This window comes from Bradyrhizobium sp. CCBAU 11386 (assembly GCF_028128955.1).
In the GTDB taxonomy this organism is placed as follows: Bacteria; Pseudomonadota; Alphaproteobacteria; order Rhizobiales; family Xanthobacteraceae; genus Bradyrhizobium.
In genome coordinates, this window is the sequence record NZ_LBKA01000254.1 from 1 (window position 1) to 114,176 (window position 114,176).

The 114,176-nt window shown below is 64.5% G+C and carries 101 protein-coding genes and 2 pseudogenes; 44 read left to right on the forward strand and 59 right to left on the reverse strand.

Annotation, left to right across the window (positions count from 1 at the left end; all coding sequences use genetic code 11):
- Window positions 1–180: 180 nt before the first annotated feature.
- Window positions 181–1,254, reverse strand: coding sequence for a tartrate dehydrogenase (locus tag XI09_RS35375; protein ID WP_271571007.1), 1,074 nt, complete (start codon window positions 1,252–1,254; stop codon window positions 181–183).
- A gap of 155 nt (window positions 1,255–1,409) precedes the next feature.
- Between XI09_RS35375 and XI09_RS35380 the strand changes: the two genes are divergently transcribed.
- Together XI09_RS35380 and XI09_RS35385 are read left to right on the forward strand one after the other, a co-directional pair.
- Window positions 1,410–2,186 (forward strand): SDR family oxidoreductase, encoded by a 777-nt coding sequence (locus XI09_RS35380; RefSeq protein WP_271571008.1) that lies wholly within the window; start codon window positions 1,410–1,412, stop codon window positions 2,184–2,186.
- 120 nt (window positions 2,187–2,306) lie between these two features.
- Window positions 2,307–3,725: an amidase gene (locus XI09_RS35385; RefSeq protein WP_271571009.1), complete on the forward strand. Its 1,419-nt coding sequence runs from the start codon at window positions 2,307–2,309 to the stop codon at window positions 3,723–3,725.
- Window positions 3,726–3,903: 178 nt separating this feature from the next.
- On the opposite strand, the gene XI09_RS35390 is transcribed toward XI09_RS35385, so the two are convergent.
- Together XI09_RS35390 and XI09_RS35395 are read right to left on the reverse strand one after the other, a co-directional pair.
- Window positions 3,904–5,010, reverse strand: coding sequence for an amino acid ABC transporter permease (locus XI09_RS35390; RefSeq protein ID WP_271571010.1), 1,107 nt, complete (start codon window positions 5,008–5,010; stop codon window positions 3,904–3,906).
- A 2-nt stretch (window positions 5,011–5,012) separates the two neighbouring features.
- Window positions 5,013–6,200 (reverse strand): amino acid ABC transporter permease, encoded by a 1,188-nt coding sequence (locus XI09_RS35395; RefSeq protein WP_271571011.1) that lies wholly within the window; start codon window positions 6,198–6,200, stop codon window positions 5,013–5,015.
- An 87-nt stretch (window positions 6,201–6,287) separates the two neighbouring features.
- On the opposite strand from XI09_RS35395, the gene XI09_RS35400 reads away from it, so the two are divergent.
- The 4 genes from XI09_RS35400 to XI09_RS35415 all read left to right on the forward strand — a co-directional run bounded on the left by XI09_RS35400 (window position 6,288) and on the right by XI09_RS35415 (window position 10,331).
- Window positions 6,288–7,160: a MurR/RpiR family transcriptional regulator gene (locus XI09_RS35400; protein ID WP_271571012.1), complete on the forward strand. Its 873-nt coding sequence runs from the start codon at window positions 6,288–6,290 to the stop codon at window positions 7,158–7,160.
- Window positions 7,161–7,163: 3 nt separating this feature from the next.
- Window positions 7,164–8,513 carry an aspartate aminotransferase family protein gene (locus XI09_RS35405; RefSeq protein WP_271571013.1) on the forward strand — a complete coding sequence of 450 codons (1,350 nt, stop codon included), beginning with the start codon at window positions 7,164–7,166 and terminating at the stop codon, window positions 8,511–8,513.
- A 12-nt stretch (window positions 8,514–8,525) separates the two neighbouring features.
- A complete protein-coding gene (locus tag XI09_RS35410) occupies window positions 8,526–9,539 on the forward strand; it encodes an amino acid ABC transporter substrate-binding protein (protein WP_271571014.1) in 1,014 nt (337 codons plus the stop codon).
- 141 nt (window positions 9,540–9,680) lie between these two features.
- Complete coding sequence (locus XI09_RS35415; RefSeq protein WP_271571015.1) at window positions 9,681–10,331, forward strand: aspartate/glutamate racemase family protein; 651 nt, start codon at window positions 9,681–9,683, stop codon at window positions 10,329–10,331.
- Here XI09_RS35415 and XI09_RS35420 read toward each other — a convergent pair.
- Window positions 10,328–10,972 carry a TetR/AcrR family transcriptional regulator gene (locus tag XI09_RS35420; RefSeq protein WP_271571016.1) on the reverse strand — a complete coding sequence of 215 codons (645 nt, stop codon included), beginning with the start codon at window positions 10,970–10,972 and terminating at the stop codon, window positions 10,328–10,330. The two genes, XI09_RS35415 and XI09_RS35420, sit on opposite strands and share 4 nt — an antisense overlap.
- Before the next feature lie 147 nt (window positions 10,973–11,119).
- Here XI09_RS35420 and XI09_RS35425 point away from each other — a divergent pair, with 147 nt between their 5' ends.
- From XI09_RS35425 to XI09_RS35445, 5 genes and pseudogenes are all read left to right on the forward strand, one after another.
- A complete protein-coding gene (locus XI09_RS35425; RefSeq protein ID WP_060911080.1) occupies window positions 11,120–11,329 on the forward strand; it encodes a ferredoxin in 210 nt (69 codons plus the stop codon).
- Between the two features lie 66 nt (window positions 11,330–11,395).
- Window positions 11,396–12,616 carry a cytochrome P450 gene (locus XI09_RS35430; RefSeq protein ID WP_271571017.1) on the forward strand — a complete coding sequence of 407 codons (1,221 nt, stop codon included), beginning with the start codon at window positions 11,396–11,398 and terminating at the stop codon, window positions 12,614–12,616.
- A gap of 76 nt (window positions 12,617–12,692) precedes the next feature.
- Window positions 12,693–12,935, forward strand: a pseudogene (locus XI09_RS35435) (alpha-ketoglutarate permease); the annotation flags it as partial.
- A gap of 4 nt (window positions 12,936–12,939) precedes the next feature.
- Window positions 12,940–13,602, forward strand: a complete 663-nt coding sequence (locus XI09_RS35440; RefSeq protein WP_271571018.1) for a sulfite oxidase-like oxidoreductase — start codon at window positions 12,940–12,942, stop codon at window positions 13,600–13,602.
- A gap of 27 nt (window positions 13,603–13,629) precedes the next feature.
- Window positions 13,630–14,853 carry a bifunctional alpha/beta hydrolase/OsmC family protein gene (locus XI09_RS35445; RefSeq protein WP_271571019.1) on the forward strand — a complete coding sequence of 408 codons (1,224 nt, stop codon included), beginning with the start codon at window positions 13,630–13,632 and terminating at the stop codon, window positions 14,851–14,853.
- Between the two features lie 9 nt (window positions 14,854–14,862).
- Here XI09_RS35445 and pdxR read toward each other — a convergent pair whose 3' ends face one another.
- Complete coding sequence (pdxR, locus tag XI09_RS35450; RefSeq protein ID WP_271571130.1) at window positions 14,863–16,293, reverse strand: MocR-like pyridoxine biosynthesis transcription factor PdxR; 1,431 nt, start codon at window positions 16,291–16,293, stop codon at window positions 14,863–14,865.
- A gap of 175 nt (window positions 16,294–16,468) precedes the next feature.
- Between pdxR and XI09_RS35455 the strand changes: the two genes are divergently transcribed.
- Entirely contained in the window at window positions 16,469–17,308 is an 840-nt protein-coding gene (locus XI09_RS35455; RefSeq protein WP_271571020.1) for a DMT family transporter, read from the forward strand.
- On the opposite strand, the gene XI09_RS35460 is transcribed toward XI09_RS35455, so the two are convergent.
- The 16 genes from XI09_RS35460 to XI09_RS35535 all read right to left on the reverse strand — a co-directional run bounded on the left by XI09_RS35460 (window position 17,287) and on the right by XI09_RS35535 (window position 31,376).
- Window positions 17,287–18,342: a YeeE/YedE family protein gene (locus XI09_RS35460; RefSeq protein ID WP_271571021.1), complete on the reverse strand. Its 1,056-nt coding sequence runs from the start codon at window positions 18,340–18,342 to the stop codon at window positions 17,287–17,289. The two genes, XI09_RS35455 and XI09_RS35460, sit on opposite strands and share 22 nt — an antisense overlap.
- Window positions 18,343–18,456: 114 nt before the next feature.
- Entirely contained in the window at window positions 18,457–19,461 is a 1,005-nt protein-coding gene (locus XI09_RS35465; protein ID WP_271571131.1) for a quinone oxidoreductase family protein, read from the reverse strand.
- 52 nt (window positions 19,462–19,513) lie between these two features.
- Window positions 19,514–20,845 carry a phenylacetate--CoA ligase PaaK gene (paaK, locus tag XI09_RS35470; protein ID WP_271571022.1) on the reverse strand — a complete coding sequence of 444 codons (1,332 nt, stop codon included), beginning with the start codon at window positions 20,843–20,845 and terminating at the stop codon, window positions 19,514–19,516.
- 32 nt (window positions 20,846–20,877) lie between these two features.
- Complete coding sequence (gene paaI, locus XI09_RS35475; protein WP_271571023.1) at window positions 20,878–21,327, reverse strand: hydroxyphenylacetyl-CoA thioesterase PaaI; 450 nt, start codon at window positions 21,325–21,327, stop codon at window positions 20,878–20,880.
- A gap of 101 nt (window positions 21,328–21,428) precedes the next feature.
- The gene (paaE, locus tag XI09_RS35480; RefSeq protein ID WP_271571024.1) at window positions 21,429–22,511 is read right to left on the reverse strand and encodes a 1,2-phenylacetyl-CoA epoxidase subunit PaaE; all 1,083 of its coding nucleotides are present in this window, start codon (window positions 22,509–22,511) and stop codon (window positions 21,429–21,431) included.
- Between the two features lie 2 nt (window positions 22,512–22,513).
- Window positions 22,514–23,017 carry a 1,2-phenylacetyl-CoA epoxidase subunit PaaD gene (paaD, locus tag XI09_RS35485; protein WP_271571025.1) on the reverse strand — a complete coding sequence of 168 codons (504 nt, stop codon included), beginning with the start codon at window positions 23,015–23,017 and terminating at the stop codon, window positions 22,514–22,516.
- Window positions 23,011–23,787: a 1,2-phenylacetyl-CoA epoxidase subunit PaaC gene (gene paaC, locus XI09_RS35490; protein WP_271571026.1), complete on the reverse strand. Its 777-nt coding sequence runs from the start codon at window positions 23,785–23,787 to the stop codon at window positions 23,011–23,013. The genes paaD and paaC overlap by 7 nt, the downstream gene beginning before the upstream one ends.
- Entirely contained in the window at window positions 23,787–24,074 is a 288-nt protein-coding gene (gene paaB, locus XI09_RS35495; protein ID WP_008136594.1) for a 1,2-phenylacetyl-CoA epoxidase subunit PaaB, read from the reverse strand. Before paaB ends, paaC begins: the two co-directional genes overlap by 1 nt.
- 10 nt (window positions 24,075–24,084) lie before the next feature.
- On the reverse strand, window positions 24,085–25,077 hold the full coding sequence (gene paaA / locus XI09_RS35500) for a 1,2-phenylacetyl-CoA epoxidase subunit PaaA (protein ID WP_271571027.1): 993 nt from the start codon (window positions 25,075–25,077) through the stop codon (window positions 24,085–24,087).
- Window positions 25,078–25,153: 76 nt separating this feature from the next.
- The gene (paaX, locus tag XI09_RS35505; RefSeq protein WP_271571028.1) at window positions 25,154–26,020 is read right to left on the reverse strand and encodes a phenylacetic acid degradation operon negative regulatory protein PaaX; all 867 of its coding nucleotides are present in this window, start codon (window positions 26,018–26,020) and stop codon (window positions 25,154–25,156) included.
- Window positions 26,021–26,234: 214 nt separating this feature from the next.
- Window positions 26,235–27,005 carry an alpha/beta fold hydrolase gene (locus XI09_RS35510; RefSeq protein ID WP_271571029.1) on the reverse strand — a complete coding sequence of 257 codons (771 nt, stop codon included), beginning with the start codon at window positions 27,003–27,005 and terminating at the stop codon, window positions 26,235–26,237.
- A 188-nt stretch (window positions 27,006–27,193) separates the two neighbouring features.
- Window positions 27,194–28,480 carry a DUF445 domain-containing protein gene (locus tag XI09_RS35515; protein ID WP_271571030.1) on the reverse strand — a complete coding sequence of 429 codons (1,287 nt, stop codon included), beginning with the start codon at window positions 28,478–28,480 and terminating at the stop codon, window positions 27,194–27,196.
- A gap of 172 nt (window positions 28,481–28,652) precedes the next feature.
- Entirely contained in the window at window positions 28,653–29,108 is a 456-nt protein-coding gene (locus tag XI09_RS35520; RefSeq protein ID WP_092186059.1) for a phasin, read from the reverse strand.
- Between the two features lie 215 nt (window positions 29,109–29,323).
- Window positions 29,324–29,917: a GNAT family N-acetyltransferase gene (locus XI09_RS35525; protein ID WP_271571031.1), complete on the reverse strand. Its 594-nt coding sequence runs from the start codon at window positions 29,915–29,917 to the stop codon at window positions 29,324–29,326.
- Window positions 29,914–30,996, reverse strand: a complete 1,083-nt coding sequence (locus tag XI09_RS35530; protein WP_092186055.1) for a PHA/PHB synthase family protein — start codon at window positions 30,994–30,996, stop codon at window positions 29,914–29,916. The genes XI09_RS35525 and XI09_RS35530 overlap by 4 nt, the downstream gene beginning before the upstream one ends.
- Window positions 30,993–31,376: a hypothetical protein gene (locus tag XI09_RS35535; protein WP_271571032.1), complete on the reverse strand. Its 384-nt coding sequence runs from the start codon at window positions 31,374–31,376 to the stop codon at window positions 30,993–30,995. The genes XI09_RS35530 and XI09_RS35535 overlap by 4 nt, the downstream gene beginning before the upstream one ends.
- A gap of 168 nt (window positions 31,377–31,544) precedes the next feature.
- Here XI09_RS35535 and XI09_RS35540 point away from each other — a divergent pair, with 168 nt between their 5' ends.
- A complete protein-coding gene (locus XI09_RS35540) occupies window positions 31,545–32,459 on the forward strand; it encodes an alpha/beta fold hydrolase (RefSeq protein WP_271571033.1) in 915 nt (304 codons plus the stop codon).
- A gap of 128 nt (window positions 32,460–32,587) precedes the next feature.
- Window positions 32,588–33,052 (forward strand): nuclear transport factor 2 family protein, encoded by a 465-nt coding sequence (locus tag XI09_RS35545; protein ID WP_271571034.1) that lies wholly within the window; start codon window positions 32,588–32,590, stop codon window positions 33,050–33,052.
- A 29-nt stretch (window positions 33,053–33,081) separates the two neighbouring features.
- Here XI09_RS35545 and XI09_RS35550 read toward each other — a convergent pair whose 3' ends face one another.
- From XI09_RS35550 to XI09_RS35575, 6 genes are all read right to left on the reverse strand, one after another.
- Window positions 33,082–33,756: a spermidine synthase gene (locus XI09_RS35550; RefSeq protein ID WP_271571035.1), complete on the reverse strand. Its 675-nt coding sequence runs from the start codon at window positions 33,754–33,756 to the stop codon at window positions 33,082–33,084.
- 123 nt (window positions 33,757–33,879) lie between these two features.
- Window positions 33,880–37,116 carry a bifunctional cytochrome P450/NADPH--P450 reductase gene (locus XI09_RS35555; RefSeq protein WP_271571036.1) on the reverse strand — a complete coding sequence of 1,079 codons (3,237 nt, stop codon included), beginning with the start codon at window positions 37,114–37,116 and terminating at the stop codon, window positions 33,880–33,882.
- Window positions 37,117–37,263: 147 nt separating this feature from the next.
- The gene (locus XI09_RS35560; protein ID WP_271571037.1) at window positions 37,264–38,259 is read right to left on the reverse strand and encodes an alpha/beta fold hydrolase; all 996 of its coding nucleotides are present in this window, start codon (window positions 38,257–38,259) and stop codon (window positions 37,264–37,266) included.
- A 10-nt stretch (window positions 38,260–38,269) separates the two neighbouring features.
- Window positions 38,270–39,820, reverse strand: coding sequence for a WS/DGAT/MGAT family O-acyltransferase (locus XI09_RS35565; RefSeq protein WP_271571038.1), 1,551 nt, complete (start codon window positions 39,818–39,820; stop codon window positions 38,270–38,272).
- Window positions 39,821–39,866: 46 nt separating this feature from the next.
- On the reverse strand, window positions 39,867–40,667 hold the full coding sequence (locus XI09_RS35570) for an esterase/lipase family protein (protein ID WP_271571039.1): 801 nt from the start codon (window positions 40,665–40,667) through the stop codon (window positions 39,867–39,869).
- Window positions 40,667–40,924: a DUF6489 family protein gene (locus tag XI09_RS35575; RefSeq protein ID WP_011085662.1), complete on the reverse strand. Its 258-nt coding sequence runs from the start codon at window positions 40,922–40,924 to the stop codon at window positions 40,667–40,669. Before XI09_RS35575 ends, XI09_RS35570 begins: the two co-directional genes overlap by 1 nt.
- A gap of 398 nt (window positions 40,925–41,322) precedes the next feature.
- Here XI09_RS35575 and XI09_RS35580 point away from each other — a divergent pair, with 398 nt between their 5' ends.
- From XI09_RS35580 to XI09_RS35635, 12 genes are all read left to right on the forward strand, one after another.
- A complete protein-coding gene (locus XI09_RS35580; protein ID WP_271571040.1) occupies window positions 41,323–42,918 on the forward strand; it encodes an ABC transporter substrate-binding protein in 1,596 nt (531 codons plus the stop codon).
- 105 nt (window positions 42,919–43,023) lie between these two features.
- Window positions 43,024–44,004 (forward strand): ABC transporter permease, encoded by a 981-nt coding sequence (locus XI09_RS35585; RefSeq protein WP_092186035.1) that lies wholly within the window; start codon window positions 43,024–43,026, stop codon window positions 44,002–44,004.
- A 10-nt stretch (window positions 44,005–44,014) separates the two neighbouring features.
- Entirely contained in the window at window positions 44,015–44,986 is a 972-nt protein-coding gene (locus tag XI09_RS35590) for an ABC transporter permease (protein WP_271571041.1), read from the forward strand.
- Between the two features lie 13 nt (window positions 44,987–44,999).
- Window positions 45,000–45,986, forward strand: a complete 987-nt coding sequence (locus XI09_RS35595) for an ABC transporter ATP-binding protein (protein WP_271571042.1) — start codon at window positions 45,000–45,002, stop codon at window positions 45,984–45,986.
- The gene (locus tag XI09_RS35600) at window positions 45,983–46,972 is read left to right on the forward strand and encodes an ABC transporter ATP-binding protein (RefSeq protein ID WP_271571043.1); all 990 of its coding nucleotides are present in this window, start codon (window positions 45,983–45,985) and stop codon (window positions 46,970–46,972) included. Before XI09_RS35595 ends, XI09_RS35600 begins: the two co-directional genes overlap by 4 nt.
- Before the next feature lie 87 nt (window positions 46,973–47,059).
- On the forward strand, window positions 47,060–48,865 hold the full coding sequence (locus tag XI09_RS35605) for a gamma-glutamyltransferase family protein (protein WP_271571044.1): 1,806 nt from the start codon (window positions 47,060–47,062) through the stop codon (window positions 48,863–48,865).
- Window positions 48,866–48,875: 10 nt separating this feature from the next.
- Complete coding sequence (locus tag XI09_RS35610; protein ID WP_271571045.1) at window positions 48,876–49,586, forward strand: DUF1028 domain-containing protein; 711 nt, start codon at window positions 48,876–48,878, stop codon at window positions 49,584–49,586.
- Window positions 49,583–50,572, forward strand: a complete 990-nt coding sequence (locus tag XI09_RS35615) for an ABC transporter ATP-binding protein (RefSeq protein ID WP_271571046.1) — start codon at window positions 49,583–49,585, stop codon at window positions 50,570–50,572. Before XI09_RS35610 ends, XI09_RS35615 begins: the two co-directional genes overlap by 4 nt.
- Window positions 50,572–51,672 (forward strand): ABC transporter ATP-binding protein, encoded by a 1,101-nt coding sequence (locus XI09_RS35620; RefSeq protein WP_271571047.1) that lies wholly within the window; start codon window positions 50,572–50,574, stop codon window positions 51,670–51,672. Before XI09_RS35615 ends, XI09_RS35620 begins: the two co-directional genes overlap by 1 nt.
- A 23-nt stretch (window positions 51,673–51,695) precedes the next feature.
- Window positions 51,696–53,207: an ABC transporter substrate-binding protein gene (locus tag XI09_RS35625; RefSeq protein ID WP_271571048.1), complete on the forward strand. Its 1,512-nt coding sequence runs from the start codon at window positions 51,696–51,698 to the stop codon at window positions 53,205–53,207.
- 31 nt (window positions 53,208–53,238) lie between these two features.
- Window positions 53,239–54,180, forward strand: coding sequence for an ABC transporter permease (locus tag XI09_RS35630; RefSeq protein ID WP_027543964.1), 942 nt, complete (start codon window positions 53,239–53,241; stop codon window positions 54,178–54,180).
- Between the two features lie 4 nt (window positions 54,181–54,184).
- Window positions 54,185–55,069 carry an ABC transporter permease gene (locus XI09_RS35635; RefSeq protein WP_271571049.1) on the forward strand — a complete coding sequence of 295 codons (885 nt, stop codon included), beginning with the start codon at window positions 54,185–54,187 and terminating at the stop codon, window positions 55,067–55,069.
- Here XI09_RS35635 and cnbZ read toward each other — a convergent pair.
- The 9 genes from cnbZ to XI09_RS35680 all read right to left on the reverse strand — a co-directional run bounded on the left by cnbZ (window position 55,066) and on the right by XI09_RS35680 (window position 66,523).
- On the reverse strand, window positions 55,066–55,812 hold the full coding sequence (gene cnbZ, locus XI09_RS35640) for a 2-amino-5-chloromuconate deaminase CnbZ (protein WP_271571050.1): 747 nt from the start codon (window positions 55,810–55,812) through the stop codon (window positions 55,066–55,068). The genes XI09_RS35635 and cnbZ overlap by 4 nt on opposite strands.
- A gap of 9 nt (window positions 55,813–55,821) precedes the next feature.
- Window positions 55,822–57,069 carry an adenylate/guanylate cyclase domain-containing protein gene (locus tag XI09_RS35645; protein WP_271571051.1) on the reverse strand — a complete coding sequence of 416 codons (1,248 nt, stop codon included), beginning with the start codon at window positions 57,067–57,069 and terminating at the stop codon, window positions 55,822–55,824.
- Complete coding sequence (locus XI09_RS35650; RefSeq protein ID WP_018648152.1) at window positions 57,066–57,455, reverse strand: response regulator; 390 nt, start codon at window positions 57,453–57,455, stop codon at window positions 57,066–57,068. The genes XI09_RS35645 and XI09_RS35650 overlap by 4 nt, the downstream gene beginning before the upstream one ends.
- The gene (locus XI09_RS35655; RefSeq protein ID WP_271571052.1) at window positions 57,452–60,034 is read right to left on the reverse strand and encodes a sensor histidine kinase; all 2,583 of its coding nucleotides are present in this window, start codon (window positions 60,032–60,034) and stop codon (window positions 57,452–57,454) included. Before XI09_RS35655 ends, XI09_RS35650 begins: the two co-directional genes overlap by 4 nt.
- Before the next feature lie 162 nt (window positions 60,035–60,196).
- Window positions 60,197–63,292 carry a MexW/MexI family multidrug efflux RND transporter permease subunit gene (locus XI09_RS35660; protein ID WP_271571053.1) on the reverse strand — a complete coding sequence of 1,032 codons (3,096 nt, stop codon included), beginning with the start codon at window positions 63,290–63,292 and terminating at the stop codon, window positions 60,197–60,199.
- A 73-nt stretch (window positions 63,293–63,365) separates the two neighbouring features.
- Window positions 63,366–64,556, reverse strand: coding sequence for an efflux RND transporter periplasmic adaptor subunit (locus tag XI09_RS35665; protein ID WP_092186007.1), 1,191 nt, complete (start codon window positions 64,554–64,556; stop codon window positions 63,366–63,368).
- A 1-nt stretch (window position 64,557) separates the two neighbouring features.
- Entirely contained in the window at window positions 64,558–65,259 is a 702-nt protein-coding gene (locus XI09_RS35670; RefSeq protein ID WP_167770407.1) for a TetR/AcrR family transcriptional regulator, read from the reverse strand.
- A gap of 134 nt (window positions 65,260–65,393) precedes the next feature.
- Entirely contained in the window at window positions 65,394–65,984 is a 591-nt protein-coding gene (locus XI09_RS35675; RefSeq protein ID WP_271571054.1) for a thiamine pyrophosphate-dependent enzyme, read from the reverse strand.
- On the reverse strand, window positions 65,981–66,523 hold the full coding sequence (locus tag XI09_RS35680; RefSeq protein WP_271571055.1) for a phosphonopyruvate decarboxylase: 543 nt from the start codon (window positions 66,521–66,523) through the stop codon (window positions 65,981–65,983). Before XI09_RS35680 ends, XI09_RS35675 begins: the two co-directional genes overlap by 4 nt.
- A gap of 105 nt (window positions 66,524–66,628) precedes the next feature.
- On the opposite strand from XI09_RS35680, the gene XI09_RS35685 reads away from it, so the two are divergent.
- The 6 genes and pseudogenes from XI09_RS35685 (at window position 66,629) to XI09_RS35705 (ending at window position 73,934) form a co-directional block, all read left to right on the forward strand.
- Window positions 66,629–67,849 (forward strand): cytochrome P450, encoded by a 1,221-nt coding sequence (locus tag XI09_RS35685; protein ID WP_271571056.1) that lies wholly within the window; start codon window positions 66,629–66,631, stop codon window positions 67,847–67,849.
- Between the two features lie 195 nt (window positions 67,850–68,044).
- A complete protein-coding gene (gene rocD / locus XI09_RS35690) occupies window positions 68,045–69,259 on the forward strand; it encodes an ornithine--oxo-acid transaminase (protein ID WP_271571057.1) in 1,215 nt (404 codons plus the stop codon).
- A gap of 264 nt (window positions 69,260–69,523) precedes the next feature.
- Window positions 69,524–70,669, forward strand: coding sequence for a fructose-1,6-bisphosphatase (locus XI09_RS35695; RefSeq protein WP_271571058.1), 1,146 nt, complete (start codon window positions 69,524–69,526; stop codon window positions 70,667–70,669).
- Window positions 70,670–70,759: 90 nt separating this feature from the next.
- Window positions 70,760–71,947 carry a 6-phosphofructokinase gene (locus XI09_RS35700; protein WP_271571059.1) on the forward strand — a complete coding sequence of 396 codons (1,188 nt, stop codon included), beginning with the start codon at window positions 70,760–70,762 and terminating at the stop codon, window positions 71,945–71,947.
- Window positions 71,948–72,022: 75 nt separating this feature from the next.
- Window positions 72,023–72,139 (forward strand): annotated as a pseudogene (locus XI09_RS46260) (Spy/CpxP family protein refolding chaperone); the annotation flags it as partial.
- Window positions 72,140–72,998: 859 nt separating this feature from the next.
- Complete coding sequence (locus XI09_RS35705; protein WP_271571060.1) at window positions 72,999–73,934, forward strand: Spy/CpxP family protein refolding chaperone; 936 nt, start codon at window positions 72,999–73,001, stop codon at window positions 73,932–73,934.
- A gap of 231 nt (window positions 73,935–74,165) precedes the next feature.
- Here the strand turns inward: XI09_RS35705 and XI09_RS35710 are convergent, their stop codons facing one another.
- On the reverse strand, window positions 74,166–75,887 hold the full coding sequence (locus XI09_RS35710) for a SulP family inorganic anion transporter (protein WP_271571061.1): 1,722 nt from the start codon (window positions 75,885–75,887) through the stop codon (window positions 74,166–74,168).
- Window positions 75,888–75,998: 111 nt separating this feature from the next.
- Between XI09_RS35710 and XI09_RS35715 the strand changes: the two genes are divergently transcribed.
- Window positions 75,999–76,253 (forward strand): Spy/CpxP family protein refolding chaperone, encoded by a 255-nt coding sequence (locus tag XI09_RS35715; RefSeq protein WP_271571062.1) that lies wholly within the window; start codon window positions 75,999–76,001, stop codon window positions 76,251–76,253.
- A 50-nt stretch (window positions 76,254–76,303) separates the two neighbouring features.
- Here XI09_RS35715 and XI09_RS35720 read toward each other — a convergent pair whose 3' ends face one another.
- Both XI09_RS35720 and XI09_RS35725 read right to left on the reverse strand, forming a co-directional pair.
- Complete coding sequence (locus tag XI09_RS35720; RefSeq protein WP_271571063.1) at window positions 76,304–79,675, reverse strand: adenylate/guanylate cyclase domain-containing protein; 3,372 nt, start codon at window positions 79,673–79,675, stop codon at window positions 76,304–76,306.
- Window positions 79,676–79,717: 42 nt separating this feature from the next.
- The gene (locus tag XI09_RS35725; protein ID WP_271571064.1) at window positions 79,718–80,116 is read right to left on the reverse strand and encodes a YybH family protein; all 399 of its coding nucleotides are present in this window, start codon (window positions 80,114–80,116) and stop codon (window positions 79,718–79,720) included.
- A 188-nt stretch (window positions 80,117–80,304) separates the two neighbouring features.
- On the opposite strand from XI09_RS35725, the gene XI09_RS45850 reads away from it, so the two are divergent.
- The gene (locus tag XI09_RS45850) at window positions 80,305–80,424 is read left to right on the forward strand and encodes a Spy/CpxP family protein refolding chaperone (protein ID WP_442869643.1); all 120 of its coding nucleotides are present in this window, start codon (window positions 80,305–80,307) and stop codon (window positions 80,422–80,424) included.
- A gap of 162 nt (window positions 80,425–80,586) precedes the next feature.
- On the opposite strand, the gene XI09_RS35730 is transcribed toward XI09_RS45850, so the two are convergent.
- On the reverse strand, window positions 80,587–80,823 hold the full coding sequence (locus XI09_RS35730) for a hypothetical protein (protein ID WP_271571065.1): 237 nt from the start codon (window positions 80,821–80,823) through the stop codon (window positions 80,587–80,589).
- A 968-nt stretch (window positions 80,824–81,791) separates the two neighbouring features.
- On the opposite strand from XI09_RS35730, the gene XI09_RS35735 reads away from it, so the two are divergent.
- From XI09_RS35735 to XI09_RS35745, 3 genes are all read left to right on the forward strand, one after another.
- Complete coding sequence (locus XI09_RS35735) at window positions 81,792–82,547, forward strand: hypothetical protein (protein WP_271571066.1); 756 nt, start codon at window positions 81,792–81,794, stop codon at window positions 82,545–82,547.
- 179 nt (window positions 82,548–82,726) lie between these two features.
- On the forward strand, window positions 82,727–83,866 hold the full coding sequence (locus XI09_RS35740; protein ID WP_271571067.1) for a substrate-binding protein: 1,140 nt from the start codon (window positions 82,727–82,729) through the stop codon (window positions 83,864–83,866).
- A gap of 26 nt (window positions 83,867–83,892) precedes the next feature.
- A complete protein-coding gene (locus XI09_RS35745) occupies window positions 83,893–85,398 on the forward strand; it encodes an adenylate/guanylate cyclase domain-containing protein (protein ID WP_271571068.1) in 1,506 nt (501 codons plus the stop codon).
- 28 nt (window positions 85,399–85,426) lie between these two features.
- Here the strand turns inward: XI09_RS35745 and XI09_RS35750 are convergent, their stop codons facing one another.
- The 9 genes from XI09_RS35750 to XI09_RS35790 form a co-directional block, all read right to left on the reverse strand.
- A complete protein-coding gene (locus XI09_RS35750; protein WP_271571069.1) occupies window positions 85,427–86,290 on the reverse strand; it encodes a sugar phosphate isomerase/epimerase family protein in 864 nt (287 codons plus the stop codon).
- Entirely contained in the window at window positions 86,290–87,495 is a 1,206-nt protein-coding gene (locus XI09_RS35755) for a dihydrodipicolinate synthase family protein (RefSeq protein WP_271571070.1), read from the reverse strand. Before XI09_RS35755 ends, XI09_RS35750 begins: the two co-directional genes overlap by 1 nt.
- A gap of 10 nt (window positions 87,496–87,505) precedes the next feature.
- A complete protein-coding gene (locus XI09_RS35760; RefSeq protein WP_271571071.1) occupies window positions 87,506–88,657 on the reverse strand; it encodes a Gfo/Idh/MocA family protein in 1,152 nt (383 codons plus the stop codon).
- Window positions 88,654–90,051, reverse strand: a complete 1,398-nt coding sequence (locus XI09_RS35765; RefSeq protein ID WP_271571072.1) for a hypothetical protein — start codon at window positions 90,049–90,051, stop codon at window positions 88,654–88,656. The genes XI09_RS35760 and XI09_RS35765 overlap by 4 nt, the downstream gene beginning before the upstream one ends.
- 5 nt (window positions 90,052–90,056) lie before the next feature.
- Window positions 90,057–90,905 (reverse strand): ABC transporter ATP-binding protein, encoded by an 849-nt coding sequence (locus XI09_RS35770; RefSeq protein WP_271571073.1) that lies wholly within the window; start codon window positions 90,903–90,905, stop codon window positions 90,057–90,059.
- A gap of 151 nt (window positions 90,906–91,056) precedes the next feature.
- On the reverse strand, window positions 91,057–92,049 hold the full coding sequence (locus XI09_RS35775; protein WP_271571074.1) for an ABC transporter substrate-binding protein: 993 nt from the start codon (window positions 92,047–92,049) through the stop codon (window positions 91,057–91,059).
- Window positions 92,050–92,105: 56 nt separating this feature from the next.
- Window positions 92,106–92,915, reverse strand: a complete 810-nt coding sequence (locus tag XI09_RS35780; protein ID WP_271571075.1) for an ABC transporter permease — start codon at window positions 92,913–92,915, stop codon at window positions 92,106–92,108.
- 300 nt (window positions 92,916–93,215) lie between these two features.
- Window positions 93,216–93,875 (reverse strand): TetR/AcrR family transcriptional regulator, encoded by a 660-nt coding sequence (locus XI09_RS35785; protein ID WP_271571076.1) that lies wholly within the window; start codon window positions 93,873–93,875, stop codon window positions 93,216–93,218.
- Between the two features lie 362 nt (window positions 93,876–94,237).
- Window positions 94,238–95,086, reverse strand: a complete 849-nt coding sequence (locus XI09_RS35790; RefSeq protein ID WP_271571077.1) for a VOC family protein — start codon at window positions 95,084–95,086, stop codon at window positions 94,238–94,240.
- 223 nt (window positions 95,087–95,309) lie between these two features.
- On the opposite strand from XI09_RS35790, the gene XI09_RS35795 reads away from it, so the two are divergent.
- Together XI09_RS35795 and rbsK are read left to right on the forward strand one after the other, a co-directional pair.
- Window positions 95,310–96,203: a sugar kinase gene (locus tag XI09_RS35795; protein WP_271571078.1), complete on the forward strand. Its 894-nt coding sequence runs from the start codon at window positions 95,310–95,312 to the stop codon at window positions 96,201–96,203.
- A gap of 18 nt (window positions 96,204–96,221) precedes the next feature.
- Window positions 96,222–97,130 (forward strand): ribokinase, encoded by a 909-nt coding sequence (rbsK, locus tag XI09_RS35800; RefSeq protein ID WP_271571079.1) that lies wholly within the window; start codon window positions 96,222–96,224, stop codon window positions 97,128–97,130.
- Between the two features lie 159 nt (window positions 97,131–97,289).
- Here the strand turns inward: rbsK and XI09_RS35805 are convergent, their stop codons facing one another.
- Window positions 97,290–98,510, reverse strand: a complete 1,221-nt coding sequence (locus tag XI09_RS35805) for an NAD(P)/FAD-dependent oxidoreductase (protein ID WP_271571080.1) — start codon at window positions 98,508–98,510, stop codon at window positions 97,290–97,292.
- Between the two features lie 226 nt (window positions 98,511–98,736).
- Here XI09_RS35805 and XI09_RS35810 point away from each other — a divergent pair, with 226 nt between their 5' ends.
- Complete coding sequence (locus XI09_RS35810) at window positions 98,737–99,531, forward strand: enoyl-CoA hydratase/isomerase family protein (protein ID WP_271571081.1); 795 nt, start codon at window positions 98,737–98,739, stop codon at window positions 99,529–99,531.
- Window positions 99,528–100,136, forward strand: a complete 609-nt coding sequence (locus XI09_RS35815) for a histidine phosphatase family protein (RefSeq protein WP_271571082.1) — start codon at window positions 99,528–99,530, stop codon at window positions 100,134–100,136. Before XI09_RS35810 ends, XI09_RS35815 begins: the two co-directional genes overlap by 4 nt.
- Here XI09_RS35815 and XI09_RS35820 read toward each other — a convergent pair.
- From XI09_RS35820 to XI09_RS35835, 4 genes are all read right to left on the reverse strand, one after another.
- A complete protein-coding gene (locus XI09_RS35820) occupies window positions 100,096–101,436 on the reverse strand; it encodes a TRAP transporter large permease (RefSeq protein ID WP_271571083.1) in 1,341 nt (446 codons plus the stop codon). The two genes, XI09_RS35815 and XI09_RS35820, sit on opposite strands and share 41 nt — an antisense overlap.
- Window positions 101,433–102,011, reverse strand: a complete 579-nt coding sequence (locus XI09_RS35825; protein ID WP_271571084.1) for a TRAP transporter small permease — start codon at window positions 102,009–102,011, stop codon at window positions 101,433–101,435. Before XI09_RS35825 ends, XI09_RS35820 begins: the two co-directional genes overlap by 4 nt.
- A gap of 126 nt (window positions 102,012–102,137) precedes the next feature.
- Window positions 102,138–103,145 carry a TRAP transporter substrate-binding protein gene (locus XI09_RS35830; protein WP_271571085.1) on the reverse strand — a complete coding sequence of 336 codons (1,008 nt, stop codon included), beginning with the start codon at window positions 103,143–103,145 and terminating at the stop codon, window positions 102,138–102,140.
- A 61-nt stretch (window positions 103,146–103,206) separates the two neighbouring features.
- Window positions 103,207–104,925, reverse strand: coding sequence for an IlvD/Edd family dehydratase (locus XI09_RS35835; protein ID WP_271571132.1), 1,719 nt, complete (start codon window positions 104,923–104,925; stop codon window positions 103,207–103,209).
- 174 nt (window positions 104,926–105,099) lie between these two features.
- Between XI09_RS35835 and XI09_RS35840 the strand changes: the two genes are divergently transcribed.
- A complete protein-coding gene (locus XI09_RS35840) occupies window positions 105,100–105,780 on the forward strand; it encodes a GntR family transcriptional regulator (protein WP_271571086.1) in 681 nt (226 codons plus the stop codon).
- A 22-nt stretch (window positions 105,781–105,802) separates the two neighbouring features.
- Here the strand turns inward: XI09_RS35840 and XI09_RS35845 are convergent, their stop codons facing one another.
- The 3 genes from XI09_RS35845 to XI09_RS35855 all read right to left on the reverse strand — a co-directional run bounded on the left by XI09_RS35845 (window position 105,803) and on the right by XI09_RS35855 (window position 107,989).
- Complete coding sequence (locus tag XI09_RS35845) at window positions 105,803–106,420, reverse strand: hypothetical protein (protein WP_271571087.1); 618 nt, start codon at window positions 106,418–106,420, stop codon at window positions 105,803–105,805.
- Window positions 106,421–106,623: 203 nt separating this feature from the next.
- Window positions 106,624–106,920 (reverse strand): hypothetical protein, encoded by a 297-nt coding sequence (locus XI09_RS35850; RefSeq protein WP_271571088.1) that lies wholly within the window; start codon window positions 106,918–106,920, stop codon window positions 106,624–106,626.
- 244 nt (window positions 106,921–107,164) lie between these two features.
- Complete coding sequence (locus tag XI09_RS35855) at window positions 107,165–107,989, reverse strand: NAD-dependent epimerase/dehydratase family protein (RefSeq protein WP_271571089.1); 825 nt, start codon at window positions 107,987–107,989, stop codon at window positions 107,165–107,167.
- Between the two features lie 91 nt (window positions 107,990–108,080).
- Between XI09_RS35855 and XI09_RS35860 the strand changes: the two genes are divergently transcribed.
- Window positions 108,081–109,058 (forward strand): SMP-30/gluconolactonase/LRE family protein, encoded by a 978-nt coding sequence (locus XI09_RS35860; protein WP_271571090.1) that lies wholly within the window; start codon window positions 108,081–108,083, stop codon window positions 109,056–109,058.
- 347 nt (window positions 109,059–109,405) lie between these two features.
- On the opposite strand, the gene XI09_RS35865 is transcribed toward XI09_RS35860, so the two are convergent.
- Together XI09_RS35865 and XI09_RS35870 are read right to left on the reverse strand one after the other, a co-directional pair.
- On the reverse strand, window positions 109,406–110,836 hold the full coding sequence (locus tag XI09_RS35865; protein WP_271571091.1) for an aldehyde dehydrogenase family protein: 1,431 nt from the start codon (window positions 110,834–110,836) through the stop codon (window positions 109,406–109,408).
- A 296-nt stretch (window positions 110,837–111,132) separates the two neighbouring features.
- Entirely contained in the window at window positions 111,133–113,496 is a 2,364-nt protein-coding gene (locus XI09_RS35870; RefSeq protein ID WP_271571092.1) for a transketolase, read from the reverse strand.
- A 133-nt stretch (window positions 113,497–113,629) separates the two neighbouring features.
- Here XI09_RS35870 and XI09_RS35875 point away from each other — a divergent pair, with 133 nt between their 5' ends.
- Window positions 113,630–114,091: an Lrp/AsnC family transcriptional regulator gene (locus XI09_RS35875; protein WP_074122330.1), complete on the forward strand. Its 462-nt coding sequence runs from the start codon at window positions 113,630–113,632 to the stop codon at window positions 114,089–114,091.
- The last annotated feature ends 85 nt before the right edge of the window (window positions 114,092–114,176 follow it).

Genomic DNA, 114,176 nt, shown 5'->3' on the forward strand with positions numbered 1-114,176 from the left:
CTTGTCTGAGATTTGCAACAACCTCATTCTGGCACACTGATGCCGTAGGGGGCCGTCCACCCCATCAACCACAGGAAGTGGTTTGGCGAAGACCCGGAGTTACCGGTTCGCGCCACAACTACTCCCTGGGGTAATGGGTCCCGGCTTTCGCCGGGACGACACCTCGGTTAGCAGCTCGGCTTAATCCACCATATCCGCAACCGCCTTGCCGCAGGCCGTGGTGTCGGCGTTGCCACCGAGATCCCGGGTGCGCAGCGTGCGTTCGGCGAGCGTGCGCTCGATCGCATCCACGATCGATCGGCCGGCTTCCTTCTCCCCGAGATGCTCGAACATCATCGCGCCCGACCAGATTGCGCCGATCGGGTTGGCGATGCCCTGCCCCGCGATGTCAGGCGCCGAACCGTGCACCGGCTCGAACACCGACGGGAAATCGCCCTCGGGATTGATGTTGCCTGACGGCGCGATGCCGATGGTGCCGGTGCAGGCCGGGCCGAGGTCGGAGAGGATGTCACCGAACAGATTGGAGCCGACGACAACGTCGAACCAGTCCGGATGCAGCACGAAGTTCGCCGTGAGGATGTCGATGTGGTACTTGTCCCACTTCACGCCCGGGAATTTCTTGGCCATCGCCTCCACACGCTCGTCCCAATAGGGCATAGTGATGGAGATGCCGTTCGACTTGGTCGCCGAGGTCAGGTGCTTCTTCGGCCGCGACTGCGCGAGCTCGAAGGCGAACTTCAGAATGCGGTCGACGCCGGTGCGGGTCATCACCGTCTGCTGGGTGACGAATTCACGGTCGGTGTCCGGGAACATGCGGCCGCCGACGGAGGAATATTCGCCTTCGGTGTTCTCGCGCACCACCCAGAAATCGATGTCGCCGGGCTTGCGGTTCGCCAGCGGCGACGGCACCCCCGGCATCAGCCGCACCGGGCGCAGGTTCACGTACTGGTCGAACTCGCGGCGGAATTTGATCAGCGAGCCCCACAGCGAGACGTGATCCGGAATCTTGGCCGGCCAGCCGACGGCACCGAAGTAGATCGCGTCGTGCTTGCCGATCTTTTCCTTCCAGTCATCCGGCATCATCTGGCCGTGCTTCTCGTAATAGTCCCAGGACGAGAAGTCGAAATGGTCGAAATGCAGGGAGACGCCGTGTTTCTTCGCGGCTGCCTCCAAAACGCGCAGGCCCTCGGGCATCACTTCCTTGCCGATGCCGTCGCCTGGAATGACCGCGATCCGGTATTGTTTCTTGCTCATCGAGAACGTCCTTGGTTGGTCCGGCAGCCGCCGTCTTTTGATCGCCCTGCAATGAACCAAAGTCGCGGGCAGTGCAACGCTGCACTGCAATGTTGACCGTGGCACGGCCGACCGCCTACTGATTTCATCGTGTTCCCAACCTGCGAGTAGCCCCCATGGATCTGCATCTGCGTGGCAAGCGCGTCCTGATCACAGGCGCGTCCAAGGGCATCGGCGCCGCCGCCGCCGAGGCGTTCGCCGAGGAAGGCGCGCATCTCCTGCTCGCCGCGCGCAGCGGCGATCAGCTCAAGGCGCTGGCGGATCGCCTGCGGTCTGCTCACCAGATCGACGCCGCGACGAGCATCGTCGACCTGCGCAAGAACGAAGACATCGCACGGCTGGCCAAGGAAGCCGCCGACATCGACATCCTCGTCAACAATGCCGGCGACATCCCCGGCGGCTCGATCGACAAGATCGACGAGGCGACCTGGCGCCACGCCTGGGAATTGAAAGTGTTCGGCTATATCGACCTCACGCGGCAGATCTACGCGCAGATGAAGGCGAAGGGCGGCGGCGTCATCGTCAACGACATCGGCGCGGCCGGTGAAAAGTTCGACGCGAACTACATCTGCGGCAGCGCCGGGAATGCCGCGTTGATGGCGTTCACCCGCGCGCTCGGCGGCAAGAGCCTCGCCGACAACATCCGCGTGGTCGGCATCAATCCCGGCCCTGTGGGCACCGACCGCCACGTCACGCTGCTCAAGACGCGGGCCAAGCACCAGTTCGGCGACGAGAGCCGCTACAGGGAATTCCAGAAGAGCCTGCCGCTCGGCCGCCCCGCGCATGCGCGCGAGATCGGCGACCTCATGGCGTTTTTGGCATCAGACCGTTCAGGCTACACGTCAGGGGTGATCTACACGGTGGATGGCGGCATCAGCGCGGGTTGGGGTTAACTCTATCCCCGTCATTGCGAGCGCAGCGAAGCAATCCAGAAATGCGCCCGCGATGACAGGCTGGATTGCTTCGCTACGCTCGCAATGACGGCACTTGGAATGAACACAGGAGTAAAATAGTTGTCTCAAGACCTGATCCGCGAAACCGCCTGCACTGTCGTCGACAAGCTGCGGTCCGGCGACGTCTCGCCGCTCGAACTGCTGGATGTGCTGGAGAAGCGCATCGCTGAGGTCGATGGCAAGGTCAACGCGCTGCCGACGCTGTGCTTCGATCGCGCGCGGGCCAATGCGAAGGCGTTGATGCAGAAGCCGGCCGGGGCGCGCGGGCTGCTTGCAGGCCTGCCGGTGCCGATCAAGGACCTGACCGACGTCGCCGGCGTGCTGAACACGCAGGGCTCACCGATCTTCAAGGACAACATCGCCGCGAAGTCCGACCTGATGGTCGAGAACCTCGAGGCCAATGGCGCAGTCGTCTACGCCAAATCGAACACGCCGGAATTCGGCGCCGGCGCCAACACCTTCAACGAAGTGTTCGGCGCCACGCTCAATCCCTGGGATACGTCCAAATCGGCAGCGGGCTCTTCCGGCGGCGCGGCGGTGGCGCTTGCGACCGGCATGGCCTGGCTCGCCCAGGGCTCCGACATGGGCGGCAGCCTGCGCAGCCCGGCGGCTTTCTGCGGCGTCGTCGGCATGCGGCCGAGCATCGGCCGTGTCGCACATACCCCTAAATCGGGTATCGATCGCAATCTCGGCGTCGTCGGCCCGATGGCGCGCAACGTCGAGGATCTCGCGCTGCTTCTGGACGCCATGAGCGGCGACTATGCGGACGATCCGCTATCACTGCCGGCCCCCGCAACCTCGTTCCTGTCGGCGGCCCAGGCGGGCAAGAAACCGAAGCGCATCGCCTACTCGCCCGATCTCGGCATCACCCCGGTCGATCCCGAAGTGAAGGCGATCACGCGCAAGGCCGCCGAACGTTTCACGGAAGCCGGCGCCATCGTCGAGGAGGCGCATCCGGACTGGCGCGAGGCGCATGAATGCTTCCACGTGCTGCGCGCGTTCGATTTCGCGATCACCAAGGCCAATCTGCTGCGCACCAAGCGCGACCTGCTCAAGCCCGAGGTGATCTGGAATATCGAGGAAGGCCTCAAGCTCACGGTCGAGCAGCTCGCGCGCGCCGAGGCGCAGCGCGTCGGCATGACCGCCCGCGCGGTCGAGTTCTTCCAGACCTACGATCTGCTGCTCGTGCCGACCACGATCGTGCCGCCCTTCCCGATCGAAAACCGCTACGTCGCCGAATGCGCCGGCAAGCGGTTCGACAATTACGTCGAGTGGCTCGGCATCGTCTACGCCATCACGCTCGCCTGCTGCCCGGCGCTGTCGCTGCCCTGCGGCTTCACGGCATCGGGCCTGCCGGTCGGTTTGCAGGTGGTCGGCGCGCCACGCGCCGACGCCCAGGTGATTGCCGGGGCGAAGGTGCTGGAGGATATCCTGGGCGTGCGCGGGACGACGCCGATCGATCCGCGGGTGACGAAGTAAGGCGAACTGCGCGCCGCGCGCCCGGTGCACTCCCTCGCCCCGTTCTTACGGGGAGAGGGTCGGGGTGAGGGGCTGCTTCCGCAAACGCGGTAACAGCTGGACTCGCGGAGACTCCCCCTCACCCGGAATTTGCTGTGCAAATTCCGGCCTCTCCCCGCAAGCGGGGAGAGGCGAAGGATCACCGCCCGCTTGTCGCCTCCAGGCCGCGGCTGTAGCGCGACATCGCGAAGCAGAACACAAAGTAGATCGCGGCGACGAAGATGTAGACTTCGACCGAGAACTGCTGCCAGGCCGGATCGATGATCGCCGTCTTGGCTGTCGTCAGCAGGTCGAAGATGCCGATGATGAGGACGAGGCTGGTATCCTTGAAGAAGGCGATGAAGGTGTTGACCAGCGGCGGGATGACGTGGCGGATCGCCTGCGGCAGGACGATCAGCCGGTGCTTGCGCCAATAGGACAGCCCCAGCGCATCGGCGGCCTCGTATTGTCCGCGCGGCACGGCCTGAAGGCCACCGCGAATGACTTCGGCAAGGTAAGCGCCCGCGAACAGGATGATCGCGATCTGCGCGCGCAGCAGCTTGTCGATGTTGAAGCCGCTGGGCATGAACAGCGGAAACATCACGCTCGCCATGAACAGCAGGCTGACCAGCGGCACGCCGCGGATCAGCTCGACATAGAGCACGCTGAGCGAGCGGATCGCCGGCAGCTTTGAGCGACGGCCGAGCGCAACGAGGATGCCAAGCGGGAAGCCGAAGGCAAGACCGAAGGTCGCCAGGATCAGCGTCACCGGCAGTCCGCCCCAGCGGTCCTGCGAGACGAAGGACAGGCCGAACACGCCGCCCCACATCAGCACGCTGATCAGCGCCAGCACACCGGTCCAGAGATAGACCAGCTCGCGCCGCCAGAAGGCACGACGGCTGGAGAGATAGAACAGCGCGATGAATAGCACCACCGACAGCGCCGGCCGCCACTGCTCGTCGAACGGATAGGTGCCGAACAGGATGAAGCGATATTTCTCGGGGATGATCGCCCAGCAGGCGCCGAAGCCGCGGACGGCACGGCACGCGCTGGAATCGTTCGCGGGCGTCAGCCACACTGCATTCGCGATGCCCCACTGCACGAAGCTGAAGATGCCCTTGGCGAGGATCGCCAGCAGCACGACCGACAGAATGCCGTTGGGGATCGACGAGAACAAATTGGTGCGCAGCCAGCGCAGCACCGGATTTCCCATTTGCGGACGGCGCGCGGCGCGCGGTGCCTCCGGACTATCGGTGACCGCCGTCATGCTCAGCGCTCCACCAGCGCGATACGCGCATTGTACCAGTTCATGAAGAAGCTGATGCCGAGGCTGATGGTCAAGAACACCGCCATGATCAACGCGATCGCCTCGATCGCCTGCCCGGTCTGGTTCAGCGTGGTGTTGGCGACCGACACCACGTCCTGGTAGCCGATCGCGACCGCGAGCGAGGAGTTCTTGGTCAGGTTGAGGTATTGGCTCGTCATCGGCGGCACGATCACGCGCAGCGCCTGCGGCAGGATGATCTGCCGCAGCATGAAACTGCGGCGCAGGCCGAGCGCGTTGGCGGCATCCCATTGCCCGCGCGGAACCGACTGGATGCCGCTGCGCACGATCTCGGCGATGAAGGCCGAGGTGTAGGTGACGAGCGCGATCAGAAGTGCGAAATACTCCGGCGCCAGCGTGAGCCCGCCGACGAAGTTGAAGCCGCGCAGCGCGGGCCATTCGATCGCCCAGGACACACCGAGCAGAACCGACACTGCGGCCGGCAGCACGACGATGAGACCGAGTGCGAAGGGCCATGCTGGCCGCGGCTTGCCGTCCCGCATCTGCTGCGCGATCTGCCATCGTCTGAAGACATAGAACACGGCGCAGCCCAGCGCGGCGGTGCCGAGCACCCAGAGCTGCGGCGCCCCGATCGGGATTGCCGGCAGGATCAGGCCACGATTGGAGAGGAACACCCCCTCAAGCGGCCGGAAGGCCGCGCGCGCAGCCGGCAGCGCCTGCATCAGCACGTACCAGAACAGGAGTTGAAGCAGCAGCGGGATGTCGCGGAGGGTCTCGACATAGACGGCGGCGAGTCGCGACAACAGCCAGTTGGCCGACAGCCGCGAGATCCCGATCAGCGTGCCCAGGAGGGTCGCAAGCACGATGCCGATCACCGCGACGCGCAGAGTGTTGGCGATCCCGACGACGAAAGCCCAGAGGTAGGTGTCGCGCGGATTATAGGCGAGCAGGCTGTCGGCAATCGGCATGCCCGCTTCGCGGCCGAGAAAGGCAAAGCCCGTGGTGATGCGGCGAGCCGACAGGTTGGTGACGGTGTTGGACCAGAGGAAGGCAATCACCCCAACCGCGATCCCGACCACCAGGACCTGCCAGAACAGGCCTTTCAGCTCCCGTTGTCCGAAGGCGCCGAACAAGCGGCGGCGCGGCGGCGGTCTCGGCCCCTCTGATGTCACAGCGCAAAAATCCTTCTCAAACGCAACGATTTCCGGCGGCGCACGTCAACTGTTGCACCAAATGCCAATTCATGCAACAAATGTTTCATGGCCGAGCCCGCGAAATCCTCGCCGCTGAGCGAACTGCGCATTGCATTGCCATCGCTCCCGATGCGCTTGCAGGAGGTCGGACGCTTCGTCGCCGCCAATGATTACGACGCCACCACCCGCTCGATGCGCGATCTCGCGGCCGTCGCCGGCGCCGATCCCGCCGCGTTCACGCGGCTTGCAAAAGCCATCGGCTATTCCGGCTGGGACGCGTTGCGCGCGGCGCTGACCGAGGCGCGGCGGCCGTTGCAGACCTCGCCCTTCTCCGGCCGCGCCAAGAGCCGGCGTCATGGTCCGCACGCCGATGTCGCGCTGGTTACGGACAAGCTCGAGGCCGAGGCCGCCGGCCTTCCGCGCATTCCGGCGCAGCCGATTGCGGAGGCGGCCCGCGCGCTGCACGACGCAAAGCGGATCTGGATCGCAGGCTATCGCAGCTGCCGGAGCGTCGCGGAACTCCTGAACTACGAACTGCGGCTGTTCCGCCCCGAACAGGTGCAACTCGTCGGCGCGTCCGGTCCTGACGATCTCGATCTTGGCGCCTTCCGCCCCGGCGAAGCCGTCATCGTCATCGGCTTCCTGCCCTACACGCACGCGAGCGTCCGCGTCGCGCAGGCCGCCTATCGCGCCGGCGCGACGCTGATTGCGATCGCCGACAGCGTGTCGGCGCCGATGGCCGAGGGCGCCGATCAAGTGCTGCTGTTCGAAGCAGCCTCCTCTCCCGGCTTTTTCCCGAGCCTCACCGGCGCGATCGCGATTGCGCAGTCGCTCGCTGCGGTGACGTTCTCGCTCGGTGGCCTGGCCGCGAAGAAGCGCCTGGAGAATACCGAGGCCCGGCTCGCCGCGGCCTCCACCTACGTCTCAGAGAAAGGTTGACCCATGGCCGCTCGCACCAGCCGCGTGCTGCACCGCTCGTTGCGCGAAGCGCCGCCCAAGGCGATCGGCGGCGAAGGCGTCTATCTCTTCGCCGAGGACGGGCGGCGCATCATCGACGCCTCCGGCGGCGCAGCGGTCTCCTGCCTCGGGCACCAGCATCCGCGCGTGATCGCGGCGATAGCGAAGCAGGCCTCGACGCTGGCCTATGCGCACACCGCCTTCTTCTCGTCCGAGCCGGCCGAGGCGCTGGCCGAGACGCTGGTCGGACACGAGCCCGGCGGTCTCGCCTACGCCTATTTCGTCAGTGGCGGGTCGGAGGCGATCGAGGCCAGCATCAAGCTCGCGCGGCAATATTTCATCGAGCGTAGCGAGCCGCAGCGACAGCATTTCATCGCGCGGCGGCAAAGTTACCACGGCAACACGCTCGGCGCGCTCGCCGCCGGCGGCAATGCCTGGCGCCGTGCGCCCTACGCGCCGCTGCTGTCCGCCGCCTTCAGCCATGTGACTCCCGCCTTTGCTTATCACGAGAAACACGACGGCGAGTCGGATGCGCAGTTCGTGGCGCGACTCGCAGCCGAGCTCGAAGCTGAGTTTCAACGGCTCGGCCCCAACACCGTTGCGGCGTTCCTCGCCGAGCCCGTCGTCGGCGCCACCGCCGGCGCGGTGACGGCGCCGGACGGTTACTTCAAGGCAGTGCGCGAAATCTGCGACCGGCATGGTGCGCTGCTCATCCTGGACGAAGTCATGTGCGGGATGGGTCGGACCGGCACCACGCATGCCTGGGAGCAGGAAGGCGTCACCCCGGATATCCAGGCGATCGCGAAGGGACTCGGCGGCGGCTATCAGCCGATCGGCGCGATGCTCGCGAGCGGCAAGATCATCGACACCATTCGCGCCGGCTCGGGCGCCTTCCAGCATGGCCACACCTATCTCGCGCACCCCCTCGCCTGCGCAGCCGCGCTCGCGGTGCAGGACGTGATCCGCGAGGACGGCCTGCTCGATCGCGTGAAAGAGCGCGGCCGGCAGCTCGAGCAACGACTGACCGAGCGCTTCGGCAATCACCGCCATGTCGGCGATATCAGGGGGCGCGGCCTGTTCTGGGCGATCGAGCTCGTCGCCGATCGCGCCAGCCGCATTTCGTTCGATCCGGCGCTGAAGCTCAACCAGAAGATCAAGGCGGAGGCATTCGCCAACGGGCTCGGCTGCTATCCCGGCGGCGGCACCGTGGACGGCATCCGCGGCGACCACGTGCTGCTGGCGCCGCCCTACATCGCCTCCACGGAGGAGATCGACCTGATCGTCGACAAGCTCGGCACGGCCGTCGACAACGTATTGCGTAGTGTCAATCACTGAGGGGAGAGTAGCATGATGAGGAAAGTGGTTTTCGTAGCCGGCATGCTCGCGGCATCGACGGTGGTCGCGCAGGCGGCGACGCTCGACACGGTGAAGAGCCGCGGCACACTGGTGTGCGGCGTCAGCGCCGGCTTTGCCGGTTTTTCGGCGCCGGACTCGCAAGGCAATTACAAGGGCCTCGACGTCGACTATTGCCGCGCGCTGGCAGCCAGCGTGCTGGGCGATGCCAGCAAGGTGCGTTACGTCTCGCTGACGGCGCAGAATCGCTTCACCGCGCTGCAGTCGGGCGAGATCGACGTGCTCTACCGCAATTCGACGCAGACCTATTTGCGCGGTGTGACGCTCGGCCTGCGGCAGGGTCCGGTCAACTTCTACGACGGCCAGGGTTTTGTGGTGAAGAAGGACCTCGGCGTGAAGGAGATCAAGGATCTCAAGGGCGCCACCGTCTGCGTCGCGCAGGGCACCACGCACGAGGTCACGCTCGGCGACTACGGCCGCGCCAACGGCATCGACTGGAAGCCGCTGGTGTTCGATCGCGTCGACACCATGTACCAGACTTTCTTCGGCGGCCGCTGCGATGTCATGACCCAGGACGCTTCCGCGCTTGCGGGCGCGGTGACGACCGCAGCGCCCAACCCGGCCGACTACGTCGTGCTGCCGCAGACCATCAGCAAGGAGCCGCTCGGGCCCTTCACCCGCAACGGTGACGAGGTCTGGAGCGACATCATCACCTGGCTGCATTACGGTCTGATCGAGGCCGAGGAGCTCGGCGTGACGCAAGCCAATGTCGATGAGATGGCGAAGTCGCAGACGCCGGCGATCCAGCGCCTGTTAGGCGCCTCCGGCGACCTCGGCTCGCGGCTCGGGCTTGACAACAAATGGCTGGTCACGGCGATCAAGGCAGGCGGCAATTACGGCGAGATCTACGAGCGCAATGTCGGCAAGGCGAGCCCGCTCAAGCTCGACCGCGGCCTCAACGGCCTCTGGAACAAAGGCGGCTTGATGTACGCCGTGCCGTTCAAGTAAACACGCGTGTCCCGGACGCGCTGCAGCGTGCAACGCTGCTGCGCAGAGCCGGGACCCGGCAACCACGATGGGCCCCGGCTCGGCAGCGCAATACTGCGCATTGCGCTGCGTCCGGGGCACGAGACCAGGTAATCGCGCTCAATGACGACTCCACCTCGCATTGCCCTCATCCACGCTCTCAAGCATTCCATCGCCCCAATCGAGGCTGCGTTCGCGACGGCGTGGCCGGAGGCGCGGCTGATGAACCTGCTCGACGACAGCCTGTCGGCGGATCTGGCGCGTGACGGCGCGCTCAACGACACCATGACCGAGCGCTTCCTGGCGCTCGGCGACTACGCCGCCGCGACGGGCGCGGATGCGATCCTGTTCACCTGCTCGGCCTTCGGCCCCTGCATCGAGGCGGTGGCGCACGCGCACGCGCCGATGCCGGTGCTCAAGCCGAACGAGGCCATGATCGAACGGGCGGTGACGATGGGCAAGCGCATCGGCCTGCTCTCGACCTTCGCGCCGACGCTGGCCTCGATGCCGCCGGAGTTTCCCAGCTCCGTCCAGGTCGTCCCGAAACTCGCCGAAGGCGCACTCGCGGCGCTCGACGGCGGCGACCGCGCCACGCATGACCGGTTGATCACAGACGCTTCGCGCGACTTGCGCGATTGTGACGTCATTGCACTGGCGCAGTTCAGCATCGCGGCGACTGCGCCGCTGGTCGCAGAAGCCACCGGGCGTCCCGTCGTCACCACGCCGGATAGCGCCGTCGAGAAGCTGACGAGGCTGCTCGCAGCAAGGAGCTAAGCGCCCTTTCCCCGACGCCGGGCGCCCTTGATCGCCGACGCAAGCGCGGCCTTCGTTTCGCTGACGAAATCCTCGACCAGTTCCTCGCGCGTGGCATGTGCCGCCTCGCCGGTGAACAGGCCCTGCTCGGCCAGCATCACCACGCCGTGCAACGCCGCCCAGATCTTGAGCGCTTGCCGTTCGCGCAAGAAACCGACCGCCGGCGCCTCCAGGGCTTCGATCACGAGCGCAAATGTTTCGCGCGTGGCCTCATGCAGCTCGCTGCCCTTGGCCGCGCATGACACGGTGCGCGAGGCGAACATCAAGCGATAGATGCCGTTGCGGCGCAGGCCGAAGTCGAGTGTTGCCTGCGCCAGCCGCGATAATTTCGATTGCTTGGACGGCTTTGCCATCGCCTCGCGCAGGATCGCGCTGAGCTGCCGGAACGCCTCCGCCGTCACTGCCGCCAGCAGCGCCTCGCGGTCGGCAAAATGCCGGTAGGGCGCCGGCTGCGAGACGCCGAGCTGCTTTGCCAGCGCCTTGATGCTGATCGCCTCGGCGCCGCCCCGCTCCGCCTCGCGCAACGCAGCCTTGATCAAGGCATCGCGGAGATCGCCATGGTGGTAGGTGTTCTCGGGCTTGCGGGCGAGTTGTGAACGCATGTTGCGCCAAGCCTATAAGTTTGCGCTTGACAGGGGAAGCCTGCCGCGAATGTAATAGGATATAACTTAGAATAAGCGGCGAATGCCGCCCATGAGAGGAACGCGCCGTCCTTCGGGCGCCGCGCGCATACGACCAAGGAAGCCGCCATGACAGAGCGACTGAAGGTTCACGTCGATCCCGACAAATGCCAGGGCCATGCGCGCTGCAAGGCGCTGGCACCGGAGCTGTTCGAGCTCGACGAATACGGCAACGCGCATGAAGCCGGCGATGGCACTGTCCCGCCGGGACTCGAAGACAAGGCGTGGCTTGCCAAATCCAACTGCCCGGAAATCGCTATCGATGTGATCGAGGAGTAGCGCGGGCTTCCTGTGAGCCCGCGTGCGCGTGATTCCAGCGACCACCAGCCCGAGGATTCCCCTGACATGTCCGACGTCAGCCAGCCCGTCGCCCATCCGCCCGTCAACGACTGGGTCAACGATTTCGACCACACCGATCCGCAATGGACCGACGATCCGTTTCCGATCTGGGACGAGCTGCGCGCCGCAAGCCCGGTCGTGCACACCGAGCGATTCCTCGGCTGCTACATGCCGACGACCTATGAGGCGGTGCGCGAGATTGCCAACGACACCGAGCATTTCTCCTCGCGCCGCATCATCGTCCGCGACGTCCGGCCGGAAATCGCCAGGAACGCGGCCCCGCCGATCACCTCCGATCCGCCCGTGCACAAGCCGGCCAAGCAGCTGCTGCTGCCGCCGTTTACGCCGGATGCGATGAAGAAGCTGGAACCGCGGATGCGCGCGATCTGCAACGAGCTGATCGACGGGTTCATCGCCGACGGCAAGGTCGACGCGGCCGCGCGTTACAGCAAATATATCCCGGTCCAGGCCATCGCCCACATGCTCGGCATCCCCGAGAGCGACAGCGATCTCTTCATCGACTGGATCCACATGATCCTGGAGCTCGGCATCAAGGACGAGACCAAGCTGCTCCAGGCCGTGCAGGAGATGAGCGCCTATTTCAGGACGCATATCGAGGAGCGTAGATCGAAGCCGACCGACGATCTCATCTCCTATCTGATGAACGCCAAGGACAAGGAAGGCCAGCCGCTGGAAGAGTCCCACGTGCTGGGATCGCTGCGCCTGCTCCTGATCGCCGGCATCGACACCACCTGGAGCGCGATCGGCTCCTCGCTCTGGCATCTCGCGAGGACGCCTGCCGACCGCGAGCGGCTGATCGCCGAGCCTGCCCTGATCCCGACGGCGGTCGAGGAGCTGCTGCGCGCCTATTCGCCGGTGACCATGGCCCGCGAGGTGGTCAAGGAGACCACGATCTCGGGCTGCCCGGTCAAGGCCGGCAACATGGTGCTGCTGTCCTTCCCCGCCGCAAATCGGGATCCGAAGATGTTTCCGGACGCTGACAAAGTCGTGATCGACCGCCGCGAGAACCGCCACGCCGCCTTCGGCCTCGGCATCCACCGCTGCGTCGGTTCCAATCTTGCGCGCATGGAGATGCAGGTTGCGCTGGAGGAATGGCTGAAGCGCATTCCGGACTTCCGGCTCGATCCGGCAGGCACAGTGACTTGGTCGCAGGGCACGGTGAGAGGCCCCCGCCAGTTGCCATTTCTGCTCGGAAAGGCGATGTAGGCCTTTCCAACAGAGATACGGAGAGAGGCCGGACGTGACTGAGCAAGCAACCCAACCGGCCTCCGACCACATTGACAACGCCGTGGTGAAGGCCGAGCTGTTCCCGACCAACGTCCGCGCGCTCGGCGTCGGCCTGCCCTATGCCATCACGGTCTCGATCTTCGGCGGCACGGCACCGGCGATCGCGCTCTACTTCAAGAGCATCGGGCACGAGGAATGGTTCTACTTCTACCTCAGCGGCGTCATCTGCCTGTCGCTGATCATCTATTCCACCATGCGCGACACCAAGCACGCCTCCGCCATGCATCGCCACGAGTAAGCTGATGGCCGACGACAACGAGCCGCCCGACAGCAAGCTGACGCGCACCAAGGAGAAGTGGGCGCGCGAGGGCCGCTTCCTCACGGGCAAGATCACGCGTCCGGAAGATCAACGGCTGCCGCCGGGCCAGCACCTCACCAAGGACTGGCCGGTGCTCGACCTCGGCGTCGTGCCACCGGTCTCGCGTGAGCGCTGGCGGCTCGACGTCTACGGCGCGATCGAAAATCCCGTGTTCTGGACCTTCGCCGAGTTCACTGCACAGAAGCAGGCCCGGTTCACCTCCGACATCCACTGCGTGACGACCTGGTCGCGCTACGACAACCTTTGGGAAGGCCTTGCCACGCGCGAGCTGCTCGCGACCTGCCGGCCGCGCGAGGATGCACGCTTCGTCGTGCTGCATTCCTATGACGGCTACACCACCAACCTCGCGCTGGACGACTTTGCCGCCGAGGACGCACTGCTCGCCCATAGCTGGTCCGGCCAGCCACTGACGGAGGAGCATGGCGGCCCGGTCCGGCTGGTCGTGCCGCATCTGTATTTCTGGAAGAGCGCCAAATGGCTCCAGGCGATCGAATTCCTGACCGACGACGCGCCGGGCTTCTGGGAAGTCCGCGGCTATCATAACCGCGGCGATCCCTGGACCGAGCAGCGCTATTCAGGCGATTAAGTTCCAACCAGGAGACGGGGGAAGCCCATGCCGACGGAACGCTTTCAATTCACCGGCGAAGGCGGCCATCAGCTCGCGGCCGCGCTGGAGCTGCCGGACGGCGAACCCGCGGCTTTCGCGCTGTTTGCGCACTGCTTCACCTGCGGCAAGGACACGCTGGCGGCCAAGCGCATCTCGGTCGCGCTCGCCGCCAAGGGCATCGCGGTGCTGCGCTTCGACTTCACCGGCCTCGGCTCCAGCGAGGGTGATTTCGCCAATTCGACGTTTTCCTCGAACGCAGCCGATCTCGTGCGCGCGGCCGATCATCTGCGTTCGACGCGCAAGGCGCCCTCGATCCTGATCGGCCATAGCCTCGGCGGCGCTGCGATCCTCGCCGCGGCCAGCAAGGTTCCCGAGGCGAAAGCGGTGGCAACCATTGCAGCGCCATCCGACCCGGCCCACGTCACCGGCCTGTTCAGGGAACATGTCGACGCGATCCGCGCACAGGGCGAGGTCGAAGTGTCGCTTGCCGGGCGTCCATTCCGCATCAAGCGCGAATTCCTCGAAGACATCGCAGAGCATGAGCTGATGAAGGACGTCACCGGCCTGCACAAGGCGCTGCTGGTGATGCACTCGCCGGTCGACGACACCGTAGGCATCGACAATGCGACCAAGATCTTCGTCGCGGCCAAGCATTCCAAGAGCTTCGTCTCGCTCGACCACGCCGATCATCTCCTCACCAGACCGGCCGATGCTCTCTATGCAGCCGACATGATCGCGGCCTGGGCAAGCCGCTACATCGACGCCGCAAAGCCCGCCAAGGCGATGGATCTCGTCGAAGAGCCGCGCAAAGTAGTGGTGCAGGAGACCCGCAAGAGCAAGTTCAACCAGATCATCACCGTGGGGCCGCATCATCTGGTGGCGGACGAGCCGGTCGCTGCCGGCGGCGAGGATGCCGGGCCCGGCCCCTATGACTTCCTGCTCGCAGGCCTCGGTGCCTGCACCTCCATGACCATGCGCCTCTATGCCGACCGCAAGTCGCTGCCGCTGGACCGCGTCACGGTCACGCTGAAGCATTCCAAGATCTACGCCAATGATTGCGCGGAGTGCGAGACGCGCGAGGGCATGCTCGACCAGATCGAGCGCGACATCGCGATGGACGGCGCGCTCGATGCCGAGCAGCGCAGGAAGCTGATGGAGATCGCCGACAAGTGCCCGGTGCACCGCACGCTGACCTCGGAGATCCGCATCGTGACCAAGGCCGTGGACTAGCATGGCGCGCTAGAAGCACGATGCCATTGTCCGCACGGCGGCGCTGATCTCGTTCTCGCGCCATGCTGCAAAGCCGAGTAGCAGGCCGTGATCGCGCGGCCGGCCGAGCGCAAGGCTGGACAAGGCCCGCGTCTCGACCCCCGCTTCGACCAGCCGCTTGACCGCGGCCTGATCAGCGCGACCGCGCTTGAGGCGTGCGACGAGCTGGATGCCGCCCGAGGGCACTTCGACCGTGAGCACCTCGCCAAGATGGCGCTCCAGTCCCTCGACGAGATGATCGCGGCGCGCGTGATAAAGCCGGCGCATCCGGCGCAGATGCGCGAGAAAATGCCCGTCGGCAATGAACTCGGCCAGCGCTTCCTGGATGTGGCTGGCGGCGATCAGCCCGATATGCCGCTGCGCGATCTCCAGGGTGCTGACCAGCGCCGGCGGCACGACGAGATAGCCGAGCCGGATATCCGAGGTCATCGCCTTCGAGAACGTACCGACATAGAACACGCGGCCATGGGTATCGAGCCCCTGCAACGCCGGCACCGGCCGGCTATCATAGTGGAATTCGCCGTCGTAATCGTCCTCCACGATCCAGGTCTTGCCGGGCTTGCTCATGCCCAAGAATTCGGTGCGACGGGCCAGCGACATCAGCCGCCCGGTCGGATGCTGGTGCGATGGCGTCATGAAGATCAGCGTTGGAGCCGTAATTCCCGGCATCCGCTGCATGCCCTGCTCGTCCAGCCTGATGCCGGTGACGCGTGCGCCGGAGGCACGGAAGGCAGCCGCGGCGCCGGGATAGCCGGGATCCTCCACCCAGACCTCGTCACCTTGCGTGATCACGGCCGCCGCGATCAAGGTGAGCGCAGCCTGCGCGCTCGGCAGGATCATGATCTGGTCCGCCGTGGCGCGAACGCCTCTGCTGGTCGCCAGATAATGCGCCAGCGCCTCGCGCAGGCGCGGCCGGTTGACGGGGCCGAGCTCGCGCCTGGCCGCACGCACGGCGCTACGGCGCAGGCAGCGGGCCCAGACCTCGTTCGGAAACTCCCTGAAATCGCCATGCCCCGGCCGCAGGGGTTTTAGCGGCGCCAGATAGGACATCGGCCAGTCCGCCTGCTTGAGCTTTGATGCCCAGGGAGAGAGGCGTGGCGTGCCAGCGCGGACTCGCGACGTCGCGGCGCCGGCTGCTTCGATACGCTCACCGCCGTCGACCGTCACGACCGGGCGCCGCCCGTGCGACGCAGCCAGATATCCTTCGGCGGCAAGCTGCTCGAACGCATAGGTCACGGTGTTGCGGGAGACGCCGAGATCGCTCGCAAGCTGTCGGCTCGACGGCAGCCTGCGGCCCCTGCCGATGCGGCCGGTTCCGATCAGCTCCCTGAGCTGGCTCGTCAGTTGAGCCATCAGCCCTTCCTCGCCGGTCCGCTTCAGCTCGATCAGGCCGGCGATCATCTCTTCCGCAACTGGCACCTTATTCCTTCGCGATCTGGCACTTTTTCTGGTGCCAGCGCGGATGCTATCCGCGAGGCCAGACTGCTTCAAGGACCTCCGAGATGAACTCCCTGTCAACCCGCGCGGCCGTCGGCCTGTTCCTCATCGTCGTGCTGGCCTGGGCGTGAACTGGTCGGTGACGAAACAGCTCGTCCAGTTCCTTCCGCCATTGTGGACTTCAGCGATCCGGAGCTGGATCGCGCTGGCCGGATTGTTCGTGATCCTCGGACTGAGCAACAATCTGGTGATCCCGGAGCGGCGCGACATTCCTGTGGTCCTGAGCGTCGCGCTACTGCACATGACGGTGTTCTCGGTCCTGGTTGCGGCCGGTGTGCGCTTCCTGCCTGCGAGCAAGGCCATCGTGCTCGGCTACACCACACCGCTCTGGGTCGCAATCGCCGCGCCCCTGCTCGGGAAAGATACACTGACCGCGCCAAAACTCGCCGGCGCCCTGCTCGGGTTGATCGGCCTTGCCGTGATTCTGAACCCGGCATCGATCGACTGGACCAATACCAACGTCGTGCTGGGCGCCGGCATGGTCATCCTGGCCGCGATCTCCTGGGCCGCGAACATCATCTATATCCGCGCGCATCGCTGGATCGCCTCTCCGCTCCAGCTGCTGATCTGGCAGGTACTCGTCGCAACGATCGTCCTGACTGTCAGCGCGACAATCACGGACGGCCTGCCACACGCAGAATGGTCGTGGAGGCTCGTGCTCCTGTTCCTCTATTCCGGCCTGATCGGAACGGCGCTTGCCTATTGGGCGATGTCGATGGTCAACAAGAGCATCTCGGCGCTGACGACATCGCTCGGCACCACGGCGACGCCACTCGTCGGCATCGCCAGTGCGGCGATCCTGCTGCGCGAACCGATCGACATGAGCCTTGCTGTCGCGGCCGGACTGATCGTCGCCGGCATCGGCCTGGCAACGCTCGGGGATCGCCTGCTGCGCAGTCAGGCCATCGCGAGAGGTTGAACGCGCAACACGCCGCGCAGGCCCGCCGTCGTGCCGAGCAGGATGCCGGCGAGCGCAACGAACGAGCCCAGCGCCAGCGTCGACACGCCAGTGAGCCCCTGTCCGATCGAGCAGCCGAACGCCATCACGCCGCCGATGCCCATCAGCGCGGCGCCGCTGCCTGAGCGCAGCATGTGGCGCGGCGATGAATAGCCTTCGAGCTTGAAGCGACCCGTAGCGAGTGCCGTCACCAGACTGCCGGCGAAGACACCGGCAACCGTCGCGATGCCGAAATTCAGCGTCAGGCCGGTCGAAAGCATGGCATATTGTAAGGCATCTGCGAGCGGCGCGACGAAGGTGAGCGAGGTCACGAGGACGGGATTGAAGTCGTCGGCGCCGAGATAGCCGGTGACGAACCAGCCACTCGCGACGAGGACACCGACGATGACGCCCGCCGCGATCTGGCCCGGCGAACGGCGGAACGTCGGGTGGGCGAACGCAAACAGGATCAGCGCGACGACGATCACGGCAGCGGCAATCGCGCGCGAGAGAGCTTCAGAGGGACCGAGCGCCGCCAGCAGCGACGGCAGCGAATTCGTGTTGACCGTGGTTTGCGAGGCCTGGACCAGCGCAATGCGCGCCGGCGCAACCAGGCCCTTGAGTGTCATCTGTGCGGCGATGGCGAGCACGATCACGACGACGAAGGAACGGAGATTGCCGCGGCCGAGCAGCACCAGCGCGCGCGAGCCGCAGCCGTTCGACAGCACCATGCCATAGCCGAACAGCAGGCCGCCGAGGAACAGCACCGGCGCCGAGAAGGATTGTTGCAGGTAGATCGACTTGCCGAGATCGACGGCACCGCTGCCGGCCAGGACCTGGCTCGCGGCGATCGCGACAGCGATCGCCAGCGCGTAGGACCGCACCAGCCGGCCGTCTCCTTCGGCGAGGAATCCGCGCATGCTGCTCATCAGGCAGAAGCCGCTGAGCAGACCCACGGCGCCGTAAATGAGCCCGATGACGAGGCCGGCGAGGATGACGAGTTGGGCGGATTCCATCGGCTATTCTCAGATCTCTCGTCATTCTCCGTCATTGCGAGCGCAGCGAAGCAATCCAGCCCATCTCCGCGGATGCATTTCTGGATTGCTTCGCTGCGCTCGCAATGACGAGTTTCATGGCCGCAGGATTATCCTGTCGCGCGAGGAGCCGGCGACCGCAACATACGCCTCCTTGGCGCGCTCCAGCGGATAGACGGCATTCGCCTTGATCGGAAACGGTCTCAGGTGACCGCTCGCAAAACCGGGGCCGAGGTCGCGGAGCACCGCGCCTGTCGCAACCGACGACAAGCCAAGCGTATCGATGCCGACGTAAGTGTGCTGGCCCCTGTAAAATTCGAGGATGTTGAACTGCACGATGCGGTCGATCGCAGCGATCAGGATCTGGCGGCCGCGCAAGGCGAGCGACTTGTGCGCGGCCTGGAAATAGGGATCGCCGACCGTATTGAAGACGATGTCGGCGCCCTTGCCGCCGGTCACTTCCCGCACGCGCGTGGCGACATCGGTCGCGGAGGCATCGATCACCTCGATGGACGCATTGCTGTGGCCCTCATAGGCTTCCGCCTTGCGCACCACGCCGATGACGCGCGCGCCCTGCCATGTCGCGATCTGCACCGCGGCCTGGCCGACCTTGCCGTTGACGCCGAACACCAGAACGGTCTCACCGGCCTTCGGCACACCGGCGCGGCGAAAGCCTTCCATCGCGGTGACGAAGGGAACGCCGATGCCGGCAGCCTCTTCCCAGGACACCGTCCTGGGTTTCTCCACGACCGCGTCAAGCTCGACGACGAGATGGCTCGCATGGGTGCCGTCGCGGCGGATGCCGAGATCGCCGGAGGAACCGAACACTTCGCGGCCGACCGTGCCGGCCGGACCATCGATCACCACGCCGGCGTAATCGCGGCCCGGCGTGCGCGGGAATACGGCATAGGGCATCAGCCCGGTCGCGGCCTTGACGTCGGACGGATTGACGGCGGCGGCCTTCACCTCGATCAGGAGATCGTTTGGACCGCGCGTGAGCGTCTGACGCTCGACAACCGGCGCAAGCGCGGCCGCGTTCTCGGCCTTGGCATTGAGGCGCACACAGCGCGCTTCGACGGCTTTGGTATCGACTGGTGACATCGGAAAGACCCGCGATTTCTCGCGGGCCTTGTCGCCCTTACGGGTGGTCAAGTCAATCCTTCGGCCGCTTGTCGTAGAGGCGCCTGGCCTTGCCGAGCGAGCGCTCCAGCGTGGCGGGCGCGACCACCCGCACATTGGAGCTGATGCCGATCGTGTTCTTGATGTGGGTCGAGATCCGGTCGGCATGGTCGACGAGTCCGCGGCCGTCCCAGCTTTCGGGCCGCGCCTCGGCGATGATGGTCAGCTCGTCCATGCGACCTTCGCGGGTCAATTCGAGGATGAAGTGGCCGCCGCACCAGTCGGTGGCCAGCAGCACCTCCTCGATCTGGGTCGGGAACAGGTTGACGCCGCGCAGGATGATCATGTCGTCCGAGCGTCCCGTCACCTTCTCCATGCGCCGCATGCCCGGCCGGGCCGTGCCCGGCAGCAGCCGCGTCAGGTCGCGGGTGCGATAGCGGATCACCGGGAAAGCTTCCTTGGTGAGCGAGGTGAAGACCAGCTCGCCCTTCTCGCCATCCGGCAGCACCGCGCCCGTTTCAGGGTCGATCACTTCGGGATAGAAGTGGTCTTCCCAGATGTGCAGGCCGTCCTTGGTCTCGATGCACTCCTGCGCGACGCCAGGGCCGATCACCTCGGACAGGCCGTAGATGTCGGTCGCATCCATGTCGAAGGCGTCCTCGATCTCGCCGCGCATCGCATTGGTCCAGGGCTCGGCCCCGAAGATTCCGATCTTGAGCGAGCATTGACGGGGATCCAGCTTCTGGCGCTTGAACTCGTCCAGGATCGCCAGCATGTAGCTCGGCGTTACCGTGATGATGTCGGGGCGGAAATCGTTGATGAGCTGCACCTGCCGCTCGGTCATGCCGCCCGAGATCGGCACCACCGTGCAGCCGAGCTTTTCGGCGCCGTAGTGCACCCCGAGCCCGCCGGTGAAGAGGCCATAGCCATACGCGTTGTGGATGATCATGCCGGTGCGGCCGCCGGCGGCGCGGATCGAGCGCGCCATCACCTCCGACCATGTGTCGATATCGCGTTGGGTGTAGCCGACGACGATCGGCTTACCCGTCGTGCCGGAGGAGGCGTGCACGCGCACCAGCTTTTCGCGCGGCACCGCGAACATGTTGAAAGGATAATTGTCGCGCAAATCCGTTTTCACCGTGAACGGAAATTTCGCGAGATCGGAGAGTTCGCGAAAATCGGACGGATGCACGCCGGCCTTGTCGAAGGCCTTGCGATAATGCGCGACGTTGTCGTAGGCGTGCTTCAGCGACCAGCCCAGCCGCTGCTTCTGCAACGCCATGATCTCGTCGCGTGAGGCGCGCTCATGCGCGTCCATCTCGGCACGATAGGTGGTGCCACCTTCCTTGAACCTGGTCAGAGCCATCCTCGTTTCCCCACATTGATCTGTTCTTTTCCTTATTGGTCTTGTGCCGGCAGCCACTTGCCGGGAATGACGCGCGAATGCCCGCGGAATTCCGCGATGACGGTGTCGCCTGCGGTGACACGCACGTCGTAGATCCCCGAGCGGCCGCTGCGGCTGATCTCCCGCGCTTTCGCAATGAGCCGATCGCCGAGCTTGCCGGGCTTGATGAAGGTGATCTGGCCCTGCGCCGCGACCACACGCTCATTGTGCGAGTTGCAGGCAAACGCAAAGGCGGAATCTGCGAGCGTGAAGATGAAGCCGCCATGGGCGATGCGCTGGCCATTGACCATGTCCGGCCGCACCGTCATCGCCAGCGTCGCAAGGCCTGGGCCGATCTCGACGATCTCCATGCCGAGACCTTTGGAGGCATCGTCCTCCGCCCACATCGCATCGGCGCAGGCGCGGGCAATATCCTCAGGCGACAGGGCGGCTTTGACGTTCACGCGCTTCTCCCGGCCAATTGCTTGCACATGATGTTCTGCTGGTTGGGTCAGGGTGTCAAATAATGCGACGCATTTGCATTTTTGGGCACTGATCCGCCTGATCAGACATGGTCATAGTCGACCACGACCCGCTCCGACGACGGCTTGGCCTGGCAGGTCAGGACGAAGCCGGCCTTCAGCTCCCACGGCTCCAGCGAATAGTTGATGTCCATCGGCGCCTCGCCCTCGACCAGCTTGGCGCGGCAGGTGGAGCACATGCCGCCCTTGCAGGCGAAGGGTAGATCGACGCCGGCGCGCAGCGCGGCATCGAGGATCGCTTCGTCCTCGGCGACCGGCACGTCGCGTCGCTTGCCGTCGATGATCAGCGAGGCGATCGCCTTCGGCGGCGCGTCGGGTGCAACGGCCTTCTTCGGCCGCGGCTTGCCGCCGAATTCCGAGACGAAGCGTTCGACGTGGATGCGCTCCTCCGGGATGCCGAGATCGCGGCAGGTCGCCTCGATGTCCTCGCTCATGCCGGACGGACCACAGATGAAGACATGATCGACGCTTGCCGCCGGCACCAGCGAGCGCAGCAGCACCCTCACCTTGTCGCCGTCGAGCCGGCCATGCAGGATCGGGATGTCCTGCTCCTCGCCGGAGATGACGTGAAAGATCGAGAGGCGGTCGATGAACCGGTCCTTGAGCTCCTCGAGCGCCTCGAGGAACATGATGTTGTCGGTCGCACGGTTGCCGTAGAACAGGAAGAAGCGGCTATCTGGTTCGCGCGCGAGCACACCCTTGACGATCGACAGGATCGGCGTGATGCCGGAGCCGGCGGCAAAGCCGACATGAATCCACCCCGTATCGGCCGGCGCGACCACGCCAAAGCGTCCCGTCGGCGTCATCACGTCGAGCTCGTCGCCACATTTGAGTTCATCGGCGGCCCAGCTCGAAAACGCACCGCCATCGACCTTCTTCACCGCGATGCGGATCTCGCCATCGTCGGGGCCGGAGCAGATGGAGTAGGATCGGCGCACCTCTTCCCCGTCCAGCATCGTGCGGAGCGTGAGGTACTGCCCGGGCGTGAAAGCATAGTCGCTGGCGAGCTCGCCGGGGATGGCGAAGGTCATCGAGATGGCGTCGGAGGCCTCGCGGCGGAGATCGTTGACGGCCAAGCGGTGGAAACGCGGTGCGGCTGCTGACATGATCAATGACACTTGAAGTAATCGAAGGGTTCGCGGCAGGCCTTGCAGCGCCACAGCGCCTTGCAGGAGGTCGAGCCGAATTCGGACAACAGCTCGGTCTTGTCAGAGCCGCATTGCGGGCACGCGACAGACTGCTCGCCGAACAGCGCGCGGCGCGAGCTTGAGGCCTGCGGCGGCGCGATGCCGTAGGCGCGCAGCTTCCGCCGCCCCTCCTCGCTCATCCAGTCGGTGGTCCAGGCCGGCGACAGCACCGTGCGCACCTTTGAGCCGCGGAAGCCGGCGCGCTCCAGCGCGACCTCGATTTCGAGCGCGATCATGTTCATGGCAGGGCAGCCCGAATAGGTCGGGGTGATCGCGACCTCGACATGGTCACCGTCGAGCACGACATTGCGGAGCACGCCGAGATCGGCGATCGTCAGCACCGGGATTTCCGGATCGACCACGCTCGCCGCGGCATCCCAGGCGCGCTGGCGCAGATCGGCACCGCTCTCAAGCACCGTCACCATGTCTGCCCCGGGAAGGTACGCTGCATCGATTGCAGCTCCGACAGGAGATGGCCGAGATGCTCGCTGTGCCGGCCCTCGCGGCCGCCCTGCTGCATCCAGTCGTTCTGCGGCAGCGTAAGCGTGGCTTCGCTGACGACATCGGAGAGCATCTTCAGCCAGCGCCCGCGCAAGACACCCGGATCGATGGCGACACCCGCGTGGATCAGCGCGCGTTCGCCGTCATCTACGGCAAACATCTCGCCGGTGAAGGCCCAGAGATAATCAATCGCGGCTTGCGCTCGTCGATGGCTCTCGTCCGTGCCGTCGCCGAGCCGGATGATCCACTCCGAGGAATGACGCAGATGGTAGGCGCTCTCCTTTTCGGACTTGGCGGCGATGGCGGCGAGCGTCGCATCGCGTGAGGCCATCATCGCGCGCCAGTAGAGGTCGGCGAAGGCCGAATAGAAGAACTGCCGCACCAGGGTCTGGGCGAAGTCGCCGTTGGGCTGCTCGACCAGCAGCAGATTGCGGTACTGCCTGATGTCGCGCAAGTAAGCGAGCTTGTCCTCGTCGTTGTCCTTGCCTTCGGCCTTGGCCGCATAGGTGTAGAGCTCGCGTGCCTGGCCGATGAGGTCGAGCGCGATGTTGGAGAGCGCCATGTCCTCTTCCAGCATCGGCGCATGTCCACACCATTCCGACAGCCGATGACCGAGGATCAGCGCATCGTCGGCGCGGCGCAGGGTGTAGAGCACCAGCGGCGTTTCGGAGACCTGGGTGTTGGCGATCGGCATCACATATGCCCCACTTCCTCGGGGACCTCATAAAACGTCGGATGCCGGTAGATCTTCGACTCCGCCGGCTCGAACATCATGCCCTTCTCGGCGGGGTCGCTCGCGGTGATCGCGGTGGACGGCACGACCCAGATCGAAAGGCCCTCGCCGCGGCGGGTGTAGATGTCGCGGGCGGCCTGAAGCGCCATGGTGGCATCGCTGGCATGCAGCGATCCCACATGCTTGTGCGCGAGCCCGTTGCGGCTGCGAATGAAGACTTCCCACAGCGGCGTGTTCGGCGTGGCCATCGTGATCCCCCTATTCGGCTGCTTGCGCGGTCTGGCGACGCGTGCGCTTCGCGGCATAGGCGGCGGCCGCTTCGCGCACCCAGGCGCCCTCGTCGTGCGCCTTGCGGCGCGCGGCCATGCGATCGCGGTTGCAGGGGCCGTTGCCGGCGAGCACCTGCTTGAATTCGGTCCAGTCGATCTCGCTGTAGCGCCAGTGCCCGTCGGCATCCTGCGTCATGCCGGGATCGGGAATGGTGAGGCCGAGATATTGCGCCTGCGGCACGGTGGCATCGACGAATTTCTGGCGCAGCTCGTCATTGGAGAAGCGCTTGATCTTCCACTTGGTCGAGGTGTCGCTGTGCTGGCTCGTGGCATCGGGCGGGCCGAACATCATCAGCACCGGCCACCACCAGCGGTTCAGCGCATCCTGCGCCATCGCCTTCTGCTCGTCCGAGCCGCGGCACAGCGTCAGCATGATCTCGTAGCCCTGGCGCTGGTGGAAAGACTCCTCCTTGCAGACGCGGATCATCGCACGCGCATACGGACCGTAGGAGCAGCGGCACAGCGGAATCTGGTTCATGATCGCGGCACCGTCCACCAGCCAGCCGATCGTGCCGATGTCGGCCCAGGTCAGCGTCGGATAGTTGAAGATGGAGGAGTACTTGGCCTTGCCGGCGAGCATGGCATCGACCAACTCCTCGCGCGAGGCGCCAAGCGTTTCGGCGGCTGCGTAGAGATAGAGCCCGTGACCGCACTCGTCCTGCACCTTGGCGAGCAGCGCAGCCTTGCGGCGCAAGGTCGGCGCGCGCGTGATCCAGTTGCCTTCGGGCAGCATGCCGACGATTTCGGAATGGGCGTGCTGGGAGATCTGGCGGGTGAGCGTCTTGCGATAGGCCGCCGGCATCCAGTCATTCGGCTCGATGCGTTCCTCCGCATCGATGCGAGCCTGGAATTGCGCAGCCCTGGCCGCGTCCTCAAGACCGCGATCCTCGGTCTCGGCCGTGTTCAGCGCCTGGGTGTACATGCGCATCCTCCCGTTTTATTGGGAGATAATATATAACAGAAATTACGTCATGCAAGATATTTCTGTAACATAAAGATCAGGCGCCGAACCTCCGTTCCAGGAGTTTTCGCGCCGCCGGCAATGGTCCCTTTTCATTGGTTCCATGGCCATCAAGCCATTGTTCGGACGGAGCAAGCAGCGCGCGATAGATCTCGCCACAGAGTGTGCGGGCGGCCCTGCCCGGCCAATCCGCGGGAAGCAGGCTCTCGGGCAGCAGCGGATCGCGCAGCACGACGCGGCGATAGTGGTGGATCAGCAGGATCCGGGCGGTGAAGGCGTCGGCGTCGGAGAGAGTCGTTCCGCGGCCAATCGCGGCGCGCAGCGGCTCGAACGTCTTCATGAACTTCAGATAGGCACCCGCGGTGCGACCGAGCGGCCAGCTCGCGCTGAGCAGCCGGCGCCCGCTGTCGTCCTCGGCAGAGACCTCAAGACGGATAGCGCCCGCAGCCTCGTCCGGCACCGGCACGCCCGACGGCGCAACCCACACGCCGGGCAGCGGACTGCCGAAGCCGGCATTGCGCAGCGCCTCGCGCGAGGCGTCGCGATCCTCGCCATTGCCGATCAGCAGCAACTCGAACCGCCCGGTCCAGTCCGACGATGGCGGATCGTAGATGTGGCGCGTCGCGGCCTCAAAGGTCTGATGGCCTTTGTCGGCGAGCCGATAGAAACTGTTGCGGCCGACCTTTTCACGCGTCAGCCAGCCGTCAGCCGCCAGGCGCGACATCGCGGTGCGTACCACACCGCTGTCGATGTCCAGGCTTTCGAAGAATTCCAGCAGCGTGCCGAGCCACACCGAGCCGCCGCGCGGCACGATGGCGTCGCCGAACACGGTGACGACGATGGAGCCGGTGCGCGACGGCTCGCGCTTGAGCTGGTCGATGATACGGGAGAGCGGATGCGCCATGCGCGAGGCATAGCGCGTTTGGTGCCGGCGCGACAATGGACGGGAGCGACGCTTCTTTGCTCCCTCTCCCCGTTCTTACGGGGAGAGGGTTGGGGTGAGGGGCTGCATCAGCAGACTCATTGGGAGATGGACTCGCGGAGAATCCCCCTCACCCGGATTGCATCTCCGATGCAATCCGGCCTCTCCCCGCACGCGGGAAGAGGCGAAGGAAGCATCACCGATGCGGATCGGGATACGCCAGGCTGCGCCAGCCGCTGCGGTCGAAGGGCTTCCACTGGCCTTCCTTCTGCGCAAGCCGGTCAGCCACGGCATAGACCGCGGCGGGGTGATGCCCCATGCCGCAATGGCTGCTCTCGATCTCGATGCTCTCGGTCTCGGCGCCCGACTTCTCCATGCAGCCCTGCCAGGCACAGACGCCGTCGGTGCGGCTGAAGATGGCGGTGGTCGGCACCGGCGGCGGCACGGCAAGTTCGCCGCCGAAGCGCGGATCGACCTGGTCGGCCTTCTGGCCGCTTGCCCATTCATAGACACGCCAGGCATTGGTGGAGCGCGGATCGCCGGCAAAGGGGCTGCCGAGGGTGATCACCTGACGCACGCGCTCGGGCATCATCTTGGCGAGCTGGCGCGCATAGAGGCCGCCGAGGCTCCAGCCGACCAGGCTGATCTTGCGGCCATGCGTGTCGCTGAGCTCCTGGACCAGATCGACCATCGCATGCTGCACGCCCGGACGCAGGCCGTAGTTGCGGCCCTGGCGCCAGCCGCTTACCGCGTAACCCTTGCCTGACAGAAACGTGCGCAGCGCGCGCGTGGACGCGTCGGAGGCCACCAGGCCCGGCAGCACCAGCACCGGATGCCCATCGCCGCGCGGCGCGAGGCTCAGCAGCGGCAGCGCACCGAGGAATGCGCCGAACTCGTGGATCGCGCGCCCTTCCAGAAACATCAGGGTACGGGACGGCGGGCGCAGCGTCTGGGCAGTAGCGGTCATCAATGTTTCCCTTGGGAAGGCGCCGGCCGCGATGCCGGCAAATGGGCATGAATTCCAATACGCCGGCTTCTTGAACGTTCCGCAGCGCAACATGAATCAGCTAGGCGGCCGGTTCCCGACATTCAAGCGGGAGAGACGCGGGGCCACAATAGGCCCGCGCGTTAATGCTAACGTCCGTGATGCAAAAGTCACAGCAATCGAAGCAGGAATTCGACGGAGTAGAGCGCCAGTCCGGCCAGCCCGCCGATCAGCGAGCCGTTGAAGCGGATGTATTGCAGGTCGCGGCCGATGTTGATTTCGATCAGCGAAATCAGCTGCGCCATATCCCATGCCTTGACCTGATCGGAGATGAAGGTGGAGACGCCGCTCTTCTGGTCCGCGACGAAGCTGCGCAGGACCGTCACCAGACCCTTGTTGATCTCGCCGCGCAGTTCGGCATCGCCGGCGAGCGCCTCGCCCGCGGCGACGAACATGCCAGCGAGATGATGCTGAAGCACCTGCGTCTCGCCGGAGGCGCTGCGCTCGATGAAAGAGCGCGTGTTGGCCCAGACGGTGCGGGCGAGATCGGCAAGCTCGGGCCGCGCCAGCAGATCGCGTTTCAGGCCGTCGATGCGATCGATATAGGCCCGGTCGGTGCCGAGCCGGTCGACGAAGCTCAGCACCATGCGGTCGAACTCGCCGCGGAACGGATGTTTGGGATCGCTGCGCACCTCATTGAAGAAAGCGGTAGCGGACGCCACGATCTTGTTCACCAGAAACTTGTCGGCGCGGTAGAGCCTGAGCAGGGTCGGCAATTCCGCGCGCACCTTCTCGCGGATCATCGCCATCGTCTCCTTCTGGTTCAGCGTCTCGTGCATCACGCGCAGGAGATCGTCGAACAGGATCTGGTGCCGCCCCTCCGCGACGAAGCCGCGTAGCGTGCCGGCCGCGAGTGGTGCGAGATCGATCGCCTGGAGCTGCGAGGACATGCGGCGGATGATGAAGGTCATCAGGCCTGAGCTTTCGGTCGCGGAGAAGGCCTCCGGCAGCAGGCGCAGCGCGAAGCGCGCGAGATCATCGCTGCGCTTGCGGTCGCGCAGCCAGTCGGCAACGAAGGAGCCGAAATCGATCTCGTTCAGCTTGGCCTCGACGGGTCCGGCCTCGAGGAAATGCACCTGGATGAACTCGCCGAGCTTGTCGGCGATGCGGGCCTGGTTGCTCTGGATGATCGCGGTATGCGGGATCGGCAGGCCGAGCGGCCGCTTGAACAGCGCGACCACGGCATACCAGTCGGCGAGGCCGCCGATGGTCGCGGCTTCCGCGAAGGCCGCGATGAAGCCGAACACGGGATGCACGGGCAGCAGCCATTTCGCGACGACGAACAAGGCCAACGTCGAGGCGAGCACCAAGGTCGCCAATGCTTTCACGCGGCGCAACTCGGCCGCGCGCTCGGCGTCGCCGGGAGTGTCGAAGGAGAAGGTGGCGGGTGGGGTCATGATTCACCGAGGTTACGTCATTCCGGGACGGTCCGCAGGACTGGACCCGGAATCTCGAGATTCCGGGTTCGCCCTTTGGGCGCCCGGAATGACGACCGATGATGACGGCAGCACAAAAAACAAGGCCCGCCGAAGCGGGCCTCAAAATTCAGTTTGTCAACGCGACGCGCAATCAGGCGGTCTTGTTATAGACCTTGGCAAAGTTGTCCTGAGCGGACTTCGCGCCGTTGGCGGCGAGCTTGCCGAGATAGTCGGTGGTCGCCTTGGCGCGCGAAACGAGCGCTTCGCCGCGGGAGCGGAGCAGGCTCGACTGGATCTCGACGGCTTCGCTGAACGACTTGGCGGACGCGAGCTTGTCGATGCCCGAGAAGAACGCTTCGGCGTCCTCGTAGATCGCCTGCTGGATGTTGCGGCTGATCTTGCCGGCTTCGGCGACGGATTCGGTCACCGCGTTCTCGACGGCGGCGGTCACCCGCTCGGAGCCGGCGAAAACCTCGGCAGCGCGGTCCTTGGCAGTGCTGGCACTCTTCTTGACGAACTCGCGGGCAGCCTCGGGAACTTCCAGGTTCTGGATGTTCTTGAACGCGTCCTTGAAGCCCTCGAAGGCGGTGTTGGTTTCGGTGGTCATTGGGGGTCTCTCCATCCTCATTGGTCTGAGCTATGGGCTCACCCCGTCCGCATTGGCCCGGGGCACCGCTTATATCGCATAGTTAATTGTGCAATGCAATATTCATATTGCACTGCGATATCACGAAATCGTGAACAGCCTTAACAGGAGGCAATATGATGCCTCCCTCACCAATTGGTTCCCGAGGAACGGTGCCCGGCCGGTCTTTGTGGTCCTTAGTGCTGGACGGCACCAGGCAGCCCATAGGCCTCCATCTGGGCCTGGACCTGCGCGATGTTGTGGCCGAGCACGACAATGTCGTGGGTCTTGCCGTCGACGTCGCGGACGTGGTCGCGCAGCAGCGCCTCGGCCTTGAAGCCGAGGCTTTCAAACAGCGCGATCGCCGCCTGCTGGTCGACCGTCATCTGGACCGAGAGCTTTTCCAGGCCTGCGCCGAGCGCAAGCGCAAAGGTCTCCTGCGACAGCGCCCGCCCCACCCCCTTCCCGCGTACGTCGAGCGAGACCACCATGCGGATCTCGCCGACATGGGGCGACCAGGAATGCGGATCGCGCACCAGCGTGCCGCAGCCGACGACCTTGCCGTCCTTCACCGCGAGCAGGCTCGTGATCGCACCGCGCTCGATCTCCTTGACCCAGGCCGAGAGCACTTTTGGCTCGCTGATGTTGCGTGGCAGGAAAAGGAGATCGTGCGTCGGCAGACCCTTGCCGAAGGCAAGCACCGCGGCTTCGTCCGCAGGCGACATCAGACGGATCTCGATATCCCCGGCGTCGGTCTTGACCTGACGCGGATAGGAACGCTGCTCACTCATGTCGATCTCTTCCCCAGCCAGGAGTCCAGTTTCGGCCACAGCCGCTTCACCGCGTTGGCGCCGGCGACCAGCGAGACGTGACCGCCTTTCAGCATCACCTCCTCCTTGTCCGCCGATCCAATCTTCGCGATCAGGTGCTTTGCCGCATCATAGGGCACGATGTGGTCGTGCTCGGCGACCGCATGCAGGATCGGAACCTTGATGTCTTCGAGCTTCGCCGCGCGGCCGCCGACCGACATGGTGTCGTTGAACAGCTTGTTGTCCCACATCAGGTCCTTGGTGATGGTGCGGAAATATTCTCCAGCCAGCGGCAGCGTATCGGTCGCCCAGCGATCGAACATCCGGTAGGACTTGACGAACTCGTCGTTCCAGATGTTTTCCCAGAGCTGGATCTGGCTCACCGTGCGCGAGGCCGGGCGCAGCATCTCGAACGAGGACAGGATCATCTCCGGCGGCACGTTGCCGACGCTGTCGACGAGGCGGTCGACGTCGAAATAGCGGCGGTCGGAGAAATTGGAGAACAGCTTCATCTCGCGGAAGTCGATCGGCGTGGTGAAGCAGATCAAGTTCTTCATCGGCCCGTCCTTGTGGATCGAGCCGTAGAGCAGCGACAGCACGCCGCCGAAGCAGTAGCCGATGACGGAGACGTCCTGCTCGCCGGAATCCTGCTGCACGCGGCGGACGCAATCCGGGATGAAGTCGAGGACGTAGTCCTCCATGCGCAGGCTCTTCTCTTCCGGACGCGGCGCGCTCCAGTCGAGCATGTAGACGTCGTAGCCGCGCCTCAGGAGGAACTCGATGAAGCTCTGGCCGGGCACGAGGTCGAGGATGTAGCCGCGATTGGTGGTCGCCATCACGATCAGAACCGGCACGCGGTAGATCTCGTCCGACATCGGCCGATAGTGGTAGAGGCTCATCGTGCCGCGCGAATGCAGTACGTCTTTCGGCGTCGAGCCGAGCGTCGGGCCGGAGGTCGAGAAATATTCGACACCCTTGATGCTGCGCTGGATTGCGCGCTGCACCTCGGACTGGATGCGCTCCGGGATGGAGGCGAAATCAAGTCCCGTCGGCGCGTTCATTTGGGCTCTCCGCCTTCGGAGGGCGGGCGTTTCGTCCGCGGCGGCCGCGGCGCACCGTCGATGCCTTGCGACAGTCCGGAACCTGCCGCCATCTGGCTCAGCATCGACTTCATCTCGCCGATCTGGGCCTCGATGGACTGTAGCCGTTCCGCAAGACCCGTGACCTGCTCGCGGCTCGGCAGATTCATACTGACAAGGTATTTCTCCATGAGCTCGCCGAGCTGCTTCTGAGCACCTGCAGCAACGCCGCCGGCCCGATTCATCGCTTGCGAGAACTCAGGCGACGACATGGCTTGATTGGCGAAAGAGTTGAACCCCTTCTCCATCTCGCCAACCATCTTCTGCCACACGGCAACGGGGTCGTTTGTCTTGTCGGTCATCGGCGTCCTCCTGAAATCGAGAGCTGCGATGCCCTTCTTTTTTCACCATACGACACCGTTGCGCGGTGCCGGTCAACCGGCAAGCAGCGGGTGCGCTAATGCGCACGCCGCTTCTTTGCGGCGGGAAACCGTGCGATACAGCATCGATCAGCAGGAGGGACCGCGCCCGTGAACGCCCATCAGCCGCCCAAGACCGTCCGCGCCAACGGCATCGACATTTGCTACGAGATCTTTGGCGACGACAACGCCGAGCCGCTGCTGCTGATCATGGGGCTCGGGGCGCAGATGATCCATTGGGACGATGCGTTCTGCGAGCAGCTCGCCGTGCACGGCTTTCGCGTGATCCGCTTCGACAATCGCGACATCGGCAAGTCGAGCCATCTGACGGGCGGCAAACGCCTGACGCCGCTCGAGCTGCTGAAGCTGCGCTTCCTCAGGATTCCCGTGGCCGCAACCTACAAGCTGATCGATATGGCCAGGGACACCGTCGGCCTGATGGACGCGCTCGGCATCAAGTCGGCGCATCTGGTCGGCGCCTCCATGGGCGGCATGATCGCGCAGGAGGTGACGCTGTCGTTTCCGCAGCGCGTGCGTTCGCTGACCTCGATCATGTCGACGACGGGCAATCCGCGCGTGCCGCCGCCGACACGCGAAGCCGCCGCGATGCTGATGGCACCGCCGCCGCGCAGCAAGGAGGAGTTCATCGACCGCTTCGGCCAGACCTGGAAGGTGTTACGCGCCGGGGCCTTTCCGGAAGAGGAAGCACTGGATCCTGATCGTGCCGAGCGCGTGTTCGCGCGCGGACTCAATCCGGCCGGCGTCGGCCGGCAACTGCGCGCCGTGCTTGCCTCGGGCAGCCGCAAGGAGCGGCTGCATAGCGTGAAAACACCGGCGCTGGTGATCCACGGCACGGTTGATCCCTTGGTCCATCCCGAAGGCGGCAAGGACACGGCGGCCTCGATCCCCGGTGCAAAGCTGTTGATGATCGAGGGCATGGGCCACGCGCTGCCGATGCGCTTCTGGCCCGAGATCATCGGTGCCATCGACAAGCACGCGCATGGTGCGGCAGCACGGGCGGCTTAGACCGACGTAGGTGGTCTCTCCGCAGTGACCATGTGAGCTGCCGGTTACTGTCTTAACGAGAGCCGGCGCGAAAGCTATACAGGCCTCCCTCAATCGCAAGACAGAGGCCGCGGCCTCTCGGAGCTCACATGCATCTCATCGTCCGCCCGATCGCAATGATTGCGGCTTCCATTCTCATGCTGTCCCTCGGCAACGGCGCCGCGATCGCCGGCAGCGCGCAGGAAGAAGCCAACCGCACCGCCGTGCTTGCCTTCTACGAGAAGGGCCTCAATCAGAAGGACGCGGATGCAGCCGTCGCCTATATCGGCAACCGCTATGTGCAGCACAATCCGAATGCGGCAGATGGTCCGGACGGCTTCCGCAAGTTCATCGGCTTCCTCCGCGAGAAGTTTCCGAACTCGCACAGCGAGATCAAGCGCTCGTTCGTCGACGGCGACTATGTCATTCTCCACGTGCACGCGGTTCGCGAACCCGGCACAAGGGGCAACGCGATCGTCGACATCTTCAAGCTGCAAAACGGCAAGATCGTCGAGCACTGGGACGTCGTGCAGCCGATCCCGGAAAATCCGGCGAACAACAACACGATGTTCTGACGGATTGAACGCGCAGAGAGGCAGACCGCCTAGCTCTTCCGCGCGATCCAGATCACGTGACGCGCGCCGCCGCCTCTGCCGGTGGCGCGGACGTTGACTTCATTCACGTCGAAGCCGGCGCTCCCAAGGCGCCTGGTGAATGCCGGGTTGGGCCCCGACGACCAGACGGCGAGCACGCCGCCCGGCCGCAGCGCCGTCTTGGCCGCCTTCAACCCGCCCGCGTTGTAGAGTGCATCATTGCCCTTGCGGGTCAGCCCCTCCGGCCCGTTATCGACGTCGAGGAGAATGGCGTCGAAGGCCGATCCCTTCGCCCGGATGATGTCGGCGACATCGGTCTCGCGGATGCTCACCCTGACATCATCGAGACTGTCGCCGAAGACCTGCGACATCGGACCTCGCGCCCAGGCGACCACCGCCGGCACGAGCTCGGACACGACGATCTTCGCCTTGCTGCCGAGCACGGTGAGCGCCGCACGCAGCGTAAAGCCCATGCCGAGGCCGCCGATCAGGACGACGGGCTTTGCGACCTTCTCGATCTGCTTCGCCGCCAATGTCGCGAGCGCAGCCTCGGAGCCCGACAGGCGGCTGTTCATCAGCTCGTTGGTGCCGAGCATGATCGAGAACTCCTTGCCGCGCCGCATCAGGCGGAGCTCGCCATCGGAGCCGGGAATTTGGGCGGTGTCGATCTTTTCCCAGGGAATCATGCGCGAGCTTTAGCATGATCGGAAATCGTAGGGTGGGTTAGCGAAGCGTAACCCACCAACTTCGTTCTGCGTGCGCTGAAACATGGTGGGTTACGCTTCGCTAACCCACCCTACAATCTACGGCTAACCGCCCGCCCAGACGTCGAGCACATAGCGGTTCTTCGCACCCATCTCCTCGATCCAGCGCGCACCGGCGGCGGCATCGCTACCGCTCTTCTCGCGATGGATCGCGACGAGCGCGGCCTTCACGTCGGGCTCCATTTTGCCGCCGTCGCCGCAGACGTAGATGATGGCGCCCTGCTCGATCAGCGGCCAGACCTTGTCCTTCTGCGCTGCGATCACGTGCTGCACATAGGTCTTCGGTCCATCCGCGCGCGAGAACGCCGTGAAGAGCTCGGTGATGCCGCTTGCCGCCAGCGCCTTCAGCTCGTCGGCGTAGAGAAAATCCTGGTCGGGACGGCGGCAGCCGAAGAACAGCATCGCCGGACCGAGCGCAGCGCCTTTCGCCTTGCGCGCGGCGCGCTCCTGGAGGAAGCCGCGGAACGGCGCCAGTCCCGTGCCCGGGCCGATCATGATGATCGGCACGGATGGATCGTCCGGAAGCCGGAAGCCGGCCTTGGTCTCACGCACGGTGGCGTAGATCGCATCGCCCGCGCGCCGGTTGGCGAGATAGTTGGAGCAGATGCCTTTGTAGACGCCGCGTCCGGAGGCGGCCTGCCCCTCGACCACACCGACCGTGACGCTGCAACACGCCGGATCGACCGACGGCGAGGAGGAGATCGAGTAATAGCGCGGCGCCAGCAGCGAGAGCATTTCCAGATAAACGTGGAACGGCAATTCGCAGGCCGGATATTCGAGCAGCAGGTCGAACACCGATTTGCGCCTCGCCAGAATCTCGGCGCGGTAGCGCTCGGCCGGCTCGACCTCCTCGCCGACGAAGGCCAGCAGCTTGGGCTTGGTGACCGGGCAGCGGGTGTGCTCGGCCATGATCTGGATCTGCTTCCGCGTCGCCACCTGCTGCAGCTCGACGAACTCGCTGAGCAGGCGGCCGACCGACACGGCCTCGCCGACCGGCAACTGCGCGCGGCGGCCTTCGGCGACCCGAAGCCTGATCTGGTCGGCCGGCAGGAAGCCGAAGCGGCGGGCAACCGAATCCACCAGCGTCGGGTCGTTGCGCGGGACGACGCTCAAATGATCGCCGACGCGGTAGGTGATATTGGACGGCAGCTGCACCTCGATATGTCGCGTCGAGCGCTCCGACGGATTGGACCCGCTCTTGTTCTGAAGCTCGTCATTGACCAGCACCTTCATCGCCACTGCGCCGCCCTGGGCGACGATGGTGTTGACGGCGGTCACCGCGACAGGCTCGATCGCGTAGAGCGGGTCGTCCTCCGCGGTGCGGGTGAAGTTCCAGTCGATGCCGAACTCCTTGGTCGCGACCTGGGCAGCCGCCGGGAACCATTTCTGGAACTGGCCGTCGAGATCGCTGCGCGCATCGCCCTCGCCGCGCGGATAGACCGCGCGCGCGCCGTGCTTCGACAACTGCTCGTCGATGAAGCGCGGCACCGATTGATAGGTCGCGGCCCAGTCGCTGTTGCCGCAGCCGAATACGGCGTAGCGCACATTGGCAAAGGCATCCTTCGGCCGGTCGTCGCCGAGCCATTTGACGAACTGTGTCGCATTGTCCGGGGGCGCTCCGTTATAGGAGGCGCAGATGATCAGCACGCCGCCCTCCTGCGGCAGCTTGCCGACATACTCGTCGAGCGGCCCGAGATGCACGGCAAAGCCGTTGATCTCGGCAAGGTCCGCCATGCGCGTCGCGAGTTCCTCGGCGGTGCCGAGATTGGAGCCGTAAAGCACCAGCATCGGCGTGTTGTGGCCGGGCCGCGCCGTCGGCTGGCGCGGCGTCTTCGGCGCCGAAGCCGTGGCGGCGACAGCTCCACCATAAGCACCGCGCTCGCGATCGGCGCGCGGGCGAACCTTGATCTTGAAGCCCTCCGGCTTCATCGTCAGCGTTTCCTTCAGGTGCATCTGGTAGCGCTGGTGGTCGATCAGCTTGAAACGCTGGAGGATCATGCCGAGTGCGAGCGCCGCCTCGTGCATGGCAAAGCCGCGGCCGATGCAGGCACGCTGGCCGTTGCCAAACGGCTTCCAGGCATTGATCGGCCGCTTGGCCTCCGCCTCGCGGCTGAAATTTTCGGGATCGAAGGCATCGGGATTTGGTCCCCAGACGGAGGGATCGCGATGCAGTGCCGTCACCAGAATGGTGATGAACGTGCCCTTCCTGAGCTTGTACCTGCCGCCGCCGATGGTCTCGTCGCTCAACGGTGAGATGCCGTAGGCCGGCGCCGGCGGCCATAGCCGCAGCGCCTCTTTCAGGATCTGCGTGATGTAGGTGAGCTGCGTCACCTGCTGATAGGTCGGCTTCGCGTTGACATCGGGACCGAAGACGCGATCGACCTCGTCATAGGCCTTCTTGAGAATGTCGGGATGCTTCAAGAGCGCATAGAGCGTGTAGGACAACAGGCCGCTTGTGGTCTCGTGGCCGGCGATCAAAAACGTGTTGATCTGATAGCGGATGTTGACGTCGTCCAGCTGCTCGCCGGTCGAGCGGTCGACGCCGGTCATCATCGCCGCGAGCATGTCCTTCTTGTCGTCAATCCCCTCTGCACTCTTGCGGCGCTCTGCGATGATCTCGTCGACCATCTTGTTCATGAAGGCGACGTCTTCGGCGAGCGTCTTGCGCCGCTTCTGCATCCAGATCTGCTCGAACGGCAGACCGCGCGTCATCATGATGGTTTCGAGCGAGCGCACCAGCGACTCGACGAAGGGATGGTAGTCGCGCCGGTAGAACGAATTGAAGCGGTAGTCGAAGCCGCACAGGCCGATCGTGTCCAGCGTCAGCGCCGTCATGTCGTGGACGACGTCGATCTCGTCGTCGGCGTTCAGCCGCTCCCATTTGTTGACGAGCTGCTCGGCGATGTCGACCATGCTCGGGTGATAGGACTGCATGGCGCGGTTGCCGAAGGGCTGAAGCAGGATGTTGTGCGCCTTGCTCCAGTTCGGCTCCCTGGTGTCGGCCGTGAACAGGCCGTCGCCGCCGACCGCACGCACGCGCCGCAGCGCGCCACGCACCGTCTTGTCGAAGCGTTTTTCGTCGGAGAGCTCGTCGACGAGATCGTGACCGGAGACAACGACGATCGGCGAGCCCATCATGTCGAGCCAGAAGATCGGCCCGAGCTCCTTGGCGAGCCGCGTCAGGTGCTGCACCGGGGCGGCCGAGTCCAGCGACAGCATGTTGCCGACCACCGGCTTGGTCGGCGGCTGCGGAATCGGGTCCAGACGATTCTTGGATGACATTGACGTGCGCTTCCCCCTCAGTAACCCTCGTCATTGCGAGGAGCCCGCGACAAAATTGCAAGGCAATTTTGCGCTGGTGCGACGAAGCAATCCAGACCATCACCGCGGAGGCATCCTGGATTGCTTCGCCTCGCTCGCAATGACGAGCTAGCCAAATCGCCTTCTGCGCCATTCGATCAGCTTGGCGCTGACCTCGTCCGGCTTCTCCTGCTGCGTCCAATGGCCGCTGTCGCGGACCAGATATTTTTCGAGATCGGGAATCAGCTTGTCCATGCCATCGGCGGAAGACGGCGGCAGCACCGCGTCGTTCTCGGCCATGATCATCAGCGACGGCACGCGTACCGTATGATCGAGCCCTTCGGCGCGCACCCAATTGCGCGACATGTTGCGATACCAGTTGATGCCGCCGGTAAAGCCGGTCCTGGTGAAATTGTCGACGAACACCTTCTTCTCTTCCGGCGACAGGATCGGCGCACGCGGATCGTGCTTGGCGTCATAGGCCGCGATCATCTGCGGAAACGCCAGGTTGAGCCGTGGCGAAGCGCCGACGCCGGCAACCACTTCCTCTGCCGGCGCGTCGGGCGGGCGCGGCGCCGGCTTGCGCATGAACGCATCGAAGGTCTGCTCGACGCGGCTGCCAAAGATCCTGTCGGGCTCACGGGACGGGTCCTGGAACTGCACGATGTACATCTTGTCGCCAAACCGCGCGCGCAGGAGCTCGATCGGATCGGCCCAGGCACGGTTGGTATGGGGGGTATTGATGCCGACCACGCCGGCGACACGGCCGATATGCCGCAGTGGCATCTGCCAGACGATGAAGCCGCCCCAGTCGTGGCCGACGAAGATCGCCTTGTCGATCCCGAGATGATCGAGCAGACCGACGAGATCGCCGGTCAGGTGCTCGATGTCGTAGTCCTCGACCGGCTCGGGCCGGTCGGTCGCGCCATAACCACGCTGGTCCGGCGCGATCACCCGGATTCCGGCCTCGCTCAGCGCCTTGATCTGATGGCGCCAGGAGAAGGCGAGTTCCGGCCAGCCATGGCACAGCACCAACGGCGGGGTATCGGAGACCGGACCCGCCTCGTAATAACCCATGCGGATTCCGTTCGTCTGCACGAACTTGAGCGGCGGCATTTCAATCATCGAGACATTCCTACTCTGCAGCGCCTTTGATGTTGACCGCGGGTGGGGCGTAGGCCGCCTCCAGCGCAGCAAACTCCTCGGGCAACATGTCGCACATCACCTGCACATGCGGAATGATGTTGGCACCGACGATGAAACCGAAATCGAGCTGATCGCGATAGCTCTGCACGGTGATGTTGAGCGCCTGCCCGTGCGTCGAGATCGATACCGGGAAGATGTGCAGCAGCTCGGCACCCGCGGCGTAGAGCGTCTGCCGCGGCCCGGGCACGTTGGACACCGTGATGTTGGCGGCCGGCGGCAGCACGTCCGACAGGTTCGAGCGGCTGTAGAGCAGTGCCAGGATCTGCACCATGATCGGCGCACCCAGCATCGAGATGTTGGACACTTGCGGCATCAGGGCGCGCAGCGGATGCGACATCTCCTTGGACTTGGTCGATTGCGCGATGATCGCCTCCAGTCGCGCCTTTGGATCGTCGATGTCGGTCGCGATCGCGCAGATCATGCCGAACACCTGGTTGTTGGCCTCGGTGTTGCCTTCCTCGCGCAGCGAGATCGGCACCGCGGCGGTCAGCGATTTAGCCGGCAGCGTGCCATATTGCTGGAGATAGCGGCGGACCACGCCGGAGGCGAGCGCCAGCACGACGTCGTTGAGCTTGCCGCCGGCCTGCTTGGCCAGCGCCTTCGCCCGCGACAGCGGGATCGACACGCCGGCGAAGCTGCGCTCCGAGGAGATGGTCTTGTTGAGCATGGTCGGCGGCGACACCATGCTGGCCAGGCTCTCGCGCGACTTCGGATCGGCGACCTTGCCGAGCACGTCGGACACGCTCTTGAGCACGGTCGGGATGTTGCCGGCGAAGCGCACCGCGCTCTCGATCTGGTACATCGCATTGTCGAACAGGATGGAGCCGATGTCGCTCTTGCCGGTGCGCGGCAGCTGCAGGTTCTTCGCAGCGGCCGAAGCATCGAGCGGCTGGCTGAAGAGCTGCTGGTAGGAATCGAGCAGGTTGGCGGCGATGTCGCGCGGCTCCTGTCCGGGCTTAGCTCCCGCCGCCGGCGGATCGACCTTCCGCGGGATCGGCGAGATGTCGTAGATCATGTTGGTCAGGGCCGCGCCGGCACCGCCGTCGATGGCGGCATGGTGCATCTTGGAATAGAGCCCGACCTCGTTGTCCTTCATGCCCTCGAACACGTAGAACTCCCAGAGCGGGCGGGCGCGGTTCAAGAGCTTGGCATGCATCCAGCCAACGATGCGCTCGAGCGTGGCGCGGTCGCGCGGCTGCGGCAGGCTGGCGCGAAAGATGTGACGGTCGATGTCGAACTGATCGTCCTCGACCCAGGAGGGATGATCGATATCGAGCGGCGCCTTCTCCAGCCGCGCCTTCAGGATCGGCGCGATGTGCAGGCGCGAGACGATCATCGCCTTGAAGTCTTCGAAGAAGTCGCCCTTGTAATCGTCGGGCAGGCGAAAAATCGCCATGCTGCCGACATGCATCGGCATTTCCGGCGTTTCCAGATAGAGAAACGACGCGTCCAGCGACGACAGCTTCTTACCGTCAGCCATAGTTCCCTCCCGCAAGATTTGACGGGCGCCTTGGCGGCGCTTCTCGTCAGGCCGATATTGCCCGCTCCGGCGGGGCATATGCAATGGCAAACGGCCCCGCCCGGTCAAATGGCCAGAACTCCCCCTCCGGTTGCGCCAGCCGGTCCGCAACGGCCCACAGCGCTGCGGGGTTCACGCCGAGCCCGATATGGCTCGCTAGGTGCACCTCGATGTTCTCGGCACGGTCCGAGGGACGCAACAGACAGGTCCGCCAGTTCACGACGCCGTCGGCGCGGGAATAGATCGACGTCGCCGGCACCGGCAGATCGCCGGCGATCGCCTCGCGCAGTTCGGCAAAATCCTCGACCCGCTCGCCGGACAGCGCCTCGTAGAGCCGCGTGGCATTGGTCGCCCGCACATCGTTGGCAAAAGGACTGCCGAGCGTCACGACGTAACGGACCATGTCGGGCGCCTGGAGCGCGAGATCGCGGGCATAGACGCCGCCGAGGCTCCATCCGACCAGGCTGACCTTGCGCCCCGTCGCGGCGTGGATTTCGGCGAGGCGGGCACGAAGAGCCTCCCGCATCCGCCCCAGCCCGCCGAGATTGCGGCCCATCCGCCAGGCATGTGCCTCATAGCCGAGCTCGCTCAGATAGCGCCGCATCGGCGCCATCGAAAGATCGCTGGCGAGAAAGCCGGGCAGCGTCAGCACCGGATGGCCGTCGCCCCTGGGCGCGCGCATCAGCAACGGCGACAACAGCACGCTGGCGTTGAACTCGAACAGCCCGCGGGCTTCGGCGAGCAGCAAACCAAGGCCCGGCGGACGAAGCCGGTCAGACGCTTGCGGTCCGTCCCGCCCAGGCGCCATTATTTCTTCTTGTCGCTGCTGCGCGTTCCGCCGAGGCCGGCCATGGTGACGAACATGTCCTGAAACCGCTCGGCGAGCTTCGGATCGAAAGTGAACCAGCTCTGGATCAGCGATTCCGGCGAGACCTTGTCGATATTGCTCAGGACCTGCTGCTGTAGCTTGTCCATGACGGCAATCTGCATCGGCGAGACATCCGGCAATCCGAAGAACTGACGGGCCTCGAGGGGGGTGCAGTCGATTTCGATGTTAACTTTCATGTCCCCTCCGGATGAGATTCGAGCAGCCTGTCGGAGTATCGCCGCGACACGGTGTGCAACGCAAGCGACCTCAGACGCGCTGCGGGGCGCAGGCTCCCGCAATCGGCGGGTATGGTCAATCAAATCGCTCGGCCGCGACCGCAGCGCGGACCGCGGAGACGCCAACGGCCGACAGGGCCAGTTTCCCTATATCCCGGGACTTCACAGGTCGAAAGTCGAATGTCATTCGCGCGCCGGCCTCCCCTAGATTGCCGGTCAGCATTGCTGCACAGCGGTGCAACTTGGCGCGTTCCTTGCTGGAATGGCGCTTGCACGGGTCGTGAACTCTGGGCAACATGGATCGATCCGCCCGCCGAACAATGAAAAATCACGGCGCGGCAGAGTGGAGAGGGTCAAGAATGTCAGTCGGACGAACTCTGTTTGCGGCGACGCTCGCCGGTACGCTTGCGTTGGCGGTCTCGCCGGCGTCGAGCCAGACGCTACGTTATGCCAACCAGGGTGACCTGAAGTCGCTCGACCCCTATACGCTCAACGAGAGCACCACCCACGCCCATCTCGGTCACGTCTATCAAGGCCTCACCGCGCGCGACAAGGACCTCAAGATCATTCCGGCGCTGGCGGAAAGCTGGGAAACTCCGGAACCGACCCGCTGGCGCTTCCATTTGCGCAAGGGCGTGAAATTCCACAACGGCGACCCCTTCACCGCCGACGACGTGGTGTTCTCCGCCGATCGCGTCCGCAAGAAGGGGTCCAATATGCAGACCCGCCTTGCGCCCGACGTCAAGGTGGTCAAGGTCGACGACTACACCGTCGATTTCGTCCTGCCCTCGCCCAACCCCATCCTGCATAACTCGTGGGATGTCTGGTACATCATGGACAAGAAATGGGCCGAGGAGAACAACGTCGTCGACCCGACGCCGGTGGCGGCGACCACGCCGAGCTACGCCTCGCTCCACGAGAACGGCACCGGTCCCTTCATCATCGAGAGCCATCAGCCCGGCGTGAAGACCGTGTTCAAGGCCAATCCCAATTACTGGGGCAAGGTCGAAGGCAATTTGAAGGAGATCATCTTCACTCCGATCTCCTCCGACGCCACCCGCGTCGCCGCCCTGCTCTCGGGCGAAGTCGACGTCATCGAGCCGGTGCCGATCCAGGACATCTCCCGCGTCGATTCCAGCCCGAATGCCCAGGTGCTGAAGGGGCCGGAGCTGCGCACCATCTTCATCGGCTTCGACCAGATGCGGGATGAGCTGCTCTACTCCAACATCAAGGGCAAGAACCCGTTCAAGGACATCAAGGTCCGCGAGGCGTTCTACAAGGCGATCGACATCGAGCTGATCAAGACGCGCGTGATGCGCGGGCTGGCGACGCCGTCGGCGCTGATGATCGCGCCGGAGCTGTTCATACTGTCCAAGGAGTTCACGCGGCCGAAATTCGATCCCGACGGCGCCAAGAAGCTCCTGACCGAAGCCGGTTATCCCGATGGCTTCGAGGTCACCATGGATTGCCCGAACGATCGCTACGTCAACGACGCCGCGATCTGCCAGGCCGTCGTCGGCATGCTCGCCCGCATCGGCGTCAAGATCAATCTGCTGGCGCAGCCGAAGGCGCAGTACTTCGCCAAGGTGCTGAAGCAAGGCGGCTACCAGACCTCGTTCTACCTGCTGGGCTGGACGCCGAGCACGATGGACTCCCACAACGTGCTCTTTGACATCATGGGCTGCCGCGACGATGCGAAATCCTCGCGGGGCGAGGCCAATCTCGGCGGCTACTGCAACAAGGAGTTCGACGCCATCACCGACAAGGTGCTGGTCGAAACCGACACCGCCAAGCGCAACCAGCTGATCAAGCAGGCCTACGAAATCGGCAACAAGGACTGGTCCTATATCCCGCTGCACCAGCAGGCGCTGGCCTGGGGCGTATCGAAGAAGGTTAACCTGCCGCAGCGCGCCGACAATCTGGTCATGTTCCACTGGGCGACCAAGAAGGAATAGCGTCAGTTGAACACAAGGTCCCGGGAGCGTCAGGCTTCCGGGACCTTTCCTTTTTCCGGCTGACAAGGACGTCGGCTGTAAGCACACCCAAGGACAGTGGAAGAAATGCTCGCTTTCACTCTTCGCCGCGCCGTTCAGGCTATCGGCGTCATGTTCGCCGTCGGCATCATCGCGTTCTCGATGTTCCGATTCGCCGGCGATCCCGTGAACCAGATCGTCTCGATCGACACGTCGGCGGCCGAACGCGAAGCCGTGCGCAAGTCGCTCGGCCTCGATGATCCCGTGCCAGTGCAGTTCGTGCGCTATTTCGGCGACGCCGCGCAGTTCAAGTTCGGCGTCTCCTATCAGTTCCGCCAGCCGGTCTCGACGCTATTGATGGAGCGCATGCCCGCGACGCTGGAACTTGCGATCTGCGCGACCGTATTTGCGATGGTGTTCGGCATCCTGATGGGCGTCTATTCGGCGCTGAAGCGCGACACCGCGCTCGCCAAATTATTCCAGGCGGTTTCGCTGATCGGCATCTCGCTGCCGACGTTCCTGATCGGCATCCTCCTGATCTATCTGTTCGCCGTGACATTGGGCTGGTTGCCCTCGTTCGGCCGCGGCGAGGTGGTCAGGCTCGGCTGGTGGACGACGGGCCTGCTCACGCTGTCGGGCCTGAAGGCGCTGATCATGCCCTCGATCACGCTCGGCCTGTTCCAGATGACCCTGATCATGCGGCTGGTGCGCGCGGAGATGCTGGAAGTGCTGCGGACCGACTATATCCGCTTCGCGCGCGCCCGGGGGCTGACCACCCGTGCCATCCATTTCGGCCACGCGCTCAAGAACACGCTCATTCCCGTGATCACGGTAGCCGGGCTCCAGTTTGGCTCGGTTATTGCATTTTCGATCATCACCGAAACCGTGTTCCAGTGGCCGGGCATGGGACTTCTGTTCGTCCAGGCCGTGCAAAACGTCGATATCCCGATCATGGCCGCCTACCTGCTGATGGTCTCGCTGATCTTCGTCACCATCAATCTGGTGGTCGATATCCTCTACACCGTGGTCGATCCGCGCCTGCGCTCGACCGTCGGCCGCGCGACATAAGGCAGCCTGCATGTCCGACGCAGTCGTCTCAAATTCCGACAAGCAGAGCACGCAGCCGACACACGCTGCCCGCGGCTGGCTCAGCCGCGCGCTCGACAGCGACGTCTTCTATTCCTTCCGCCGTTCCAAGCTCACCATGGTCGCGGCCGCCATCACGGTCTTGTTCTTCCTGCTTGCGATCTTTGCCTCCTGGCTTGCGGTCCAGAACCCGTTCGATCCGGCGCAACTTCAGCTGATGAACTCGCGGATTTCGCCGCTATGGACCGCCGACGGCCAGAGCCCGTTCCTGCTCGGCACCGATGAGCAGGGCCGCGACGTGTTCTCCGCCATCCTCTACGGCATGCGTATCTCGCTCGCTGTCGGCGTCGCCGGCGTGATCTTCGCCGGCGCGCTCGGCATCGCGCTCGGCCTGATCGCCGGTTATTTCGGCGGCGCGGTGGACGGCGTGATCATGCGGATCGCCGACGTCCAACTCACCTTCCCCGCCATCCTGATCGCGCTGCTGGTCAATGGCATCGCGAAATCGATCCTCGGCAACCGGCTGGATGCGACCAGCATGCTGGTGGTGCTGGTGATCTCGATTGGTCTGAGTTTCTGGGTCGGGTATGCCCGGACCGTGCGCGGTTCCGTGATGGTCGAGAAGAACAAGGACTACGTGGCCGCCGCGCAGCTGATCGGCCTGCCCGCCCCCGTGATCATGCTGCGGCATGTGCTGCCGAACACGATGGGTCCGATCCTGGTCATCGCCACCATCAACCTCGCGCTCGCCATCATCACCGAGGCGACGCTGTCCTTCCTCGGCGTCGGCCTGCCCGACACCATGCCCTCGCTCGGCACGCTGATCCGCATCGGCAACAACTATCTGTTCGCGGGCGAATGGTGGATCGTCGCCTTTCCGGGGCTCGCGCTCGCCGCGCTGATCCTCTCCATCAACCTGCTCGGCGACTGGCTGCGCGACGCGCTCAACCCAAAACTTCGATGAGTGTGCGTCGCCCATGACCGAACCTGTTCTCTCCGTGCGTAATCTTCAGGTGGAGTTCGCCTCCCGCCGCGGCACGCTGCGCGCCATCGACGACGTCTCCTTCGACATCGCCAAGGGCGAGGTACTCGGCGTGGTCGGTGAATCCGGTGCCGGCAAATCCGTCACCGGCCTTTCGGTGATCGGCCTGATCGATCCGCCGGGCCGCATCGCCGGCGGCGAGATTCATCTCGCAGGCCTGCGCATCGACAATCTGCCGCCGGAGGAGATGCGCCGCATCCGCGGCAAACGCATCGGCATGATCTTCCAGGATCCCCTCACCTCGCTCAATCCGCTGTACCGGGTCGGCGACCAGATCGTGGAAACGATCCGGACCCACCTCAATCTGTCCGAACAGGCGGCCCGCCGCCGCGCCATCGACCTGCTCGCCGAAGTCGGGATTCCCGCGCCGGAAAAGCGCATCGACGGCTATCCGCACGAGTTCTCCGGCGGCATGCGCCAGCGCGTGGTGATTGCGCTCGCGATCTGCGCCGAGCCGGAGCTGATCATCGCGGACGAGCCGACCACGGCGCTCGACGTCTCCGTGCAGGCGCAGATCATCTCGCTGATCAAGCGGCTCGGCCGCGACCACGGCACCGCGGTGATGCTGGTGACGCACGACATGGGCGTGATCGCGGAGACCTCGGACCGCGTCGCGGTGATGTATGCCGGCCGCGTCGCCGAGATCGGTCCGGTGCAGGACGTCGTGAGGAACCCGCTGCATCCCTACGCAAAAGGATTGATGGGCGCGATCCCGACGCTCGCGGGCGAGGACAAGCGCCTGGTGCAAATTCCCGGCTCCATGCCGCGCCTGTCGGCGATTCCGCGCGGCTGCTCGTTCAATCCGCGCTGCGCGTTCGCATTCGACCGCTGCCGTGTTGATCGGCCGGAGCCACTGCCGCGTGGCGCGCAATCGGTCGCCTGCCATCTCTATGACAATGCGCCGGCGGAGAGCGCGGCATGAGCGCCCCGTTCGTCAAGGCCACAAATCTGCGCCGCGTCTTCGATGTCTCGAAGCCCTGGCTCAACCGCGTGCTGGAAGGCGGGCATCTCGAATATCTGAAGGCTGTCGACGACGTCACCTTCGACATCAGGAAGGGCGAGACCTTTGCGCTGGTCGGGGAGTCCGGCTCCGGCAAGACCACGGTGGCGCGGATGGTGGTCGGCCTGTTGCCGCCGAGCTCCGGCGACGTCCAGATCGACGGCGTCTCGATGGCGGATCCGCGGCAGGCGCAGGCGCGGCGAAAGCTGCGCCGCCGCATCCAGATGATCTTCCAGGATCCCTATGCGAGCCTGAACCCGCGCTTCCGCGTAGATGCCATCATCTCCGAGCCGATCCGCGCCTTCGACCTGATCCAGGGCGAGCGCGACATCCAGGCGCGCGTCGGCGAGCTGCTCAGCCTCGTCGGCCTGCATCCCGACGACCGGCTGAAATTCCCGCACGAGTTCTCCGGCGGCCAGCGCCAGCGTATCGCGATCGCGCGGGCGCTCGCCTCCGATGCCGAGTTCATCGTCTGCGACGAGCCGACCTCGGCGCTCGACGTCTCGGTGCAGGCGCAGATCCTGAACCTGATGCGCGACCTCCAGGACAAGTTCGGCCTGACCTACATGTTCATCAGCCACAACCTTGCCGTGGTCCGCCACATGGCAAGCCGCGTCGGCGTGATGTATCTCGGCCGCATCGTCGAGATCGCGGAAGGCCGCGAGCTGTTTGCCCGCCCCCGCATGCCCTACACCAAGATGCTGCTGGGCGCCGTGCCCGATCTTGCCATGAGCGGTCGCCAGCGCATTCCGGTCAAGGGCGAGATCCCGAACCCGATCAATCCACCGCCCGGCTGCGCCTTCAATCCGCGCTGTCCGCTGGCGTTCGACCTCTGCCGCAAGGAAGCGCCGCAACTGATCGACGGCGTTGCCTGCCATGCGGTTAACACCGCGCCGGTACCGGCGTGACGCGCGCGTGCCATGCGGCCTGCGCATTGGCGGCACGGCATCGCCTGTGATCAATTGCGCGCGCCGCAAACAAGGTAGCGAAATCCCATGGCCAGCAACGTCAATCCGGATCCCTTCACGACGCGTCCCGAGATCGAGGGCACGTTCGGGGTCGTCGCCACCACGCACTGGATCGCGACCGCCGTCGGCATGGCGATTCTGGAAAAGGGTGGCAACGCCTTCGATGCCGGCGTCGCCACCGCTTTCACGCTCCAGGTGGTCGAGCCGCATCTGAACGGCCCCGGCGGCGACGTACCTGTTATCGTCCACGACGTGAAGCGCGGCCGCACCGAAGTGATCTGCGGCCAGGGTCCGGCGCCGGCGCGCGCCACCATCGCGCATTACAAGAGCGAAGGCCTCGACATGGTGCCGGGCACCGGCCTGCTCGCCGCCTGCGTGCCCGGCACTTTCGAATCCTGGATGATGCTGTTGCGAGACTACGGCACCATGCGCGTGCGCGATGTGCTGGAGCCCGCAATCTCCTACGCGCGCGATGGCTATCCGCTGGTCGAGCGCGCCTGCGCCACGATCCAGACCGTCGAGCAGCTGTTCCGCAAGCATTGGCCGACCTCGGCCGCGGTCTACCTGCCGAACGGCGAGGTGCCGAAGCCGGGCACGCTCTTCACCAACAAGACGCTGGCCGCGACCTACACCCGCATCCTCAGCGAGGCAGAGAGCGGCGGCGGAGGCCGCGATGCCGAGATCGAGCGCGCGCGCAAGGCGTGGTCGCACGGCTTCGTCGCGGAAGCCATCGACAAATTCTGCCGCACGCAAGAGGTGATGGACGTCAGCGGCTCGCCGCATCGCGGCGTGCTCTCAGCCGACGACATGGCGCGCTGGCAGCCGACCATCGAGGCGCCGCTCACCTACGACTATGGCCGCTACACCGTCTGCAAAGCCGGTGTCTGGAGCCAGGGGCCGGTGACGCTGCAACAGCTCGCGCTGCTCAAGGGCTTTGCGCTCGACGGACTCGACCCGACCGGGCCGGAATTCATCCATCTCCAGATCGAGTGCGCCAAGCTCGCCTTCGCCGACCGCGAAAAGTTCTACGGCGATCCGAAGTTCAACGAGATCCCGATCGCGACGCTGCTGTCGGATGCCTACAACGACGAGCGCCGCAAGCTCGTCACCGACAAGGCCTCGCTCGACTTCCGCCCCGGCTCGGTGGAAGGTTTTGGCGGCGTGGTCAAGCTGCGGCGGGCCGAAGGCCGGCGCGAAGCGGTCGGCGCGCTCGGCGCCGGCGAGCCGACGGTCGGACGCTTCGGCGAGGTGCGCGGCGACACCGTGCATTTCGACATCATCGACAAGGCCGGCAACATGGTCTCCTCGACACCGTCGGGCGGCTGGCTGCAATCTTCGCCGATCATTCCGGAGCTCGGCTTTTGTCTGGGCAGCCGCGCGCAGATGTTCTGGCTGGAGGAAGACCATCCGGCGGCGCTCGCGCCGGGCAAGCGGCCGCGCACGACGCTGTCGCCGACCATGGCGCTGCGCGACGGCGAGCCGTATCTCGCCTGGGGCTCGCCCGGCGGCGACCAGCAGGATCAGTGGATCACGCAATTCTTCCTGCGCCACGTCCATTGCAATCTCAATCTCCAGGAATCGATCGACGCGCCGGCCTGGCATTCCGAGCACTTCCCGATCTCGTTCTGGCCACGCACCGCGCGCCCCGGCGTGCTCGTGGTCGAGAACCGCGTGCCGAAGGCGACGATCGAGAACCTGCGCGAGCGCGGGCATATCGTCGAGATCGGCCCCGACTGGTCCGAGGGCCGCCTCACCGCGGCCTCGCGCGTCGGGGTGCGTCGCCGCGCCGCCGCCAATCCCCGCGGCATGCAGGGCTACGCAGCAGGACGCTGATGGACAGAATATGACCTGGTCGATCATCGCACGTGATCCCGCCACCGGCCAGTTCGGCATCGCGGTTGCGACGCGCTTCTTCGCCGTCGGCGCGCGCGTGCCCTATATCGCCGCCGGCCTCGGCGCGATCGCGACCCAGGCCTTCGTCAATCCCTATTACGGCATCGACGGCGTCAAGCTCTTGCGTGAAGGCCTGAACGCGCATGACGTGCTCGCCAGCCTGCTCGCGACCGATGACGGACGCGAAAGCCGTCAGATTCACATCATGGACGCGAGCGGCGAGATTGCTGTGCACACCGGGCGCGACTGCGTCGACTGGTGCGGCCACATCGCGGGCAGCGGCTTCTCCATCGCCGGCAACATGCTTGCTGGCCCTGACGTGCTCGACGAGACGGCCAAAACCTACATCGCCAATGACAGCCTGCCCTTTCCGCGCCGCCTGCTCGCGGCGATGCGCGCGGGCGAGGCCGCCGGCGGCGACAAGCGCGGCAAGCAGTCCGCAGCGCTCCTGATCCACGGCGAGGAGGAATGGCCGGCGCTGGACATTCGCGCCGACGATCATCCCGATCCCCTCGGCGAGTTGGAACGGCTCGAACGCGTCAGCCACGAGCTTTGGGTGCACTTCCGCAACTCCATGCCGACACGGCAGAACCCGGCTGGCAACGCCGATCGCAGCGTCATCGACGCCAGCATCGCCGCGGCGCGTGCAAGGCGATCATGAGCACAAGCCCACTCATCGAGATCACGGATCTCCGTATCCGCTTCCACGGCGACGACGGCCGCGTCACCCATGCGGTCGACAGTGTCGATCTCAGCGTCGCCAATGGCGCGACGCTCGGCCTCGTCGGCGAATCCGGCTGCGGCAAGAGCGTGACATCGCTGGCGATCATGGGCCTGCTGCCGAAGCAAAGCGCGGAGATATCAGGCGCGATCCGCTTCGATGGCTTCGACCTGCTGAAGACATCCGATCAGACCTTGCGCGACCTGCGCGGCAACCGGCTCGCAATGATCTTCCAGGAGCCGATGACCTCGCTCAACCCGAGCTTCACCATTGGCGACCAGATCATCGAGACGATCCTGCGCCATCGTGGCGGCTCGCGGCGCAGCGCACGCGACCGCGCGATCGAGCTGCTTCGGCGGGTCCATATCCCCTCGCCCGAACGGCGCGTCGACGAATATCCGCACAAGCTCTCCGGCGGCATGCGCCAGCGCGTGATGATCGCGATGGCGCTGGCCTGCGACCCCCGCCTCCTGATCGCGGACGAGCCGACCACCGCGCTCGACGTCACCTTGCAGGCGCAGATCCTCGAGCTGATGCGGGAATTGAAGGCGGCAAGCGGCGCCGCGATCATCCTGATCACCCACGATCTCGGCGTGGTCGCCGAGGTCTGCGACGAGGTCGCGGTGATGTATGCCGGCGAGATCGTCGAGCGCGCGCCGGTGGATGAGTTGTTCTCGACGCCGCAGCATCCCTACACCGTCGGCCTGCTCGGCTCGATCCCGCGGCTCGACCACCGTGCCGAGCAGCTTGCGACGATCGAAGGCATGGTCCCGAACATGGCGCAGCCGCCCGTCGGCTGCCGCTTCGCCGCACGCTGCCCCTTCGTGCTGGACGCCTGCACCAAGGCGCCGCCGCCGCTCGTGGAAATCAGCCCCGGTCACCTCTCGCGCTGCATCCGCGCGCCGCTCGAACTTCTGGTGTCGTGATGGCGCTTCTCGAGGTCGAAGGCTTGGTCAAGCATTTCGTCGCCGAGCGCTCGCTGTTCGGCCGGGCACTCGCGCATGTCAAAGCGGTCGATGGCGTCAGCTTCTCGCTCGAGGCGGGCAAGACGCTGGCCCTGGTCGGCGAATCCGGTTGCGGCAAATCCACCGTCAGCCGCCTGGTGCTGCGGCTGATCGAGCCGGATGCAGGCACGATCCGCTTCGATGGCCGCGACCTTCTCTCGCTCGACGCCGGAGCGCTCCGCGCGTTCCGCCGCGAAGCGCAGATCATCTTCCAGGACCCCTACGCCTCGCTCAATCCGCGCATGACGGTCGGCCAGATCCTGACCGAGCCGCTGGCGCTGCACGATCTCGTCCCACCCGCGCGGCGGCGCGAGCGCGTCGAGGAAATCTTGCGGCTGGTCGGCCTGGAGCCGCGCCTTGCCCGGCGCTATCCGCACGAATTCTCGGGCGGCCAGCGGCAGCGCATCGCCATTGCCCGCGCGCTCGCGGTCGAACCGAAGCTGATCATCTGCGACGAGCCGGTCTCGGCGCTCGACGTCTCGATCCGCTCGCAGATCCTCAACCTCCTGCGCGAGCTCCAGGACCGGCTCGGCCTTGCCTACATTTTCGTCTCGCATGACCTCGCCGTGGTCAAGCACATCGCCGACCACGTCGCAGTGATGAATCTCGGCCAGATCGTCGAGACGGCGGAAGCGGACGCGCTGTTCGCCGCGCCCCGGCACCCCTATAGCCGCGCGCTGCTGTCCGCGATTCCCGTGCCTAAACCGCGGGCAAAGCGCAGCCGGATTGTGCTTCAGGGAGAGATCCCCAGCGCGCTGAATCCGCCGCCGGGATGCCGCTTCCACACCCGCTGTCCCTATGTCGTGGACCGCTGCCGCAGCGAAATGCCTCAGTTGGTCTCGGATGGCACCGGACATGCAACGGCCTGCCACCGAACGTCGGAACTGCCGTCCTCCGCGGCCATCGTCCCCATGGACGGCGGATTCTCGCCGGTTCTTGAAAAATTGGTTGCCGCCTTCAGCGGCGGTCCGGAAGCAGCACGCGCCGGCGGGGTTAGTTCATTGGGGGCGGACCCCGCATAGCCGTGAAACAGAGGTCGAGAGCGATGAGCTTTATGCGTTTGACAATCCTGGCGTCGGCCTTGCTGACGTCGCTCGCGGGCACTGCCCAGGCTCAGCCCACGCTTCGCATCGGGATCGCCGAAGACCCTGATATCCTCGATCCCAGCATCGGCCGCACCTATGTCGGCCGCATCGTGTTCTCCGCGTTCTGCGACAAGCTGTTCGACATCGACGAGAAGCTCAACATCGTGCCGCAGCTCGCGCTGTCCCACGAGACGTCGGCCGACGGCAAGGAGATGACGATCAAGCTCCGGCCAGGCGTCAAATTCCATGATGGCGAGCCGCTGGACGCCGAAGCTGCAAAATTCTCGATCGAGCGTCACATGACGCTGCCGACCTCGTTCCGGAAGTCGGAGCTCGCCAGTGTCGATCATGTCGACGTCGTCGATCCCCTGACCATCAAGCTGGTGCTGAAAACGCCGTACTCACCGCTGATCGCCCAGCTCACCGACCGCTCCGGCATGATGGTTTCGCCCAAGGCGGCGAAGGAGGCCGGTGACAAGTTCGGCCTGCATCCGGTCTGCGCCGGCCCCTACAAGTTCGTCGAGCGCGTGCAGCAGGATCGCATGGTGCTCGAGAAGTTCGCCGACTACTGGAACAAGGACAACATCCATATCGATCGCGTCGTGTTCCTGCCGATCGTCGATGCCACGGTGCGCCTTGCGAACCTCAAGTCCGGCGGGCTGGACCTGATCGAGCGCGTGCTCGCGACCGACATCAAGGACGTCCGCGCCGATTCCCGCCTCGTGTTGTCAACGGCGCCCGAGCTCGGCTATTACGGCCTCACCGTCAACATCGGCAACGACAAGGCCAAGGGGCCGCTGAGCCAGTCGGCCAAGGTCCGCCAGGCGCTGGATCTGTCGATCGATCGCGAGGCCATCAACCAGGTCGTGTTCAACGGCGAATTCAGCCCCGGCAACCAATGGGTCAGCCCGACGCATCCCTATTATCAGAAGGCATTCCCGGTTCGGGGCCGCGACATCGCCAAGGCGAAGGCGCTGTTGAAGGAAGCCGGGGTCACCGTGCCGGTGACCGTGGACTACATGATCCCCAAGGGCGCGGAGAATGAAGCCGTGGCGCAGGTCGTCCAGTCGATGGCCGCCGAAGCCGGCTTCGACATCAAGGTCCGCGTTGTCGAATTCGCCACCACCTTCAAACAGGCCCAGGCCGGCGAGTTCCAGATCTTCCAGATCAACTGGAGCGGACGCATCGATCCGGACGGCAATTCCTACATCTTCATGCGCAGCAAGGCGCCGCAGAACGACGCTGTCTATTCGAACCCCGAGGCCGACAAGCTCCTGGAAGATGGGCGGACGACCTCCAACGTCGACGAACGCAAGGCAATCTATGAGAAGCTGACCAAGATCGTGCTGGACGATCTGCCCATCATCTACATCTACCACCGTAAGCTCCTGATCGCTCACACCACCAAGCTCCAGGGTTACAAGCAGATGCCTGATGGCCTCGTGCGCGTGGTCGGGTTGAAGTTCAAGTGATCGCGGCATCACCCGGGACACAGGCGGGGCCATGCTGAAGTTCCTCGCCCACCGCATCGCGCAGATCGTGCCGACGCTGTTCTTCGTGTCGGTGCTGATCTTTTCGCTCCAGCAATTGCTGCCGGGCGATCCGGCGCTGGTGATGGCCGGCGAGGAACGCGATCCCGCCGCGATCGAGCAGATCCGGCAGCAATACAAGCTCGATCAGCCGATCCCCGTGCAATATGTCTACTGGCTTAAGGGAGTCCTCACCGGCAATTTCGGCGAGTCCTTGCGCAACAAGATGCCGGTGCGGGAGCTGATCGCGCAGAAACTGCCGGTGACGCTCCAGCTCGGCTCGATGGCGATCCTGATCGCGTTTTTCATCGGCATTCCCGCCGGCATCGTCTCCGCGGTGAAGAAGGGCACGGCGTGGGACTATGGCGCGAACCTGTTTGCGCTGTGGGGCATCTCGACGCCGAATTTCTGGCTCGGGATCCTGCTGATTTTCCTGTTCTCGATCGAGCTCGGCTGGCTGCCGGCCTCGGGCTACGTGCCTCTCACCGAGAACTGGCGCGCGAGCCTGGCCGCCACCATCATGCCCGCCTTCGTGCTCGGCAACGCGATTTCCGCGATCCTGATGCGGCATACCCGCAGCGCCATGCTCCAGGTGCTGGAGAGCGACTATGTCCGCACGGCACGCGCGAAGGGGTTGTCGGAGCGCTCCGTCATCCTCAAGCACGCGATGCGCAATGCGCTCACGCCGATCATCACGCTCGGCGCGCTCGAGCTAGGCACGCTGTTGTCGGGCGCCGTGCTGACGGAGCAGATCTTCTCCATTCCCGGCTTCGGCAAGCTGATCGTGGACGCCGTCTTCAACCGCGACTATGCGGTGGTGCAGGGCGTGGTGCTGGTGACGGCCACGGTCTACATCACGCTGAACCTCGTTGCCGACGTCGCCTATATCCTCGTCAATCCGCGGCTGCGGGGCTAGCGCCATGACCGACGCAGCCTTGCCCAGCCCCGTCACGCAAGCCCATGAGCTGGACAGCCCGGCGCGCCGCGCGCGGCGGCGGCTGTTCAAGCGCAAGGCGGCGGTGTTCGGGCTCGTCGTGATCACGATGTTCATCGCGCTTGCAGCCCTTGCGCCGGTCGTCGTGCCCTATGATCCCATCGCGACGAGCTGGAGCCTGGTACGCAAGCCGCCGACCGCGGCGCACTGGTTCGGCACCGACGAGCTCGGCCGCGACATCCTCAGCCGCATCGTCTACGGCGCGCGCGCCTCCCTGCTCGCGGGCCTGATCTCGGTCGCGATCGCGCTCGGCGTCGGCGTACCGCTCGGCCTGCTTGCCGGCTATCGCGGCGGATTTGTCGATGCGCTGATCAGCCGGATCACGGATGCGATGCTGGCCTGCCCGTTCCTGATCCTGGCGATCGCGCTAGCCGCGTTTCTCGGTCCGAGCCTCGGCAATGCGATGATCGCGATCGGCATCTCGGCCACCCCGATCTTCGTCCGCCTGACCCGCGGCCAGGTGCTGAGCGTGAAGGCCGAGGACTATGTCGAGGCCGCGCGCGCCCTCGGCAACCCCGGCTGGCGGATCGCATTCTCGCACATCCTGCCCAACATCCTGCCGGCGCTGCTGGTGCAGGCGACGCTGTCGATCGCCGCCGCCATCATCGCCGAGGCGGCCCTCTCGTTCCTTGGCCTCGGCCAGCAGCCGCCCGCACCGTCCTGGGGCAGCATGCTCAACGCGGCGCAACGCTTCCTGACCCAGGCACCATGGATGGCAATCTGGCCGGGGCTCGCGATCTTCCTCGTGGTGCTGTCGCTGAACCTGCTCGGCGACGGCCTGCGCGACGCGCTCGACCCGCGCCAGCGCTAGATCACCACCTCGCGCATCACGCGGCGGCAATCCATCTCGTACTCGAGGTCGACCACCGGCGGGCGGGCATAGTGCCAGGTCAGGCCGGAGCGCAATGCGCCGCGGCGGACCAGTTCGCCCACCAGCGCATGGTGGAAGTCGTGCACGGAATAGGCTTGCACGCCGGTGGTGTCCTTCCAGCCGAAGCCGAAGGCCGCCATCCGGCTTTCCATCTGCGAGGTGGTGGTGAACCGCACCTTCTCGCGCAGCCCCTCCGGGCTGAGGTCGCGGTAGCGCACCGTGCGTTCGACATAAGTGCCGCTGCCCTCGCGCGCTTCGGCACCGCCGGCGATCACGAAGCTCGGGGCCTTCGACCGCGTCGGGCGCGTGAAGGAGAACGCGTAGAACGACGGCTCGGACGGCGGATCGATCTCGGGACAGACGTTGCTGCGCGCCACCGGATTGGTGGTGCCGTCGAAGATGCCCCATTCGGACAGCGTCTTCACATAGTGCAGGTTGAACGCACGAAAGCCTTCCTCGCTGAAGGCCGCCGGCGAGCGCAGCTCGCAGGCGCAGAACGCGGTCAGCGGACGCCCGGCCTCCTGGATGAACTTCGCCGCCAGCGCAAAGCCCTCGGCCAGCGGCAGCAGGCGATCGAAACGGACGCGCTCGATCTCATAGCCCTCGTCCGCGGCCGCGCCGGCCGAATACTGGAACACGGACGGAATGAAACGATAATTGCCGGCGGAGAATTCACGCGTCATGACGGACTCCTATTCCAGTTGCATGCGAATGCCCTTGGCGCCGTTGAGCAGGCGCTTCAGGTGAAAACCGGCCAGCGGATCGTCGGCGTGCATCCCGACCAGCGCAGCAAAGGCCGGCATGGCGGCGGCATCGCCGGCCTCCATCTTGGCAAAAGCCTCGGAATAGAGCGCCGTCACCGGCGCTTCGAATTTGGCCCGCGGCAGCGGTTCGAACGCACGCAGCGGCTCACTGCGCCCGCGCAGCATCAGCTCGCCCACGGGACGGCCCTGAAAATTCTCGGCCGCCCCGGCGACGCTGGAGCTGACGCAGATGCGGGTGCCGAGATGCTTGTTGGCGGCTTCCAGCCGCGCCGCGATGTTGATGGAGTCGCCATAGGCGGTGTAGTCGAAGAAGCGGTTGCCGCCGAAATTGCCGACCAGCGCCGGCCCGGCATGGGCACCGATCCGGGTCGTCCCGAAATTCACGCCTCGCGCCCTCCAGCGCGCGGAGAAGTCCTCCGCCCAGGCGTCCAGATCATGGGCACAGGCAACCGCGCGCGTCGCATAGTCCGGCTGGTCGCCGGGCGCGTTGAACAGCACCTGAATCGCATCGCCGATGATCTTGGCCACCGTCCCCTCATGCGCGAAGACGATCTCGGTCATGCCGCCGACATATTCGTTGAGGAGCTCGCCGAGCGTCTGGGGCGCCGCGCTCTCGACCAGCGAGGTGAAGCCGGTAATGTCGGTGAAGAGGGTGGCGACATCGCGCCACTGCACCTCCATGCCGCCTTCGACATCCGCAGCCAGGCGCCTTGCGATCTCCGGCGAGAAGAAACGCGACAGCGAGGCATGGGCGCGCTCGGCTTCCATCTGGCGCCGCTGCACCTCGCGCAGCATCTCCACGTGGCCGATGGTCTTCTGGATCGTGGCCTCCAGATCGGCGAAGTCGATCGGCTTGGTCAGGAAGTCGAACGCGCCGCGGTTCATGGCGATGCGGATGTTGCTCATGTCGCCATAGGCGGAGACGATGATGGTCGACTTCTTGTCCTCGGCCTCCTGGAGCTTTGCCAGCAGCGATAGCCCGTCCATCCGCGGCATGTTGATGTCGGAGACCACCATATCGACATGCGGATTCTGCTCCAGCGCCTCCAGCGCCTCGAGGCCGTCGCGGGCAAACATGAGGGTGAGCAGCCCATCGCGAATCTGCCTGCGGAACTTTTGCAGGATCAGCGCCTCGAGGTCCGGCTCGTCGTCGACGAAGAGGATGGTCGCAGTCATGCGGCTTGCTCGAGCCTCGTGTCGATCTCCTGGCGCAGCAGCGCAAAGTCGATCGGCTTGGTGAGGAGCCCGTGGGCGCCTCGCTCGATCGCCTTTCTGCGTGTCTCGGCGTCGCCATAGGCGGTGATCATGATGACGGGAACGTGCGGATAGTCGGCGCGCACCTTCGGCAGCAGGTCGAGCCCGCTCATGCCGGGCATGTTGATGTCCGACAGAATCAGGATCAGCGAAGGATCGCGAACCTCGGCGGCACGCCTCAGCGCATCGGCCGCAGAGGGAGCAAACTCCATCTGGAAGCGGCCGGCGCGCAGGTCGCGCCGGAAGTGCTGCCTGAACAGCGGTTCGACGTCGGGCTCGTCATCGACGACCAGGATATAAACGTTCAAGTCTTGCCTCCGGCAGTGTCGCCCGCTGCCATCGTGCGCGGCAGCGTGATGATGAATTCGGTGAATACACCGGGCTCGGTCTTCACGTCGATCGTGCCGCCGTGCTGCTTCACGACGATGTCATGGCTCATGGACAGGCCGAGCCCGGTGCCCTCACCGGCCGGCTTGGTCGTGAAGAACGGATTGAATAGTTTCTCCTTCACCTCGGGCGGAATCCCGGTGCCGTTGTCGCGGATCCGGATCTCGACCTTGTCGCCGAGGCTCCTGGTTGCGGCGCTCACGATCGGCTCAAAACCTTCCGCCGTGCTTTCCTTGCGCTTGGCCGCAGCGTAGAAGCCGTTCGAGATCAGGTTGAGGAAGACGCGCGTGATCTCCTGCGGATAGATGTCGACCAGGCCGGCGGCGGGGTCGAACGCGCGCTGGAGCGTGACGTTGAAGGCGGGCCGCTCGGCGCGCGCGCCGTGATAGGCGAGATTGAGGCTCTCCTCCACGACCGCATTGATATCGACGGGGCGATGCTCGCCGGAACCCTGGCGCGAATGCACCAGCATGTTCCTGACGATGGAATCGGCGCGCTTGCCGTGCTGCACCACCTTCTCGAGATTACCCCTGAGCATGCCGGTCAGCTCGTCGACCTCCGCCTTGGTCTTGCCATCGAGCTTTGCCGCTTCGAGCACCTCGTTGAGCTCGTCGATCAGCTCGGTCGAAACCGACGAGAAGTTGTTGACGAAATTGAGCGGGTTCTTGATCTCGTGGGCGATCCCCGCCGTGAGCTGGCCGAGGGAGGCGAGCTTCTCGGTCTGGATCAGGCGATCCTGTGCGGCGCGCAGATCATCGAGGGACCGCGACAGCTCTCTGGTGCGTTCCTGGACCTCCTCGAACAATCGGACATTCTCGATCGCGATGAGCGCCTGATCTGCAAATGTGGTGGCGAGTTCGATTTGCTTGTCGCTAAAGGGCCGCACCATATGCCGCGTCAGGACAAACACGCCGATTGGCGCCCCCTCTCGAAGCAGAGGCACACCAAGCATCGTACGCACGTTTGAACGCCTTCGAGCGGACGAGGGTGCATATTCCGGGTCGGCCTGCACATCCGGGACATGAACCGTTTTGGCGTCGAGCAGCGTACGCCCGACCACACTTCCCCGTTCGGGTACGGAAGCGAATGTCCGAAGCTTGTTTTCTTGCTCCGCGTCGAGCCCGCAGCTTGCCGCCAAATAGAAGACGCCATCGCTAGGCCGAAAGATCGTGCCTTCGTCCGCGTCACACAAGCGCGCCGCAGAGCCGACAAGGGTGTTCAGCACGGTTTGCAGGTCGAACGCCGAACGGCTGATCACTTTCAGCACATCGGCGGTCGCCGTCTGCTGCTGCAACGACTCGCTCAATTCCGCGGTCCGCTGCTCGACCTTGTTTTCAAGGTCGGCATAGGATTCCTGCAAGCGCGCGCCCATGTCGTTGAACTGGTCGGCGAGCCCTTCGAGCTCGTCGCCGGTCTTGATCGCAATGCGCTGGGAGAAATCGCCGCCCCCGATCCGCTCGGCGCCGCTGCGCAGCGCCTGGATCGGTCCCACCATGCGGCGCGCGAGGAATATCCCCGCAAGCACCGCGAAGATCGACGCCGCGAGCAGCACGATCGCAAGCCGTTGCAGCGAGGCATAGAGCGCGGCATAGGCCTCCTCGACCGGCAGCTCGACGAACATGGTCCAGTGCAGCGGCTCGATCGGGGCCGATGCGGTCAGCACCTTCTGCCCCTGGATATTGCGCGCTTCGGGAAGCGGATCGGACATCGTGCCGCCTCCGGCCTGCGCGGCGCGGACCTGCGCGAGGTCCGACATATCGGTGTTGCGCAGGACCAGGCTGATATCCGGATGCGCGATCAGGCGCCCCTCCGGCCCGACCACGTAGGCGTCTCCGTGCTCGCCGACCTTGATCTGGGAGACGACGTCCCAGATCAGCTTCAGATTGACCTCCGCGATGCTGACGCCGGCATCCTTGCGCGCGCCGGCCAGCGCCAGCGTCATGTAGGGCTCGGAGTCCCTGCGGAAATAGACCGGCCCGTAATAGACCTTGTGCGCGACCGCCTCGGTGAACTTTGGGTCGGCCGACAGGTCGATCCCGCTGTCGATCGCGTCCATCGCCAGCCGCGAGACCCGCAACCGCTCCTTGCCGCTCGAATCCACCTGGGCGAGCTCGGTGATCCCTGGCACCTGGCGCAGCAGCCGCAGCGCGTCGAACCGGCGTTGCTCGATCGAGCCCGCCGACCACGGCAGCTGCGTGGTCCAGCCGAGCTGGCTCTCGATCTCCTTGACAAACTGGCCGATCTTGGCAGCCGCCGCCTCGGCCTGCTCGTGCTGGACCCGGATCAGCGAGGCCTTGTGCTCACGATAATAGAAGAAGACTTCGAACAGCCCGTTGGCGAGCAGCGCGACGGCGACGACGGCCACGAACAGCGCGACGTATTTGGTGAACAGCCGGATCCTGATCCCTCGCCCCACCGCCTCGCCGGCCACGGCCCCATCCGGGGCCGCGCTCGGCAACGTCCTGGCTTGCGGGGTGTCGGGATGGAGGGAGAGGCTCATCCCGCGGAACCTAGCAAGAAGACGCGACCTTGTCTCTCGCGAGCGCGGCAAAGGGCCCGCCGACGGCCGCGGTGACCACCGCATCAGCGCCGGCGGGTACAACGAAAAAGGGCGGCAGCGGATTGGCCGCTGCCGCCCTTGGGACCAGCTTGCGTTGCGGCCTCAGGTCGGCCGCAGCGCCTTGGCGCCGAGGTCGAGCTCGTTGACCTGCTTGTTCCGCTCGGAATCGGCCGCCGCGCGATGGTCGGTCGCCAGCACCACGTAGACCGCGGGCAGCACGAACAGCGTGAACAGCGTGCCGATCGACATGCCGGCAACGACGACCAGACCGATCGAGAAGCGGCTGGCGGCGCCCGCACCGGTCGCGGTCAGGAGCGGGATCAGACCCGTCACCATCGCGGCCGTGGTCATCAGGATCGGCCGCAGGCGGATGCGGGCCGACATCTCGATGGCCGAGCGGCGGTCGAGCCGCTCGTTGACCTGGAGCTCATTGGCGAACTCCACCATCAGGATGCCGTGCTTGGTGATCAGGCCGACCAGGGTGAGCAGACCGACCTGGGTGTAGATGTTCATGGTCGCGACGCCGAAGAACAGCGGGATCAGCGCGCCGACGATCGCCATCGGCACCGAGATCATGATCACCAGCGGGTCACGCAAGCTCTCGAACTGGGCTGCCAGCACCAGGAAGATGATGATCAGCGCGAAGCCGAAGGTGATCGCGAGCTGGTTGCCTTCCTGCACATACTGCCTGGAGTCCGCGAGATAGTCGTGGCTGAAACCCTGCGGCAGCTTCTTGGCCTCGCTTTCGAGGAAGTCGACCGCAGCACCAACGGTCACGCCGGGCATCGGCACGGCCGAGAACGTCGCCGAATTGAGCTGGTTGTAGTGGGTCAGCGAGTTCGGGTCGGTCTTGGTCCTGATCGAGACCACGGTCGACAGCGGAAGCTGCTGGCCGGTATTGGTCGTCACATAGTAGCCGCCGAGCGATTCCGGCGAGAGCCGCTTGCCCCGGGGCACCTGCGGAATCACCTGGTAGGAGCGACCCTCGAGATTGAAGCGGTTGATGTAGTTGCCGCCGAGCAGCACCGCGAGCGTACTGCCGAGGTTCTGCATGTTGACGCCGAGATCCTGGGCCTTGGTGCGGTCGATCGTGACCTGCACGTTCGGCTGGTTATAGGCGAGGTCGCTGTCGGACACGATGAACATGCCGCTCTTGCGCGCGGCGTCCTTCAGCTTCTCCATCTGCTCATAGACCGTCTGGAATCCGGCGGTGGAGTTGATCACCATCTGCACCGGCAGGCCGCCGGGTCCGCCGGGCAACGGCGGCAGGTTGAAGGCGAAGGCCTGCACGCCCTCTATCTTGGAGAGCTCGGCCTGCACCAGGGGCTTCAACTGGATCGACGAGCGCTTGCGCTCCTCCCACGGCTTCAGCAGCATGCCGGCGATGCCGCCCTGCGGACCGTTGATGCCGTTCAGCACGAAGCGCAGATCGGTCTCCGGGAATTTCTGGAATTTCTCGTCGAGCTTCTCGCCGTAGAAATCGACATAGTCGATGTTGGCGTATTTCGGCGCCTTGGTCACCGCGAACACGATGCCCTGGTCTTCCTCCGGCGCCAGTTCTTTCGACGTGTGCATGTAGAGGAAGCCGACCAGCCCGAGGATCGTCACTGCGAACAGACCGGTGATGGCCTTGTAGTCGAGCGAGCGGTCGAGCCTGCGCCCATACCAGCGCGTCAGGGCGCCGAACACCTTGTTGACGGCCTTGGCGAAGCGGCCCTCTTCGGTATTCTTCAGCAGCACCGAGCACATCATCGGCGATAGCGTCAGCGCGATCACGCCTGACACGATCACCGAGCCCGCGAGCGTGAAGGCGAACTCGCGGAACAGCGAACCGGTGAGACCGCCGAGGAAGCCGATCGGCGCGTACACGGCCGCGAGCGTGATCGTCATCGAGACCACGGGACCGACGATTTCACGCGCGCCTTGCAGCGATGCCTGGACAGGCGTCTTCCCTTCTTCAAGATGGCGGTGGATGTTCTCCACCACCACGATAGCGTCGTCGACCACGAGGCCGATCGCAAGCACCATCGCCAGCAGCGTCAAGAGGTTGAAGCTGAAGCCGAAAGCCAGCATCAGCGTGCAGACGCCGATCATCGACAGCGGAATGGTGACGACGGGAATGATGACCGAGCGGAGCGAGGCCAGGAACAGGAAGATCACCACGATCACGATGATCACGGCTTCGCCCAGCGTCTTCTCCACCTCGTCGATCGAGGACTGGATGAATTTGGTCGAGTCGTAGGCGACCTTCATCTTCATCGACGGCGGCAGATTGCGTTCGAGCTCGGGGAACAGCGCGCGCACGCCCTTGACCAGCGTCAGCGGATTGCCTTGCGGCGTTGCCTGCACACCGATGAAGATCGCATGCTCGCCGTTGAAGGCGACGCTGGCGTCCGTGCTCTGGGCTGCGAGCTCGACGGTGGCGATGTCCTCCATCCGCACGAAGCCGCCGTCCTTGGCCTTGACGATCATCTTCCTGAACTGGTTGACGTCGGTCAGGCCCGTGTTCGTCGAGACGTTCGAGACGATCAGGTAACCCTTGGTCTGGCCCGCCGCAGACTGAAAGTTGTTGGCGGCGATCGCGGCCGAGACGTCGGCCGGCGACACGTTGCGGCCGGCCATCTTCACGGGATCGAGCCACAGCCGCATCGCGAAGGTCTGGCCGCCGAGAATATCGGCGGAAGCCACGCCATCGACGGTCGACAGCACCGGCTGCACCACGCGCGTCAGGTAATCCGAGATCGCCGAGCCTGACAGTTCCTCGGACGAGAAGCCGAGATACATCACGGCCGTGGTCTGACCCGTGGTCTTGGTGACGATCGGGTCGTTGGATTCCTTCGGGATCAGGTATTTGACCGAGTTCGTCTTGGCCAGCACCTCGGTGAGCGCCTGGTTCGGATCGAAGTTCAGCTTGATGTAGACCTGGATCGTCGAGGTGCCCAGCACGGAGGACGAGGTGATGTAGTCGACACCCTCGGCGGAGGCGACCGCCTGCTCGATCGGCGTGGTGATGAAGCCCTGGATCAGGTCCGCGGACGCGCCGGGATAGACGGTCGTGATGTTGATGACCGTGTTCGACAGTTTCGGATATTGCCGGATCGGCAGCACCATCGCTGCGCGCAGGCCGATCAGCAGGATCAGAAGGCTGACGACGACCGACAGAACCGGGCGCTTGATGAAAATATCGGTAAAGGCCATCGCGGCGATCTCGATTTCTTTATCTCAAGAAAAGTGATCCGGCCGAGCCGGATCACTTGAGGGTGGTAAGGGGTCAGTAGCGCGGCGGCTGCGCCGGGATCTGCGGGGCCGGATCGGTCGAAATCGACACCGCCGCACCCGATTGCAGCTTGAGCTGGCCAACGGCGACGACCTTGTCGCCCGGCTTCACACCCTTGATGATTTCGACGCGGCCTTCGACCCGGTTGCCGGTCTGCACGAAAGTGCGCACCGCGGAGAGGCTGGTCTTGCCGTCCTCTTCCTTCTTCTCGGTAATCACGAACACCGAGTCGCCGTAGAGCGTGTAGTCGACCGCCGTCTCCGGCACGGTGATCACCGCCGGCTTGTCCGGCAGCACCACCGTGGTGGTCACGAACATGCCGGGCTTCAGGATCTTCTCCGGATTGGAGACGGTCGCCTGCACGCGGATGTTGCGGGTGTCGGTCGAGATCTGCGGCTCGATCGTGGTGATCTTGGCGTCGAAGGTGCGGCCCGGATAGGCGTCGACCTTCAGCCGGACCGCCTGACCGACCTTGAGGTTGCCCGAGTCCTTTTCCGTCACCGTGAAGTTGGCCCAGAGCTCCGACAGATCGGTCAGCGACACGATCGCCGTACCGGCCGTCAGATATTGGCCGACCTCGACCTTGCGGACGCCGAGATCGCCGGAGAACGGCGCGCGCACCAGCTTCTGCGAGATCAGCGCTTCGGTCTTGGCGATGCCGGCCAGCGCCTGGTCGTACGCGGCCTGCGCCGAATCGACGGTCGCCTGCGGGCCGAACTGGCGCGACGCCAGTTGCTTGGCACGATCGAGCGAGAGCTGCGCGACGGTCGCCTGCGCCTTGTAGTTGGCGAGATCGCCCTGATCGGGCGCGTCGAACAGCTGCACCAGCGGCGTGCCGGCCTCGACATGCGTGCCCGGCTCGAACTTGATCTCGGTGACGCGGCCGTTGACGTCGGCGCTGACATCGACCTGGTGCACGGCGGCAAGCCCGCCGACCGCGGTCAGCAGGTTAGGCACCACCTCGGACTTCGCCTCGGCCGCACTGACCGCGGTCGGCGGCGGCTTGTTGTTGGCGAAGAACTGCTTGATCATCTGGCCGCGGAAGTAATTGAACCAGACGAGGCCGCCGACGAGCACGCCGAGCAGCGTGCCGACGATGACGAACCAGAGCACCGGCCGGACCGGACGCTTGGGAGCCTTGTCGATCGGTTCGCCCGAAATCTTGTGTTCGGTTACGATGTTCATGTCATGCACTTTCTGCAATCGCCGTCTTGCCGACACCCGGCGCCTGATCGCGGCCCAGATGTGAAGCAATTGCGGCGTCGTTAAGTCCGATACCTCTCAGGAGAAACTCACAGAGCTGACGCTCCAGATCGTTCGCCTTGCCGTAAGCGAGACAGGGCGTGGCCGGCAGCCTGGTCAGGGCCGCCGTCATCAACGAATGATGCGCAAACCAGAACAGGTTGAGTGGATCGCCAGTGCAGGGCCGCGCGTCCCCGGCGGCAACCGCACGCTCGAGCGAGGCGATGAAGACCGCCCCGATCAGCTTCTCGATCTTGGCATATAGCAAACGGGCGAATTCGCCATCATCCAAATGACTCGTGGCCATCAGTCGCAGGCGCTGAGCCTCTTCCCGGTCCGGACCATCGGCGATGCGGAGGAAGTGCTGGACCATGCCGCGGATCAGCTCGACCATGGTGGCGGTGGATGGCTCCCGCTCCAGAAGATCCGTCAGCGCCGGATCGGCTTCGCATTCGTCGCTGAGAATTTCAGCGTAGAGCGCCGCCTTGGAGGGAAAATGCTTGAACAGCAGGGCCTCGGAAATGGCAGCGGCGGCCGCCACGCTCTTGGTCGTGGTGCCGGTATAGCCGTGTCGGGCAAAGCAGCGTTTTGCGGCGCCGAGGATCAATTGACGCCTCAGGTCGCTCGTCATTCGCAATGAACTCATGGTAGTGAGTAAGCACTCACCCACGCAAAAGTCAAGCATTATGCTGCATCGCAACCTGAAATCGTTGTAAATTCAGCGGAAATTGCCCCGCCTGCACCGCCCACGTGCAGACGAGGTCGCCGCGGGGAATGGACCTAGATCGGCTGGAAGCCGAGATCGCCACGGATCCGGTTGACGATGTAGGTTCCGTCCCGGCTTGGCAAGATCCGCTCGAGGCTGGCGTTGTCGATCTTCACATTGGCAAATCGCGGCCCCGCCGAGACGTCATGGACGGCTTTGGCAAAGGCCGCGACCTCGGCCATGGTCGAGATCGCGCGGGTGTCCCCGATGCCGCAGGCCTTGGCGACGCCGACGAGGTCGGCGGCGGCCGAGGTGTGGCTGGTCTGGCCGCCGGTCTCGCCATAGGCCTCGTTGTCGAGCACCACGATGGAGAGGTTGGACGGCTTCTGGAGCCCGATGGTGGCAAGGCTGCCCATGCCCATCAGCATCTCGCCGTCGCCGGTGATGACCAGCACCGGCAGTTTCGGCTGTGCCAGCGCGAGCCCCAGCCCAATCATCGCGGCGCCGCCCATCCCGCCCCAGAGATAGAAGTTGCGGGCGTGATCGCCGGCGGCACACATGTCGTTGGTGGAGGCCCCGAGGCCGCCGATCGCAACCACGTCCTTGCGGTCCGCGAGCAGCGTGGAGACCACCTGGCGGCGGTCGAGGAGATTGGCCTTGCTCATCTGGTGAAAACCTTGGCGCCGATCAGGCGCTGCGACAGCAGGACAGCGGTGGGCGTGAGTGCGTTGTAGGCCTGCGCTGCGGCTGCCTCCAACACCGCCGGCACCTCGGCCGTATTGGACGCGCGCAGCACCTTGACGCCGGAGAGCTCGAACACGCCCTGCGTGGTCGATCCCATCGGCACCTGCCACGGATTGAACTCGCCCCACTCGCCGCGCATGGTCACCAGCGTGAGGAACGGAAAGCGCAGGATCGGGATCAGCGACAGCATGTTGATGCAATTGCCGACCCCGCTCGACTGCATCAGCAGGACGCCGCGCTGCCCGCCGGTCCAGGCGCCCGCCAGAAGTGCAACGCCCTCCTCTTCCGTCGTCAAGGGAATGCCGCGCATGGTGGAGGACCCCAGCACGCGCTGGATCAGCTTCGAATGGCCGGCATCGGGCACGTAGGGCACCTGCCGGACGTCGAAGCGTTGCAGGGTCGCGAAAATATCGTCTGGCCATGAAGGTGCCGTGTCGGCAGCGTCAGCGCGGGCGTGCATTTTCCTGTCCGGTCGGCTAGCAAGGTGCGAAGACTGTAGACGCGTGCTCGCGTCGATCAGAACAACAAAAACGGCATATCGGCCCTAACCGGCGAGTATAACGGGATGAACGCAGATGCGAAGGAGCTGGCGGCAAGCTTCGATCTCGAGAAGCTGACGCCGGAGTTCTACGACAACCCCTACCCGACTTATCGTGCACTGCGGGAGAACGAGCCGGTCAAGCGCCTGCCGAACGGCACCGTGTTCCTGACCCGCTACGACGACCTCGTCACCACCTACAAGAACACCAAGTCATTCAGCTCGGACAAGAAGCGCGAGTTCGCGCCGAAATACGGCGACACCCCGCTCTACGAGCATCATACCACGAGCCTCGTCTTCAACGATCCGCCGGCGCACACCCGCGTGCGCCGCCTGATCATGGGCGCGCTGTCGCCGCGGGCGATCGCGGGGATGGAGGGCGACCTCATCAAGCTGGTCGAGAGCCTGCTCGATGCCATCGCTGCCAAGGGCCATTGCGAGCTGATCGAGGATTTTGCCGCCTCGATCCCGATCGAGGTGATCGGCAATCTGCTCGACGTGCCCCATGACGAGCGCGCGCCGCTGCGCGACTGGTCGCTGGCGATCCTCGGTGCCCTCGAGCCCGTGGTGTCGCCCGAGGCGGCCGCGCGCGGCAACAAGGCGGTGAAGGACTTTCTCGCCTATCTCGAAACGCTGGTCGCGCGCCGGCGCCGGAAGCCCGGCAATCCCGACCGCGACGTGCTGACGCGCCTGATCCAGGGAGAAGGTAACGGCGAGCGGCTGACGGAGAAGGAGCTGCTGCACAATTGCATCTTTCTGCTCAATGCCGGGCACGAGACCACCACCAACCTGATCGGCAACGGCCTCGTGGCACTGGACCGGAATCCCGACCAGAAGCAGCGGCTGATCGACAACCCCGACATGATCAAGACAGCGGTGGAGGAGATGCTGCGCTACGAGAGCTCGAACCAGCTCGGCAACCGCATGACCACCGAACCCGTCGAGCTCGGCGGCGTCATGCTCGACGCCGGCACGTCGGTGACGCTGTGCATCGGTGCCGCCAACCGCGATCCCGCGCAGTTTCCGGCCCCCGAGAGCTTCGACATCGCGCGGACGCCGAACCGGCATCTCGCCTTCGCCACCGGCGCGCATCAATGCGCCGGCATGGCGCTGGCGCGGCTCGAGGGTGCCCTCGCGATCTCGCGCTTCCTGGCGCGCTTCCCGAACTACGCCGTGAACGGCCAGCCGGTGCGCGGCGGGCGGGTGCGGTTCCGCGGCTTTTTGAGCGTGCCCTGCGCGATCGGCTGAGGCCCGACAATAAAAATGTCGAAAACAACCCCATGCACAGTAGCGGAGGCTGGCGGGAGATTGCCGCTGTGGATCCGCATAACCATTTGACAAGGGGAGGCAAATCCGCGGCATCGCGCATCTCGCCGATGCCCGGATCAATTTGAACGCGGTGCAGTCGGTTGACGCCGGTACGCAGCAATGGAGTGACGAAAGATGAGCTCGTCCGTCATTGATTACCTCGCTACGGAAGCGCGCTTTGGCGCCCATAATTACGAACCGATCGGGGTCGTCCTGTCGCGCGGCGAAGGTGTCTGGGTCTGGGATACCGACGGCAACCGTTATCTCGATTGCCTCTCCGCCTATTCCGCGGTCAGCCAGGGCCACTGCCACCCCAAGATCCTGGCGGCGATGGTGGAACAGGCACACAGGCTGACGCTCACCTCGCGCGCCTTCCACAACGACCAGCTCGCCCCGTTCTACGAGGAGATCGCGGCGCTGACCGGCTCCCACAAGGTGCTGCCGATGAACAGCGGCGCCGAGGCGGTCGAAAGCGCGATCAAGTCGGTGCGCAAATGGGGCTACGAGGTGAAGGGCGTGCCGGACGGCCAGGCCGAGATCATCGTCTGCGCCGACAACTTCCACGGACGCACGCTGGGCATCGTCGGCTTCTCAACGGACCCTGAGACCCGCGGACACTTCGGTCCGTTCGCGCCGGGCTTCAACATCATCCCGTTCGGCGACGCCGCGGCGCTCGAACAAGCGATCACGCCAAACACCGTCGCCTTCCTGGTCGAGCCGATCCAGGGGGAAGCCGGCGTCATCATTCCACCAGCCGGCTATTTCCCCAGGGTGCGCGAGCTCTGCACGGCCAACAACGTCATGCTGGTGCTCGACGAGATCCAGACCGGGCTCGGCCGCACCGGCAAGCTGCTCGCCGAACAGCACGAGGGAATCGAGGCAGACGTGACCCTGCTCGGCAAGGCCTTGTCGGGCGGCTTCTATCCCGTGTCGGCCGTGCTCTCGAACGGCGAAGTGCTCGGGACATTGAGACCCGGGCAGCATGGTTCGACCTTCGGCGGCAACCCGCTTGCCTGCGCGGTGGCGCGCGCGGCGATGCGCGTGCTGGTCGAGGAAGGCATGATCGAGAACGCGGCCAGGCAGGGCGCGCGCCTTCTGGAAGGCTTGAAGGACATCCGCGCCAACACGGTCCGCGACGTGCGTGGGCGCGGCCTGATGCTGGCGGTCGAGCTGCATCCCGAGGCCGGCCGCGCGCGCCGCTACTGCGAGGCGCTCCAGGGCAAGGGTATCCTCGCCAAGGATACCCATGGGCACACGATCCGCATCGCCCCGCCGCTGGTGATCACCAGCGACGAGGTCGACTGGGCGCTGGAGCAGTTCGCCACGATCCTGACGCAGGATTTCTCCTGAAGCTGCCTGCGTCGGAAGATCGCACTCCCGGCCCGGCCAACAACGAGTTAGTGGCCCGGCCAGAACGGGACTCGTGCAGCGCAGCAAATAGTGACGCATGGTCCTAAGGCAAAACTCGGCATGATCCCGGCAACCGGATGAACGGGGTGCGTGGAACCTATCGGAGCGACGGACGTTTTTGTCCGCGAATGAGCAGCGCCGTGCCTGGCGCAGCAAGCGCCGAGGCCGGAGGCGCTGAGCTGCGCACTGATCGGAGAAATGCTCATGAGACTCACTCTTTCAGTCATCAAAGCTGACGTTGGCTCCGTTGGCGGGCATACGAAACCGTCTTCGCGCATGATGGCGACTGTCGAGGGCGAGGTTGCCAAGGCGATCTGCAATGGTCTGCTGATCGACGGTTTCATCTGCCACACCGGCGACGACATTGCGATCATCATGACGCACACACGGGGCGAAGGAAGCTCCGAGGTCCATCAACTCGCCTGGAAGACGTTCCTCGCGGCCACCTCGGTCGCGAAAACCTCCGGGCTCTATGGCGCTGGCCAGGATCTTCTCGCCGACGCGCCTTCCGGGAACATTCGCGGCGCCGGCCCAGGCGTCGCCGAGCTCAGCTTCGACCACAGCCTCTCCGGCGTGCGACCCGCGGAGTCCTTCATGGTGTTCGCGGCCGACAAATGCGGCCCCGGCGCCTACAACCTGCCGCTCTATCTCGCCTTTGCCGACCCCATGTACTGCGCTGGGCTGATGCTGCCTCCGATGATCAAGGGATTCCGTTTCCACGTCATCGACATGGACAACACAGCCGGCGACAGCCTACTCGAGCTCGACGCACCCGCCGACAGCTACCACATTGCCGCCCTGCTTCGCGACAACGAGCGCTTCGGCATCGATCGCATCATTTCTCGAACCCATGGCGAGGTCGTCGTGGCCGTTTCGGCACAGCGCCTCCACGCGATCGCAGGCAAGTACACCGGCAAGGATGATCCAGTCGCGATCGTCAGGAACCAGGGGATTTTCCCAGCTCCGGAGGAAATAATCTCGCCGTTCGCCAAAGCGCACTTCGTGGGCGGCGATGCACGCGGCTCGCATGTGATGCCGCTCATGCCGGTACCACTCAACACGCCGGTTACCGGCATGTACTGCCTGCCGATCGTTTCTTGCGTCGGCTTTTCGATCGACAGGGAAGGCCGCTTTGCCGAGTCCTACACCGATTTCTTCGACAACCCGGCATGGGATGAGGTCCGCCGGCGCGCCCAGCGCAAGGCCATCGAGATGCGCAGCCAAGGCTGGTCTGGCGCCGCCATGCTACCCTATTCCGAACTGGAATATGGCGGCTTCCGCGACACCGTGTCCGGACTGCTGAAGCGTTTTCGACTGCGCGACGACCGCAAGCCGGAAGCGGCCGAGTAGCGGCCGCCTCCAATCAGAAGCTGGAGCGACGTTCACCGTTCAATCGACAGATGCAGGCGCTATGACGACATGCCGATCCGGGAGGTGGATATGGCAAAAAGACGCATCGGCATTCTCACGGGCGGTGGCGACGTCGCCGGCCTCAATGCAGTCATCAAGAGCGTGACTTATCGCGGCAGTGAGGACGACATCGAGGTTGTCGGTCTGCGCCGTGGTTGGGAGGCCCTCACGCACCTGAACCTCGACGACCCAAACAGCAGGTCCCACTACGTCATCCCGCTGAACCGTGAAAACACTCGAACCATCGACCGGCGCGGCGGCACCGTGCTGCACTCGAGCCGCGTCAATCCCTCCAAAATACAAAAGCTGCCCGATCATCTCGTCGGCAATGATGTTCCGGTCTCGCTGAGCACCAACGGCGGCATCGCGACAAAGACATGGGACCTCACCAGCCGGGTGCTCGCTAACCTTTCGGGACTTGGCATCGAACACCTGATCGCCATCGGTGGCGACGACACGCTCAGTTATGCGGCCAAGCTCAACGAACTCGGCGTCAAGATCATCGCCATCCCGAAGACGATGGATAATGACGTCCGCAACACCGAGTACTGCATCGGCTTCTCGACCGCGATCACCCGCGCCAGCGATGCCATCCAGCGGCAGCGCACCACCGTCGGCTCGCATGAGCGAATTGGCATTTTCCGCGTCTTTGGCCGCGATGCTGGATTTACGGCACTCTACACCGCGTATGCGACCTCGATACGATGCGTCATACCGGAGTATAAGGTCGACCTCGACAAGCTGATCCAGTTGCTCATCGAGGACAAGCGCGCCAATCCAAGCAACTACGCGCTGATCGTGCTCAGCGAGGGAGCTCAGTGGGAAGGCTACAAGCTGCGGGAATATGGCGAGCCTGACGCCTACGGTCACCGCAAGAAGGCCAACGTGGCGGAATCGCTTGCCGACGAGATCAAGCAGCGCACCGGCGAGGAGACGATCACCTCCGATCTCACCTACGATCTGCGATCGGGCGATCCGGACTTCATCGACAAGCTTGTGGCCCTGACTTTCGGTAACATGGCCTACGATGCCATGCTGGAAAGCAAGACCGGCCTCATGTCGGCGCTGGTCGAGGGCCGCTACGACCTCGTGCCCATCCCTGATGCCAAGCTCGGTCCGCGCAAATTGGACGTTGCGAGCAGCTACAACACGGAGCGCTACCGCCCCATCTACGCCAACAAGCAGGGGCTGCCGATCTTTCTTAACCGCGCGTCCTAGCGTGCCGCACCGGGCGAGCCAGCAGTAAGTCCGACCAATGTCCGTTCTGCCGCTGAAAGCGGAAGTCAATTCAGCGGGCTCACGCTGACGGCCGCCAAGCTGGTCGAACCCGCCCTGGACGAGTTCTATGCCACGCTGAGCGGCGAGCAGAAGGCGCGCTTCAACGCGCTGCAACAGGTCGCAAGCCCGTGAGGGCAGCGCTCGTGACCGCCGTCCTGTGCCGTTCGATGTAGGTGCGCAGCACCTCGTCCAATTGCCCCACCAGTCGTTGGAGAAGATCTCGATCTCCGCGAGAAGCCGGCATAGCCCTGCAAGGTAGCCGCTTGAGGTCGACTGGGCGCTGGAGCAGTTCGCCACGACCCTGACGCAGGATTTCTCCTGACGCTGCCTGCGTCGGAAGATCGCAACGCCAGCCGCAGCCAACAACGAACGATTCCGCCACCCGCGCGTTAAGAGTCGTGGGCGGTTACTAGCTGGGAGCGACGATCATGCGTCCGCGTGGCGTTTGCGTGACTGCTTTTTTGATTGGTGTCTCGATGCTGGCGACGAGCGTCGGCGCGTCCGCCCAGGGACCCGGCCAGGGACACGGAAGAGGTGGACCACCGGGGCCGGCCGCAGCGCCGGCGGCTCGGCCGGCAGCACCTCCACCTGCAATGGCCCGTCCGGCAGCACCACCACCTGCAATGGCCCGTCCGGCGGCGCCGCCAGCCATGGCGCGTCCCGCCGCGCCGGCATTCCATCCCCCGGCCATGCAGCAGCGACCGGCCATGGCGCCGCGTCCGGCGCCGCACATCGCCTCACCGCCGCCGCGCCCGACTCCCCACTTCGCTGCACCGCCGCAGCGGGCTGCCCCGCACATAGCGGCACCCCGGCCTGAACTTCATCGGGCGCCGGCAGCGCCGCAACGTCCGGCCATGGCACCGCGACCGGCGCCGCATATCGCCGCCCCCTCCCGTCCAGGCGCAGCGCCGGCCGTAAGCGAGCGGCTGTCGCGACGCGAGCAGATCGATCAGCGCGCGCGGCCTGGCGACACCGCCATCCCGCAGTGTTCGTGGCGTGGCTTGGGCCCGTGTTCTGGCCTTATGCCTACTCCGACATCTTTGACTACACGTTCTGGTCCTATGCTTACGAGCCCGGCTATTGGGCGTACGCGTATGACGACTTCGTCGACACCGTGTTCTGGGGTGGTGACAGCCCCTATTCCGCCTATGCCAGCATCAACCCGTACGACTATCCGCAAGCCGGCGGCGGCTCCCGCGCGCGCCAGCGCGCCAGCGTGAGCCCGCAAACGCTACAGCAATTGTGCGGCACACCGGACAAGGGTGTCACCGCCTGGCCGCTTGCCGATATCACACGGGCGGTGCGGCCGACGCCGGAGCAACGCGCACTGCTCGACGAATTGAAGACCGCGGCGGCCAACGCTGCCGGTGTGTTCAAGGACTCCTGCGCAGAGACTTATGCGCTGACTCCGCCCGGCCGCTTGCGGGCGATGATGAACCGCGTCAGCGCGACGCTGGAAGCGGTCAAGATCGTGCGGCCGGCACTGGAGAATTTCTACAACTCGCTCAGTGACGAGCAGCAGGCCCGCTTCAACGCGCTCGGCCCCAATGTCGGCGACCGCTCGCCGCAGCAGCAGGAAGCCGGCGCCCAGGAAGCCCGTGCCGAGGCCTGCGGCGATCCGAAGTCCGGCCTGACCCAGTTGCCGATCCAGAGGATCGAGGCTGTGCTCCACCCCGCGGGCAAACAAAAGGAAGCGCTCGACCGTCTCAGCGAAGCGACGACGAAGGGCGTTGAGGGCCTGCAGGCGGCGTGTCCGAACGATGTCCCGCAGACGCCGGTCGGACGGCTGGAGGCGATGCAGCACCGGCTCGAGGCCATGCTGACGGCCGCCAAGCTGGTCGAACCCGCCCTGGACGAGTTCTACGCCACGCTGAGCAGCGAGCAGAAGGCGCGCTTCAACACGCTGCAACAGGTCGCAGGCCCGTAAGGGCGGCGCGCGCGGGAGCTACACCGCTGTCCTGCGCCGCTCCATGCTGGCGCGCAGCATCTCGTCCGATGGGCCAAAACCAAAAGTGGACTTCGCCGTCCCACGAGACATCGCAGTTGGGTCGCCAGTTCACTCGTCGAAGGTGCTCTCGGGCTTTGGCCCGAAGCGCTGTCAACTCGGCCAGAATCGGAAGTCCATCGGCGTGTGTATTCAAGCCCGGCATGCCACTTCCTAACGTTTGGCTTCGTCCTCCCAGTCCTCCCACTCCACACCACTGATTTCCAGGTAACTGGAAACGGCTGCGCCAATGGTTGGGAAAAAATACTGCTCGCCAAGCTGCGAGAACAGTCCAAATTTCTTCAGCTTGTCCTTGACTGGATCCTTCAGTTCGGCAAAGCAGAACTCGATACCCTGCGCGTGCAACGCCTCGTCCAATTCGGCGACTGTATCGCCGGCGGAGACGTCCACGCTGGTGACAGGCTCCGCCGCAACGACCAGCCAGCGTACGGGCGTCGGCGATTTCGCCACGGCGTCCAGTACGCGCTCTTTGAAGAATTCGGCGTTGGCGAAGAACAGAGGCGCATCCCACCGAAACAGGACCAGCCCTGGGATTTGGCGTGCATCCGGATATCTTGTGATGTCGTGATAGCCTTTGACGCCATGGGCGCGACCCAACACGGCGGAGTGTGGGCGCCAACCGTCCCACAAGAACTCGGCGATGGCGATTGCTATTGCCAGACCAATTCCTGGAATCACTCCGAGCACCGCCACGCCGACAAAGCAGACCATCGATAGCCAAAACTCCCACTGCTGAATCCGATAGATTCGTTTGAGGTCGGTGACCTCAAACAAGCCGATCGCAGCGGCGATTACGACGGCCGCCAATGCAGCGGTGGGCAGATGCTGAAGGAGGTTTGGTGCCACCAGCAGAAGGATGGCGATGGCAAGCGCGCCGACGACGCTGGTTAGCTGGGTACGCGCGCCGGCGGCTTCTGCAACGGGAGTGCGCGAAGCGCTGCTGCTGACCGGGAAGCCTTGAAAAAAGCCGGTTGCCAGGTTGGCGGCGCCAAGCCCAACCATCTCCTGGTTGGGATCGACATGAGTGCCCAATCGTGCGGCATAGGCGTGCGAAAGCACGCTGGTGTCAGCGAATGATACCAGCGCGATTGCGCAGCCGCCGACAAGTACCGGGACGATATCGCCGTAGGTGACCCAGGGGATCGCGAAACCCGGCAGGCCCTGCGGAAGAGGGCCCAAAACCGCGACGCCGTAACGAGTCCCAAGATCAAGCACGCCGACGATGGCGGTCGCCCCGACTACCGCAATCAGAATGCCTGGCAGCCGCTTGTTGTTCTGAAGCAGCAGGATGACCATCAGCGTGCCGAGCCCAACCCCGAGTGCGACCCAGTTTGTCTTTCCTTCGAGGATTGCATCGGCGATCGCCCATAGGCTTCGTAAAGGTCCTTCGCTCTCGATCGAGAAGCCGAAGAGCTTTGGCAGTTGGCTGATCAAAACGGTCAATGCAATTCCGTTCATATAGCCGTACCGTATCGGCTTGGAGAGCAGCTCGGTGACAAAACCCAAGCGCGCGATGCCGGCTAGAATGCATACCGTCCCCGAAACGATCGCCATCATCGCAGCGAGCGTTGCGGCGCGAAGAGGATCGCCACCAGACAGTGGGACGACAACGCCGAGGATGACAGCTGCCAGCGCCGAGTCAGGGCCCAGCACGAGGATGCGGCTGGGGCCAAACAACGCGTAGACCAACAGCGGTACGATCGTTGCGTACAGACCGTAGATGCCAGGCAAGCCCGATGCTACCGCGTAGGCAATTCCAACCGGGACCAGCATCGTCGCCAGGACAAGTCCAGCGAAGATATCGCGCGGAAGCCACGCCGCCTCATATCGGCGGAGGGTTTCGATTGCCGGCAGCCAGTCGATCCAATGCTTCATTGGCGGTCACTTCCAGACCCGGCCGGGCTCGATGGCCACGCGCACGCATTGGCCGCGATTGGCCCAGCTGGAAGCCAGTCTAGGCTGTTGCGTCCCTCGGCAAGTGGAAAAATGTCACATCTCCGCTCATTCGCTCCAATTTTGCCAGGTCCGCGGCGTGTCCGTTTTGGGGGCATTCGCGACCGGGTCGATCCAGCGGCAAGTCCGACCAATGTCCGTTCTGCCGCTGAAACCGGAAGTCAATTCAGAGGGGCCATGCTGACGGCCGCCAAGCTGGTCGAACCCGCCCTGGACGAGTTCTACGCCACGCTGAGCAGCGAGCAGAAGGCGCGCTTCAACACGCTGCAACAGGTCGCAGGCCCGTGAGGACCTGCGCCCAGATGCTAGTGCCTTTTATGCGTTACTAAACGAAGGCATTAAATCTCAGCGAGTTCCTGCATGAGTGCCTTTGCGGAACGAAGGTCTGTGGTTTCGAAGCCTTCCGTAAACCAGCCGTAAACGGAGCCAAGGAGGCCTTGCGCATCGGCCATCCGGCCCTGGTCGCGCCAAAGCCGAGCCAGACTCATGGCCGCACGCAGTTCAAAAGATTTCGCGCTTTGGCTCTGGGCAATGTTGAGCGCAGCTTGCAAGTAATTCTCGACTTCCTCGGCTGGAGCACCACGAATGTGATGCAGTTCGCCATCAATGCATGCAAGCTCCGCCTCCCACATATGTTCTTCGTTGCGCGCAGCGATGGCCCTCGCTTCCGCCAGGGTGGCCAAGCCGTTTTCGTCGTCACCCAACCGGCGGTACGTCGCCGCGAGCATCCACAAGTACCGGACCTGGTACCAACCGGCTCCGAGCCTATCCCGCTCGTTCAGACTGAGGCGCATGAGCGCCAGACCACCATCTATGTGACCTTCTTGTGCCATTGCCCAACCCCGCAGAATGAGGCCGCTCAAGCGCCAATAGTTCAGGCTGTGCCGATCGGCGAGATCGATGACGGCTTCGGCGTGCGCATGCACAGCCGCGATGTCACCCATCAGCTCCGCAAGCCCCGCTCCGCCATAGACCTGCACGTGCGTAGTAAGGTTCGTCTGGTTTAGCTCCGCAGCGTATTCAAACGCCGCGCGGCTGGTCATCAGGGCCTGCTCGGGGTAGCCTAGGATCCAAAGCACAACTGCCAAGTAGGGTAACGCCGAGGCCTTCGGGTCATGTACATAGTGAACTGGCGGTGGCCGATGCGTGTCCGGCTGATAACGACTCAAGATCGTCTCGAGCTCCGAGCGAGCCGTAAGAAAGTCGCCGGCATGCATGGCGGTTAGCGCCGCCAAACGATGTGTTGCCAGTTCAAGTGCGGTGTCGCCGGTGCGCTCGGCAGCCCGCTGTGCCTCGGCAACGAGGCTCTGCATGGCACCAAAGTCGCCGCGCACGAAGTGGAAAATGAACTTCCCGCTAAGAGTAGCGAACAAGGCACCCGTGTCATCGAGTTCATAACAGAGCGCGTGAGCCCTGCTGAAGGCCGTGCCCAGTTGCGGAGCCGTGTAACCGTGAATGGCAATCAGCGGACCTCCGATCGCCGTTTGCAGCGCGAGTTCCTGGCGATCGCGCTCCGGTCCTTGTGGATTGGACTTGAGTGCCTCCAGTCCCCTTGTGAGGTGAGTAATCGCTTCGAGATTGGCGGAACGTCCCGCTGCAATCCGGCCGGCCCGCAGCCAATAGCCGACTGCCTTTCCCGCCAGCCCACCCTGCGTAAGGTGTGAAGCAATCGTCTCCGGCTCGGCCTCCGCGCGGGCAGGATACTGTTCTTCGAGAGCTGCAGCGATGCGGGCATGGATCTGCTGCCGCTTGCTCTTTAAGAGGCTCTCATGCGCGATGTCCTGGACCAGCGCGTGTTTGAAGCTGTAGCCGATATCCGGAGGTGCTCCACGCCGGAATATGAGCTCGGCTCTTAATAACTCATTGAGCGCACGCTGGAGCGCGTGTTCGTCGAGCGCTGTAACTGATCGCAAGAGGTCGTGTCCGAATTCGCGCCCGATGCAAGCGGCGATCTGCGCGACTTCCTTGACCGACGCCAACCGATCGAGGCGGGCCATCAAGGAATCCTGCAGCGTCGTCGGGATCGCCAGCGGCGGCAACGGACCTATCAACTCATAGCGGTTGCCATGGTCTTTGAGCAGTCCGGACTCAACGACGGCCTTGGTAAGCTCCTCGACAAATAACGGCACGCCATCAGTTTTGGCCAAGATCTGCTCAAGCACCTCTTGTGGAAGTATTTTGCCGCCAGTGATCCGGTCAACGACAGCCGTCCCTTGCCTGCGACCCAGTCTGCGTAAAGAGAGCGCTGTCACGTGCCCATGACCCGTCCAGCGCGGAACGAACTCGGGCCGGAAGGTAACAATCATCAGAATCGGAAGTTGCTGCACCTCGTCAACAGCCCGGTCGAGGAGTTCGAGCATGGTGGGGTCTGCCCAGTGAACATCCTCGTAAACGGCGAGAACCGGCTGCTTTGCCGCCAGGCCTTGTATTTGCTCCAGGAGAGCCTGGAACGTTCGCTCCTTCTTCTGGTGTGGACTAAGTGCAAGTGGCGGGTATCTCTCACCCGTCGGGATGGCCATGAGATCCGCCAGAACCGGCGCGCACCCCTGCACGTCGTTCGTAGCAAGAGCGAGCATGGCCTCGAGTTTGTCGAGTTGCTCATCGGGCGCGTCCTCCCGTCGTATTCCTGCTGCCCGCTCGAGGAGGCCAATGATCGGGTACAACGCGGTGCTGGTATGGAACGGAGAACAGAAATGGCTCAGTGGCGTGTGCGGCGAACCTGCGAGGTGGTCGCGCAGGGCCCGCACGAGCCGGGACTTGCCAATGCCTGCTTCGCCGCCGAGCAGGACGATCTGTCCCTCTCGCTCTTTCGCCTGCTCCCAGCGGTCCAAGAGCAATGCAAGTTCTTGATTCCGCCCGACGAGCGCGGTCGTTGCCACACCGTGCTGGGCATCGAACCGACTCTCGGCCGCGCCCTCGCCAAGGACAAGCCAAGCCTGCACTGGCTCCGGGAAACCCTTGAGAGGCACGGTGCCGAGGTCCTGGTACATGAAGGCTTCGGCGAGTAGGCGGCGCGTTGACTCGGCGATCACCACGTCACCAGGCTCGGCCAGACTCTGCAGTCGGGCAGCCAGGTTCGGGGTTTCGCCGATCACCGAGCGCTCGCGAGCGTCTCCCTCGCCTATCAGTTCGCCGACCACGACGAGACCGGTTGCAATGCCGACGCGAGCGGCAAGCGCTACACCGCCCGGCTCGGTGAGGGAGGCGACAGCCTTGGTCACTCGAAGCCCGGCGCGGACGGCACGCTCCGCCTCATCTTCATGCGCCCGCGGCCAACCGAAATACGCGAGAACACCGTCGCCCAAGAGCTTGGCTATGTGGCCTTCGAACCTCGCGATCTCGCCCGCCACGCTGTTGTGGTAGGCCTGCATGAGGTCACGCAGTTCCTCGGGGTCGCGCCCTGAGGCGAGCGCGGTTGAACCGACCAAGTCGACGAACATGACCGTAAGCTGCCGACGGTCCGCCTCCGAGGGTAGTGCCGGCCTTATCTGTTCAGTTGGCTCACCAGCATCAATGGAGGCGGGAGCGAGCGATGTTGAGCGTGCTTGAATCGCCTTCAGTACGGTCTTGCGCGGGCCGAGCGGCAAGCCAAGTTCTCGCAGATCGGCTTCAGTCAGATCTTGCAGGACATCAGGCGTGACTTCGGCTTCCTGGAAGGCCTGAGTGTAGCGCTCCAGCCCAAGACTGCGAAGCCATTCGGCTATATCCACGCGAAGTCTCCTCGCGCGGCGCCAAGCGATACGACGGCGAGCTCAGTTGAAGGTATGCAACCTCAGCTTCAGTGAGCCGTCCGCCTGACGCTCGAACACATGGGTGGCAATGCCGCCGGCACTTTGGCGGCTCCCATCGGGTCCCTTGCCCTTGGCCGTCCATTTTGCGGTACTGTAGACGACCTTCTCATCTCCACCCACGTCTATGATCGTCAGTTTGTGATCAGTGAATCCGCCTGAAAACAACCCAGCAAAGAAATTCTCGATTTCTTCCGGACCCGATATGACCTGATGCGTTGGTGGCAGCACTTTAGCGTTCGAAATATAGGCTGCGGCGACCGCTTTAGCGTCAGCTTTGTTGAATGCCGAATCCCAGGCGGCATAAGCTCCACTAACTTCGGCTCCAACGTCGAAGCTGGTCGAGGAGGCCAAGTTCGTCATGATTCCCTCCCTCAGGTTAAGCCTTGGTGACGAGTGCATCCTATCACTGCAGGGCAGTGCGCGAAATCGGGAACGCGCGGGAACCGGCTATACCGGGGGACTAACGAAGGCCTGTCCACTCATTCGCGACCGGGGCGAGCAAGTGGTTAGGTCTGACCAATGTCCATTCCGCCGCCGGTGTTCGGAGCATTAGGGCCATGCTGACGGCCGCCAAGCTGGTCGAGCCCGCCCTGGACGAGTTCTACGCCACGCTGAGCAGCGAGCGGAAGGCGCGCTTCAACACGCTGCAACAGGTCGCAGGCCCGTGAGGGCGGCGTCACATTCTCTCGTTGCAATTGCGCAGCGGCCCAACGACGTGGCGTGACGCTATCGCTCTGCCTCAAAGCTCGGCGAGAACACGCGAGTCCATGCCGCAGCTCCCCGTGAGAAGCGCGGTGGCACGGGATGCGGCCGACAGCCTCGTTCCGACCTCACGCGGCGGAAATCGTCTTCTGCCCAGCCTCATCCGTGCTTGTGATCGCTTGAGACCGCTCCATCTCGTCCGAGCCAGCGGCGTTGCATTGTTGGAAGTAAGAAGACAACTCAAGATCGGCCAGGTGATCCCAGTATTCTGCTTCTGCGAGCAGCTTCCATTTGTTCATGCTGTTGTATGCGGCCTGTTGACGGCACAGCGAACCCATCGCACGCAAGCGTTGCACCTTCTCCACTGCGAACCTCCTTCGCGCTTGTTTGTTTACAGGCGCATTTGTGTTGTCACAGCTTTGCAGATTGAATTGACGAGTGATAGTCCGGTGTTTGACGGTCAATCGATGACAGCGCAATCGTCTGACTTTTCGCGAAATAGTCGGGCCGAACGACGCGGGCATTGGCGGCAACAAGAGGCGCTGCGCAGAATGACAGCGCGTCCGGCAGCCCCCAAGAGGCCTAGGTCGCAGGTGCATTCCATTTCAGGACTGAAATCTTAATTGTGAGCGACCTTCCCTGGATGATGGTTAACTTGCGATCAGACCGGGCCGGACAAAGTTTGATCCCGAAACTATTTTGGCCCGGCGCATTGGACTGCAAGACCGCCTTCGGGCGGTCTTTCCTTTTCGCCGCAATGAAACGTTCGCCGCAATGAAACGGGTCCAAGGCTGGACCACGCCGGCGCGCTCGGCAAAGGTCGCCAGCCTTGCACGCCGATGACAACAATGGCCCCGACGATGACACGTCGGGGCCATTCAAGATCATCAGGCGTGGGTACATCCGCCGAGCCTGCTGATCGTTGATGCCACCGATTACCGCATCCGATCTGGCACATACTGTGGCGAGGCTGCGGCATCGGGGTGATGACATTCTGCCTGAAAGCTGATGGCTGTCCACCTCATCATTGGTGGTACTCCCAGCTCGCTGACCCACACGAGCTGCAGCTCGATCTCCGCTGCCGTCGCGGCACGCACCTTCCGCTCCGTTATCGCTACCCTGGTGCGCTCAAGCCCCTCCGCAAGAAGTGCACCCACGCTGACCTATATTGAGTTCGTCATCCCGCGTCATCGTCGCTGAACCTTTGGGGGATTTCCGGGACCAAACTCTATAGGCTGCAAGAACGACGGCTTTTCTGCCGTGAACCGGCCCGACCATTGTGAAGTGAACGTTTGATTTTTTTGGCGCTGCATTAGCGCAAGAGAGGTCCGTTATGGACCGAACAGCTGGCAAGAAAGTCAGTTGCCATGCCAAAGAGTGTCATTCGCCAGGATGGCGCCGCTGTGGCATTCTCATTGTTGCGATGCTCTGTACCGCATGCACTCTCCTGTTTGCGAGCGAAGCCAGAGCTCAATGCACGGCGCGAGATGTCCTGCAGAACCAACTAAGGCTCAAGAAAGCTCCGTCAGCCGACAGGCTGCAAATCCTGATCAAATCCGCCGTCGATGTTCCCGTGTGGAAGACGATCACAATCGGGACGTTTGCAAATTTCTTTGCCCTCAGTAACGCATTGGATGCGGTAGGTTGCGGCATCGGAAACTCGGCTGGCGAAATTCTCGCACGACCGACCTTTACCCTTCGCGGCACGAAAACAAGCGTAGAGCTTTTTACGGTGTCGGCAGCCGAACTCGGCTTTAAGACCGATACTGCGTCGCTGGCGGACATTTATGCGCGCGCCAAACAGCTGGGTTTCGGCCTCGCGGCGGCAGAAGTCGGGCCACAGCTGAGACTGCAATATTTTGACCAGCCGATCGGCGAATTCCTCGTCATCGGAATGGAGCCAATCAGGACGTGGAAGGGCGCCCCCGTCATCTTGAATGTAGCCAATGGCGGAGCGGGACTAATTCTCATCGGCCAGGATGGCAGCGCCGACGCACAGATCTCCGTGGCATCCCGTTTTGTATTCGTGCGGACCAATGAAGCCGCACCTGCCGAGGAACAGGAGGCCGTAGCACTAGTCGATCGCTGAATTTCCAGGTGTGCGCAGCGGCGCGGTCGGGATCGCGCCTGAAAACTCGCGTCGTTTCATCGAGCAAGAGGTTGCCGGCGGTCACAAGCTTGCCGAGACCGAAAGACGCTTCGGGTGGACTTCGCGTCGATATAGCCGCACCTCGGCTTGCGGGCACAAAGCTCAGGGGAGAATCTGCCATGACACAAGCGTCCATCAAAGTCGGCATGATCGCGGAGGAGACCGGAGCACTTTCGTTCATGGGCCGCGCAAACGCCAACGTGGCAAGGATGGTGGTTGACGAGATCAACGCCAATGGCGGCCTGCTGGGGCGGAAGATCGAACTCTACCTCGAGGACGGTGCAACGACCGACGCGGTCGCGGCGGCCAAGGCGGCCAAGCTTGTGTCGCAGGACAAGGTGGATGTGATCTTCGGCGGCATCTACAGCTCCACGCGGCAGGCCATCAAGGGCCCCGCCGTCGTGAAGGGCAGGACGCTCTACATCTACCCCGAGCAATACGAAGGGCAGGAATGCGACCCGCTGATCTTCTGCACCGGCCCGGTGCCGGCGCAGCAGCTCGACCCGCTCATTCCCTGGCTGATGCACAAGACCGGTGCCAGGACATTCTACCTGCCGTCCGCAGACTACATCTGGCCGCACGTGATGAACGAGAGGGTCCGCCGGCTCGTCACCGCCAATGGCGGCAGCATCGTCGGCGAGGAATACCATCCCCTCGATCACATGGAGTACGACGAGACAGTTGCGAGGATCATGTCCAGCGGCTCGGAAGTGGTGTTCAACACCATCGTTCCACCCGGGGTTGTGCCCTTCTTCGCGCAACTCCACAACGCCGGTTTTCAGGACCGCGGCGGGCAGTTGATCTGCACCTATTTCGACGAGAACCTGCTCGGCCTGCTGCCCGCGCCGCATGTGGAGGGCCTCTACGGCTGCCTCGACTTCTACCAGAACGTCAGCGATCCCTTCAGCAAGACGCTGCTCGGCGCGTACGACAAGCGCTATCCCGGCAAGGAGCAGTTCACGGGCGGCAGCGCCTGCTCCGGCCTCTACCGTGGGATCAAGCTCTGGGCGGCGGCCGTGAACGAGGCCGGCTCGCTGCGCCAGGAGGACGTCATCGCTGCGCTTGATCACGCGGGGATCGCCGAGGGGCCGGGCGGTCCAGCGGAGATGGTTCCCGGCCAGCACCACGTCCGCATGAACATGTATATCGCAAAGGCGAAGAGCGGCCGTTTCGAGATCGTCGAGAACCTGGGGGCTATCGCGCCGGACGAGGCGAGGGTGCCGTCCGTCGCGGAGTCCGGCCGGAGACCGATAGCGTAGTCAGCCCATCAGTTAGGGAGCGTGAGATGAATGTCCCGTCTCCAGTCAACGAGAGTCTCCTGAGCCAGCGTCTCGCCGCGCTCGGAGCGGCAAAAAGCTGGGCACCGAATGTCCTGCCGGAGCTCGAGCGCTTCATCCGGACCGCCGACGACTATGATCTTCTTCGCGTCAACCCCATCCAATACGGCGGCGCCGTCCGCATGTCCGAGGCGGACGCGATCGAGCTGTTCGTGCACGCTGCCAAGGTGGGCCTGTTCGATATGGACTGGCTGCTGATCTGCGCCTATTGCCCGCAGGTCGCCGGCAGCTTCCGCGAGCTCGACCAGGTCCATCCACGCTTTCAGTGCGCGTTCTGCAACGCGATCAACGATGTGGCGCTGGACGACTACATTCAGGTCGCATTTACGGTGTCGAACGGCGTCCGCGACATCATATTCCGCCATCCCGAGAGGCTGTCTGTCGAGGATTTTTACCTGCGTTACAACTTTTCCAAAGGCTTCATCGCTCCGCATGGAATGACGCATCAGCAGCTCGTGGCTGCGCTCTCACGGGGATTCGCCGATATCGAGGCCCATGAGAACCGCAGCTTCGACTTCGATGTCACAGCTGGCCGTTTCGAGGTGCTGGATTTGAGCCACAAGCTCCTTCTGGTCTTCTTCGCGAACGGGGAGCCGGCAGAGCCGCAAGGGACGCTGGTGCAACTCGAGTCGGGCCGCTTCCATGTACCGGACCGGCCGACGGCACCGAAAGACATGGTCCTCGGCGACGGACGCTTTTCGTTCCGGCAGACGGCCGATCTCAGCCCAGGCAAGCACACCATCCGGATCGAGAACCGCACCGACGATCGCGGTCGCTTCTGGTTCGTCCAGTATCCCCCAGGTTTCGCGCCCCATCTGGTCGAATATGAACCGTTTCTTTCCGGCAAGCGGCTGCTGCTCACCCCGAGCTTCCGTGAACTCTACAAGGCGCAGCTGGTGGATGAGGGCGAGAGCCTCAATATCTCGGACATGACTTACCTGTTCACCGATCTGAAGAAGTCGACCCCGCTGTATGAAAGCGTTGGTGACGTGAACGCGTATTTTTTGGTTCGTCAGCACTTCGAGATCTTGAACAGGATCATCCGGGAACGATCCGGCATCATTATCAAGACGATCGGCGACGCGGTCATGGCCGGGTTCGAGCGTCCCCAGGACGCCGTTTGTGCCGCCATCGAGATGATCGAAGAACTGTCGCGATTCAACCAGACCGCTTCGCGGCCACTGGGCCTCAAGGTCGGTGTCCATAGGGGTCGGGCGATTGCGGTGAATCTCAACGACCGGATCGACTATTTCGGGCAGGACGTGAATATCGCCGCACGCGTGCAAGGTCTCGCCGATGTCAACGAAGTCTGCATCAGCGCAACAGTGATGGAGGCACCGGGCGTCGCTGACATCGTCAGATCACGCTCGGTGTCGTGCAACTACGAGAACCTGAAGGGGGTCGGTCAAAAGATGGAAGTCCATCGCATAACAATCCCGCCGGCGCAGACATGAACGACCGCAAGGGCAGCGCGCGTGGGAGCTACACCACCGTCCTGTGCCGCGCGATGCAGGTGCGCAGCACCTCGTCCATGGGCTTGCTCCACCAGTCGTTGGAGAATATCTCGATCTCCGAATAGCCGGCAAAACCCTGCGCTTCGACCGCTTTGCGCACCGATTTGATGTCGATGACGCCGTCACCCATCATGCCGCGGTCGTTGAGGATGTCCCTGGTCGGCACCAGCCAGTCGCAGACATGGAACGCCAGCAGCCGGTCCTTGCCAGCACGCGCGATCTGGTCCATCAGCTCCGGGTCCCACCAGATGTGATAGACATCGAGTGCGACGCCGAGCATGCCGGTGCGGCCGGGGTCGAGCCGGTCGCAGATGTCGAGCGCCTGCTTCGTCGTGTTCACGCAGGCGCGGTCGGCGGCGTAGGCGGGGTGCAAGGGCTCGATCGCCAGCGGCAGCTTTGCCTGCTTGGCATAGTCGAGCATGTCGGCAAGGGCCTCCTCGACCTGCCCGCGCGCCGCCACGATATCCTTCGACGCCTCGCTGCCCGGCCGCGAATATTGCGGCAGGCCGCCTACGACCAACACGATACAGGACGCGCCCAGCGCCTTGGCTTCATCGACGCAGCGCCGGTTGTCGTCGCGCACCTCGGTGCGGCGCGGCGCGTCCGAGGTGAACATGCCGCCGCGGCAATAGCCAGACAGATCGAGCCCGGCATCGCGCACCGCGCGGGCGGCGCGATCGAGACCGACGGCAGCGACCTGGTCGCGCCAGGGATCGATGGCGCGGATGCCGTGCTTTGCACAGGCGTCGATGATCTCGACGAGGTCACCCTGTTTGCGGACCGTTGCCGTGTTCAGCGACAGCCAGCGGTGGTCGGACGAAAAATCGCGCATCAGGCGTCCAGTCCGCGCGAGGCCAGCACGGTCTTCATCCGCCGCGCCGCCAGTTCCGGATTGGCGAGGAGACCGGCCTGATCGGCCAGCCGGAACAGCTCGGCCAGATGCAGCATGGAGCGCGCACTCTCCTGCCCGCCCACCATGGTGAAATGATCCTGATGGCCGTTGAGGTACGCCATGAACACCACGCCGGTCTTGTAGAAGCGCGTCGGCGCCTTGAAGATGTGGCGCGACAGCGGCACGGTCGGCCCCAGCACGTCGTGGAAGCCTGCCTCGTCGCCGGCAGCGAGCCGCGACAGCGCGTAGGACGCCGCCGGTGCGATCGCGTCGAAGATGCCGAGCAGCGCATGCGAGAAGCCTTGGCTATCGCCGGCAATCAGCTCCCCGTAGTTGAAGTCGTCGCCGGTGTACATCTTGATGCGCCTGTCCAGGCGGCGGCGCATGTCGATCTCGCGCTGTTTGTCGAGCAGCGAGACCTTGACGCCGTCCACCTTGGCGGCGTTGTTGTTGATGATGGCCACCGCAACATCCATGGCCTTGTCGAGGTCCTTGGTACCCCAATATCCCGTCAGTGCAGGATCGAACATGTCGCCGAGCCAGTGGATGATCACGGGCTCACGGACCTGCGACAGCACACGGTTGTAGACCTTCGCATAGTCGTCGGCGCCGCGACCGAGTTTTGCCAGCGCGCGCGACGCCATCAGGATGATGCGGCCGCCGACCTTCTCGACTGCCGAGATCTGCTCCTCATAGGCGCGGATCACGTCGTCGAGACTCCTGGCATCCTCGACCGCAAGATGGTCCGTGCCGGCGCCGGAGAACACCAGCGCGTTGCGACGCCTGGCAGCGCCGACCGAGCGCGTGATCAGCTCCAGCGAGGTCGGCCAGTCCAGCCCCATGCCGCGCTGCGCGGTGTCCATGGCTTCGGCGACGCCGAGACCGAGGTCCCAGACGTGCTCGCGGAAGGCGATGGTCTTGTCCCAGTCAACAGATGCGGAGAGCCACGGGTCGTTGTCGGCAAAGGGATCGGCCACCGTGTGCACGGCGGAGAACGCGATGCGGTTCAGCGGTCCCTCAAGCTTCGCCGGGAACGTTCGCGAGGCCGCGAGCCGGTAGGTCTCGATTGAACGATCGGCCTTAGGCAGCTTGAGCGACAAGGACGACATTGAAGGAGCAGGCTTGGGCAGGACGGGCTTGTTCATACTTCCCTCCTCAGGCCTTGATCGGGGCGACGTCGATCCAGCGCCGCTCCTTCCAGCTCTTCAGCGCGCATTCGGCGAGCTGCACGCCCTTGGCGCCTTCAAGCAGCGTGAACTTGTAGGGCGCATCCTCGTAGACGTGACGGATGAACATCTCCCACTGTTCCTTGAAACCGTTGTCGTAGGAGACGTTGTCCGGCAGCTTCTGCCAGTCGCCGTAGAAATCATGCAGCCGCTTCTCGTCCGGATTCCACACCGGCCGAGGTGTCGCCTGCCGCGCCTGGATCATGCAGTCCGAAAGGCCAGCGACGGCCGAGCCGAGCGTACCGTCGACCTGGAAGGTGACGAGATCGTCGCGATAGACGCGCGTCACCCAGGACATGTTGATATGGGCGATGACGCCGCCCTCGAGCTGAAACGTGGCGTAGGCGGAATCGTCAGCGGTCGCCTTGTACTTCCTGCCCTGCTCATCGAAACGCTCGGGGATGTCGGTGTTGCCGATGCAGACCACGCTCTGGACGTTGCCGAAGAGGTTGTCGAGCACGTAGCGCCAGTGGCAGACCATGTCGAGGATAATGCCGCCGCCGTCCTCGTCGCGGTAGTTCCAGGACGGCCGCTGCGCCTCCTGCCAGCCGCCCTCGAACACCCAATAGCCGAACTCGCCGCGCACCGAGAGGATGCGGCCGAAGAAGCCGGAATCGCGCAGGAAGGCGATCTTCTTCAGGCCCGGCAGGAACAGCTTGTCCTGCACGGTGCCGTGCTTGACGCCCTTGGCGTTGGCGAGCTTCACGACCTCGAGCGCCTCCTCGAAGTTCGTCGCGATCGGCTTCTCGCAATAGACGTGCTTGCCGGCATTGATGGCCTGGGTCAGAAGGCCCGGACGCGCCTGCGTGGTCGCGGCGTCGAAGAACATGGTGTCGTTGTTGTCGGCCAGCGCCGCATCAAGGTCGGTGGTCCAGCGCGTGATGTTGAACCGCTTGGCCAGGGCCTCGACCTTCTCGGCGCTGCGGCCGACCAGGATCGGATCGGGCATCACGCGGTCGCCGTTCTTCAAGCGGACGCCGCCCTGCTCGCGGATCGCGACGATCGAGCGGATCAGATGCTGGTTGAGCCCCATGCGGCCGGTGACGCCGTTCATGATGAGGCCGAGGCGCTGCGTGGTCATGCCGATTTCTCCCAGAGTGATTTTGGCTGTTCGAGCGGGCGGAGGGCCGGCCAGTCCGGATGGACCGAGGTCGCAAAGCCCGTTGCGTTGAGCGACCCCGTCAGGAGATCGCCGTCGTGAATGGAGAGCCGGATGCCGTGGCCGGCATCGGCATAGAGATCGGGATGCGCGGCCGCGAAGGCCTGCGCTTCCGCGGCGGGCGTGTCGCCAAAGCCGTCGACATAGTGGTGGCCGTTGCGTTCGGCATGGGCGATGCCGAGGAAGGCGCCGAGCGCGAGGTCCTGCTGCACGGCAAGGCCGGCCTGGCAGGTGAGGTCCTCGCCGGTGACGAAGAACTTTTCGCCGCCCCCGCTCCATTTTGCCGCGCGCGTCGCGTTGACGACGGACTTGTAGAGCCCCTTGCAGGACTTCGAGGAGATGCCGTGATAGCCGAGCGCCCGAGCGGCAGGGAAGGCATCGTAGGAATCGTCGGCCTCATCGATGATGAAACCGCGCGCGGCGAGCGAGCCGAGCGGCGACTGCCGTGTGATATCACGCGGCATCGGCTGTTCAATATAGAGCAACCGAGAAGCGATCGGTCCAAGGTCGGGGGCACGATCGAGCCGATCGATCAACGCCTGAAGCGCCGCGAGATCGGCGTACTGCTCGTTCGCATCGAGCGTCACTTTGTAGCCGTGTCCGAGCGTATCGAGCTCTTTGCCGATCCGCGCCAGCCGCGCTACGTCGGCTGCGGGATCACCCGACAGCTTCAGCTTGAAGTAACTCGCACCAGCGTTCTCATGAGCGTCGGCGACGCCGCCCTTACCTTCGACCGTATCGTCGAGGCCGACGGTATGCCTGATAGCAACGCGCGGCAGCGGCTTCCGACTGGACAGAAACGCCGCGATCTCCGCGTCCTTCAGGTCGGGCGATAGTCGCGCATCGATACCGGCGATGTTGCCGGCCATTCCATCGAAAAAGCTGGTCTCAACGCCGCGCAGCAGCGCATCGAGGACCGCCTTGTCGATCTCCGCCGGACCATAGGCGGCGGCGAGCGGCGGAATGTTCTTCTTTGCGCAAGTCGCGACCTGGGCACCGATGCACGACGCATGCAGGTCGAACGCCGTCAGAAATCCAGTCCGTGCCAGATAGAGCCCGCGCGCGATCTGAAGCGAGCGGCGCAGACCGTCGACCGTCTGCACCGGCGACAGCTCCGGCCGCTTGTCGAACCATTTCGGCACCAGCAGTTCGGCGCTGGCGCCGATTGCGGTCCCCCTGCCCTCGACCTCGATCTCGGCCCGCACGAACAACTGCGGCGTCGCGTTGATGGTAACAGCGCCAAAGCGGAACGGCCGCGCGAACTGCACGGGACGTTCGAAGAAGGCGATGTCTCGCAGCTTCAGGCGCGGCGCCATGGTCGTCAGTCCAATGCCCCTTGCGAGAAGAAATGCTTGCGTATGCGCTGCACCAGCTCGGTGAAGACAGGATCGGCCATCACGTCGAGCGAACGCGGGCGCGGCAGCGGCACGTCGTAGATCGCGGCGACCGCGCCGGGACGCTCGGTCATGACCAGCACGCGGTCGGCGAGGAACACGGCCTCGGGAATCGAATGCGTGATCAGCAGCACGGTCTTCTTCGTCTCGCGCTGGATCCGCATCAGCTCGACATTCATGCGCTCGCGCGTCAGCGCGTCGAGTGCGCCGAACGGCTCGTCCATCAGCATGATCTTGGGATCGTGCACCAGCGCACGGCAGATCGAGGCACGCTGCTGCATGCCGCCGGAGAGCTGCCAGGGCAGCTTCTTCTCGAAACCTTCGAGCCCGACCAGCTTCAAGAGCGCCTTGGCGCGGTCGAGGTATTTTTGTCGCGGCAGCCGCTTCATGTCGATCGGCAGCATCACGTTGGACAGGATGTTGCGCCATGGCAGCAGCAGCGCGTTCTGGAACACGATGCCGACATTGCCGTGCGGCTTCGTCACCTTCTCGCCCTCGACCAGGATCTCGCCTGATGTCGGCGGCAGCAGGCCCGAGATCAGCTTGAGCAGCGTGGACTTGCCGCAGCCGCTTGGGCCGACCACGACGAAGAACTCGCCGTCGTTGATGTCAAAATCGAGCGGCCGCAGCGACGGCACGTCGCCGTCGCGCGTCCGGTAGGTCTTCGACACGCCTGATAGCTTGATGCCCGACGCCTCGCCGGCAGCCCGGTCGCTCACCAGTCTCAGATGCGCGGCCGGCTGGCTGGCATCGATTGGCTTGGTCGCGGGGGTCATCGCAGTCCTCTCCACCCGTCGTCCCTGCGCACGCAGGGACCCATACGCCGTGTCGGCACGTTCGGGCACGCGGGACGAGACCTTCCGTAACAACCAAGGCCGGTGGTTATGGGTCCCTGCGTGCGCAGGGACGACAGTGGGTATCGGTGGCTCACGAGCCGCTCTTCGGAAGATAATCGTTGGTGTAGAACGCCTTCGGGTTCTCCTTGGCCTTGGCGTCGAGCCCGCCATATTCGACCAGCAGATTGACGGTCTCGGTCATGTTCTGGTCGGTGACCTGGAACGGCCGCTTGCTCTTGGTCTCCGCCGTCCGATAGAGCGGAATGGTCAGCTCAAAGCCCTGCGTCAGCGTGTCGATCTTGCCGCCTTTCGGATTGGTATCGAGGATCGCCTGCGCCGCCGCCTTCGGCTCCTTCTCGGCGGCTTCGACCGCCTTGGTCGTCGCCGACATGAAGCGGCGGACGAGATCGGCATTGGCCTTCACATAGTCGGCGTTGGCGATGATGCCTGACGAGACCATGTTGATCCCGTAGTCGGCGAACTTGATCGGATAGACGTCCTTGCCGGTGGCGTCCTTGATCTTCATCGACTGGTCCATGACGTAGCCGAGCAGCAGGTCAGCCTGGCCGTTGATGACCGCGTTGAGCTTGGTCTGGCCATCGCCGGCGACGGTCTGGAAGTCGCTCTCCTTCAGGCCGGTCTTCTTCAGGAACAGCGGCCAGATCTGGGTCATGGAGTCCGCCGGCGTGATCGCCACCGTCTTGCCCTTGATGTCGTCGGGCCTCCTGATGTTCTTGTCGACGAAGCCCATCGCGGACATTGGTGAGGTCTGGAGCAGCACACCCGTCGCGACCACAGGCGCGCCCTTGATGGCGGCCCGCATCATGGTGGGCACGTCGACATAGCCGAAGTCGGCGGTCTTGGCGGCGACGGCCTGCGTGGTCGCAGCCGAGCCGCGGCCTTCCTGGATCTCGAGCTCGATGCCTTCGGCCGCGTAGATGCCCTTGGCCTTGCCGTAATAGAACGGCGCGTGCTCGCCATAGACGTACCAGTTCAGCATCAGCACGACCTTGTCGGCCGCCTGCGCCGGCATGGCCGCGAACGCCAGCAGCGCCACTGATGCAGCCCCTATCCACCGCTTCATCGTCACTCTCCCTTGTCGTTGTTGTTTCGGCCGTTGGTGGCCGTTCGTTGCTTCGCTTACGCAGCGAAAATCACGTCCTCGCGCTGGCTGACATGCCAGGGAATGACCAGCTTCTCGATCCGGTCCACGATCCAAAACAAAATGACGCCGAGCAGCGCCAGGATCACGAGCGCCGCGAACATGGTCGGCAGGTCGAAGGTGCCGATCGAGCGCTGCATCACATAGCCGATGCCGGAATTGGAGCCGACGAACTCGCCGACGACGGCGCCGACCACCGCGAGCGTCACTGAGACTTTGAGGCCGGAGAAGATCGCCGGCAGCGCATGCGGCAGGTTCACCGCGCGGAACACCTGGAAGCGGCTGCCCTGCATCGCGCGGGCGAGATCGACCATGTCGGGATCGACCGATTTGAAGCCCTGCACCGCCGAGACCACCACCGGGAAGAAGCCGAGCAGGAAGGCGGAAATCACTTTTGGAATGATGCCGAAACCGAACCAGACCACGAACAGCGGCGCGATCGCGATCTTCGGCACGGACTGGGAAAACACCAGCAGCGGATAGACGTAGCTCTCCACCGTCTTCGAGCCCGCGATCAGCATGGCGACGGGAATGCCGAACAGCGCCGAGAGCAGAAAGCCGCAGACGGTCGCGTAGGTGGTCGGCCAGGACTGGCGCAGCAGTTCCGGCCATTCGGTGCGCAGCACCGCGACGACGTCGGCCGGCGACGGGATCTGGTAGGCGGGAATCCTGAACACCCGGATCGCGAGATCCCAGGCGATCACGATGAAGACTAGGAACAAAAACGGCCGAACCCAGGCCGCGTTCAGCACCCTGGACACCGCACCTTGCTGCTTCGGTTCGGCCAATTTTCCCTCCCGGCATTCTTCTTCGTTCTCCGGAGAAATTAACCCGTTGGATAAATACTGTCCAGACCTTTCCCTGTGACGTTTTGCGCGGGGGGTCGGCAAATTTGGTGTCGTCCCGGCGAAGGCCGGGACCCATAACCACAGGGCAAAGTTTGGCGAAGACTGGCTGTTCGGGATCAGCACCACGCGCCATCGATAGATCACGCGGTATGGGTCCCGGCCCCCCGTGCGCAATTGCGCACTAGGCCGGGACGACGATGGGAGGGATATCGCGTCAAACGAAGCGGCGAAGCCGCAGCTCTACGCCGTCTGCGCCACGGCCGCGCGCTTCTTCGGCGCCTTGACGATCTCCAGCAGCTCCGCCGACCGCCCCGTCAGTGCGGCCAGCACGAGGCCCGCCATGTGCGCGAGCCGCTCGTCCTTGGCGTCCTTCGCCAGCAGATCGCGGCCGAAGATCACGCTCAGCGTCGCCGAGTTCGAGAGATAGAAGAAGCTGAGCGCCGCGATCGAGATGTAGAGCTGCACCGGATCGACCGCGACCTGGAAGTCGCCGCTCTCGACGCCGCGCCGCACCACGGTGCGGATCATCTCGACGAAGGGCGAGTGCATCGACTTGACCTTGGTCGAGCGCTTCAGGTGCTTTGCGCGCGCGAGGTTTTCGGTCTGGAGCAGCGAGAGGAACTCGGGATTGCGCAGGAAATAGCCCCAGGTGAATTCGATCAGGCGGCGGATCGCCTCGGGCGGATCGAGATGTTCGAGATCGAGCCCGCGCTCCTCGCTGCGGATCTTGTCGTAGGCGCCTTCGAGCACCGCGAGATAGAGCTCGTCCTTGTTGCCGACGTGGTAGTAGAGCATGCGCTTGTTGGCGCCGGCCTTGGCCGCGATGCGGTCGACGCGCGCCCCGGCAAGCCCATGGGCGGAAAACTCCTGCTTGGCGGCTTCGAGAATGCGCAGCCGCATCCCCTCGGGATCGCGCTGCCATCTCAGATTTCGCTTTGCCTTCGCCTTCGCCAAACCGGTTGCTCGCTGGGTGCTGTCAGAATGTCCTGTAACACGCGCGCGCGGGTTTGAGAACGTTTCGTCATTCCGGGGCACGCCCTCTTGGGCGCGAGCCCGGAATCCATCGTGCCGCGGGGTATGTGGATGAATGGATTCCGGGCTCGTCGCTTCGCAACGCCCCGGAATGACGGGGGAGAGAGGCGTTCGCTGCCTCAACACCGTCATTGCGAGCGCAGCGAAGCAATCCAGCGTGCCACCGCGGAAACAGCCTGGATTGCTTCGTCGCAAGGGCTCCTCGCAAAGACGAATGGAGAGGTCCGAGCCTACTCTACCGGCTTCGGCGACCGCTCGAGCAACACCGTCTGGATGCCGCAAGTGCCGGTCCGGACCGTCATCACCCGCGTTCCCGGCTTGCGGCCGTTGCGCACTTCGGTGACGTCGAGGCCGGCGGCGATCAGGCGGGCGCGCGTGGCGTCGATGTCGGCGACCCGCCAGCTCAGGCCCCAGAGACGGTCATGCGCGAGGTCACCGCCCGCCACGGGGCGGCGCACCACCTCGACGATGAGGTCGCCGCAGCGGAAGAACATCAGCTGGCCCCAGTCCTGGTGCGACCGGTCGAGCGCGAGATCAAGCCCGAGCCGCGCGCCATAGAGCGCGGCGGCGCGCTCGGAATCCTCGGTGGTGATCACGACGTGGTCGAGCGCGTCGATCGGCGCAATGTCGGTCGCGACCGATCTGGGGCGCTCCTCGGCCAGCTCGAGGAAGAACATCCGCACGCCGCGCGTGAGTTCCGTGGCGGCGCGCGTGCGTTTCCAGTGCAGGACGGCCTCGGATTCAGAATCGCTGCTTTCGACCTCGGCGACCGGATCGGGCTTGAGCGCCACCCGCTCCAGCCGCCGGTGCATCCTGCTCATGTCTGCGACACGAAAGCACAGGCTGGCGAGCACGCCTTCATGGTCGTCGAGCAGCGCGCGCATCCGGTCGGCGGTGACGCTGAAGCCGCTCGGCGCCATCAATTCGATCGTCATGTTCTCGAGGGTGAACAGCACCCGGTCGGCGCCCTCGCCGGAATTCTGCCAGGCCGGCGCGCGCCCCAAGAGCGTCTGATACGCGGCCTTGGCCGCACCGATATCCCGCACCAGAGCGACGACGTGATCGAGGCCGGTGATCATGTTCCCTCCCTCCCGACGGGGCCGGAACCGAACGTCCTGGGGTCGTCGGTTCTGCCCGGGCAATGCTGGCCCTGCCACGGTCGTATTCCGGCCCCATACTGACCTCAAGCGCCTATCGCCATGACTCTGCAAATATTTCGGCTCTGCGAATGTTTTGGCTCCCGCCGAAGCGGTGCTAAGGTAAGCAGCCGGCCGGGACCACCCAGCGCATCACGGACAAGCAATGCAGGCTCTCTTTATCGGACAGACCTATATCGACGTCGTCTTCATCACCGACCACATGCCGACCGGCGACGAGAAGCACGTGGCCTCGGACTACGCGGTGTCCTTCGGCGGCAACGCGGTCACGGCGGCGTTCTGCTGCGCCAAGCTCGGCATCGTGCCCGATCTGATCGCCACGGCGGCCAATGACTGGCTGGGGCGCATGTTCCAGGACATGTGCGCGAAATACGCGATCTCGCTGCATGCGCGGAAGGTGAACCAGTCCTCGCTGTCCTTCATCATGCCCAAGGACGGCAAGCGCGCCATCGTCCGCTGCCGCGACGATTCCCACATCCATCCCTTTCCGATCCTCAATCTCGGCAATTGCCGCGCGCTGCACGTCGACGGCCATCAGCCGGACGCCGCGATCCACTACGCCAAGGTTTGCCGCGAGGCCGGCATCCTGACCTCGCTCGACGGCGGCGGCCTGCGCACCAACACGCACGAGCTGCTGGAATTCATCGACGTCGCGATCGTCGCCGAGCGGCTGTGCGAGCAGATGGACCTGACGCCGGAGAAGATGCTGGACTACCTGAAGAGCCGCGGCTGCAAGATCGGCGGCGTCACCATGGGCGAGAAGGGCCTGCTCTGGTACGACGAGACCGGGACGGTCCAGGTGATGCCGGCGATGCCGATCCCGCGCGAGCGCGTGATCGACACCAATGGCGCCGGCGACGTCTTCCACGGCGCCTATATCTATTCCTACCTCGCCCATCCCGGCAAAAGCTGGCGCGAGCATTTCGACTTCGCCCGCGCCGCCTCGACCTTCAAGATCCAGCGCCTCGGCAACGAGGCCGGCCTGCCGACCCTTGTCGACATCGCCAAGGTCAGGCACGAGTTCGAGGTCAAAGCCTAGTCTTCGCAGAGGTTCAAAATGGGGCGCGTCTACGTCGCCGGCAGCATCAACATGGATGTGGTGGCGACGGCCGACCGCCATCCAAAAGTCGGCGAAACCGTCGCCGGCCAACAGGTGCTGTATTTCCCCGGCGGCAAGGGCGCCAACCAGGCCGTCGCGGCCTCGCGGCTCGGCGCCCGGACCACGCTGATCGGCCGCCTGGGCGAGGATTCATTCGGCGCCGAGCTGAAGGCGTTCCTCGGCGGTCAGGGCATCGATCTCGGATATCTCCAGGAGACGGCGCAGGCGCATACCGGCACCGCCATCATCACGGTCGCGGCAGCCGACAACACCATCGTCGTCATTCCCGGCGCCAATGCGCTGGTCAGCGCCGACGACGTCAGTGTCGTCCCGCTTGTCAAAGGCGATGTCGCCGTCAGCCAATTCGAGATTCCGCTCCCCACGATTACCGCCTTCTTCCGGCGAGCGCGGGCGGCGGAGGCAACGACGCTGCTCAACCCGGCGCCGGCGCAGAAATTCGGCCGCGAGCTGCTTGAGCTGGTCGACATCCTCGTGCTCAACGAGACCGAGCTCGGCTTCCTCGCCGGCACCGAGCTCTCCGACAACGACGAGGCCGCGCGGATCATCGACGTGGCGCGGCAGCTTCAAGCGCGCGCGGACCAGACCATCTGCGTCACGCTCGGCAAGCGCGGCGTGCTCGCCCTCGCCGGCCAGGAGGAACTTTCAGTGCCCGGCCGCGTGGTGAAGGCGGTCGACACGACGGGTGCCGGCGATTGCTTCGTCGGCGCGCTCGCGGCGCAACTCGCCGACGAAGTCCCCCTACGCACGGCGCTCGCCTTCGCCAACGCCGCCGCCTCGATCAGCGTGCAGCGCATGGGCGCGGGGCCGTCGATGCCGACGGCCGCGGAAGTGGCGGCGGTGATGTAGACGCCTCTTCGCCTCTCCCCGCTTGCGGGGAGAGGCCGGAATTTGCGAGAGCAAATTCCGGGTGAGGGGGAGTCTCAACGAGACCAACTGTCACCGTCCCCGTGGAGACTCCCCCTCACCCCGACCCTCTCCCCGCAAGCGGGGAGAGGGAGAAGATGATCACGCCAGCGCGCTCTTCAGGTCAAAGCTTTCATCCGCAGCCTGCTCCGGGGTGATCGAGCGGTCCATGCCCTGCAATCTGCGGCCGAACATGTGATCGCCGGCGCGGTTAATGGACTCGATGCCGACCAGTCTGTCGCCCCTGTAGCAGAACGCCGAGAACGCCTTCCTGGCGGGGTCGCCGCGCAGCACGACGCGATCGTAGCCGGTGGTGAGGCCCGCGATCTGGAGCTTGTCGTCGCCCTGATCGCTCCAGAACCAGGGATGGCTGTCGTAAGGCTTGCGCTCGCCGGTCAGCCGCGCCGCGAGGCAGCGGGCGTGATCGGTGGCGTTCTGCACCGATTCCAGCCGCAGCGAGCCGCCGAAGCGCGGGCTTGCGAACAGCGCGCAATCGCCGATCGCGGAGATGTTGGGATCAGCCGTCGCGAGATATTCGTCGACGATGATGCCGGCAGCGACCGGCAACCCCGCCTCGGCCGCGAGCTCGATGTTCGGCAGCACGCCGACGCCGACCACGACGAGGTCGGCGGGCAGATGCCTGCCGTCGCTCAAGGAGACGCCGGTGACCTTGCCGCCCTCGGCCTCGATGGAGGTTGCCTGCACACCGAGATGAATGCGGATGCCGGCCTCACGATGCCGCGCCTGAAAATACTCCGAGACCTCCGCCGTCACCGCGCGCGCCATCACGCGCGGCGCGAGCTCGAGCACGTCGACCTCCAGCCCCTTGATCCGGGCCGTCGCTGCGAATTCCAGGCCGATGAAGCCGGCGCCGATCACCACCACCCGCGTCTTCGACGCCATGATCTTTCGCAGCGCCTCGCTGTCGTCGAGAATGCGCAGATATTTGACGTCGGGCAGGTTGGCGTTGGGCAGATCGAGCAGCCGGTTGCGCGCGCCGGTCGCCAGCACGAGATGGCCGTAGTCAAGCGTCTCGCCCGAGGCGAGATGGACCTTGCGCCCGGCGCGGTCGATCGACACCGCGCGGCCCGCGATCAGCTCGATTGTCTGGTCCGCGTAGAATTTCTCCGGCCGGAACATCAGGCTCTCCGGTCCGGCGGAGCCCTTGATGTAGGCCTTGGACAAAGGCGGCCGCTGATAGGGCAGGTGCGCCTCGTCATTGATCAGGCAGACGCGATCGGAAAAACCGGCCTGCCGCAGGGATGCCGCGACCTGGTAGCCACCATGGCCGGCGCCGACAATGATCACCGGACCGCCAGTCATTGGAACAGCCCACTTCCGGAGACACGAGCGTGACCCATGTCGTCTCCTCTCACGCTGATATTGGCTTGGCTAGCCTAGGAGGAGCCGGCGCTCGTGTCCGTCCCTCAACAAAGGCGGCCCTATTTGAGCCTATCGTTCCGCCTTGCGCAAGGGCGGTGCGCAGGGATTGTCTCCCCTCGCCTTCTGCGATTTAGTCGCACGAACCACCTCATGCCGGGGATTTCCAATGCCAGCTCCCATCTCCCAACCCGATGATCCCGCCTTGCTGCGGGTCGAAGGCCCGATCGCGACCATCACGCTCAACCGCCCTGCCGCGTTCAACTCGATCAACCTGGCCATCGCGCAAAAGCTCGAACAGCTCGCCTCCTATGTCGAGGGCGACGACGCCATCAGGGTCGTGGTGATCGAGGGCGAAGGCCGCGCCTTCTCGGCCGGCGGCGATTTGCAGACGATTGGAGCTGCGGCCGAAGCGGGCACGGTGACGCCGGTGGTCGGCGAGTTGCTCAAGCATTATCACGCCTTCATCGAGACCATCCGGCGCATGCCGAAACTGTCGCTGTCCAGCGTCCACGGCTCGGCCGCCGGCGCCGGCATGGGCCTCGCCTTCGTGACCGATCTCTGCATCGCCGCGGAGGACGCCAAGTTCACGCCGGCCTATGCCAAGATCGGGGTGTCGCCGGACGGCGGCTCTACGGTCGGCATCGTCGGCACGGTCGGCTCCCGCCGCGCGCTCCAGATCTTCCTGTCGGAGGACAATTTTACCGCGCAGCAGGCCCATGAGTGGGGCCTGGTCGCGAAGATCGTTCCCGCGACCGAGCTGAAGGCGGCGACGCGGCAGCTCGCCGAGCGGCTGGCGCAGAACCCGCCTGCGGCGATCGCCGGGACCAAGTCGCTGGTCTACCAGGCTGCTACGACGCCGGTGAAACAGCAGCTCGACGCCGAGGAGCACAAGATCGTCATGGCGATGAACACGGAGGAGTTTCGGCTCGCCGTGAAGAAATTCACGAGCAAGTCGAAGTGACCGTACCGGCACGCGCGTTCTACGGCCTTCGTCACGGCGCGACCGACTGGAATCGCGAGGGACGCTTCCAGGGGCGGACCGACAATCCGCTGAACGAGGACGGCATGCGGCAAGCGCACGAGGCCGTGGACATGCTGCGCGGCGCCGGCATCAGCCGCATCGTGGCGAGCCCCCTGGTCCGCGCGGCGCGAACGGCCGAGATCATCGCGGACGCGATCTCGGTGCCGCTCGCGATCGACGACGGCATCATCGAGTTCGACTTCGGAAGCTTTGAAGGCCTCCCCGTTCGCGACCTCATGATCAAGCACGGCGTCAAGTCGGCGACGGGCCTCGTCTCGATCCTGCCCGCCGATGGCGAGAGCTGGGACGCCATGACGGAACGGTCGCTGGCTTGCGTCTCCGCTTGGCTCGACCGTCATCCCGGCGACAATCTGCTGTTCGTCTGCCACGACGCTGTGATGCAGGGCATGGCAAACGCGCTGTGCGGCAGCTACTTCAAGAATAGCCATGGCACGCCGTTCCGTTACGTGCGCGAGCAGGCGCAATGGCGGATCGAGCAGGTCGCTACTGGGGACAGATATAGCCCGTCCCCGCCGGCGACTTGAAGCAGCCGACCGACTCGGGGAGCACGTGCCGCGGCAGCCACAGCACGACGCTCGGGAAGTAGATTGCGAACGCGATCGTGGCGAAGAACACGACGTAGATGGGAAGCGCCGCGCGCAAGGCCTTGGCAAAGCTGATGCCGACGAATTTCGAGGCCATTAGCAGGACCAAGCCATAAGGCGGCGTGATCAGGCCGAACGCGAGCGTGGCGATCAGCACCACCCCCATATGCACGGCATTGATATCGCCCGCCTCCGTCAGCGTGTTGACCAGCGGCATGAAGATGATGATGGTCGGCACCGGCTCGATGAAGTCGCCGACCACGGTGAACAGCAGCACCATCAGCAGCATGATCAGGTGCGGATCATGACCCGCGATCGAGGTGATCACTTCTGCGATGTAGCTCGCGCCGCGCAAGTAAGCGAGCATCCAGCCGAAGGCGTTGGCGGCGCCGATCGTGATCAGCGGCAGCGAGAAGATCAGCCCGGCGAGACAGAAATCATAGGGGATCTTCCTGAAATGGCCGCGGTTGAGCGCGGGGATGACCACGAGGATGATCCAGACCACGGCGACGACGCCGGCCTCCGTCGGCGTGAACCAGCCGGTCAGGATGCCGCCGAGCAGGATCACCGGGATCATCAGCGGCAGGGCGGCATCGCCCGCCGCGAACACCACCTGCCGCAGCGGCGCGCGCGGCTTGCGCAGGCCGGAGGGGCCGAAGAAATAGCAGTAGATCATCAGGCCGAAGCCGATCATCAGGCCCGGCACCACGCCCGCCATGAACAGGCCGGCGATCGAGACGTTGCCGACGGCGCCATAGACCACCGCCGTGATGCTCGGCGGCACCAGCGCCGCGATCGTCGAGGCGGATGCGATGATCGCGGCGATGAAGGCGGGCTCATAGCCCTCGCGCTTCATCGGGCCGCCCAGCGCGCGGCTCATCACCGCGACGTCGGCGGTGGTCGAGCCCGACATCTCCGAGAAGAACATGCTGAAGACGACGACCACCTGCGACAGCCCGCCCCTGATATGCCCGACCAGCGACACCGACAGGTTCGCGATCCGCACCACCACATTGGCCGAGCTCATGAGCTCGCCGACCAGCAGGAAGAACGGGATCGCCAGCAGCGCCTCGGAATCGACGCCGTCGAAGATCTTCTGGATGATGGCGGCGAGCGAGACGTCGGACAGGATCGCGCCGATGAAGACGCCGGCCATCAGCGAGAACGGCACGGGCACGCCGAGATAGCCGAAGAAGAGGAAGCAGAACGTCATCAACGTCAGGACGATGGGTGCGCTCACGGCTGCGCCCTCATCTGTACGTCGGTGACGACGGGCGCTGCGTGCTCGTCGGTCGGCTCGGGATGGTCAAAGCCGTTGCGCAGGCCGTTGACGAGCTGCTCGATGGTGAAGAGGCCGATCAGCACGCCCGAGAGCGGAATGATCGCGTAGAGCGAAGCGATCGGCGTGCCCGACGGCAGACGGAAGCTGCCGAAGCCGCGGAGATAGTTCTGGTAGCCGTACCAAATCAGGCAGAAGGCGACGCCGAGCACGACCAGGCGGATGATGACTTCGACGATCAGCCGTGGCGTGCCGTGCATCGCCTCGGAGATCGCGGTGAGATAGAGGTGATCGTTCCGGCGCGTCGCAGCCGCCGTGCCGACAAAGATCGCGTAGATGAACAGCGTCGAGGTGACTTCCTGAAGCCACAGCCAGGGATGGCCGATGGTGCGGGTGACGATGTCGGCGGTGACCGACAGCGAGAAGCCGAAGCACAGCACGCCGCAGAGAATCATCAGCGCAAGCTCGAGCCAGTCGAGCCCGCGCCATTTCAGGTGGCGTTGGCGCTGAACGAGCAGTTTGTCGGCGATGGCCATTGTTATCCTCGGCTGCGGCTTTCCGTCATGGCCGGGCTTGTCCCGGCCATCCACGCACTTGGCGCGGGCTCGAAGGAAGAACGTGGATGCCCGGGACAAGCCCGGGCATGACGACCTAGTTGGTGGTCAGTTAATCGACCGGATCAAATTCTTGATCTTCTCGGCATGCGGGCCGAGCTCCTTGGCGAGCTTGTCGAGATAGGGATCGGCGATCGTCGTAAAACTCTTCTTGTCGACGTTGTCGACGATCTTGACGCCCATCTTCTTCAGCTTGTCGGCCGCGGTGCGCTCGAGGTCGAACGCCTTCTGCGGCTCCTTGGTGCTGATCTCGTTGGCCGCCGCCTGCACCCACCCCTTCTGCTCCGCCGACAGGCTCTGCCAGAGCTTGTCGGAGATGAACACCAGCGCGTTGTTGGCTTCGTGCTCGGTGATGTTGAGGACCGGCGCGACCTCGTAGTGCTTGTTGACGAGGTAGACGTTGATGCTGTTCTCGGCGACGTCGACCACGCCGGTCTGCAGCGAAGTGTAGACGCTGCCGAACGGCATGTGCACGGTCTGGGCACCATAGGCCGGGAACATCATGTCTTCGGTGGCGGTCGCCTGGACGCGGACCTTCAGGCCCTTGACGTCGCCGACATTGTGGATTTCCCGCCTGCTGTACATATGGCGTACGCCCTGCGAGCCGGTCGCGATCACGTGCAGGCCCTGCGTGGTCTCGTCGATCATGGTCTTGAGCGCTTCGAACACGCGGGGATCGGCCAGCCCCTTGACCACGTGATTCTCGTCGCGGAACAGGAAGTGCAGCGACATCACGCCGGCCTGCGGCGAAATCGTCGCGGTGTTGGCCGAGGAGATGATCGCGAACTCGACGTCGCCGGCTTTCACGAGCTGGAGCACCTGCGGCTCCTGCCCGAGCTGCGCGCCGGGGTACTGGTCGATGATCATGGTGCCCTTGCTCAATTCCTTGAGCTTGTCGGCAAAGAGGTCGCCCGCGATCGAATAACCGGTGTTGCGCGGCTGGTCATAGGCGAAGCGATAGTGCTTCACCTCCTGCGCCCCGGCCCCCGTGACGAACAGCATGGCGGACAGAGCCGCCAACCCATGTAAGAATCTTGGCATGGATCGCGCAATCATCGTTTCCCCCTGTTTTATCGCCCGCCGCTTCAGCGGTCTCGGCGTTCGTTCGGGTGGTTGGTCACCCCTTCTCGGTCTGCTTCCCAGTCCTCTGCATGAAATCGAAATCGCAGCCCTCGTCGGCCTGCATGATGGTCTCGTTGAACAGCCAGGCGTAGCCGCGCCGCGCCTCCTCGGGCGCAGCCGCCGGCTTCAAGGCCGCGCGCCGCCGTTCCAGCTCGGCGGCATCGACCAGCAGCTCGATGCTGCGCCTGGCAACATCCAGCCGGATCATGTCGCCGTTCTTCACCAGCGCCAGCGGCCCGCCGACGGCGGATTCCGGCGTGATGTGCAGCACGATGGTGCCGAACGCCGTGCCGCTCATGCGCGCATCCGAAATGCGCACCATGTCCTTGGTGCCGCCGCGCGCGAGCTTCTTCGGGATCGGCAGATAGCCCGCCTCGGGCATGCCCGGCGCGCCCTTCGGGCCGGCATTGCGCAGCACCAGCACGTCGTCGGCGGTCACGTCGAGATCGGGATCGTCGACCCGCAAGGTCATGTCCTCGACGGATTCGAACACCACCGCCCGCCCCGTATGCTGCAACAGCTTCGGGCTCGCGGCGGATTGCTTGATGACCGCGCCGCGCGGGGCGAGATTGCCGTGCAGGACGGCGAGGCCGCCTTCCTTCTTGATCGGATTGTCGCGCGGACGGATCGCGTCCTGGCCGGGCACGTCTTCCGCATTCGCCGCGATATCGCGCAGCGTCTGACCGGTAATGGTCTTCGCGTCGAGATCGACGAGATCGCCGAGCTGCGCCAGCAGCTTGGGCACCCCGCCGGCGTGATGGAAATGCTCCATGTAGTGCTCGCCCGACGGCTTGAGATCGACCAGCACCGGCACCTCGCGGCCGATCTGGTCGAAGACTTCGAGATCGAGCCGGTGCGGCGAGCGATGCGCCATCGCCGTCAGATGGATCAGGCCGTTGGTCGAGCCGCCGATCGCCTGAAGCACGACCTGGGCATTCCTAAAGGATGCCGGCGTCAAGAGTTCGCTCGGCTTCGGCCCCTTGGTCTTGGCCATCTCGGCCGCAACCCGGCCGCTGGCCTCCGCAAGACGGAAGCGCTCGGCATGCGGCGCGGGGATCGTCGCGCTCATCGGCAGCGAGAGCCCCATGGCTTCGATCATGCAGGCCATGGTGGAGGCCGTGCCCATCACCATGCAGGTGCCGACCGATGGCGCGAGACGGCCGTTGACCGCCTCGATCTCGACGTCGTCCATCTCGCCGGCGCGATATTTTGCCCACAGCCGGCGGCAGTCGGTGCAGGCGCCCAGCACCTCGCCCTTGTGATGGCCGACCACCATGGGGCCAACGGGGATGACCACGGTCGGCAGGTCGGCGCTGATCGCCGCCATCACCTGCGCCGGCAGCGTCTTGTCGCAGCCGCCGATCACGATCACCGAATCCATCGGCTGGGCCCGGATCATCTCTTCGGTGTCCATCGCCATCAGGTTGCGCAGATACATCGAGGTCGGGTGCGCGAAGCTCTCGGCGATCGAGATGGTCGGAAACACGAACGGCATCGCGCCCGACAGCATCACGCCGCGCTTGGCGGCCTCGATGATCTGGGGGACGTTGCCGTGGCAGGGATTGTAGTCGCTATAGGTGTTGGTGATGCCGACGATCGGGCGCTCTAGCGCGTCGTCGGAATAGCCCATGGCCTTGATGAACGCCTTGCGCAGGAACAGCGAGAAGCCGGCATCGCCATAGCTCGTCAGACCCTTGCGCAAGCCACTCGTCATCATGCCACTCCATTCACCTTGCCATTGTCGTACAGCCTGCCCCTCGATTGTCAATAAGATTGGCGTCCATCCGGCAATTTCTGGATTGCCGCACCGCCAAACGACCAGATTATTGACAATCTGAGCCTTCCCTGCTCCACAGGAGAGACCGGCACGGGGCCAGAGGCCGAGGGGATGCCCGAGAATCACACCGCAGACAGCATGGCGGTCCGGCGCGACGATCCGGACGACGTGGTCGCGCGGCTGGAGGAGGACATCATCTTCGGCCGGCTCGCGCCCGGCGCGCGCCTGACCGAGGACGCGCTGATGTCGGCTTACGGCACCTCGCGGCACTTCGTGCGGCAGGCGCTGGTGGATGCGGAGCGGCGTGGCATCGTCCGCCGCGAGAAGAATGTCGGCGCCACCGTGCGGTTCTATTCGGCTGACGAGGTCCGGCAGATCTACGAGGTCCGGGAGATGCTGACCAGGCAGGCGGCGCTGATGATCCCCCTGCCCGCACCGCAACGCCTGATCGACGAGCTGACGGCGCTACAACGGCAATATTGCGCGAAGGCGGACGCGCAGGATCTGCGCGGCATCCACGAGGCCAATGACGCCTTCCACCTCGCGCTGTTCTCGGCCTGCGGCAATCCCTATCTGGTGCGCTCGCTCCAGGACTACATGAACCTGACGCTGCCGATGCGCGCGAAGAACCTCGCCGACCGCGACGGGCTCGCGCAATCGCGGCGCCAGCACGAGCTGATGATCGAGCTGCTGAGGGGACGCGACAGCTGGGCGCTGGCTCAGCTCTGCGTCGACCACATGCAGTTCAGCAAGTCGGATTATCTGACGCGGATCGCGGGTGAGCAGCACTAGCGTGTGCGCGAGCCACGTCGGATCAATGAGAGAAGACGCGCGTGCCAGGAGTCCATGGCCGTTGGCTTCCGACTGGACTGGCCCCGATTTCCCAGCCCGCGCCACCCCACAGGGCGTCAACCACGCCAAGATCGCCCGTGCCGTCACGGACGAAGAAGAGGTTCGGAACGGAGCTGGTCTGCAGCGCCCCGCTTTCGCCGTTGGCCTGCTGCTTCAAGAGGCACCAGATATCGGCAAGCTTGCTCTCAGCGCGTGGGCCCAGCTCACCGAGGATCTGCACGGCAGTCGAGGGCTTATTCAGGACATGAGTCTGCAGGGACGTATCGTCCGCGGCTTCGACCTTCACCGCGAACCGGCGCGCAAAGGTCGCCCCAAGCCATGAAATCTTGACAGCCGCGGTCGGCGCAATGTCTTCCCTGAAATGCTGGCTCGCAACGAAGGATTCGGGACCGGGAATGGCGGCCGTTGACGGGGGATCGAGGGGTTCACCGGGCTTGCGCTTGAGCGAACATTCGATCCTGGCGCGGGGAGCAAGCGACGCCGAGCTGCCGCCATCAGATTTGTTCTCGTCGGCACGCGCACTGAAACTGGATGCCGCCAGAACAATAACGAGCCACGTCTTGGGCGCTGAGCCGCGCATTGTTGGCGTCCTTGAATTGCCGATTCAAGAACAAGGTAAACTGTAGATTGCGGCTGTAAATCGAGGATTAGGTTTCTGGTTAAGCTTAAAGCAAGGAACTTATTTGAGAGAAATGCAAACAATCTCCGGAACCATGTACGCGCACCCGGCCGCAGCGCGCCACGCACCCGGACACCTCCGAAGAGGAACTGACGCGCGCCCTTCTACTTGCCTGCCAAGCGCGCGACCACCTTACCAGCTGGAGAAACCCGCGGGGCCGGTTCGGACACTGGCTGCAGCGTGATCCGGCAGCATCTTGCCTGTGCGTGAAGCGGATCGTTCCACATCCAGCGCACACGCCAGGCAGGATTGTAGGCGTAGGCCGGGATGCGCCAGAACCAGATGGTTTCGTAGACGCTGTCTCCGAATTGCTCCACATCCGGGCGTGGTGTTGGCCAGGAGGCCGCCGCGACGAGGACGACCGTCAATACTGCGGCCCCCGACAGAACCATCTTGCGCATCTTGCTTCCACAATCGCTGGAATGAAAAGGCGGTCACTTCCGCGTAAGGCAATGCATAGAAGAAACGCTCACGTGTTCCGACAATAGAACGCCTATTTCCAAAAACGGAAATCCGGAACTCTACGGTGTGCACACAAACGTTAGTCGCAAGGGGCCCTTCAGACCTGCGCTGCACAAGCGAACCTCTGCCGGCTCCGGAAAGCGGAGCCGGGAGAGCGCAGCTACGTTCCCGCAAGCATCGGCGCTACCGCTTGGTCCAGTCGATGATGCGGCTTGTGTCGCCATCGAACTCGTTGCTACAGAACGCGCCGCCCTGGTAGTGGTCGCCGATCGGGTCCGGCTTCAGCTTCGCCTGTTCGGCCATCGCGTGCGCCACATGATCCTCGGAGCGGCCGGTCGGGCGATAGCCGAACGCGTAGGCGCGGTGGTTGTCCCACCAGGCGCGCTCGTTCAGGGAGACGCCGTAGAAGATCTCGAAATGGATGTCGGGATGCTCGAGCCCGATCTGGCAGAGCTGCACGAGGTCGTCGGGCTTCAGCCAGATCGAGAGCCGGCGCTGGTCGAGCGGCATGTCGCCGAAATTGCCGATGCGCAGGCACGTCACCTTCAGGCCGTGCTTGTCTGCGTAGAGCGCACCGACGGCCTCGCCGAATACCTTGCTGACGCCATAGCGGCCGTCGGGGCGCGGGGTGACATCGGTCCCGATCTTGTGGTGGCGCGGATAGAAGCCGACGGCGTGGTTGGACGAGGCGAACACCACGCGCTTGACGCCCTTGCGGTACGCCGCTTCGAACAGATTGTAGCCACCGATGATGTTAGCCTGGAGGATGTCGTTCCAGGGGCCTTCGACCGAATAGCCGCCGAAATGGATGATGCCGTCGACGCCCTCGCAGATCGCTTCGCATTGCGCGAGATCGGACAGGTCCGCCGCCTTGAACTGCTCGTTCGGGCCAAGGTCCGTCGGCGGGCGGATGTCGCTGAGCAGCAGGTCGGGATAGATCGGCGGCAACAGTTTCCGCAGGCGCGTTCCGATCCCGCCCGAAGCTCCGGTCATCAAGATGCGCGGCATGTCTTTCCTCGTCTATGGCAACCGATTTGCGGTCGTAGATATCTGATGGTAGCAGACTTGGACAGAGGGAACGCAACAACGAGACCTGCACATGAACGATGCATCGTCCCACAAAGAACGGCCACAAGGCTGGCGGCCGGCGACCTATTACCCCGATCCGGCGATAAGTGCACTCGATCCCCGCTTCGAAAAATACTGGCTGAAGCTTTCCGCCGTGGAACGTCTGGCCACCGGCCTGCGCTGGGCCGAGGGGCCGGTCTGGTTCGGCGATGGGCGGTATCTGCTTTGCAGCGACATCCCGAACCAGCGCATCATCAAATGGGAGGAGGAGACCGGCGCCGTCTCCGTTTTCCGCAAGCCCTCCAATTTCGCCAACGGCAACACCCGCGACCGCCAGGGCCGGCTGGTCACCTGCGAGCATGGCGGGCGCCGCGTGGTGCGCACCGAATACGACGGCAGCATCACCGTGCTGATGGATTCCTTTGGCGGCAAGCGGTTGAACTCGCCGAACGACGTCGTGGTGAAGTCCGACGGCTCCGTCTGGTTCACCGATCCGACCTTCGGCCTGCTCGGCAATTACGAGGGCTACAAGGCCGAGCCCGAGATCGACCCGAACGTCTACCGGCTCGATCCCGCAACCGGCAAGGCGACCATCGTCGCCGAGGGCGTGCTCGGACCCAACGGACTGTGCTTCTCGCCGGACGAGAACATCCTTTACGTCGTGGAATCGCGGGGCGTACCGAACCGCAAGATCCTCGCCTATGACGTCTCGGAGGACGGCACCACGATCTCGAACAAGCGCATCTTCATCGACGCGGGTCCGGGCACGCCTGATGGCATGCGCTGCGACATCGACGGCAATCTCTGGTGCGGCTGGGGCATGGGCGATCCTGAGCTCGACGGCGTCGTGGTGTTCGCGCCCGACGGCGTCATGATCGGCCGCATCGCCCTGCCCGAGCGCTGCGCCAATCTCTGCTTCGGCGGCGTCAAGCGCAACCGCCTGTTCATGGCGGCGAGCCAGTCGATCTACGCGCTGTATGTGAACACGCAGGGCGCGGTGGGGGGATAGGCGCAGCCTTTGTAGGGTTGGCAAAGCGCAGCGTGCCCACCACTTCACTTTCGTCGCGGAAATGGTGGGCACGTCGCTACGCTCCTTTGCCCGCCCTACGAAGTCCCTCCTCCGTTCCTTCTCGTGTCCCGGACGCGCTGCAACGCTCTTTGCGTTGCGGCGCAGAGCCGGGACCCAGAAGGCCTCACAAACCGCTGCAGCATGGGCCCCGGCTCTGCAGCGTACGGCCGAAGAGGCACTACGCTGCGTCCGGGGCACACGACCTGAGCCTCGCGCGTAAGGATCAAACAAAAAACGCCGGAGCGGTTGCCCGCTCCGGCGTCATGTTCTCGTTCGGGCGAAGAAGCTTACGCCGCGTTGAAGCCGGCGACGGCCTTCACCTCGAGGAAGTCCTCGAGGCCGTACTTGCCCCATTCGCGGCCGTTGCCCGACTGCTTGTAGCCGCCGAACGGCGCGGAGCGGTCGTTGGGCACGCCCTGGAGGTTGACGTTGCCGGCGCGGATCTGGCGGGCGACACGCTTGGCGCTCTCGACCGTGTCGGCCGAGACATAGCCGGCAAGACCGTAGGGCGTGTCGTTGGCGATCTGCACGGCGTCGGCTTCGTCCTTGGCGCCGATGATAGTCAGCACCGGTCCAAAAATCTCTTCGCGGGCGATCGTCATGTCGGGAGTGACGTCGGCGAAGATGGTCGGACGGACGTAGAAGCCCTTGTTGACGCCCTCGGGCAGGCCCGGACCGCCGGCGACGAGCGTTGCGCCCTCGTCGATGCCCTTCTTGATGAGGCCCTGGATCTTGTCCCACTGGCCGCGGTTGACCACGGGGCCGATGGTGGTGCCTTCGGCGCGCGGATCGCCCGCCTTGGTCTTGTCGGCGACCGCCTTCGCGATCGCGGCGACTTCCTTCATCTTCGACAGCGGCACGATCATGCGCGAGGGCGCGTTGCAGGACTGGCCGGAGTTGTTGAACATGTGCATCACGCCGCCGGTCACAGCCTTCGTGAGGTCGGCGCCTTCGAGGATGACGTTCGGCGACTTGCCGCCGAGCTCCTGGCTGACGCGCTTCACGGTCGGCGCGGCGCGCTTCGCAACATCGATGCCGGCGCGGGTCGAGCCGGTGAACGAGATCATGTCGATATCGGGATGCTCGCTCATGGCGGCGCCGACCTCGGGGCCGAGGCCGTTGACGAGGTTGAACACGCCCTTCGGCACGCCGGCTTCATGGAGGATTTCCGCGAAGATCAGCGCCGAGGTCGGGGTGAACTCCGACGGCTTCAGGATCATGGTGCAGCCGGCGGCAAGCGCCGGCGCGACCTTGCAGGCGATCTGGTTGAGCGGCCAGTTCCAGGGCGTGATCATGCCGACCACGCCGATCGGCTCGCGCAGCACCATGGCGGTGCCGACCGGCTCCTCGAAATGATAGTTCTTGAGCACGTCGAGCGTGGTCATGAGATGACCGAGGCCGGCGCCGGCCTGCAGCTTCTCCGCCATCGGCAGCGGCGCGCCCATCTCGTCGGAGACGGCGGCGCCGATCTCCTTGAGGCGACCCTTGTAGATCTCGATGATTTTCGAGAGCAGCGCGACGCGCTCCTCGCGGCTGGTCTGGGAGAACGTTGCAAAGGCGCGCTTCGCGGCGGCAACGGCCTTGTCGACATCGGCCTTGGAGCCGAGCGCAACCTCGTACATCGCCTCTTCCGTCGCCGGATTGACCACGGCGGTGGACTTCTTGACGGCGGGATCGACCCAGGCGCCGTCGATGTAGAATTGCATGCGATTGACCATCGTTAACCTCTTCTTGGGGGCATGGTGGGGGCGTTTCGGCAGGCATCCTTGCACGAAAGCGCCGGCAATTGAACCCGCCATATGCGGGGCCAGCGTTGCGGCGGACGGGCGGAATATGGGGCGTGCGTCGGACCGAGGCAAGCACGCCATGGGTCCCGGCTCAGCGTCGCGTCATTTCATGCCGCGCCGCGTCCGGGACACGAGACCGCGCGGAGGCGAACCACGCTCGTGCCCCGGACGCAGCGCAGCACTTCTTCAGTGATGCGCTGCAGAGCCGGGGCCCATCTCCCGCGAACTCAAACCGCCATCTTCCGATGCAGCACCGGCGCGCCGGTGGTGAGGCTTTCGGCCGCATCGATGATGGCGTTGGCGTCGATGCCGTAGTGGCGGTAGAGGTCGGCGATGGTGCCGGTCTGGCCGAACTGCTCGACGCCGAGTGCCTCGACGCGGTGGCCGCGGACGCTGCCGAGCCAGCCGAGCGCGGACGGATGGCCGTCGATCACGGTCACGATGCCGCAGTCGCGCGGCAGCGGTGCCAGCAGCTTCTCGATGTGGCTGAGGTGCTGCACGCCGCGGCGATCGCGGCGCAATTTCCGTGCGGCGGTCCATCCGGAATGCAGGCGGTCGGCCGAAGTGATTGCGAGCAGACCGATGTCGCGGCGGCTCTCGCCGATGAAGCCGGTCGCCTCGATCGCTTCGGGCGCGACCGCGCCGGTATAGGCGATCACCAGCTCGGCATTGGGCCCGGGCTTGCGCAGCCAATAGGCGCCATCGGCGATGCCTTGCTGAAGCTCCGGCGTCATGATCCGCTGCGCCTGCTCGATGCTGCGCGTCGACAGCCGCAGATAGACGGAACCGCCCTCGCCCGGATCGCGCTGCATGTGATTGAAGCCCCAACCCATGATCACCGCGAGTTCGTCGACGAAGGCCGGCTCGAACGAGGCGAGCCCGTCCTGCGCCATGCCGATCAGCGGCGTCGCGATCGACTGGTGCGCCCCGCCTTCGGGCGCGAGCGTGATGCCTGATGGCGTCGCCGCCACCATGAAGCGCGCATCCTGGTAGCAAGCATAGTTCAGCGCATCGAGCCCGCGCTCGATGAAGGGATCGTAGAGCGTGCCGACCGGCAGCAGCCGCTCGCCGTTGATCTGGTGCGACAGGCCGAGCGCGGAGAGCATGATGAACAAGTTCATCTCGGCGATGCCGAGCTCGAGATGCTGGCCCTTGGGCGAGGCGTCCCAGTTGTAGGTGGAGGGAATTTTCTCGCTGCGGAATAAGTCCGCCTTCTCGGCGCGCGCAAACAGGCCGCGCCGGTTCACCCATGGGCCGAGATTGGTCGAAACGGTGACGTCGGGCGAGGTCGTGACGATGCGCCTGGCTAGCTCACTGTCGCTGCGGGCGATCTCGTTCAGCACGAGGCCAAAGCCCTGCTGGGTCGACATCTGCGGCGCCGGCTTGAAGGCGAGCTGCTGTGGCACCTCGACGACGGGCGCGGTCAGCCGGCGGCCGTCCTGGTTGAACGGCACGCGCGCGAGGAACGCGTCGAGCTCGGCTGGAGCTAGCGCGAGGCCCTCGTACTTGTCCCATTCGTGGCCGGGCCGGATGTTCTGGCTCTCGCGATATTTCTCCATCTGCGCGACCGTCATCAGGCCGGCATGGTTGTCCTTGTGGCCCTGGAACGGCAGGCCGACGCCCTTGATGGTGTAGGCGATGAAGCAGACCGGGCGGTCGTGATCGATGGACTCGAACGCCTCCAGCATGCTCGCCATGTCGTGGCCACCGAGGTTCGACATCAGCGCCAGCAGCTCCTCGTCGCTGCGCTTGTCGATCAGTTTTGTGATCGGACCCTGGTCGCCGATCTCGTCGTGCAGATGCTTGCGGAAGGCCGCGCCGCCCTGGAAGCAGAGCGCCGCATAAAGTGCGTTCGGACAATTGTCGATCCAGCGCTTGAGCGCCTCGCCACCGGGCTCGGCGAAGGCCTCGCGCATCAGCCGGCCATATTTCACGATCACCACGTCCCAGCCGAAATTGCGGAACATGGTCTCGAACTTTTCCCAGAGCCCCTCGCGCACGACGGCGTCGAGCGACTGGCGGTTATAGTCGACCACCCACCAGGTGTTGCGCAGGCCGTGCTTCCAGCCCTCCGCGAGCGCCTCGAAGATGTTGCCCTCGTCCATCTCGGCGTCGCCGACCAGCGCGATCATCCTCCCTTCGCGGCGATCCTTCATCCAGCCGTGCGCCTTGACGTAGTCCTGCACCAGCGAGGCGAACAGCGTCTGCGCGACGCCGAGGCCGACCGAGCCGGTCGAGAAATCGACGTCGTCGACGTCCTTGGTGCGCGAGGGATAGGACTGCGCGCCCTTGAAGCCGCGAAAATTCTCCAGCTTCTCGCGGCTCTGCCGGCCGAACAGATACTGGATGGCGTGGAACACCGGGCTCGCATGCGGCTTCACCGCGACGCGGTCCTCAGGGCGCAGCACGTGGAAATACAGCGCCGACATGATGGTCGCGAGCGAGGCCGACGAGGCCTGGTGGCCGCCGACCTTCAATCCGTCCGCGTTGGAGCGGATATGGTTGGCGTGGTGGATGGTCCATGACGACAGCCACAGCGCCTTGCGGCCAAGGGCGGTCAGGGTTTCAAGACGCGCGGAATCGACGGGCATGGCGATGCTCCGGAAGATGACGCCCCGATGATACGCCTGCCAGCCTCGCCAAACTTCTCAATTTTTCGCGCCATACCTGCCGATATTGGGATATTTTACCAATCGAATGCCCCCTGACCCAGGTTTCATCCCAATGCCCGAGCTCGACGCTATCGACCGAAAGATCCTCGCTTTGCTCCAGACCGACAGCCGGCTGACCATGCAGGAGCTCGCCGACAAGGTCGGGCTTTCGGTGTCGCCCTGCCATCGCCGGGTCAAGCTGCTGGAGGAGCGCGGCGTCATCTCGCGCTATATCGCGACCGTCGACCAGAAGGCACTCGGCCTGCATGTCAGCGTCTTCATCTCGATCAAGCTGGCGCGACAGAAGGAGGAGGATCTGAACCGCTTCGCGCGCGCGATCTCGAAATGGGACGAGGTGCTGGAGTGCTATCTGATGACCGGCAACCGCGACTATCTCCTGCGCGTCGTCGCCGCCGACCTCGCCTCCTACGAGACCTTCCTGAAGACCAAGCTGACCCGGCTCGACGGCATCGCCTCGATCGAGTCGAGCTTTGCGCTGAGCCAGGTGAAATATTCGATCGCGCTGCCGGTGTGACGGCCCCGCCGGGCCGGAACCGGTGTCACATGGGCGCAATAAACCCCGCCGATGGTCACGGGCGACAGGCACCCTGCCGAAAGAA

Excerpts from the sequence above, each read along its gene's own strand:
- XI09_RS35415 (WP_271571015.1), top strand. The coding sequence starts at position 9,681 with ATGACGACTCCACCTCGCATTGCCCTCATCCACGCTCTCAAGCATTCC.
- paaE (WP_271571024.1), bottom strand. The coding sequence starts at position 22,511 with ATGTCAGCAGCCGCACCGCGTTTCCACCGCTTGGCCGTCAACGATCTC.
- XI09_RS35770 (WP_271571073.1), bottom strand. The coding sequence starts at position 90,905 with ATGACCCCCGCGACCAAGCCAATCGATGCCAGCCAGCCGGCCGCGCAT.
- XI09_RS35760 (WP_271571071.1), bottom strand. The coding sequence starts at position 88,657 with ATGACCACGCAGCGCCTCGGCCTCATCATGAACGGCGTCACCGGCCGC.
- XI09_RS35530 (WP_092186055.1), bottom strand. The coding sequence starts at position 30,996 with ATGAACGCGCCGACGGGACTTGATTTCGCCTCCATCCCGGAGCGCATC.
- XI09_RS35655 (WP_271571052.1), bottom strand. The coding sequence starts at position 60,034 with ATGAGCCTCTCCCTCCATCCCGACACCCCGCAAGCCAGGACGTTGCCG.
- XI09_RS35525 (WP_271571031.1), bottom strand. The coding sequence starts at position 29,917 with ATGAGTGAGCAGCGTTCCTATCCGCGTCAGGTCAAGACCGACGCCGGG.
- XI09_RS35795 (WP_271571078.1), top strand. The coding sequence starts at position 95,310 with ATGCAGGCTCTCTTTATCGGACAGACCTATATCGACGTCGTCTTCATC.
- XI09_RS35390 (WP_271571010.1), bottom strand. The coding sequence starts at position 5,010 with ATGACGGCGGTCACCGATAGTCCGGAGGCACCGCGCGCCGCGCGCCGT.
- XI09_RS35805 (WP_271571080.1), bottom strand. The coding sequence starts at position 98,510 with ATGACTGGCGGTCCGGTGATCATTGTCGGCGCCGGCCATGGTGGCTAC.
- XI09_RS35715 (WP_271571062.1), top strand. The coding sequence starts at position 75,999 with ATGTCACATCTCCGCTCATTCGCTCCAATTTTGCCAGGTCCGCGGCGT.
- XI09_RS35600 (WP_271571043.1), top strand. The coding sequence starts at position 45,983 with ATGAGCGCCCCGTTCGTCAAGGCCACAAATCTGCGCCGCGTCTTCGAT.
- XI09_RS35555 (WP_271571036.1), bottom strand. The coding sequence starts at position 37,116 with ATGTCATCCAAGAATCGTCTGGACCCGATTCCGCAGCCGCCGACCAAG.
- XI09_RS35865 (WP_271571091.1), bottom strand. The coding sequence starts at position 110,836 with ATGGTCAATCGCATGCAATTCTACATCGACGGCGCCTGGGTCGATCCC.
- XI09_RS35825 (WP_271571084.1), bottom strand. The coding sequence starts at position 102,011 with ATGGCCATCGCCGACAAACTGCTCGTTCAGCGCCAACGCCACCTGAAA.
- XI09_RS35420 (WP_271571016.1), bottom strand. The coding sequence starts at position 10,972 with ATGCGTTCACAACTCGCCCGCAAGCCCGAGAACACCTACCACCATGGC.
- pdxR (WP_271571130.1), bottom strand. The coding sequence starts at position 16,293 with ATGATCGCCGGCCTGATCGAGCTGAAGCGGACCGGCGAGGAAGGGCTG.
- XI09_RS35570 (WP_271571039.1), bottom strand. The coding sequence starts at position 40,667 with ATGGCGCCTGGGCGGGACGGACCGCAAGCGTCTGACCGGCTTCGTCCG.
- XI09_RS35515 (WP_271571030.1), bottom strand. The coding sequence starts at position 28,480 with ATGACCCCACCCGCCACCTTCTCCTTCGACACTCCCGGCGACGCCGAG.
- XI09_RS35710 (WP_271571061.1), bottom strand. The coding sequence starts at position 75,887 with ATGAAGCATTGGATCGACTGGCTGCCGGCAATCGAAACCCTCCGCCGA.
- XI09_RS35745 (WP_271571068.1), top strand. The coding sequence starts at position 83,893 with ATGAATGTCCCGTCTCCAGTCAACGAGAGTCTCCTGAGCCAGCGTCTC.
- XI09_RS35605 (WP_271571044.1), top strand. The coding sequence starts at position 47,060 with ATGGCCAGCAACGTCAATCCGGATCCCTTCACGACGCGTCCCGAGATC.
- XI09_RS35870 (WP_271571092.1), bottom strand. The coding sequence starts at position 113,496 with ATGCCCGTCGATTCCGCGCGTCTTGAAACCCTGACCGCCCTTGGCCGC.
- XI09_RS35835 (WP_271571132.1), bottom strand. The coding sequence starts at position 104,925 with ATGACGAGTGGCTTGCGCAAGGGTCTGACGAGCTATGGCGATGCCGGC.
- rocD (WP_271571057.1), top strand. The coding sequence starts at position 68,045 with ATGAGCTCGTCCGTCATTGATTACCTCGCTACGGAAGCGCGCTTTGGC.
- XI09_RS35680 (WP_271571055.1), bottom strand. The coding sequence starts at position 66,523 with ATGCACGCCCGCGCTGACGCTGCCGACACGGCACCTTCATGGCCAGAC.
- paaK (WP_271571022.1), bottom strand. The coding sequence starts at position 20,845 with ATGGCTCTGACCAGGTTCAAGGAAGGTGGCACCACCTATCGTGCCGAG.
- XI09_RS35845 (WP_271571087.1), bottom strand. The coding sequence starts at position 106,420 with ATGCGCGGCTCAGCGCCCAAGACGTGGCTCGTTATTGTTCTGGCGGCA.
- XI09_RS35565 (WP_271571038.1), bottom strand. The coding sequence starts at position 39,820 with ATGGCTGACGGTAAGAAGCTGTCGTCGCTGGACGCGTCGTTTCTCTAT.
- XI09_RS35695 (WP_271571058.1), top strand. The coding sequence starts at position 69,524 with ATGAGACTCACTCTTTCAGTCATCAAAGCTGACGTTGGCTCCGTTGGC.
- XI09_RS35855 (WP_271571089.1), bottom strand. The coding sequence starts at position 107,989 with ATGCCGCGCATCTTGATGACCGGAGCTTCGGGCGGGATCGGAACGCGC.
- XI09_RS35850 (WP_271571088.1), bottom strand. The coding sequence starts at position 106,920 with ATGCGCAAGATGGTTCTGTCGGGGGCCGCAGTATTGACGGTCGTCCTC.
- paaB (WP_008136594.1), bottom strand. The coding sequence starts at position 24,074 with ATGGCCACGCCGAACACGCCGCTGTGGGAAGTCTTCATTCGCAGCCGC.
- XI09_RS35440 (WP_271571018.1), top strand. The coding sequence starts at position 12,940 with ATGGCCGACGACAACGAGCCGCCCGACAGCAAGCTGACGCGCACCAAG.
- XI09_RS35725 (WP_271571064.1), bottom strand. The coding sequence starts at position 80,116 with ATGACGAACTTGGCCTCCTCGACCAGCTTCGACGTTGGAGCCGAAGTT.
- XI09_RS35560 (WP_271571037.1), bottom strand. The coding sequence starts at position 38,259 with ATGATTGAAATGCCGCCGCTCAAGTTCGTGCAGACGAACGGAATCCGC.
- XI09_RS35875 (WP_074122330.1), top strand. The coding sequence starts at position 113,630 with ATGCCCGAGCTCGACGCTATCGACCGAAAGATCCTCGCTTTGCTCCAG.
- XI09_RS35810 (WP_271571081.1), top strand. The coding sequence starts at position 98,737 with ATGCCAGCTCCCATCTCCCAACCCGATGATCCCGCCTTGCTGCGGGTC.
- XI09_RS35580 (WP_271571040.1), top strand. The coding sequence starts at position 41,323 with ATGTCAGTCGGACGAACTCTGTTTGCGGCGACGCTCGCCGGTACGCTT.
- XI09_RS35675 (WP_271571054.1), bottom strand. The coding sequence starts at position 65,984 with ATGAGCAAGGCCAATCTCCTCGACCGCCGCCAGGTGGTCTCCACGCTG.
- XI09_RS35665 (WP_092186007.1), bottom strand. The coding sequence starts at position 64,556 with ATGAACATCGTAACCGAACACAAGATTTCGGGCGAACCGATCGACAAG.
- cnbZ (WP_271571050.1), bottom strand. The coding sequence starts at position 55,812 with ATGACGCGTGAATTCTCCGCCGGCAATTATCGTTTCATTCCGTCCGTG.
- XI09_RS35645 (WP_271571051.1), bottom strand. The coding sequence starts at position 57,069 with ATGACTGCGACCATCCTCTTCGTCGACGACGAGCCGGACCTCGAGGCG.
- XI09_RS35635 (WP_271571049.1), top strand. The coding sequence starts at position 54,185 with ATGACCGACGCAGCCTTGCCCAGCCCCGTCACGCAAGCCCATGAGCTG.
- XI09_RS35685 (WP_271571056.1), top strand. The coding sequence starts at position 66,629 with ATGAACGCAGATGCGAAGGAGCTGGCGGCAAGCTTCGATCTCGAGAAG.
- XI09_RS35660 (WP_271571053.1), bottom strand. The coding sequence starts at position 63,292 with ATGGCCTTTACCGATATTTTCATCAAGCGCCCGGTTCTGTCGGTCGTC.
- XI09_RS35750 (WP_271571069.1), bottom strand. The coding sequence starts at position 86,290 with ATGCGCGATTTTTCGTCCGACCACCGCTGGCTGTCGCTGAACACGGCA.
- XI09_RS35590 (WP_271571041.1), top strand. The coding sequence starts at position 44,015 with ATGTCCGACGCAGTCGTCTCAAATTCCGACAAGCAGAGCACGCAGCCG.
- XI09_RS35735 (WP_271571066.1), top strand. The coding sequence starts at position 81,792 with ATGGACCGAACAGCTGGCAAGAAAGTCAGTTGCCATGCCAAAGAGTGT.
- XI09_RS35840 (WP_271571086.1), top strand. The coding sequence starts at position 105,100 with ATGCCCGAGAATCACACCGCAGACAGCATGGCGGTCCGGCGCGACGAT.
- XI09_RS35625 (WP_271571048.1), top strand. The coding sequence starts at position 51,696 with ATGAGCTTTATGCGTTTGACAATCCTGGCGTCGGCCTTGCTGACGTCG.
- paaX (WP_271571028.1), bottom strand. The coding sequence starts at position 26,020 with ATGGCGCATCCGCTCTCCCGTATCATCGACCAGCTCAAGCGCGAGCCG.
- XI09_RS35510 (WP_271571029.1), bottom strand. The coding sequence starts at position 27,005 with ATGACCGCTACTGCCCAGACGCTGCGCCCGCCGTCCCGTACCCTGATG.
- XI09_RS35400 (WP_271571012.1), top strand. The coding sequence starts at position 6,288 with ATGGCCGAGCCCGCGAAATCCTCGCCGCTGAGCGAACTGCGCATTGCA.
- XI09_RS35595 (WP_271571042.1), top strand. The coding sequence starts at position 45,000 with ATGACCGAACCTGTTCTCTCCGTGCGTAATCTTCAGGTGGAGTTCGCC.
- XI09_RS35785 (WP_271571076.1), bottom strand. The coding sequence starts at position 93,875 with ATGCGGCTGCGCATTCTCGAAGCCGCCAAGCAGGAGTTTTCCGCCCAT.
- XI09_RS35615 (WP_271571046.1), top strand. The coding sequence starts at position 49,583 with ATGAGCACAAGCCCACTCATCGAGATCACGGATCTCCGTATCCGCTTC.
- paaD (WP_271571025.1), bottom strand. The coding sequence starts at position 23,017 with ATGGTGACGGTGCTTGAGAGCGGTGCCGATCTGCGCCAGCGCGCCTGG.
- XI09_RS35545 (WP_271571034.1), top strand. The coding sequence starts at position 32,588 with ATGCATCTCATCGTCCGCCCGATCGCAATGATTGCGGCTTCCATTCTC.
- paaA (WP_271571027.1), bottom strand. The coding sequence starts at position 25,077 with ATGTACACCCAGGCGCTGAACACGGCCGAGACCGAGGATCGCGGTCTT.
- XI09_RS35765 (WP_271571072.1), bottom strand. The coding sequence starts at position 90,051 with ATGGCGCCGCGCCTGAAGCTGCGAGACATCGCCTTCTTCGAACGTCCC.
- XI09_RS35860 (WP_271571090.1), top strand. The coding sequence starts at position 108,081 with ATGAACGATGCATCGTCCCACAAAGAACGGCCACAAGGCTGGCGGCCG.
- XI09_RS35630 (WP_027543964.1), top strand. The coding sequence starts at position 53,239 with ATGCTGAAGTTCCTCGCCCACCGCATCGCGCAGATCGTGCCGACGCTG.
- XI09_RS35575 (WP_011085662.1), bottom strand. The coding sequence starts at position 40,924 with ATGAAAGTTAACATCGAAATCGACTGCACCCCCCTCGAGGCCCGTCAG.
- XI09_RS35585 (WP_092186035.1), top strand. The coding sequence starts at position 43,024 with ATGCTCGCTTTCACTCTTCGCCGCGCCGTTCAGGCTATCGGCGTCATG.
- XI09_RS35410 (WP_271571014.1), top strand. The coding sequence starts at position 8,526 with ATGATGAGGAAAGTGGTTTTCGTAGCCGGCATGCTCGCGGCATCGACG.
- XI09_RS35700 (WP_271571059.1), top strand. The coding sequence starts at position 70,760 with ATGGCAAAAAGACGCATCGGCATTCTCACGGGCGGTGGCGACGTCGCC.
- XI09_RS35535 (WP_271571032.1), bottom strand. The coding sequence starts at position 31,376 with ATGACCGACAAGACAAACGACCCCGTTGCCGTGTGGCAGAAGATGGTT.
- XI09_RS35830 (WP_271571085.1), bottom strand. The coding sequence starts at position 103,145 with ATGATTGCGCGATCCATGCCAAGATTCTTACATGGGTTGGCGGCTCTG.
- XI09_RS35620 (WP_271571047.1), top strand. The coding sequence starts at position 50,572 with ATGGCGCTTCTCGAGGTCGAAGGCTTGGTCAAGCATTTCGTCGCCGAG.
- XI09_RS35430 (WP_271571017.1), top strand. The coding sequence starts at position 11,396 with ATGTCCGACGTCAGCCAGCCCGTCGCCCATCCGCCCGTCAACGACTGG.
- XI09_RS35520 (WP_092186059.1), bottom strand. The coding sequence starts at position 29,108 with ATGACCACCGAAACCAACACCGCCTTCGAGGGCTTCAAGGACGCGTTC.
- paaC (WP_271571026.1), bottom strand. The coding sequence starts at position 23,787 with ATGCCGATCGCCAACACCCAGGTCTCCGAAACGCCGCTGGTGCTCTAC.
- XI09_RS35380 (WP_271571008.1), top strand. The coding sequence starts at position 1,410 with ATGGATCTGCATCTGCGTGGCAAGCGCGTCCTGATCACAGGCGCGTCC.
- XI09_RS35550 (WP_271571035.1), bottom strand. The coding sequence starts at position 33,756 with ATGATTCCCTGGGAAAAGATCGACACCGCCCAAATTCCCGGCTCCGAT.
- XI09_RS35790 (WP_271571077.1), bottom strand. The coding sequence starts at position 95,086 with ATGATCACCGGCCTCGATCACGTCGTCGCTCTGGTGCGGGATATCGGT.
- XI09_RS35775 (WP_271571074.1), bottom strand. The coding sequence starts at position 92,049 with ATGAAGCGGTGGATAGGGGCTGCATCAGTGGCGCTGCTGGCGTTCGCG.
- XI09_RS35755 (WP_271571070.1), bottom strand. The coding sequence starts at position 87,495 with ATGAACAAGCCCGTCCTGCCCAAGCCTGCTCCTTCAATGTCGTCCTTG.
- XI09_RS35460 (WP_271571021.1), bottom strand. The coding sequence starts at position 18,342 with ATGGAATCCGCCCAACTCGTCATCCTCGCCGGCCTCGTCATCGGGCTC.
- XI09_RS35465 (WP_271571131.1), bottom strand. The coding sequence starts at position 19,461 with ATGTCACCAGTCGATACCAAAGCCGTCGAAGCGCGCTGTGTGCGCCTC.
- XI09_RS35375 (WP_271571007.1), bottom strand. The coding sequence starts at position 1,254 with ATGAGCAAGAAACAATACCGGATCGCGGTCATTCCAGGCGACGGCATC.
- XI09_RS35445 (WP_271571019.1), top strand. The coding sequence starts at position 13,630 with ATGCCGACGGAACGCTTTCAATTCACCGGCGAAGGCGGCCATCAGCTC.
- XI09_RS35740 (WP_271571067.1), top strand. The coding sequence starts at position 82,727 with ATGACACAAGCGTCCATCAAAGTCGGCATGATCGCGGAGGAGACCGGA.
- XI09_RS35610 (WP_271571045.1), top strand. The coding sequence starts at position 48,876 with ATGACCTGGTCGATCATCGCACGTGATCCCGCCACCGGCCAGTTCGGC.
- XI09_RS35425 (WP_060911080.1), top strand. The coding sequence starts at position 11,120 with ATGACAGAGCGACTGAAGGTTCACGTCGATCCCGACAAATGCCAGGGC.
- rbsK (WP_271571079.1), top strand. The coding sequence starts at position 96,222 with ATGGGGCGCGTCTACGTCGCCGGCAGCATCAACATGGATGTGGTGGCG.
- XI09_RS35670 (WP_167770407.1), bottom strand. The coding sequence starts at position 65,259 with ATGAGTTCATTGCGAATGACGAGCGACCTGAGGCGTCAATTGATCCTC.
- XI09_RS35405 (WP_271571013.1), top strand. The coding sequence starts at position 7,164 with ATGGCCGCTCGCACCAGCCGCGTGCTGCACCGCTCGTTGCGCGAAGCG.